At 67.0% G+C, this 109,777-nt stretch carries 109 protein-coding genes, 1 tRNA gene and 1 other RNA gene (2 of these 111 only partly in view); 63 read left to right on the top strand and 48 right to left on the bottom strand.

Going from position 1 to position 109,777, the window contains the following annotated elements:
- Together F3I16_RS01045 and F3I16_RS01040 are read right to left on the bottom strand one after the other, a co-directional pair.
- Positions 1 to 842 carry the 5' portion of an AraC family transcriptional regulator gene (locus F3I16_RS01045; protein ID WP_160491938.1) on the bottom strand. 172 nt of this gene lie to the left of the window's left edge, so only the first 842 of its 1,014 coding nucleotides appear in the window; its start codon is at positions 840 to 842; its stop codon lies off the left edge, out of view.
- Complete coding sequence (locus F3I16_RS01040) at positions 835 to 1,014, bottom strand: hypothetical protein (protein ID WP_160491937.1); 180 nt, start codon at positions 1,012 to 1,014, stop codon at positions 835 to 837. The genes F3I16_RS01045 and F3I16_RS01040 overlap by 8 nt, the downstream gene beginning before the upstream one ends.
- Between F3I16_RS01040 and F3I16_RS01035 the strand changes: the two genes are divergently transcribed.
- From F3I16_RS01035 to F3I16_RS01005, 7 genes are all read left to right on the top strand, one after another.
- Entirely contained in the window at positions 1,013 to 2,068 is a 1,056-nt protein-coding gene (locus F3I16_RS01035; RefSeq protein WP_160491936.1) for a fatty acid desaturase, read from the top strand. The two genes, F3I16_RS01040 and F3I16_RS01035, sit on opposite strands and share 2 nt — an antisense overlap.
- A gap of 48 nt (positions 2,069 to 2,116) precedes the next feature.
- Positions 2,117 to 2,842 (top strand): NAD(P)H-dependent oxidoreductase, encoded by a 726-nt coding sequence (locus tag F3I16_RS01030; RefSeq protein WP_160491935.1) that lies wholly within the window; start codon positions 2,117 to 2,119, stop codon positions 2,840 to 2,842.
- The gene (locus F3I16_RS01025) at positions 2,839 to 3,003 is read left to right on the top strand and encodes a rubredoxin (protein ID WP_160491934.1); all 165 of its coding nucleotides are present in this window, start codon (positions 2,839 to 2,841) and stop codon (positions 3,001 to 3,003) included. The genes F3I16_RS01030 and F3I16_RS01025 overlap by 4 nt, the downstream gene beginning before the upstream one ends.
- A gap of 57 nt (positions 3,004 to 3,060) precedes the next feature.
- Positions 3,061 to 3,137 (top strand) — tRNA-Arg (locus F3I16_RS01020).
- Between the two features lie 489 nt (positions 3,138 to 3,626).
- On the top strand, positions 3,627 to 5,174 hold the full coding sequence (locus F3I16_RS01015) for a class I adenylate-forming enzyme family protein (protein ID WP_160491933.1): 1,548 nt from the start codon (positions 3,627 to 3,629) through the stop codon (positions 5,172 to 5,174).
- A gap of 13 nt (positions 5,175 to 5,187) precedes the next feature.
- A complete protein-coding gene (locus tag F3I16_RS01010) occupies positions 5,188 to 6,348 on the top strand; it encodes an acyl-CoA dehydrogenase family protein (RefSeq protein WP_160491932.1) in 1,161 nt (386 codons plus the stop codon).
- Between the two features lie 240 nt (positions 6,349 to 6,588).
- On the top strand, positions 6,589 to 7,887 hold the full coding sequence (locus F3I16_RS01005; RefSeq protein ID WP_160491931.1) for an MFS transporter: 1,299 nt from the start codon (positions 6,589 to 6,591) through the stop codon (positions 7,885 to 7,887).
- Here the strand turns inward: F3I16_RS01005 and F3I16_RS01000 are convergent.
- On the bottom strand, positions 7,851 to 8,822 hold the full coding sequence (locus F3I16_RS01000; protein ID WP_160491930.1) for a LysR family transcriptional regulator: 972 nt from the start codon (positions 8,820 to 8,822) through the stop codon (positions 7,851 to 7,853). The genes F3I16_RS01005 and F3I16_RS01000 overlap by 37 nt on opposite strands.
- Before the next feature lie 364 nt (positions 8,823 to 9,186).
- Here F3I16_RS01000 and F3I16_RS00995 point away from each other — a divergent pair, with 364 nt between their 5' ends.
- The 4 genes from F3I16_RS00995 (at position 9,187) to F3I16_RS00980 (ending at position 13,043) form a co-directional block, all read left to right on the top strand.
- The gene (locus F3I16_RS00995) at positions 9,187 to 10,914 is read left to right on the top strand and encodes a DUF1302 domain-containing protein (protein ID WP_256670081.1); all 1,728 of its coding nucleotides are present in this window, start codon (positions 9,187 to 9,189) and stop codon (positions 10,912 to 10,914) included.
- Between the two features lie 11 nt (positions 10,915 to 10,925).
- Complete coding sequence (locus F3I16_RS00990) at positions 10,926 to 12,296, top strand: DUF1329 domain-containing protein (RefSeq protein ID WP_160491928.1); 1,371 nt, start codon at positions 10,926 to 10,928, stop codon at positions 12,294 to 12,296.
- A 65-nt stretch (positions 12,297 to 12,361) separates the two neighbouring features.
- Complete coding sequence (locus tag F3I16_RS00985; RefSeq protein ID WP_160491927.1) at positions 12,362 to 12,736, top strand: YidH family protein; 375 nt, start codon at positions 12,362 to 12,364, stop codon at positions 12,734 to 12,736.
- A 1-nt stretch (position 12,737) separates the two neighbouring features.
- Positions 12,738 to 13,043, top strand: coding sequence for a DUF202 domain-containing protein (locus tag F3I16_RS00980; RefSeq protein WP_160491926.1), 306 nt, complete (start codon positions 12,738 to 12,740; stop codon positions 13,041 to 13,043).
- 167 nt (positions 13,044 to 13,210) lie between these two features.
- Here the strand turns inward: F3I16_RS00980 and F3I16_RS00975 are convergent, their stop codons facing one another.
- From F3I16_RS00975 to oscA, 7 genes are all read right to left on the bottom strand, one after another.
- A complete protein-coding gene (locus tag F3I16_RS00975; protein WP_160491925.1) occupies positions 13,211 to 15,178 on the bottom strand; it encodes an alkyl/aryl-sulfatase in 1,968 nt (655 codons plus the stop codon).
- 317 nt (positions 15,179 to 15,495) lie between these two features.
- Complete coding sequence (locus F3I16_RS00970; RefSeq protein ID WP_160491924.1) at positions 15,496 to 16,260, bottom strand: hypothetical protein; 765 nt, start codon at positions 16,258 to 16,260, stop codon at positions 15,496 to 15,498.
- A gap of 209 nt (positions 16,261 to 16,469) precedes the next feature.
- Positions 16,470 to 17,459, bottom strand: a complete 990-nt coding sequence (locus tag F3I16_RS00965) for a sulfate/molybdate ABC transporter ATP-binding protein (RefSeq protein WP_160491923.1) — start codon at positions 17,457 to 17,459, stop codon at positions 16,470 to 16,472.
- Positions 17,460 to 17,462: 3 nt separating this feature from the next.
- Complete coding sequence (gene cysW / locus F3I16_RS00960) at positions 17,463 to 18,332, bottom strand: sulfate ABC transporter permease subunit CysW (protein WP_160491922.1); 870 nt, start codon at positions 18,330 to 18,332, stop codon at positions 17,463 to 17,465.
- A 9-nt stretch (positions 18,333 to 18,341) separates the two neighbouring features.
- Entirely contained in the window at positions 18,342 to 19,160 is an 819-nt protein-coding gene (gene cysT, locus F3I16_RS00955) for a sulfate ABC transporter permease subunit CysT (protein ID WP_160491921.1), read from the bottom strand.
- Positions 19,161 to 19,260: 100 nt separating this feature from the next.
- Positions 19,261 to 20,259, bottom strand: a complete 999-nt coding sequence (locus F3I16_RS00950; RefSeq protein ID WP_160491920.1) for a sulfate ABC transporter substrate-binding protein — start codon at positions 20,257 to 20,259, stop codon at positions 19,261 to 19,263.
- A gap of 86 nt (positions 20,260 to 20,345) precedes the next feature.
- Positions 20,346 to 20,528 carry a sulfur starvation response protein OscA gene (gene oscA, locus F3I16_RS00945; RefSeq protein ID WP_160491919.1) on the bottom strand — a complete coding sequence of 61 codons (183 nt, stop codon included), beginning with the start codon at positions 20,526 to 20,528 and terminating at the stop codon, positions 20,346 to 20,348.
- Positions 20,529 to 20,832: 304 nt separating this feature from the next.
- On the opposite strand from oscA, the gene F3I16_RS00940 reads away from it, so the two are divergent.
- The 3 genes from F3I16_RS00940 (at position 20,833) to F3I16_RS00930 (ending at position 22,659) form a co-directional block, all read left to right on the top strand.
- Complete coding sequence (locus F3I16_RS00940; RefSeq protein WP_160491918.1) at positions 20,833 to 21,801, top strand: sensor domain-containing diguanylate cyclase; 969 nt, start codon at positions 20,833 to 20,835, stop codon at positions 21,799 to 21,801.
- Between the two features lie 111 nt (positions 21,802 to 21,912).
- A complete protein-coding gene (locus F3I16_RS00935; RefSeq protein ID WP_160491917.1) occupies positions 21,913 to 22,494 on the top strand; it encodes an alpha/beta hydrolase in 582 nt (193 codons plus the stop codon).
- Positions 22,495 to 22,521: 27 nt separating this feature from the next.
- Positions 22,522 to 22,659 (top strand): hypothetical protein, encoded by a 138-nt coding sequence (locus F3I16_RS00930; protein ID WP_160491916.1) that lies wholly within the window; start codon positions 22,522 to 22,524, stop codon positions 22,657 to 22,659.
- 48 nt (positions 22,660 to 22,707) lie between these two features.
- On the opposite strand, the gene F3I16_RS00925 is transcribed toward F3I16_RS00930, so the two are convergent.
- Entirely contained in the window at positions 22,708 to 23,079 is a 372-nt protein-coding gene (locus F3I16_RS00925; protein ID WP_372239589.1) for a hypothetical protein, read from the bottom strand.
- A 563-nt stretch (positions 23,080 to 23,642) separates the two neighbouring features.
- On the bottom strand, positions 23,643 to 24,005 hold the full coding sequence (locus F3I16_RS00920) for a cupin domain-containing protein (protein ID WP_160491915.1): 363 nt from the start codon (positions 24,003 to 24,005) through the stop codon (positions 23,643 to 23,645).
- 215 nt (positions 24,006 to 24,220) lie between these two features.
- Here F3I16_RS00920 and F3I16_RS00915 point away from each other — a divergent pair, with 215 nt between their 5' ends.
- Together F3I16_RS00915 and F3I16_RS00910 are read left to right on the top strand one after the other, a co-directional pair.
- Complete coding sequence (locus F3I16_RS00915; protein WP_160491914.1) at positions 24,221 to 25,714, top strand: aldehyde dehydrogenase; 1,494 nt, start codon at positions 24,221 to 24,223, stop codon at positions 25,712 to 25,714.
- Positions 25,715 to 26,003: 289 nt separating this feature from the next.
- Positions 26,004 to 27,155, top strand: a complete 1,152-nt coding sequence (locus F3I16_RS00910; RefSeq protein ID WP_160491913.1) for an MFS transporter — start codon at positions 26,004 to 26,006, stop codon at positions 27,153 to 27,155.
- Positions 27,156 to 27,203: 48 nt separating this feature from the next.
- Here the strand turns inward: F3I16_RS00910 and F3I16_RS00905 are convergent, their stop codons facing one another.
- Entirely contained in the window at positions 27,204 to 28,538 is a 1,335-nt protein-coding gene (locus tag F3I16_RS00905; RefSeq protein WP_160491912.1) for an FAD-binding oxidoreductase, read from the bottom strand.
- 174 nt (positions 28,539 to 28,712) lie between these two features.
- Between F3I16_RS00905 and F3I16_RS00900 the strand changes: the two genes are divergently transcribed.
- Positions 28,713 to 29,066, top strand: coding sequence for a YkgJ family cysteine cluster protein (locus F3I16_RS00900; protein ID WP_160491911.1), 354 nt, complete (start codon positions 28,713 to 28,715; stop codon positions 29,064 to 29,066).
- Between the two features lie 123 nt (positions 29,067 to 29,189).
- Here the strand turns inward: F3I16_RS00900 and dadR are convergent, their stop codons facing one another.
- Positions 29,190 to 29,678: a transcriptional regulator DadR gene (gene dadR, locus F3I16_RS00895; protein WP_160077865.1), complete on the bottom strand. Its 489-nt coding sequence runs from the start codon at positions 29,676 to 29,678 to the stop codon at positions 29,190 to 29,192.
- Between the two features lie 155 nt (positions 29,679 to 29,833).
- Here dadR and F3I16_RS00890 point away from each other — a divergent pair, with 155 nt between their 5' ends.
- The 8 genes from F3I16_RS00890 (at position 29,834) to F3I16_RS00855 (ending at position 36,832) form a co-directional block, all read left to right on the top strand.
- Positions 29,834 to 32,053, top strand: a complete 2,220-nt coding sequence (locus tag F3I16_RS00890; protein WP_160491910.1) for a YdbH domain-containing protein — start codon at positions 29,834 to 29,836, stop codon at positions 32,051 to 32,053.
- Between the two features lie 2 nt (positions 32,054 to 32,055).
- Positions 32,056 to 32,247, top strand: coding sequence for a YnbE family lipoprotein (locus F3I16_RS00885; protein WP_160491909.1), 192 nt, complete (start codon positions 32,056 to 32,058; stop codon positions 32,245 to 32,247).
- A 20-nt stretch (positions 32,248 to 32,267) separates the two neighbouring features.
- Positions 32,268 to 32,612, top strand: a complete 345-nt coding sequence (locus tag F3I16_RS00880) for a YdbL family protein (protein WP_160491908.1) — start codon at positions 32,268 to 32,270, stop codon at positions 32,610 to 32,612.
- 241 nt (positions 32,613 to 32,853) lie between these two features.
- A complete protein-coding gene (gene dadA / locus F3I16_RS00875) occupies positions 32,854 to 34,152 on the top strand; it encodes a D-amino acid dehydrogenase (RefSeq protein ID WP_160491907.1) in 1,299 nt (432 codons plus the stop codon).
- Positions 34,127 to 34,477 (top strand): RidA family protein, encoded by a 351-nt coding sequence (locus F3I16_RS00870; RefSeq protein WP_160491906.1) that lies wholly within the window; start codon positions 34,127 to 34,129, stop codon positions 34,475 to 34,477. Before dadA ends, F3I16_RS00870 begins: the two co-directional genes overlap by 26 nt.
- A 60-nt stretch (positions 34,478 to 34,537) precedes the next feature.
- Complete coding sequence (gene alr / locus F3I16_RS00865) at positions 34,538 to 35,611, top strand: alanine racemase (RefSeq protein WP_160491905.1); 1,074 nt, start codon at positions 34,538 to 34,540, stop codon at positions 35,609 to 35,611.
- Between the two features lie 105 nt (positions 35,612 to 35,716).
- Entirely contained in the window at positions 35,717 to 36,265 is a 549-nt protein-coding gene (locus F3I16_RS00860) for a cupin domain-containing protein (RefSeq protein WP_160491904.1), read from the top strand.
- 144 nt (positions 36,266 to 36,409) lie between these two features.
- The gene (locus F3I16_RS00855) at positions 36,410 to 36,832 is read left to right on the top strand and encodes a cytochrome c5 family protein (RefSeq protein ID WP_160077875.1); all 423 of its coding nucleotides are present in this window, start codon (positions 36,410 to 36,412) and stop codon (positions 36,830 to 36,832) included.
- 367 nt (positions 36,833 to 37,199) lie between these two features.
- Here the strand turns inward: F3I16_RS00855 and F3I16_RS00850 are convergent, their stop codons facing one another.
- The 3 genes from F3I16_RS00850 to rep form a co-directional block, all read right to left on the bottom strand.
- Positions 37,200 to 39,752, bottom strand: a complete 2,553-nt coding sequence (locus tag F3I16_RS00850) for an SEL1-like repeat protein (protein ID WP_160491903.1) — start codon at positions 39,750 to 39,752, stop codon at positions 37,200 to 37,202.
- A 78-nt stretch (positions 39,753 to 39,830) separates the two neighbouring features.
- Positions 39,831 to 40,403 (bottom strand): xanthine phosphoribosyltransferase, encoded by a 573-nt coding sequence (locus F3I16_RS00845; RefSeq protein WP_160491902.1) that lies wholly within the window; start codon positions 40,401 to 40,403, stop codon positions 39,831 to 39,833.
- Positions 40,404 to 40,724: 321 nt separating this feature from the next.
- Positions 40,725 to 42,734, bottom strand: a complete 2,010-nt coding sequence (gene rep, locus F3I16_RS00840; RefSeq protein WP_160491901.1) for a DNA helicase Rep — start codon at positions 42,732 to 42,734, stop codon at positions 40,725 to 40,727.
- Positions 42,735 to 43,031: 297 nt separating this feature from the next.
- On the opposite strand from rep, the gene F3I16_RS00835 reads away from it, so the two are divergent.
- Positions 43,032 to 44,705: a bifunctional diguanylate cyclase/phosphodiesterase gene (locus tag F3I16_RS00835; RefSeq protein ID WP_160491900.1), complete on the top strand. Its 1,674-nt coding sequence runs from the start codon at positions 43,032 to 43,034 to the stop codon at positions 44,703 to 44,705.
- A 100-nt stretch (positions 44,706 to 44,805) separates the two neighbouring features.
- On the opposite strand, the gene F3I16_RS00830 is transcribed toward F3I16_RS00835, so the two are convergent.
- Entirely contained in the window at positions 44,806 to 46,191 is a 1,386-nt protein-coding gene (locus F3I16_RS00830) for a NorM family multidrug efflux MATE transporter (RefSeq protein ID WP_160491899.1), read from the bottom strand.
- A 135-nt stretch (positions 46,192 to 46,326) separates the two neighbouring features.
- On the opposite strand from F3I16_RS00830, the gene F3I16_RS00825 reads away from it, so the two are divergent.
- Complete coding sequence (locus tag F3I16_RS00825; protein ID WP_160491898.1) at positions 46,327 to 47,256, top strand: LysR substrate-binding domain-containing protein; 930 nt, start codon at positions 46,327 to 46,329, stop codon at positions 47,254 to 47,256.
- On the opposite strand, the gene F3I16_RS00820 is transcribed toward F3I16_RS00825, so the two are convergent.
- A complete protein-coding gene (locus tag F3I16_RS00820) occupies positions 47,253 to 48,746 on the bottom strand; it encodes a YifB family Mg chelatase-like AAA ATPase (RefSeq protein ID WP_160491897.1) in 1,494 nt (497 codons plus the stop codon). The two genes, F3I16_RS00825 and F3I16_RS00820, sit on opposite strands and share 4 nt — an antisense overlap.
- 39 nt (positions 48,747 to 48,785) lie before the next feature.
- Positions 48,786 to 49,046 carry an accessory factor UbiK family protein gene (locus F3I16_RS00815; protein ID WP_160491896.1) on the bottom strand — a complete coding sequence of 87 codons (261 nt, stop codon included), beginning with the start codon at positions 49,044 to 49,046 and terminating at the stop codon, positions 48,786 to 48,788.
- A gap of 413 nt (positions 49,047 to 49,459) precedes the next feature.
- On the opposite strand from F3I16_RS00815, the gene glnK reads away from it, so the two are divergent.
- The 5 genes from glnK to sutA all read left to right on the top strand — a co-directional run bounded on the left by glnK (position 49,460) and on the right by sutA (position 53,457).
- A complete protein-coding gene (glnK, locus tag F3I16_RS00810) occupies positions 49,460 to 49,798 on the top strand; it encodes a P-II family nitrogen regulator (RefSeq protein ID WP_021700071.1) in 339 nt (112 codons plus the stop codon).
- A 35-nt stretch (positions 49,799 to 49,833) separates the two neighbouring features.
- Positions 49,834 to 51,150, top strand: coding sequence for an ammonium transporter (locus tag F3I16_RS00805; RefSeq protein WP_160491895.1), 1,317 nt, complete (start codon positions 49,834 to 49,836; stop codon positions 51,148 to 51,150).
- A gap of 92 nt (positions 51,151 to 51,242) precedes the next feature.
- Positions 51,243 to 52,493, top strand: coding sequence for an ammonium transporter (locus F3I16_RS00800; protein WP_160491894.1), 1,251 nt, complete (start codon positions 51,243 to 51,245; stop codon positions 52,491 to 52,493).
- 98 nt (positions 52,494 to 52,591) lie between these two features.
- Positions 52,592 to 53,017: a secondary thiamine-phosphate synthase enzyme YjbQ gene (locus tag F3I16_RS00795; protein ID WP_160491893.1), complete on the top strand. Its 426-nt coding sequence runs from the start codon at positions 52,592 to 52,594 to the stop codon at positions 53,015 to 53,017.
- Positions 53,018 to 53,127: 110 nt separating this feature from the next.
- Positions 53,128 to 53,457, top strand: coding sequence for a transcriptional regulator SutA (sutA, locus tag F3I16_RS00790; protein ID WP_160077890.1), 330 nt, complete (start codon positions 53,128 to 53,130; stop codon positions 53,455 to 53,457).
- 122 nt (positions 53,458 to 53,579) lie between these two features.
- Here the strand turns inward: sutA and F3I16_RS00785 are convergent, their stop codons facing one another.
- The 6 genes from F3I16_RS00785 to F3I16_RS00760 form a co-directional block, all read right to left on the bottom strand.
- Positions 53,580 to 54,272 carry an HAD family hydrolase gene (locus F3I16_RS00785; protein WP_160491892.1) on the bottom strand — a complete coding sequence of 231 codons (693 nt, stop codon included), beginning with the start codon at positions 54,270 to 54,272 and terminating at the stop codon, positions 53,580 to 53,582.
- Complete coding sequence (gene xerC, locus F3I16_RS00780; RefSeq protein ID WP_160491891.1) at positions 54,269 to 55,219, bottom strand: tyrosine recombinase XerC; 951 nt, start codon at positions 55,217 to 55,219, stop codon at positions 54,269 to 54,271. Before xerC ends, F3I16_RS00785 begins: the two co-directional genes overlap by 4 nt.
- Before the next feature lie 81 nt (positions 55,220 to 55,300).
- Positions 55,301 to 55,999 carry a DUF484 family protein gene (locus tag F3I16_RS00775; RefSeq protein ID WP_160077896.1) on the bottom strand — a complete coding sequence of 233 codons (699 nt, stop codon included), beginning with the start codon at positions 55,997 to 55,999 and terminating at the stop codon, positions 55,301 to 55,303.
- Positions 55,996 to 56,826 carry a diaminopimelate epimerase gene (gene dapF, locus F3I16_RS00770; protein WP_160491890.1) on the bottom strand — a complete coding sequence of 277 codons (831 nt, stop codon included), beginning with the start codon at positions 56,824 to 56,826 and terminating at the stop codon, positions 55,996 to 55,998. Before dapF ends, F3I16_RS00775 begins: the two co-directional genes overlap by 4 nt.
- Before the next feature lie 10 nt (positions 56,827 to 56,836).
- Positions 56,837 to 58,084, bottom strand: coding sequence for a diaminopimelate decarboxylase (gene lysA, locus F3I16_RS00765; RefSeq protein ID WP_160491889.1), 1,248 nt, complete (start codon positions 58,082 to 58,084; stop codon positions 56,837 to 56,839).
- 9 nt (positions 58,085 to 58,093) lie between these two features.
- Positions 58,094 to 58,231 carry a lipoprotein gene (locus F3I16_RS00760; protein ID WP_160077902.1) on the bottom strand — a complete coding sequence of 46 codons (138 nt, stop codon included), beginning with the start codon at positions 58,229 to 58,231 and terminating at the stop codon, positions 58,094 to 58,096.
- Positions 58,232 to 58,402: 171 nt separating this feature from the next.
- Between F3I16_RS00760 and F3I16_RS00755 the strand changes: the two genes are divergently transcribed.
- The 4 genes from F3I16_RS00755 (at position 58,403) to rnk (ending at position 60,518) form a co-directional block, all read left to right on the top strand.
- Positions 58,403 to 59,452, top strand: a complete 1,050-nt coding sequence (locus F3I16_RS00755; protein ID WP_160491888.1) for an AraC family transcriptional regulator — start codon at positions 58,403 to 58,405, stop codon at positions 59,450 to 59,452.
- Positions 59,453 to 59,462: 10 nt separating this feature from the next.
- Positions 59,463 to 59,795 carry an iron donor protein CyaY gene (cyaY, locus tag F3I16_RS00750; protein ID WP_160077906.1) on the top strand — a complete coding sequence of 111 codons (333 nt, stop codon included), beginning with the start codon at positions 59,463 to 59,465 and terminating at the stop codon, positions 59,793 to 59,795.
- Between the two features lies 1 nt (position 59,796).
- Positions 59,797 to 59,997: a DUF1289 domain-containing protein gene (locus F3I16_RS00745; protein WP_160491887.1), complete on the top strand. Its 201-nt coding sequence runs from the start codon at positions 59,797 to 59,799 to the stop codon at positions 59,995 to 59,997.
- Between the two features lie 113 nt (positions 59,998 to 60,110).
- Positions 60,111 to 60,518 (top strand): nucleoside diphosphate kinase regulator, encoded by a 408-nt coding sequence (gene rnk, locus F3I16_RS00740; RefSeq protein WP_160491886.1) that lies wholly within the window; start codon positions 60,111 to 60,113, stop codon positions 60,516 to 60,518.
- Position 60,519: 1 nt separating this feature from the next.
- Here the strand turns inward: rnk and F3I16_RS00735 are convergent, their stop codons facing one another.
- From F3I16_RS00735 to argH, 7 genes are all read right to left on the bottom strand, one after another.
- A complete protein-coding gene (locus tag F3I16_RS00735; protein WP_160491885.1) occupies positions 60,520 to 60,771 on the bottom strand; it encodes a hypothetical protein in 252 nt (83 codons plus the stop codon).
- 186 nt (positions 60,772 to 60,957) lie between these two features.
- On the bottom strand, positions 60,958 to 61,647 hold the full coding sequence (locus F3I16_RS00730; RefSeq protein WP_160491884.1) for a hypothetical protein: 690 nt from the start codon (positions 61,645 to 61,647) through the stop codon (positions 60,958 to 60,960).
- A gap of 18 nt (positions 61,648 to 61,665) precedes the next feature.
- Positions 61,666 to 64,518 carry a class I adenylate cyclase gene (locus F3I16_RS00725; protein WP_160491883.1) on the bottom strand — a complete coding sequence of 951 codons (2,853 nt, stop codon included), beginning with the start codon at positions 64,516 to 64,518 and terminating at the stop codon, positions 61,666 to 61,668.
- A gap of 146 nt (positions 64,519 to 64,664) precedes the next feature.
- Positions 64,665 to 64,907: a TIGR02647 family protein gene (locus F3I16_RS00720; RefSeq protein WP_160491882.1), complete on the bottom strand. Its 243-nt coding sequence runs from the start codon at positions 64,905 to 64,907 to the stop codon at positions 64,665 to 64,667.
- 182 nt (positions 64,908 to 65,089) lie between these two features.
- The gene (locus tag F3I16_RS00715; protein WP_160487760.1) at positions 65,090 to 65,365 is read right to left on the bottom strand and encodes a hypothetical protein; all 276 of its coding nucleotides are present in this window, start codon (positions 65,363 to 65,365) and stop codon (positions 65,090 to 65,092) included.
- Positions 65,366 to 65,385: 20 nt separating this feature from the next.
- On the bottom strand, positions 65,386 to 65,865 hold the full coding sequence (locus F3I16_RS00710; protein WP_160491881.1) for a GNAT family N-acetyltransferase: 480 nt from the start codon (positions 65,863 to 65,865) through the stop codon (positions 65,386 to 65,388).
- Between the two features lie 58 nt (positions 65,866 to 65,923).
- Entirely contained in the window at positions 65,924 to 67,318 is a 1,395-nt protein-coding gene (argH, locus tag F3I16_RS00705) for an argininosuccinate lyase (RefSeq protein WP_160491880.1), read from the bottom strand.
- A 358-nt stretch (positions 67,319 to 67,676) separates the two neighbouring features.
- Between argH and F3I16_RS00700 the strand changes: the two genes are divergently transcribed.
- From F3I16_RS00700 to rsd, 9 genes are all read left to right on the top strand, one after another.
- Complete coding sequence (locus F3I16_RS00700; RefSeq protein ID WP_160491879.1) at positions 67,677 to 68,759, top strand: sensor histidine kinase; 1,083 nt, start codon at positions 67,677 to 67,679, stop codon at positions 68,757 to 68,759.
- Positions 68,756 to 69,502, top strand: coding sequence for a LytTR family DNA-binding domain-containing protein (locus tag F3I16_RS00695; RefSeq protein ID WP_160491878.1), 747 nt, complete (start codon positions 68,756 to 68,758; stop codon positions 69,500 to 69,502). The genes F3I16_RS00700 and F3I16_RS00695 overlap by 4 nt, the downstream gene beginning before the upstream one ends.
- 87 nt (positions 69,503 to 69,589) lie before the next feature.
- Positions 69,590 to 70,531: a hydroxymethylbilane synthase gene (gene hemC / locus F3I16_RS00690; RefSeq protein WP_160492878.1), complete on the top strand. Its 942-nt coding sequence runs from the start codon at positions 69,590 to 69,592 to the stop codon at positions 70,529 to 70,531.
- Positions 70,528 to 71,331, top strand: a complete 804-nt coding sequence (locus F3I16_RS00685; protein ID WP_160491877.1) for a uroporphyrinogen-III synthase — start codon at positions 70,528 to 70,530, stop codon at positions 71,329 to 71,331. The genes hemC and F3I16_RS00685 overlap by 4 nt, the downstream gene beginning before the upstream one ends.
- Positions 71,328 to 72,437 (top strand): uroporphyrinogen-III C-methyltransferase, encoded by a 1,110-nt coding sequence (locus F3I16_RS21300; protein WP_160491876.1) that lies wholly within the window; start codon positions 71,328 to 71,330, stop codon positions 72,435 to 72,437. The genes F3I16_RS00685 and F3I16_RS21300 overlap by 4 nt, the downstream gene beginning before the upstream one ends.
- Positions 72,434 to 73,669, top strand: coding sequence for a heme biosynthesis HemY N-terminal domain-containing protein (locus tag F3I16_RS00675; RefSeq protein WP_160491875.1), 1,236 nt, complete (start codon positions 72,434 to 72,436; stop codon positions 73,667 to 73,669). The genes F3I16_RS21300 and F3I16_RS00675 overlap by 4 nt, the downstream gene beginning before the upstream one ends.
- A 115-nt stretch (positions 73,670 to 73,784) precedes the next feature.
- Positions 73,785 to 74,276 (top strand): disulfide bond formation protein B, encoded by a 492-nt coding sequence (locus F3I16_RS00670; RefSeq protein WP_160491874.1) that lies wholly within the window; start codon positions 73,785 to 73,787, stop codon positions 74,274 to 74,276.
- A gap of 88 nt (positions 74,277 to 74,364) precedes the next feature.
- Positions 74,365 to 74,892: a DUF3833 domain-containing protein gene (locus F3I16_RS00665; RefSeq protein WP_160491873.1), complete on the top strand. Its 528-nt coding sequence runs from the start codon at positions 74,365 to 74,367 to the stop codon at positions 74,890 to 74,892.
- 184 nt (positions 74,893 to 75,076) lie between these two features.
- Complete coding sequence (rsd, locus tag F3I16_RS00660) at positions 75,077 to 75,550, top strand: sigma D regulator (RefSeq protein WP_160491872.1); 474 nt, start codon at positions 75,077 to 75,079, stop codon at positions 75,548 to 75,550.
- 19 nt (positions 75,551 to 75,569) lie between these two features.
- On the opposite strand, the gene F3I16_RS00655 is transcribed toward rsd, so the two are convergent.
- Positions 75,570 to 76,220: an FKBP-type peptidyl-prolyl cis-trans isomerase gene (locus F3I16_RS00655; RefSeq protein WP_160491871.1), complete on the bottom strand. Its 651-nt coding sequence runs from the start codon at positions 76,218 to 76,220 to the stop codon at positions 75,570 to 75,572.
- Positions 76,221 to 76,346: 126 nt separating this feature from the next.
- Here F3I16_RS00655 and F3I16_RS00650 point away from each other — a divergent pair, with 126 nt between their 5' ends.
- Positions 76,347 to 77,330, top strand: a complete 984-nt coding sequence (locus tag F3I16_RS00650; protein WP_160491870.1) for an AlgP family protein — start codon at positions 76,347 to 76,349, stop codon at positions 77,328 to 77,330.
- 1 nt (position 77,331) lies between these two features.
- Here F3I16_RS00650 and F3I16_RS00645 read toward each other — a convergent pair whose 3' ends face one another.
- A complete protein-coding gene (locus tag F3I16_RS00645; RefSeq protein ID WP_160491869.1) occupies positions 77,332 to 77,793 on the bottom strand; it encodes a TIGR02444 family protein in 462 nt (153 codons plus the stop codon).
- A 50-nt stretch (positions 77,794 to 77,843) separates the two neighbouring features.
- On the opposite strand from F3I16_RS00645, the gene F3I16_RS00640 reads away from it, so the two are divergent.
- The 5 genes from F3I16_RS00640 (at position 77,844) to F3I16_RS00620 (ending at position 83,892) form a co-directional block, all read left to right on the top strand.
- Positions 77,844 to 79,757 (top strand): ATP-binding cassette domain-containing protein, encoded by a 1,914-nt coding sequence (locus F3I16_RS00640; protein WP_160491868.1) that lies wholly within the window; start codon positions 77,844 to 77,846, stop codon positions 79,755 to 79,757.
- Positions 79,758 to 79,840: 83 nt separating this feature from the next.
- Positions 79,841 to 80,593, top strand: a complete 753-nt coding sequence (locus tag F3I16_RS00635; protein WP_160077946.1) for a TerC family protein — start codon at positions 79,841 to 79,843, stop codon at positions 80,591 to 80,593.
- A 77-nt stretch (positions 80,594 to 80,670) separates the two neighbouring features.
- The gene (locus F3I16_RS00630; protein ID WP_160491867.1) at positions 80,671 to 81,300 is read left to right on the top strand and encodes a LysE family transporter; all 630 of its coding nucleotides are present in this window, start codon (positions 80,671 to 80,673) and stop codon (positions 81,298 to 81,300) included.
- Positions 81,301 to 81,483: 183 nt separating this feature from the next.
- Positions 81,484 to 83,376, top strand: a complete 1,893-nt coding sequence (locus F3I16_RS00625; protein WP_160491866.1) for a cytochrome c/FTR1 family iron permease — start codon at positions 81,484 to 81,486, stop codon at positions 83,374 to 83,376.
- Positions 83,377 to 83,439: 63 nt separating this feature from the next.
- Positions 83,440 to 83,892, top strand: coding sequence for a YaiI/YqxD family protein (locus F3I16_RS00620; protein ID WP_160491865.1), 453 nt, complete (start codon positions 83,440 to 83,442; stop codon positions 83,890 to 83,892).
- An 84-nt stretch (positions 83,893 to 83,976) separates the two neighbouring features.
- Here F3I16_RS00620 and F3I16_RS00615 read toward each other — a convergent pair whose 3' ends face one another.
- Positions 83,977 to 84,447: a thioesterase family protein gene (locus tag F3I16_RS00615; RefSeq protein ID WP_160491864.1), complete on the bottom strand. Its 471-nt coding sequence runs from the start codon at positions 84,445 to 84,447 to the stop codon at positions 83,977 to 83,979.
- Between the two features lie 221 nt (positions 84,448 to 84,668).
- Positions 84,669 to 85,334 carry an isoprenoid biosynthesis glyoxalase ElbB gene (gene elbB, locus F3I16_RS00610; RefSeq protein WP_160491863.1) on the bottom strand — a complete coding sequence of 222 codons (666 nt, stop codon included), beginning with the start codon at positions 85,332 to 85,334 and terminating at the stop codon, positions 84,669 to 84,671.
- Between the two features lie 150 nt (positions 85,335 to 85,484).
- Between elbB and F3I16_RS00605 the strand changes: the two genes are divergently transcribed.
- The 3 genes from F3I16_RS00605 (at position 85,485) to ppk1 (ending at position 90,078) form a co-directional block, all read left to right on the top strand.
- The gene (locus F3I16_RS00605; RefSeq protein ID WP_160491862.1) at positions 85,485 to 86,726 is read left to right on the top strand and encodes a sterol desaturase family protein; all 1,242 of its coding nucleotides are present in this window, start codon (positions 85,485 to 85,487) and stop codon (positions 86,724 to 86,726) included.
- Positions 86,727 to 86,825: 99 nt separating this feature from the next.
- Positions 86,826 to 87,839 carry a porphobilinogen synthase gene (gene hemB / locus F3I16_RS00600; RefSeq protein WP_160491861.1) on the top strand — a complete coding sequence of 338 codons (1,014 nt, stop codon included), beginning with the start codon at positions 86,826 to 86,828 and terminating at the stop codon, positions 87,837 to 87,839.
- A 19-nt stretch (positions 87,840 to 87,858) separates the two neighbouring features.
- A complete protein-coding gene (ppk1, locus tag F3I16_RS00595; protein WP_160491860.1) occupies positions 87,859 to 90,078 on the top strand; it encodes a polyphosphate kinase 1 in 2,220 nt (739 codons plus the stop codon).
- Positions 90,079 to 90,368: 290 nt separating this feature from the next.
- On the opposite strand, the gene ppx is transcribed toward ppk1, so the two are convergent.
- Positions 90,369 to 91,871, bottom strand: a complete 1,503-nt coding sequence (gene ppx, locus F3I16_RS00590) for an exopolyphosphatase (RefSeq protein ID WP_160491859.1) — start codon at positions 91,869 to 91,871, stop codon at positions 90,369 to 90,371.
- 216 nt (positions 91,872 to 92,087) lie between these two features.
- Here ppx and trxA point away from each other — a divergent pair, with 216 nt between their 5' ends.
- The 4 genes from trxA (at position 92,088) to F3I16_RS00570 (ending at position 96,480) form a co-directional block, all read left to right on the top strand.
- Complete coding sequence (gene trxA / locus F3I16_RS00585) at positions 92,088 to 92,414, top strand: thioredoxin TrxA (RefSeq protein ID WP_160077966.1); 327 nt, start codon at positions 92,088 to 92,090, stop codon at positions 92,412 to 92,414.
- Positions 92,415 to 92,666: 252 nt separating this feature from the next.
- Entirely contained in the window at positions 92,667 to 93,926 is a 1,260-nt protein-coding gene (rho, locus tag F3I16_RS00580) for a transcription termination factor Rho (protein WP_160491858.1), read from the top strand.
- Between the two features lie 119 nt (positions 93,927 to 94,045).
- Entirely contained in the window at positions 94,046 to 95,512 is a 1,467-nt protein-coding gene (gene ubiD, locus F3I16_RS00575) for a 4-hydroxy-3-polyprenylbenzoate decarboxylase (RefSeq protein WP_160491857.1), read from the top strand.
- The gene (locus F3I16_RS00570; RefSeq protein ID WP_160491856.1) at positions 95,512 to 96,480 is read left to right on the top strand and encodes a CDP-6-deoxy-delta-3,4-glucoseen reductase; all 969 of its coding nucleotides are present in this window, start codon (positions 95,512 to 95,514) and stop codon (positions 96,478 to 96,480) included. The genes ubiD and F3I16_RS00570 overlap by 1 nt, the downstream gene beginning before the upstream one ends.
- Before the next feature lie 288 nt (positions 96,481 to 96,768).
- On the opposite strand, the gene F3I16_RS00565 is transcribed toward F3I16_RS00570, so the two are convergent.
- A complete protein-coding gene (locus F3I16_RS00565; protein ID WP_160491855.1) occupies positions 96,769 to 97,746 on the bottom strand; it encodes an NADPH:quinone oxidoreductase family protein in 978 nt (325 codons plus the stop codon).
- Positions 97,747 to 97,906: 160 nt separating this feature from the next.
- Between F3I16_RS00565 and F3I16_RS00560 the strand changes: the two genes are divergently transcribed.
- Positions 97,907 to 98,323, top strand: coding sequence for a flagellar basal body-associated protein FliL (locus F3I16_RS00560; RefSeq protein ID WP_160491854.1), 417 nt, complete (start codon positions 97,907 to 97,909; stop codon positions 98,321 to 98,323).
- Positions 98,324 to 98,399: 76 nt separating this feature from the next.
- On the opposite strand, the gene F3I16_RS00555 is transcribed toward F3I16_RS00560, so the two are convergent.
- From F3I16_RS00555 to F3I16_RS00535, 5 genes are all read right to left on the bottom strand, one after another.
- A complete protein-coding gene (locus F3I16_RS00555) occupies positions 98,400 to 99,524 on the bottom strand; it encodes an ABC transporter permease (protein WP_160491853.1) in 1,125 nt (374 codons plus the stop codon).
- 1 nt (position 99,525) lies between these two features.
- Positions 99,526 to 102,258 (bottom strand): ribosome-associated ATPase/putative transporter RbbA, encoded by a 2,733-nt coding sequence (gene rbbA, locus F3I16_RS00550; RefSeq protein WP_160491852.1) that lies wholly within the window; start codon positions 102,256 to 102,258, stop codon positions 99,526 to 99,528.
- Entirely contained in the window at positions 102,255 to 103,325 is a 1,071-nt protein-coding gene (locus F3I16_RS00545; RefSeq protein ID WP_160491851.1) for an HlyD family secretion protein, read from the bottom strand. The genes rbbA and F3I16_RS00545 overlap by 4 nt, the downstream gene beginning before the upstream one ends.
- 126 nt (positions 103,326 to 103,451) lie before the next feature.
- On the bottom strand, positions 103,452 to 105,317 hold the full coding sequence (locus tag F3I16_RS00540; protein WP_160491850.1) for a diguanylate cyclase domain-containing protein: 1,866 nt from the start codon (positions 105,315 to 105,317) through the stop codon (positions 103,452 to 103,454).
- Between the two features lie 50 nt (positions 105,318 to 105,367).
- Entirely contained in the window at positions 105,368 to 105,817 is a 450-nt protein-coding gene (locus F3I16_RS00535) for an EVE domain-containing protein (RefSeq protein WP_160491849.1), read from the bottom strand.
- Positions 105,818 to 106,019: 202 nt separating this feature from the next.
- Here F3I16_RS00535 and F3I16_RS21135 point away from each other — a divergent pair, with 202 nt between their 5' ends.
- Entirely contained in the window at positions 106,020 to 106,151 is a 132-nt protein-coding gene (locus tag F3I16_RS21135; protein WP_256667576.1) for a hypothetical protein, read from the top strand.
- A 54-nt stretch (positions 106,152 to 106,205) separates the two neighbouring features.
- On the opposite strand, the gene F3I16_RS00530 is transcribed toward F3I16_RS21135, so the two are convergent.
- The 4 genes from F3I16_RS00530 to F3I16_RS00515 form a co-directional block, all read right to left on the bottom strand.
- Positions 106,206 to 106,805 (bottom strand): 5-formyltetrahydrofolate cyclo-ligase, encoded by a 600-nt coding sequence (locus F3I16_RS00530; RefSeq protein WP_160491848.1) that lies wholly within the window; start codon positions 106,803 to 106,805, stop codon positions 106,206 to 106,208.
- Between the two features lie 7 nt (positions 106,806 to 106,812).
- Positions 106,813 to 106,991: non-coding RNA, 6S RNA (ssrS, locus tag F3I16_RS00525), on the bottom strand.
- 33 nt (positions 106,992 to 107,024) lie between these two features.
- Complete coding sequence (locus F3I16_RS00520) at positions 107,025 to 107,339, bottom strand: cell division protein ZapA (protein WP_160491847.1); 315 nt, start codon at positions 107,337 to 107,339, stop codon at positions 107,025 to 107,027.
- On the bottom strand, positions 107,336 to 107,545 hold the full coding sequence (locus tag F3I16_RS00515) for a TIGR02449 family protein (protein ID WP_160077992.1): 210 nt from the start codon (positions 107,543 to 107,545) through the stop codon (positions 107,336 to 107,338). The genes F3I16_RS00520 and F3I16_RS00515 overlap by 4 nt, the downstream gene beginning before the upstream one ends.
- A 190-nt stretch (positions 107,546 to 107,735) precedes the next feature.
- Here F3I16_RS00515 and F3I16_RS00510 point away from each other — a divergent pair, with 190 nt between their 5' ends.
- The 3 genes from F3I16_RS00510 to ubiH form a co-directional block, all read left to right on the top strand.
- Positions 107,736 to 108,293, top strand: coding sequence for a YecA family protein (locus tag F3I16_RS00510; protein ID WP_160491846.1), 558 nt, complete (start codon positions 107,736 to 107,738; stop codon positions 108,291 to 108,293).
- Positions 108,294 to 108,307: 14 nt separating this feature from the next.
- Positions 108,308 to 109,642: a Xaa-Pro aminopeptidase gene (pepP, locus tag F3I16_RS00505; RefSeq protein WP_160491845.1), complete on the top strand. Its 1,335-nt coding sequence runs from the start codon at positions 108,308 to 108,310 to the stop codon at positions 109,640 to 109,642.
- Between the two features lie 93 nt (positions 109,643 to 109,735).
- On the top strand, positions 109,736 to 109,777 hold the beginning of the coding sequence (gene ubiH / locus F3I16_RS00500) for a 2-octaprenyl-6-methoxyphenyl hydroxylase (protein WP_160491844.1). 1,143 nt of this gene lie beyond the right edge of the window; the window shows 42 of its 1,185 coding nt (coding positions 1-42); the start codon lies at positions 109,736 to 109,738; its stop codon lies off the right edge, out of view.

Genomic DNA, 109,777 nt, shown 5'->3' with positions numbered 1-109,777 from the left:
GCGAGCACCTGTTCGTAGCTGCTGCCTTCCTCGCTGAGGTGGCGCTGCAGGCTGCGCAGGCTCAGGTGCAGGCCGTGGGCCAGCACCTCGGCGGAGGGCTCGCCATTCGGCAGGCATTGCTCCAGGGCGCGGCGCAGGCGGCGGCCGACGGTATCCGGCTGCAGGGCGTCGAGGCGTTTGCGCAGCACCGCCTCGTTGTGCGCGGCCAGCTCCGGGTTGCCGTCATCCAGCGGGCGGTCGAGGTCGGCGCGGGCGAAGCACAGCACGTCCTCGGCCGCGGCGAAATGCACCGGCGCGCGGAACACCTCCAGCCACGGCTGCGGATCGGCCGGCGGTGGCCGGCGCAGGTGCACGGCCAGCGGCGCATAGCTGCGCCCCAGGCGATTGCGGCAGGTGCGCACGTAGATGGCGGCGAAGGCATCGATGGCTTCGGCGGCCGGTGCCGAGCCGCCCGGCGGCAGGCGGAAATGCAGCTCGCAGCTGTCGCCGACATCGCGCAGCTCCAGCGCCAGGGCATCGCTGACCACCCGGTGGTAGCGCACGATGCGCTCGAAGATCTCGCGCAGGCTGCCGCTGGCCATCACCGCCATGCCCAGGGCGTGGAAGGTGGTCGGCGCCACGTGCCGCGAGGTGTTCAGGCCCAGCGCCGGGTCGCCACTGGCGGCCACGGCCAGCTGCCACAGGCGGGTGGTGGCCGACAGCGGATAACGCGCGTTGGCGTCGTCCAGCAGTTGCGGGTCGAGGCCGGCCTCGCGGCACAGCGCGGCGCTGTCCAGGCCGAGACCGTCGAGTTGGCGGCGCAGGGCGCGGGTCCAGCTGGCCAGGGTGGAGGCTTCAGTCATGCAGGTTGGCATTCTCGGTCAACAGGTTGGCGTTATGGGTCAGGCGAGGGCGGCGACAGGCGCGCACAGTAGCCTGGACGATTTCCCACAGACGTTTGCCCACAACAGTCCGCATGCCGACCCGCTGCCCCGCATGGCAACGCTCGGCGAACAGAGAAGAGGATGCGTGCATGACCCCGACTCCTGCAAGCCATCAGCAGCGCTCCGCGCATATCCGCAGCCAGGTGCTGGCCCGTGGCGAAGAATTGCGCCAGCGCTACCCCATCCTGCAGCATCAGGACGCCCTCGGTGCCGGCATCCTGGCCTTCGCCCTGGCCGGCATGCTCGGCAGTGCCTGGCTCTACCTGGACGGCGCCATCGCCTGGTGGGCGTGCCTGCTGGCCAACGCCTTCTTCGCCTCGCTGACCCACGAGCTGGAGCACGACCTGATCCACTCCATGTACTTCCGCAAGCAGCGCGTGCCACACAACCTGATGATGGCCCTGGTCTGGCTGGCGCGGCCGAGCACGATCAACCCGTGGATCCGCCGCCACCTGCACCTCAACCACCACAAGGTGTCCGGCAGCGAGAGCGATATCGAGGAGCGCGCCATCACCAACGGCGAGCCCTGGGGGCTGGCCCGCCTGCTGATGGTCGGCGACAACCTGATGTCTTCGCTGATCCGTCTGCTGCGGGCCAAGACCTGGGCGCAGCGCAAGATGATCGTCAGCCGTACCCTCAAGGGTTATGCGCCGCTGGGCCTGCTCAACTGGAGCACCTGGTATGTGTTCCTCGGCTTCCACCTGCTCGACTTTGCCGCCAGCGCCGCGGGCGCGCCGATCACCTGGTCGGCCACCACCCTGAGCCTGATGGACGGCGTCAACATCGCCGTGATCGTACTGGTCGGGCCCAACGTGCTGCGCACCTTCTGCCTGCACTTCATCAGCTCGAACATGCACTACTACGGCGACATCGAGGCGGGCAACGTGATCCAGCAGACCCAGGTGCTGAATGCCTGGTGGCTGTGGCCGCTGCAGGCGTTCTGCTTCAATTTCGGCAGCACCCACGGCATCCACCACTTCGTGGTCAAGGAACCCTTCTATATCCGCCAGCTCACCGCACCGCTGGCGCACCAGCTGATGCGCGAAGCCGGCGTGCGCTTCAACGACTTCGGCACCTTCGCCCGCGCCAACCGCTGGCAGCCGCTGGCCAAGCCCGCCGCCGCGCCGGCCCGGCAGGCGGCCTGACCTCTCCCTCGGGGGCCGCAATGGCCCCGCGTTCTTCTGGAAGTTTCGATGAATATCCTGATCGTCCACGCCCACCCCGAGCCGCAGTCCTTCTGCACGGCGATGAAGGACCTCGCCATTGCCACCCTGCAGCAGGCCGGGCACCGCGTGCGGGTCTCCGACCTCTACGCGATGAACTGGAACCCGGTGGCCAGCACCGCCGACTTCACCCAGCGCAGCAACCCCGATTACCTGGTCTATGCCCTGGAACAGCGCGAGGCGGTCAAGACCGGCAGCCTGGCGCCGGACATCGCCGCCGAGCTGGACAAACTGCTGTGGGCCGACCTGCTGATCCTCAACTTCCCGCTGTTCTGGTGCTCGGTGCCAGCCATGCTCAAGGGCTGGATCGACCGCGTGCTGGTGTCCGGCATCTGCTACGGCGGCCTGCGCTTCTACGACCGCGGCGGCCTGGCTGGCAAGCGCGCACTGCTCAGCTTCAGCCTCGGCGGCCAGGCGCATATGTTCGCCGACGAAGATGCCGTGCATGGCGACTGGGAACCCATGCTGCGCCCCCTGCAGCGCGGCACCCTGGCCTACACCGGGCTCGGCGTGCTGCCACCGTTCGCCGCCTGCCACGTGCCCTACATCGTCCAGCAGGCGCGCGAAGAGATCCTCGACCAGTACCGCGACTACCTGCAGCGCCTGGATCAGGTCGAGCCGCTGACATTCCCCTCGCTGGCCGACTTCGATCGCCAGCTGCAGCCGCTGGCTAATAAGGAGCAGGTGCCGGCATGAAGACCTGGATCTGTGTGATTTGCGGCCTGATCTACGACGAGTCCAGCGGCTGGCCGGACGATGGCATCCCCGCCGGCACGCCCTGGGCCGAGGTGCCGGAGGACTGGCTGTGCCCGGACTGCGGGGTGAGCAAGGCCGACTTCAGCATGCAGGAGCTCTGAGCCCGACCACACGCATGGACGCCCGCGCGGCGGATGCGTATGATGGCGCCCCGCAACGCACTCGTAGCTCAGCTGGATAGAGTACTGCCCTCCGAAGGCAGGGGTCGTGGGTTCGAATCCCGCCGAGTGCGCCAAACAAAATAGAGGGCTTAGGTGAAAACCTAGGCCCTTTTGTTTTGGCTCCGTACCCGTTACGCGTTGCATCCGTCATCGAGCTTTAGTGGGAGCGGATTTATCCGCGATAAACAGGCCGCTCGGAGCAGGCCCCGATCGCGAATGAATTCGCTCCCACGAACAGTCAGCCGCCCGCGCCAACATTTGCCCTGTACGAGCCCTGCGGGCGGTTCTATCCATGATCGGGCCGCGAGATGGGCGCATCTTTCGCGGCTAAAACCGCCGCCACACAACAGTCAACAGTGCCGCAATACATAACGGGTACATGGTCTTTGTTTTTGGGCTGTGCCTAAACCGTGCCTTAAGGCGGCTCCAGCCTTAAACATTTTCAGGGCGAGGGATACATACCTATTCAAAAGCGGCATGGCCTGCATCGGACTGTTGTATTAGTTGTCACCAAGTTCGGCTGGCTAGCATCGGCACACTTATCCTGCCGGTGAGAACAACAAATGAACTTAGGTAAGATCATCAGCCGCAGTGCATTGTATTGGCCAGACCGCGAAGCCCTGGTCGACTCTAAACAACGCATCACCTTTGCCCAGCTCGAACTGCGCACCAATCGCCTCGCATCCGGCCTGCAAACACTCGGCCTGCCCCAGGGCTCGCATGTCGCCATACTGGCGCCGAATCGGGTGGAACTGGCCGAGGCGGAAATCGCTTTCTACAAGACCGGCATGGTCAAGGTGCCGATCAACGCCCGCCTGTCCCTGGATGAAATCATCCAGGTGCTCGACGACTCCCACAGCCAGGCGGTGATCGCCGACGGTCGTTTCGCCGCCGCGCTCAAGGCCCGCCGCGCGGATGTGCCGCGCCTGCAGTGGATCGTTTCCCTCGACGGAGAGAGCGGCGACCTGAGCTACACCTCCCTGCTCGAACGCGGCAGCGAGGCGCCGGTACACTGCGATCCGGCCGACGACGCGCTGGCCGTACTGCACTACACCTCCGGCAGCTCCGGCGTGCTCAAGGCCGCCATGCTGACCTACGGCAACCGCAAGGCGTTGATCCGCAAGAGCATTGCCAGCCCGACCCGGCGCGCCGCACCCGGCGACGTGATGGCCCATGTCGGTCCGATCACCCATGCCAGCGGCATGCAGATCATGCCGCTGCTGGCGGTTGGCGCTTGCAACCTGCTGCTGGAGCGCTACGACGACCAGCTGCTGCTGGAGACCATCCAGCGTGAACGGGTAACCCGCCTGTTCCTGGTGCCGGCGATGATCAACCGCCTGGTCAACGTTCCCGAGGTCGAGCGCTTCGATCTCTCCAGCCTGCGCCTGGTGATGTACGGTGCCGCGCCCATGGCGCCGGCGCTGGTCAAGCGCGCTATCGCGGTGTTCGGGCCGATCCTCGCCCAGGGTTACGGCGCCGGCGAGACCTGCTCGCTGGTCACCGTGCTGACCGAGCAGGACCACCTGATCGAGAACGACGACTTCAGCCGCCTGGCCTCCTGTGGGCGCTGCTACTTCGAGACCGACCTGCGCGTGGTCAACGAGCAATTCGAGGACGTCAAACCCGGCGAGATCGGCGAGATCGTGGTCAAGGGCCCGGACATCATGCAGGGCTACTGGCAGGCCCCCGAGCTGACCGCCGAGGTGATGCGCGACGGCTACTACCTCACCGGCGACCTGGCCACGGTGGACGAGCGCGGCTATGTGTTCATCGTCGACCGCAAGAAGGAAATGATCATCTCCGGCGGCTTCAACATCTACCCGACCGAAGTCGAGCAGGTGCTGTACAGCCTGCCACAGGTGTTCGAGGCGGCGGTGGTCGGCGTACCCGACGAACAGTGGGGTGAAGCCGTGCGCGCGGTGGTAGTACTCAAGCCGGGCGAAAGCCTCAGCGCCGAGGCGATCATCGAACACTGCGGCCGCAGCCTGGCCAGCTTCAAGAAGCCGCGCGCGGTGGACTTCGTCAGCGAGCTGCCGAAGAACCCCAACGGCAAGGTGGTGCGCCGCGTGATCCGCGAAGCGTACTGGCAGAACAGCGAACGACGGATCTGACGGGGATATGCACATGATCAAACCAAGCGAGAAAGCCAGCCAGATCATCGAGGGTATCCAGGGCTTCGTCCGCGACGAGCTCACCCCGCTCGCCGAGCGCGAGGGCATCCTCTGGGGCGAGCCGGTGGCCAAGCCAGTGCTGCGTGAAATATGGCGGCGCTCCTGCGCGCTGGGCTTCTACAACACGATGCTGCCGGAGAGCCTTGGCGGCGCCGGGCTCAGTGTCGCCGACCTGTGCGCGGTCAAGGAGGCGACGGTGCTCACCGGCTCGCCGCTGGCCCCGCACGTACTCGGCGAGCTCTCGGGGCCGCCGCGCATCGGCCACCTGTTTCGCGTTGCCAGCGACTTTCAGGTCGAGGCCTTTCTGCGCCCGGTATGCCGCGCCGAAAAGGCCGTGTGCTTCGCCCTCACCGAGGCCGAGGCCGGCTCCGACGCCGCCGCCATCGGCACCACGGCCCGCCGCGAGGGCGAGCACTATGTACTGAGCGGCGCCAAGCGCTACATCTCCGGCGCGCCCTATGCCGACCTCGCCGTGCTGCTCGCGGTCACCGGCCCGGGACGCGGCGCGCAGGGCATCTCGGCGTTCTTCGTCGACCTCGGCGCAGAAGGTGTGCGGGTCGAGAGCGACTACTCGGTGATGTCCGGCGGCGGCGCCCACGGCAACATCGTGCTGGAAGACGTGCGGGTGCCGGTGGAAAATCGCATTGGTGAGGAGGGCGAGGGCTTCAAGCTGGCCATGGGCCGCATCACCCTCAATCGCCTGCTGCACTGCCCGACCATGCTCGGCATGGCCGGCCTGGCGCTGAACCTGTCGCTGGACCATGCGCGTACGCGCAAACAGTTCGGCCAGCCGATCGCCATGTTCCAGGCCATCAACCACATGCTCGCCGACATGGCCACCGAGCTGTATGCCGCACGCAGCATGATGTACGCCACTGCGGCGCAGAACGACGCCGGCGGCGACATCAAGGTGCAGGCGCCGATGTGCAAGCTGTTCGCCTCGGAAACCGCCTTCCGCATCGCCGACAGGGCGGTACAGATCCACGGCGGCGCGGGGCTGATCAAGGGCCACCCGGTGGAGTTCCTGTTCCGCGCCACGCGCATGATGCGGGTACTCACCGGTACCAGTGAAATCCAGCGCAACACCATCGCCAAGGGCATCCTGATGCCCTGATGAGGTCGCCCAAGAACCTGTTTAGGGTCTTCTGGATTAGAGCCAGACAAGGCGCTACGCCAGTAACAGCCTCCGGCTGGTCAAAACGCCGAGGAAGCGGAGTTTACGAGCTGTAAATGAGCATTCCGAGGCTGTTTTTAACGCCGTATGGCCGACGGCCAGGAGATCGTAAACAGGTTCTAAGGGATCGTCCGCCAGGGAAAGCCGGCGGTCCTCCCACAACAATAAAAGAGAATTCCCATGATCCGAGAAGACACAGCCTTCCGCCCCCGTACCGCCTGGACTATCGCCTTCCTGCTGGCCTTCATGATGCTGGTCAACTTCCTCGACAAGGTGGTCATCGGCCTGGTCGGGGTGCCGATGACCAAGGAACTGGGCCTGACCCCCACCGAGTTCGGCCTGATCGGCGGCGCCCTGCACTGGCTGTTCGCCGTTTCCGCCGTGGTCGGCGGCTTCCTTGCCAACCGCCGGCCGACCCGCACCCTGCTGTTGGGCATGGGCCTGTTCTGGTCGCTGATCCAGCTACCCATGCTGTTTGCCAGCTCGTTGTGGATGATCGTTGCCTGCCGGGTGCTGCTCGGCATCGGCGAAGGCCCGGCCTCGCCGGTGGCCACCCACGCGCTGTACAAGTGGTTCCCCGATGATCGCCGCAGCCTGCCGGTGGCCCTGCTCCACTCCGGTAGCGCCATGGGGCTACTGGTGGCGGGCGCGATGATCCCGTGGATCAGCCTGAACTACGGCTGGCGCACCAACTTCGCGGTGCTGGCGGCCATCGGTGCGGTCTGGTGCGTGCTGTGGCTGCTGCTCGGCCGTGAAGGCACCCTCGACAGCCTGCGCGCCGGCCAGCGGCCGGCGGACAGCCACCGGCTACCCTACCGCCGCCTGCTCGCCGACCGCAGCGTGCTGGGCAACTATGTCTGCCATTTCGCCGCCAACTGGTCGCTGGCGCTGACCCTGACCTGGGTGCCCAGCTACCTGGAGATCGGCCTCGGCCTCGATCCGCTGAAGACCGGACACATGTTCGTCCTGTTCGTGGTGGTGACCACGCCGCTCAGCCTGTTCATGGCCTGGCTGTCGCAGCGCCTGCTGCGCAGCGGCATACCGTCGCGCCTGGCCAGGGGGGCCTTCGTGTCCGTGTGCCTGATGGCCGGCGGGCTGTTCTCGGCGGCGCTGATGCTGCAGGAGCTATCGGTCACCGTACGCATCATCAGCCTGACCCTGAGCGGTGGCCTGGCGCTGGTGATGTACTCGGTGGGGCCGGCCATGCTCGGCGAGTTCACCCCCAGCAGCCAGCGCGGCGGCATCCTCGCCATCGGCAACGCAGTCGCCTCGCTGGCCGGTCTGTCGGCACCGGTGATCACCGGCCTGCTGGTGCAGGGCGCCGGGGCCGACCATCCGCAAGGCTATGCCCAGGGTTTCCTGGTCTGCGGCGGGGTGATGGTGGTGGCGGGTCTGATCGGCCTGTTCAGCATGAACCCGCAGCGCTCGCGCGAGCGCCTGGCTCAGGACGAGGCGCCGGGCGCCTGCTCGCGGGCCTGAATCTCCTCGCCCTTGGTGCGTTCGATCAGGCTGCCGCGCCAGCGGCCGCCACGCACCAGATCGCCCAGCAATGCGCTGACCAGGTCGCGCATGCACGAGGCGGCGAACGACAGCGGTTTGTGCACCGAGTAGGCGATGGATACGGTGCGGGTGATGCGCGGCTCGACGATCAGCCGCGCTGCGGTCGATTCGTATAAGTCTGCCAGCGGCGGCCAGTTGCAGATGGTCGCCGCCAACCCGGAGCGCACCAGGCCGGCAATACCCGGGGTGGATTGCTGCTCATAAACCACGTTGAGCGTCACCCCGGCCTCCATCGCCGCCTGCTCGATACGCCGGCGCAGGTGCAGCGCTCTGGGCGCCATGACCAGGCGCGTGGCCGCGGCCTCGGCCAGGCTGATCGGCGTGCCGCTCTCACTCGCCGAGCCCGGCCCCACCCAATACAAGTCCTCGGTGAAGATCGGCTCGGCAATCACATGCTCCAGCTCTTCGGCATTGGGCAGTACACCAAAATCCACCTTGCCCAGCTCGATGGACTGGCCACCCTCGCGGGTCAGGCCGTCGCAGATGGTCAGGCTGATGGCAGGAAACTTTTCCGCCGCCCGACGGATGATTTCCGGCAGCAGCAGCGCCGAGACGGTAGCCGGAATCGAGATGGCTACATGGCCCTTGGGATTGCCGCGGGTGGAGGCCAGTTCGTCCTTGACCGAGTCGAGTTTCTGCACCACCGAGCGGGCCACCTCATAGAGCCGGCGGCCGGCATCCGTCAGGGCCACGCCATCGTGCTGGCGCTCCATCAACTGCATCTCCAGCTCGCTTTCCAGCAGGCTGATCTGCCGACTCAGCGCCGGCTGGGCGATGTAGGACCGCCGGGCGGCGGCGGAGAAGCTACCGGCTTCGGCGATGGCAATCAGGTAACGGAGCTGCTTGAGGGTCATGCGGTTCTCTCTGGCTATGCCGAAGCGTTATAGCAACTATCCGAAGACACTATTTGTGGGGCTTTTAGAGCCCCCCTAGTATCGCCTAAACCCTAAAGCAAAGGGAGCGTCGAGCAACAGGCGTTACCGTGCAAAACAATAAGATCTGGTAACCAGGCAAACTTTCAGAGCGCAAAGTCATGCTGCCGAATATATGCGACTTGCAACTCTGAAGTTTCCTTAGGCGAATACTGGAAACTTACAAAACTTATTGTCCCTGCACGTGAAAATTAATTTCACTCAACAACAAAGAGGACAATGAGTGATGAGATTCAAGCTGCGCGGCATTATCAAACCGCCGTTTCTTCTGCTGCCCCTGAGTTGCATGATCGGCAACGCCATGGCGGTTGGTTTCCAGCTCGGTGAAATCGACGGGCAACTGGACTCCTCCCTGTCCATCGGCACCAGCATCTCCACCGCCAACCCCGACCCCGAGCAACTCAACAGCGCCACCGGCGATGATGGGCGGCGCAACTTCCGTTCCGGCGACGTCTTCTCCGGCATCTTCAAGGGTAGCCACGACCTGGAGCTGAGCCAGGGTGACGTCGGCCTGTTCCTGCGCGGCAGCTACTGGTACGACTATGTGCTGCGCGACCAGGAGCAGCGCTTCAATAATGTGGAGGACAGCAACCGCAAGCTCTCGGCCAAATCGGCCGGTGCGGAACTGCTCGACGCTTTCGTCTACTACAACTATGACCTCGCTAATCAGCCCGGCTCGGCCCGCCTGGGCAAGCAGGTGGTGAACTGGGGCGAAAGCACCTTCATCCAGGGCGGCCTCAACACGGTCAACCCCTACAACCTGTCGGCACTGCGCCGTCCGGGTGCCGAGGTGAAGGAAGGCCTGGTGCCGGTGAACATGTTCTATGTTTCGCAAAACCTCAGCGAGTCGATCTCCGGCGACTTCTTCTACCAGCTGGACTGGGAACAGACCCAGCTCGACAACTGCGGCACCTTCTTCTCCAGCAACGACTTTCTCGCCGACGGCTGCGACGGCCTGGATGTTGGTGCCGTACTCACCGGTAATGCCGCAGCGGTTGCGGCGTTGAAACCCTATGGCGTAAACCTCACCGACGAGGGCATCCGCATCCCCCGCGCCAAGGACCAGGACGCGCGTAACAGCGGGCAGTGGGGTCTGTCGCTGCGCTGGTTTGCCGCAGAACTGGACACCGAGTTCGGTGCCTATGCCGCCAATTACCACAGCCGCCTGCCCTATATGGGCACGATCAACAGCCCGTACTACAACACCGCCGTGGCAGGGCTGGGGGCCAGCCTCAACGGCGCCCTGCGCCTGGGTACCTCGCAGTACGTCGCCCAGTACCCGGAGGACATCCGTCTGTACGGCCTGACGTTCTCCACCAATCTGGACAGCGGCACCGCCCTGCAGGGCGAGGTCAGCTATCGACCGAACCTGCCGGTACAGCTCAACGGCACCGACATCATCCAGTCGCTGCTCAACAGTCCCGCGCGTTCGCCGCTGGTCGCCGAAGGCATCCGTCCGCCGCAGGAAAATGCGCTGTTCAATGGCTACCGGCGCAAGGAAGTCAGCCAGGCCCAGGTTACCGCCACCCACTCCTTCGCCCAGGTGCTGGGCGCCGATCAACTGGTGGTGGTCGGCGAGGCCGGCGCGACCTGGGTCGGCGGCCTGGAGGGTATCTACGGCCCGCGCTACGGCCGCAGCGGCACCTATGGCAGCGGCGTGCTGGCCAGCGGTAACTGCGCAGCCATCTCCAAGACTCCCGAGCACTGCAACGACGACGGCTTCCTCACCCGTTTCTCCTGGGGCTACCGCCTGCGCAGCAGCCTGAGCTACCCGAACGCCATCGCGGGTATTGACCTGCGTCCCAACCTGTCCTGGCAGCATGACGTCGACGGCAACGGCCCTGGCGAGGGTTCGGCCTTCAACGAAGGCTCAAAGGCCATCAGCGTCGGCCTCGACGCGTCGTTGAACAACACCTACAACGCCAGCCTGGCAATCACCGACTTCATCGACGGCGATTACGGCACCCGCGGCGATCGCGACTATGTGTCGATCAGCTTCGGCGTCAACTTCTAAGCGGAGGCCCCATGAAAAATACCCCTAACCTGATGCGCAGCGGCGCGCTCCTCTGCTCCCTGCTGCTGACCGGCAACGCCATGGCGGCGGTGACGCCGGAGGAAGCGGCGCAGCTGCACAGCCAGCTGACCCCCATCGGAGCAGAACGCGGCGCCAGCCCGGACGGGCGCATCCCCGCCTGGGATGGCAGCCTGGGCAAGGCGAACCTGCCGCTCACGGCCAACGGCACACCGGCCGACCCATACGCCGGCGAGAAGCCGCTGTTCCGCATCGATGCAAGCAACTACAGCCAGTACCAGGAGCACCTCAGTCCGGGGCAGATCGCCCTGCTCAAACGCTTCCCGGACAGCTTCCACCTGCCGGTGTATCCGACCCACCGCTCGGTGGCCGTGCCGGACAGCGTGCGCGATGCCGCCGCGCGCAACGCGAGCAGCGCCCGCCTGATCAATGATGGCAATGGCGTGGAAGGCTTCGCCGGCGTGATCGCCTTCCCCATCCCGAAGAGTGGCCTGGAAGTGCTGTGGAATCATCTGACGCGCAACCGTAACGGCAGCTTCAGCCTGATCTCCGACAGCGCGGCGCCGCAGAAGGACGGCAGCTACGCGATCATGACCACCCAGCAGTACTTCACCCGCCGCGACAGGGTGAACGGCCTGGCGCCGAACGAGGCGAACAACATCCTCTACTACTACAGCCACAAGCTCACTGCGCCTTCGCGCATGGTCGGCGAGGTGGTGCTGGTGCACGAGACCCTCGACCAGGTAGCCGAGCCGCGCCTGTCCTGGGTCTACAGTGCCGGCCAGCGCCGCGTGCGGCGCGCACCGAGCGTCGCCTACGACACCGCCGGCCCGACCACCGCCGGGCTGCGCACGGCCGACAGCCGGGACATGTTCAACGGCGCGCCGGATCGCTACGACTGGCAACTGGTGGGCAAGAAAACCCTCTACGTGCCCTACAACAGCTACAGGCTGGCCTCGCCCGATCAGCGCTACGACAAGCTGATCCTGCCCGGCCATGTCAATCCCGAGGCCACCCGCTACGAACTGCATCGGGTGTGGGAAGTGGTCGCCACCCTCAAGCCGGGCATGCGCCACATCTACAGCAAGCGCCACTACTTCATCGACGAGGACACCTGGGCCATCCTCGAAGCGGACCATTACGACAACCGCGGCGAACTGTGGCGGGTTGGTGAGGCGCACAGCTTCTATCACAGCGTCGGTCAGTCCGCCGTCAACGCGATGGAAATAACCTACGACCTCAACAACGGCCGCTATTTGGCCTCGGGGTTGACCAGCGAGCAGCGCCAGCCGTTCGACTTCAGCTACCAGGCCAGCGTCTCCGACTATTCGCCGGGCGCCTTGCGCAGCAAAGGCCTGCGCTAACCCTCGGCTTTTTCCGTCGTCGGGCTACCCGAGCCCGACGGCGGCTTTTTTGTTTCCGGATCACCATGCGCATACCCACGCCCCGCAAGCCATTGAGCCAGTCCCTGCTCGGTGGCGATGAGCCCGACCCGCGCTTTACCCTGGCCAACGAGCGCACCTTCCTCGCCTGGATCCGCACCGCCCTGGCCCTGCTCGGCGGCGGAATCGCCGTGGAAACCTTCGCCGGCCAGGCCTTCGAACCGCAGCTGCGGCTGAGCATCACCCTGAGCCTGCTGGCGCTGAGCCTGCTGATCAGTGTCGGTGCCGTCCTGCGCTGGTTTTCGGTCGAGCGCGCCCTGCGCCATCGTCGCGCCCTGCCGCTGCCGGGTTTAGTGCCGCTGCTGGCGCTTGGCTGCTGCGTGGCGGCGCTGATCCTGGCCAGCCTGTTCTGGCCGCGCTGACATGACTGACGCACCAACCGACCCCGGCCTGCAGGGCGAACGCACGGAGCTGGCCTGGCGCCGCACGCAGCTGTCGCTGCTGGTGATCGCCTGCCTGGCCCTGCGGGGTCAGGACAAGGCCGTGGCTCTGCTCGCCCTGAGCACGGCGGCAGTCCTGTGGCTCTATCAGGGGCGGCGCTATCGAGGCAGTTTGATGATGCTGCGCACGGAGTGCGGACAGCCCCGTCTGCGCGCGGTGATCGGCACCAGCCTGGCGCTGCTGGTGATCACGCTACTTGCCGCGCTCGACGCGCTGCGCCGGAGCTGAGCCGATGACAACCGGCAACTCCCATCCGGATACGCACCCGCATGCATGCGCACGGCGCAATGCAGGGCAATCCACGCTCGCCACCCTGGGCAACCCATAAGAAGGACCGTGCCATAAGAAACGCCCCGCACGACGGCTGTCGTGCGGGGCGTTCTTTCCAGCTGGACTCAGGGACTGACCAGGTTGAATTGCGGATTCGGTTCGTCCAGGCCACCGAGCAGCTTGAGCAACTTGAGCCGCCCACCGTCGATCTCGATACCGCCAATCATCGACTCCTTGAGGAAGCCGGTTTCCTTGAGCGCGATGCGGTCGAGCAAGGCCTTGCTCATGGTCACGCTGATAGTCGGCTCGGCGTGGCGGGCGCCGTTGCGGTGGGTCAGCACGCCGTTGCGCAGGGTCAGCGCGTAGTCCTCGCCCAGGTCGTCGAAACGCCAGTTGATCAACAGATCTTCGTCGGCGGCCTTCAGCGCATCGATGCGCACCGCCAGGTAGTCGAAGAACATGCTCGGCGTCAGCGCACGGATCATGTCCGGTGCATTGCTGCGTGCCTTGGCCTGGATCACGCCCTGGCGCAGCTCCTGGGCGCCGCTCAGATAGACGTTGCGCCAGGTGGCGTTCTCGCTCTGGTAGCCCAGCTGTTCCAGGGTGTCGGCCTGCAGTGCGCGCGCGGCCGCGTTGTCCGGCGCGGCGAAGACCAGGTGATTGAGCAGCTGCGCCGCCCAGCGGTAGTCCCCGGCGTCGAATGCCTTGCGCGCGCTGGCCAACACCGAGTCGGCCCCGCCCATGGCCTCGACATAGCGCTGCCCGGCCGCTTCCGGCGGCAGCGGGTCGAGGTTGGCCGGGTTGCCATCGTAGAAACCCATGTAGCGCTGATAGACGGCCCGCACGTTGTGGCTGAGCGAGCCGTAGTAGTCGCGGCTGTACCACTTGCTGGCCAGGCGCGGCGGCAGCCTGTCGAGCTTCTCGGCGATCTCGGTGGCGGTCAGCCCCTGGTTGATCAGGCGCAGCGTCTGGCTATCGAGGAAGGCGTACATGTCGCGCTGATCAGCCAGGTATTCGCGAATCCGTGCGCCACCCCAGGTCGGCCAATGGTGCTGGGCGAACACCACCTCGGCCTTGTCGCCATAGCGCACCAGCGCCTCGTCCAGATACTGTGCCCACACCTTGGCATCGCGCACCAGCGCGCCGCGCAGGGTCAGCACGTTGTGCTGGGTATGGGTGGCGTTCTCGGCCATGCACAGGGTCTTGAACTGCGGGAAATACATGTTCATCTCGGCCGGCGCCTCGGTGCCGGGGGTGAGCTGAAACTCGATCTCGACGCCGTCGATGCTGCGGCTCTCCAGCGGCTGCGCAATCATCTCGCTGGGAGCGATCAGCGTCACCGTCGCATTGGCCGGTGTGCCCTTGCCGAGGCCGGCGTCCACCTGGCCGCGTTCGCCCCGCGGCAACGACGAGCCGTACATGTACTGGGCGCGGCGCATCATTGCCGGGCCGGCCAGCACGTTCTCGCTGACGGCATGTTCGTAGAAGCCTTCCGGGGCTATTACTCGCACCTTGCCGGCCTTGACGTCGGCCTCGTCGATCACTCCACGCACGCCGCCGAAATGGTCGACGTGGGAGTGGCTGTAGATCACTGCAACTACCGGCTTGTGCGGACGATGCTTGTAGTACAGGTCGAGACCGGTTCGCGCGGTTTCCGTACTGATCAGCGGGTCGATGATGATCAGCCCGCTGTCGCCTTCAATGATGGTCATGTTGGACAGATCCAGCCCGCGGATCTGGTAGATGCGCTCGGTCACTTCAAACAGACCGGCAATGTTGTTCAACTGGCCCATGCGCCACAGGCTGGGATTGACGCTGGCCGAGGCCTCATTGCCATCGAGGAAGTTGTAGGCCATGCGGTTCCACACGGGCTTGCCGTCGGCGTTCTTGATCACGCCGGCAAAGGGCTCGATCAGCCCACGACGGGCATCCTCGAAGCTGGTCTTATCGGCGAAGGGCAGGCGCTGCAGCCAGGCCTCGTTACGCTCGCGGGTGATTTCGCTAGCGGGCTTGCCGGCGACAGGCTGCTCGGCCTGAACGCTGCTGGAAACGATGAGCGCCAGGGCAATGGCGCTAAGGCGAAAACTGGGCATGAAAAGGCTCGTTCTGGTCTTGTTGGAATGAGCGGACACGTGGGTCGCGACCCGACTGTAGGGGCCGCTCCGCGCTCTTACCAATACCAGAGACGCATGTGCGCTATAGCGTGTTGCAATAGCCGCAGTCACCAATCACATGCGCAACGACAGGACGAGAGAAAGGCTGGCTAGTTGGTCAACAACCAGCAGCGGCAATTTCTTTTTTGTGCCCCTGTTGACCGCGCTTAAGTGCTGCCAAGAGTCATCGGCTGCAGATAAGTGGGCCGCGCAGAAAAAAGCCGGGCACTTGGCCCGGCTTCGCTTCGCTGCCTGGCTTACGGCATGCCGGCCAGCGAGTTGATGGCCATCCACTGGTTGCTCAGCGAGCGCGCGTGGCGGTCCACGGTGGTCGGCGCGAAGGCGCGGCCGGAGGCGCTGGCCAGGGCGTTGCTCTGGCTGTTCATGTCGAGCAGGGCAGCGCGCAGGAAGTTCCAGCGGGTCTTCAGTTTGGCCACGGCCGGGTTGCTCTTGCCGTCCAGGACCTGCATCTCTTGGTCGATGTCCGGCACCAGCACGCGCTCGTCCTGGCCGACGTAGTTGTCCGGCTGTTCGCGGGCGATCTCGAAGGTGCCGATGTAGGAGCGGCTGAGGTATTGCACGGCGAGGTATTCGACCTTGGCCGGCAGTTCGCCTTCCGGGTCGGCGTCGGGTACGGCGCGGGCCACGGTGAGCAGGTCACGCAGGGACTGGGCCAGTTCTTCCGGGTAGCGCCATGGCACGTTGTCTTCTTTGGGGCCAAAGGAAACACCGAGGCGTAACTGGGTAACAAGTTTGGTGGTCAGGCCGGGGATTTCCGAGCTGGCGCTGATGGCGTTCTGTGCGGCGCCTTCCAGATCGGCAATATCCTTCTCCAGGCGGCTCAGATGGCCTTCCTGAAAACCCTCGCCGCGCAGCAGCAGCAGGCTGCCGGTGGCGCGGCTGGCAAACACCTGGACCTGCTCGGCAGCGGTCATCGGGGCGGCGAAGACTTCTGCCGAAAGCAGTGCCAGCAGCCCCATGCAAAGGGTAAATATTTTGTTGATCAAAGGGTTACGGTTCATACCGTGGGACTCCTTATTATTCTTGTGAGCCGCGGGAACGTAGGCAAAACAGCAGCTGTCGCGCAGTGGCAACAGCCTACTGTGCTTGTCATAGCAAAGGATGAGCCAAAAGAGTGATTTGCGTCGCAATTATGACGCCGCGGAGCCGTTGCGGCTCAGCCTGTGCTACCCGCCCCGGAGCCGGCGGGTAGCGCGAGGGCCAAGGCGACTCAGAGAGCCGCCTGCTGCTGCCAGACCTTGGGCCTGAAGTAGAGGGTTTCGCCGTGGATCAGCCCGTGCAGGCTGGCGTGATCCTTGACCACTTCGGCCTCGATCGGCTCGTCCTGGCCCTCGACCTTGAGGGTTACCCGGGTGATTGCGCCGAGCGGGCGGATATCGCGCACTTCGCCGCTCTGGTGCTCGGCCAGCGCCAGGCGCGACAGCGAGATCTCGTGCGGGCGGAACAGCAGGTGCTGGTCGTCGCCTAGGTGCAGGCGGTTGGAGTCGCCGAGGAAGTGGTAGACGAAGTCGCTGGCCGGCTGCTCGTAGACTTCGCCCGGCGTGCCGATCTGCTCTATCGAGCCCTTGTTCATCACCACGATGCGGTCGGCCACTTCCATGGCTTCTTCCTGGTCGTGGGTGACGAACACGCTGGTCAGGTGCACTTCCTCGTGCAGGCGCGCCAGCCAGCGGCGCAGCTCCTTGCGCACCTTGGCATCCAGCGCCCCGAAGGGTTCGTCGAGCAGCAGCACCTTGGGTTTGACCGCCAGGGCGCGGGCCAGGGCGATGCGCTGGCGCTGGCCGCCGGACAGTTGTTCCGGGTAGCGGTCGGCCAGCCAGTCGAGTTGCACCATGCCGAGCAGCTCGTGCACCCGCTCGGCGATCTCGGGTTCACTGGGTTTCTCACCCTTGGGCTTCATGCGCAGGCCGAAGGCGACGTTGTCGAACACGGTCATGTGGCGGAACAGCGCGTAGTGCTGGAACACGAAGCCGACATTGCGATCGCGCACATCGTGCTTCGACACGTCTTCGCCGTGGAACACGATATTGCCGGTGTCCGGGGTTTCCAGGCCGGCGATGATCCGCAGTAGGCTGGTCTTGCCGCAGCCGGACGGGCCGAGCAGGGCCACCAGCTCGCCGCTGTGGATATCCAGGTTGATGTCGTTGAGTGCGCGGAAGGCGCCGAAGTGCTTGCTGACGTTACGGATTTCGATACTCATGGTTTATTCCTCATCAGCAGACTTGAGACGGGACAGACGCGCTTCGCTCCACTGCTTGAGCAGCAGGATGATCAGGGCCAGGGCCAGCAGCAGGCTGGCCACGCTGAACGCGGCGACGTGGTTGTATTCGTTGTAGAGAATTTCGACATGCAGCGGCAGGGTGTTGGTGTAGCCACGGATATGCCCGGACACCACCGACACCGCGCCGAACTCGCCCATCGCCCGCGCGGCGCACAGCACCACGCCGTAGATCAGGCCCCATTTGATGTTGGGCAGGGTCACGTGCCAGAACATCTGCCAGCCGTTGGCACCGAGCAGGCGCGCCGCTTCTTCTTCCTGGGTGCCTTGTTCCTGCATCAGCGGGATCAGCTCGCGGGCGACGAAGGGTACGGTGACGAACACAGTCGCCAGGACGATGCCGGGCAGGGCGAAGATGATCTGGATATCGCGCTCCTGCAGCCATTCGCCGAAGAAGCCCTGGGCGCCGAACAGCAGCACGTAGATCAGACCGGCGATCACCGGCGACACCGAGAACGGCAGGTCGATCAGGGTCACCAGGATGCTCTTGCCGCGGAACTCGTACTTGCTCACGCACCAGGCGGCGGCCACGCCGAACACCAGGTTGAGCGGCACCGCGATGCCCACGGCGAGCAGGGTCAGCTTCAGCGCGGACAGCGCATCCGGTTCGATCAGCGCGCTGAAGAAGGTGCCCAGGCCGAGCTTGAGCGCCTCGCTCAACACCACCAGCAGCGGCAGCAGGAGGAACAGCGCGAAGGCCAGCCAGGCGCCGAGGATCAGGGCGATGCGCCCGGCGCGGCTGCCGCGGCGGGCAGCATTGGCACTGGCGGCGGCGCCGAGAGTAATAGATGTCATGGCGGCTCCTCAGGGCTTTTCGATGCGGCGCTGCAGCAGGTTGATCAGCAGCAGCAGGAGGAAGGAGACCACCAGCATCAGCACGCCGATGGCCGTGGCGCCGGTGTAGTCGTACTGGTCGAGCTTGACCATGATCAGCAGCGGCAGGATCTCGGTCTTCATCGGCATATTGCCGGCGATGAAGATCACCGAGCCGTACTCGCCGACGCCGCGGGCGAAGGCCAGGGCGAAGCCGGTCAGCCAGGCCGGCAGCAGCGCCGGCACGAGGATATGGCGGAACACCTGGAAGGGCTTGGCGCCCAGGCAGGCGGCGGCTTCCTCGACTTCACGGGGGATGTCGGCGAGTACCGGCTGCAGGGTGCGCACCACGAACGGCAGGGTCACGAAGGTCAACGCCAGGGTGATGCCCAGCGGCGTGTAGGCGATCTTGAAACCGAGCCAGGTGGCGATCTGCCCGACCGGGCCGGCCGGGGCATACAGCGCGGTGAGGGCGATGCCGGCGACAGCCGTGGGCAAGGCGAACGGCAGGTCGATCATCGCATCGATGATCTTGCGCCCGGGAAAGGTGTAGCGCACCAGGGCCCAGGCCAGCAGCGTGCCGATGATGCCGTTGATCACGGCGGCGGCGAAGGCGGTGGCGAAGCTCAGTTTGAGGGCGGCCAGCACCCGCGGTGCGCTGATGATGGCCCAGAATTCGCCCCAGCTGAGCTGGGCGGCGTGGACGAACATGGCACCCAGGGGAATCAGCACCAACAGGCTGAGGTACACCAGGGTGTAGCCCAGCGTCAGCCCGAAGCCGGGTATGACGGGGGAAATGCGGCGTGACATTGCGATGTCCCTTTTGCTCGAAGTGGGTAGGGCGGGTGCAACCCGCGCGAGGCCCGGTTGAGGCTTTCTGCGCGGGTTTCACCCGCCCTACGGGCTGCGGTTACTGCGCCTGGTAGATCTGGTCGAACACGCCGCCATCGTTGAAGAACTTCGGCTGTGCGGTTTTCCAGCCGTTGAAATCCTTGTCGATGGTCACCAGCTTCAGCTGCGGGAACTGCTGGGCGAACTCGGCGGCCACCGCTTCGTTACGCGGGCGGTAGAAGTTCTTCGCGGCGATGCGCTGGCCTTCCTCGCTGTACAGGTAGTTGAGGTAGGCGGTGGCCACTTCGCGGGTGCCTTTGCGCTCGACGTTCTTGTCGACCACGGCCACCGGCGGCTCGGCCAGGATGGACAACGAGGGCGCGACGATTTCGAACTGGTCGCCGCCCTGTTCCTTGAGGGCCAGGAAGGCTTCGTTTTCCCAGGCCAGCAGTACGTCGCCGATCTGGTTGTTGACGAAGGTGATGGTCGAGCCACGGGCGCCGGTGTCCAGCACCGGGACGTTCTGGTACAGCTTCTCGACGAACTCCTGGGCCTTGGCTTCGCTGCCGTACTTCTGCTGGGCGTAGGCCCAGGCGGCGAGGAAGTTCCAGCGTGCGCCGCCGGAGGTTTTCGGGTTGGGGGTGATCACTGCCACGCCCGGCTTGACCAGGTCGTCCCAGTCCTTGATGCCTTGCGGGTTGCCCTTGCGCACCAGGAACACGATGGTCGAGGTGTAGGGAGTGCTGGACTGCGGCAGGCGGCTCTGCCAGTCAGCCGGGATCAGCTTGCCGAGCTTGTGCAGCTCGTCGATATCGCCGGCCAGGGCCAGGGTCACCACGTCGGCACGCAGGCCGTCGATCACCGCGCGGGCCTGCTTGCCGGAACCGCCGTGGGATTGCTGCACGGTCAGCGCTTCCTTGCCCTGGGCGGTCCAGTGCTTGTTGAAGGCGGCGTTGAACTCCTGATACAGCTCACGGGTCGGGTCGTAGGACACGTTGAGGATTTCCGTGGCGGCTGCGGCCGGGCCGGCGATCAGGGCGGAGGCCAGAACGGCCAGGGCGAAACGGCGAATGGACATGGTGGTGCTCCTGAGAACTCTGCGGTGTTGGCGTTATGGGTTTCAGGTTCAGCACCCTCTGGTCGTCCAGTCGGGTTCTTGGGTGATCAGGCTTGTTTGCTGGCCGGGGCCTGCAGGCGGATTTTTTCCTTGCGCTCGATCTGCACGACCTGGGCGTTGTGCACGGTGATTTCTACCGAGCCAAAGCGCAGGCCCTGCAGGGCTGCCTGGATCTCGCGCAGGAGGCCGGCTTCGTCCTGGCCTTCGACGCTTCTGAGGGTTGCGCTCATGACTCTGCTCCTGGGGAAAGATGCCCGGCCGGGGATGGGCGCTGGGCGTGGAGCGGATGGTAGGGGCGAATCTAATATTCTTAAAAAGAATATTTAATGATTTATATATTCTTTTAATTTCTATGCGTGCGCGGCAGGCCCGTCACTCCGGCGAGTGTCCGGCAGGATCGCCGGGTGGCCACAAGTTCCCTGATCCTGACCGAATCGGCGGTTTCTCTGCCGCTGGTCACATCACTGCCGCCTGCCCATCGCCAGCCTCAGGTGTGCGGGATAGTCTTGTGAATTGGCAGTCAGGAGATGACCCATGGATGACAATGCGCGCGCGCCCAGTGAACTGGAAACCCTGACCCTCGCCCTGCTGCACAGCCGGGGTGAGGTCGAGCGCCTGCGCGAGCGCGAGTCGCTGGTCAGCAGCCTGCTGGGTAGCGTCAATGTGGTGCTGTGGGCCTTCGACTGGCAGCAGCAACGGGTGGTCTACGTCAGCCCGGCCTATGAAAGCGTGTTCGGTCGCTCGGCGGCCCTGCTCCTGAACGACTACGGCGAGTGGCTCAACAGCATCTACCCGGACGACATGGAGTTCGCCGCGCAGAGCCTGGCCGCGGTGCTCGAGGTCGGCGCGGTGGAGCAGCGCGAATACCGCATCATCCGCGGCGACGGGCAGATCCGCTGGCTCAGCGACAAGTGTTTCGTCAGCCCGCGCAACACGCCCGAGGGCCAGCCGTTGATCGTCGGCATCGCCGAGGACATCACCGAGAAGAAGCAGCTGCAGGGCGAACTGCATCGCCTGGCCACCACCGACGTGCTGACCGGCATCCACAACCGCCGTCACTTCTTCGACAGCGCCGCACTGGCCTTCGAGCAGGCCCGTGGCAACGCTCACCCGCTGGCCTTCCTGCTGTTCGATATCGACGACTTCAAGAAGATCAACGACAGCCACGGCCACCAGATCGGCGATCGGGTGCTGCAGCGCATCGCCCACTGCGGCGCCTACGTGTTGCGCCGCGACGACCTGTTCGGGCGCATTGGCGGTGAGGAGTTCGCCGCCATCTTCCCCGGCTGCACCATTGCGCAGGCGCTGCAGATAGCCGAGCGCCTGCAGCGCGAAGTGCAGCGCCTGACGTTCAGCGCCGACGGGCACACCTTCAGCGTGACCATCAGCCAGGGCCTCACCAGCCTGGCCCCTGACGACAGCCTGGAGACGCTCTACGTGCGTGCCGACGAGGCCATGTACCAGGCCAAGCACGGCGGCAAGAACTGCATCGTGCAGGTGTGATCGCCTCGCTGCTTATATATTTTTAAGCATAAACAAATAATTTCTTATTCCTTAAAATCTCTGTTTTGTCCTCCTAGACTGGCCTCCATTCACCGCTCAAGGAGGCCCGCGATGCGCAGCCAATCCATTCGCTACCTGATCCTGCCGGGCTGGCAGGGCTCGCCGGACAACCACTGGCAAAGCCACTGGCAACGCAGCCTGCCGAATGCCACGCGGGTCGAACAGGCCGACTGGGACCGGCCCGATCCGGCCAGCTGGGTGGCCGCCCTGGAGCGCGCCGTCGGTGCCGCCAACGGCCCGCTGATCCTCATCGCCCACAGCCTCGGCTGCATCACCGTGGCGCGCTGGGCGGCGCAGGCGCCGCTGGCGTCCTTGCGCCAGGTGCGCGGCGCCCTGCTGGTGGCCCCGGCCGATGTCGAGCGGCCCGGTTGCCCACCGGCGCTGCAAGGCTTCGCGCCCATTCCCCGCGAGCTGCTGCCGTTCCCCAGCCAGCTGGTCGGCTCCGACAACGACCCGGCCGCCAGCGCCGCCCGTGCCCTGCAACTGGCCCGCGACTGGGGCGCGCAGGCCGCGGTGCTGAGCGGCGCCGGGCATATCAACGTGAAGTCCGGCCACCAGCGCTGGGAGCAGGGATTCGCCTACCTGTACCGCCTGCAGGGCCAGATCGAACAGCAGACGCGGCGACGCGCGTGAGCCCGCGCCCCGCTAGATATGCGTCTGGTGGTCGCCACCCGTATCGATCCGGCCCAGGCGGTGGCCGTCGGCAAGTTCAGCGAGCGCTTCTACCTGTACCTCAACGACGGCGGCCTGGAGCTGCCGGCGCTGCGCAAGCGGCTGTGCAAGTTGCTGGCGCACTGACGGCCGTGGCGAGCCCGCCTGGCTTGCAGGCGCACGGTCTGCCGATCCTCAGCCCGCTTGCCGATCCAGTGCGCGTGCGATGTTTTCCCACTCGGGCTTGAGTCTGTGGCGCAGGTAGGCGATCCAGGCGCTGTCGCGCAGGCGGCGCAGCACCGAGGCTCGGCGTGCCCTATGGATGCCGTCGATGGTTTCGGCAAGCCAGATGCTGTCGAAGGCCGTCCAGATCGGTGGAATAGGGGCCTGCAGGTTCGAATAGCAGACGGGGGCCACGTCCTCGAAGAATGCAGTCTTCACCCTGTCCCGCGGGTAGGCCGCCAGTTGTCGGGCAATGGCGGTGTAGTCGACTGGGTTATCCACGAAGGCGTCCGATAGCGCCGACCACAGCCGGACGCGTTCAGCGCGTGTCAAAACACGTCCCACATGCAGAACTCCTCGGGTTCGTCATTCGCGGCGTCTGCCACCCTGCTCCCGCGCCAACCGCCAACCGCCGGCACGACTGCGATGGCGCAGACCGGCGCGCAAGCGCAGAGCCGATCTCTTGTTGTTTTCAAGGCGGCGGGAGCTTTATCGCTTCACCGAGTGCCTGGCAATAAAAGGGGGCAAACTTTGCGATGGTCGTTCACCCGCAGTGCCCCGGTGCCGGCTTTGATTGTCGCCGTTGTGTCGGCTTCGGAGCCGGGTGGCAATGGCTGTGCGGCCCTCTGGTCTGACCCTGCCCCCAAACCGTAGGTTGGGTTGAGGAGCAGCGCGACCAAGCCCAACGATCCGCCCTGTCAGTTGGGCTTCGCTGCGCTCAACGTCAACCTACCCATGCATGCGTGCCGCGCAATACAGGGCAACCATCGCTCAGCACATAAGAAGGGCAACACCCCGCCGGTGGTAGCGGCTGCAGCCACGAATGGCGGCGCCGGCGCGCATAAAAAAGCCCGCAGTTACGCGGGCAACAGGGTCACGCGGGGGCGCCGCCCCGGGGCGGCGTGCAGTCAGGCCTTGGCCTCGAACATCACGTACACCTTGCGGCAGGGTTCCAGCACTTCCCAGGTGCCGGAGAGGCCCGCCGGGATCACGAAGCGGTCGCCGGCGCGCACGGTCTTGGCATTGCCGGCGGCATCGCGGATCACCGAGACGCCCTGGAGGATCTCGCAGTACTCGTGCTCGGTGTAGTTGATCGTCCAGTGGCCGACGGCGCCTTCCCAGATGCCCGCATGGAACTGCCCGCACGGGCTGCCGTAATGGTTGCGTACGCTTTGCTCGGGGTCGCCCTTGAGGATTTTCTCGGGCGCCGGGCGGTAGTACTCGGGCGTGGTGCCGGCGGTGGCGAAGTCAACGATCTGCTCGATATGCATGGGCCTGTTCCAGGTCTGGGTGGGCAAAAACGTTCTGGAGTCTATGTTTGATAAAACGAACATTGCAAGGCGTTTGCTGGCCTTCTGTCAAAAATATTGAAAAGGTCACGGCCTCTGGTTTAGTGTTACGGGCACGATGGCCGGCAAGCGGCCTGGCAGAATAATTGACAGTGCGTGTTGTCGATTTGCGACACGCTTTCACCGAGGACTCCCGCATGACTACCCTGACCCGTGCCGACTGGGAACAGCGCGCCAAGAACCTGAAGATCGAGGGCCGCGCCCTGATCCACGGCGAACTCTGCGAAGCCGTTTCCGCCGCCACCTTCGAATGCGTGAGCCCGGTGGACGGTCGCCTGCTCGGCCTGGTGGCCAGCTGCGATGCGCCGGATGCCGAGCTGGCCGTGGCCGATGCCCGCGCCACCTTCGAGTCCGGAGTGTGGTCGCGGCTCAAGCCGGTCGAGCGCAAGAAGATCATGATCCGCTTCGCCGACCTGATGGATGCCCATGCCGAAGAGCTGGCCCTGCTGGAAACCCTCGACATGGGCAAGCCGATTGGCTTCTCCCTGAGCGTCGACGTGGCCGGCGCCTCGCGCGCCATCCGCTGGAGCGGCGAGGCGATCGACAAGATCTATGACGAAGTGGCCGCCACCCCGCACGACGAGCTGGGCCTGGTCACCCGCGAGCCGGTCGGCGTGGTCGCCGCCATCGTGCCGTGGAACTTCCCGATGATCATGACCGCCTGGAAGCTCGGCCCGGCCCTGGCCACCGGCAACTCGGTGATCGTCAAACCGTCGGAAAAATCGCCGCTGACCGCCATTCGCATGGCCCAGCTGGCGCTGGAGGCCGGTATCCCGGCCGGCGTGCTCAACGTCCTGCCGGGCTACGGCCACACCGTGGGCAAGGCCCTGGCCCTGCATATGGACGTCGACACCCTGGTGTTCACCGGTTCGACCAAGATCGCCAAGCAGCTGATGATCTACGCCGGCGAATCGAACATGAAGCGCGTCTGGCTGGAGGCGGGCGGCAAGAGCGCCAACATCGTCTTCGAGGACGCACCCTGCCTGAAGGACGCCGCCGAGGCCGCGGCCATGGCCATCTGCTTCAACCAGGGCGAGATGTGCACCGCCGGCTCGCGCTTGCTGGTGCAGCGCTCGATCAAGGACAAGTTCATTCCCATGGTGGTCGAAGCCATGCAGGCCTGGAAGGTCGGTCACTCGCTGGACCCGGAGACCCAGGTCGGCGCGCTGGTCGACCAGGGCCACCTGAACAGCGTGCTGTCGTACATCGAGGCCGGCCATGCCGACCAGGCCAAGCTGCTCTGTGGCGGCCAGCAGACCCTGGCCGAGACCGGCGGGGTGTACGTTCAGCCGACCCTCTTCGACGACGCCCATAACGACATGCGCATCGCCAAGGAAGAGATCTTTGGCCCGGTGCTGACGGTGATCCCGTTCGATACCACCGAGGAAGCCATCGCCATCGCCAACGACAGCATCTACGGCCTGGCTGCGGCCATCTGGACCAGCAACCTGTCCAAGGCGCATCTGGCCGCCAAGGCGCTGCGCGTCGGCAGCATGTGGGTCAACCAGTACGACGGCGGCGACATGACCGCGCCGTTCGGTGGCTACAAGCAGTCCGGCAACGGTCGCGACAAGTCGCTGCATGCCTTCGACAAGTACACCGAACTGAAAGCCACCTGGATCAAGCTGTAATCCTTCTGGGCGACCTCCGGGCCGTCGGCCATGCTGCGTTGCGTCCTCGCTTTAATGCTCACGTACTGCAGTACGCTGCGCTTAAAGCTGCGGGGCGCCTTGCCTGGCCTTAGTCCCGAAGCTCTGGATGGGTGGTGGACCCGGTCGAGGTAAGGCTGGGTAGCGTTGCATGAAGGTTCGCTCTTCATGAGAGGAGCCGGCTCTGGCGAGCCACACCTGCGGCCGGGTTTCCTAGGGAGCCCGGCCGTTTTGCATTTCGGCACGGCCAGCGAAAGGGAAGGAATTGGCTATGCGTTGGGGTACCTATTTCGCCGTCTGCTCGGCGGTGATCATCGTCGGCCTGGCCCTGGGCGTGACCCTGCCGCTGGTTTCGCTGCGCCTGGAAAGCTGGGGCTACGGGCCGTTCGCCATCGGCGTGATGGCGGGCATGCCGGCCATCGGCGTGCTGCTCGGCGCGCGTCTGACCGGGCGCCTGGCCGGCTGGCTGGGCACGCCGCGCACCCTGCGCCTGTGCCTGCTGGCCAGCGCCGTGTCGGTCGGCCTGCTGGCGCTGCTGCCCAGCTATCCGCTGTGGCTGCTGCTGCGCCTGCTGATCGGTGTTTCCCTGACCGTGGTCTTCGTCCTCGGCGAGAGCTGGATCAACCAGCTGGTCGAGGAGCGCCTGCGCGGGCGCCTGGTGGCCCTGTATGGCACCGGCTTCGCCCTCAGCCAGCTGTGCGGGCCGCTGCTGCTGACCCTGATCGGCAGCGACGGGGATCTGGGTTTCTGGCTGTCCGCCGGGCTGCTGGTGGCCGGTTGCAGCGTGCTGTTCGGCCACGGCGGCGCGCCCCGGGTGGACGCCCACAGCGCCGCCGGGCGCGGCTTGCTGAGGTTCTGCCGGCAGCTGCCGGCGATTGCCTGGGCGGTGGTGCTGTTCGCCGCCTTCGAGGCCATGGTGCTGACCCTGTTGCCGGTGTACCTGCTGCGCGAAGGCTTCGCCCAGGACAGCGCCCTGCTGATGGCCAGCGTGGTGGTGGTCGGCGATGCCCTGCTGCAGCTGCCCATCGGCCTGCTCGCCGACCGGGTGCCGCGCGGCCTGCTGTTCCGCATCTGCGGGGTGGTACTGCTGCTGTCCAGCCTGGCGATTCCGCCACTGCTGCACACGCCGCTGATCTGGCCGCTGCTGGTGCTGTTCGGTGCCTCGGCCGGCGGCCTGTACACCCTGTCGCTGATCCTGGTCGGGCAGTTCTACCGGGATGACGCGCTGGTCCGCGCCAATGCCCACATCGCCCTGCTCTGGGGCGTCGGCTGCCTGCTCGGGCCGCTGTCCACCGGCGCCGCCAGCCAGTGGTTGAGCGGTCATGCGCTGCCGCTGCTGATGGCCGCCGGTGCCGCGCTGTTCGTCTGGCTGGCCTGGCGCCGCGCGGCCTTCCTCGCCCCGCAGGCGCTGGCCGGCGACTAGCGTGCTGCGCCGGTCCTGGCGCACTCGACGCGAATCGCCAACCGGCTCTCAGAGCAGGCCGACCGCTTCCTTCAGCCGGTGCCAGGCCATGCCCAGTGCCAGCAGTGGCGAGCGCAGGTGCTTGCCGCCGGGGAAGGTCATGTGCGGCACCTGGTCGAACAGCGCGAAGCCGCCGCCCTGCTGGCCGCCGATGGCTTCGGCCAGCAGCTGGCCGGCCAGGTGGGTGGCGTTCACGCCGTGGCCGGCATAGGCCTGGGCATAGAACACGTTGGGCTGGTCCTTGAGCCGGCCGATCTGCGGCAGGCGGTTGGCGCCGATGCCGATCATGCCGCCCCACTGGTAGTCGATCTTCACGTCTTTCAGGTGCGGGAACACCTGCAGCATCTTCGGCCGCATATAGGCGGCGATATCCGCCGGGTCGCGGCCCGAGTAGTGGCAGGCGCCGCCGAACAGCAGGCGGTGGTCGGCGGACAGGCGGAAGTAATCCACCGTCACCCGCTGGTCGCACAGCGCCATGTTCTGCGGGATCAGGTTGCGCGCCTGGGCCGGCGACAGCGGTTCGGTGGCGATCACGTAGCTGCCGGCCGGCAGCACCTTGCCGCCGAGCTTGCTGTTGAGGCCGCCCAGGTAGGCGTTGCAGGCCAGCACCAGGGTCTTGGCGCGCACCTTGCCGCCGGCGGTGTGTACCGTCACCTGCGGGCCATAGTCGATGCGGGTGACCGCCGAGTGCTCGAACAGCCTGACGCCGAGCGAGGCGGCCGCAGCGGCCTCGCCCAGGGCCAGGTTGAGCGGGTGCAGGTGGCCGGAGCCCATGTCGATCATGCCGCCGGCGTAGCGCTCGGAGCCGACCACCTGGTGCATCTGCTCGGGTTGCAGCAGGCGCAGCTCGTGGCGGTAGCCGAGGCTTTCCAGCTCGGCCTTGTCCTCGGCGAAGCCGTCCAGGTGCGCCGGCTTGTTGGCCAGGTCGCAGTAGCCCCAGGTCAGGTCGCAGTCGATATGGAACTGCTCGACCCGGCGGCGGACGATTTCCACCGCCTCCAGGCCCATCAGCTTGAGCGCCCGCACGCCGTCCTGGCCGATCACCGGGGCGAACTGCTCGACGCCGTGGCCGACGCCGCGAATCAGCTGGCCGCCGTTGCGCCCGCTGGCGCCCCAGCCGATCAGGTGGGCTTCCAGCAGAACCACCGAGAAGCCCTTCTGGGCCAGCTCGATGGCGGTGTTCAGCCCGGAGAAACCGCCACCGACAATGCACACATCGACCAGCTCCTCACCCGCCAGCGTCGGGTAGGCCAGCTGCTGGTTGGCAGTGGCGGCGTAGTAGGAGGCGGCGTGCTGGTCATCGTGCACGGGGTGTTGCAGCGGCTGGCGAACGCGGGCGTTCATGTATGAAATCCTGAGTGTGGCGTTGTTAAAATTTTACGCAGGATAAGCGCGGGCTTTGCCCATCGCCAAGGGCGCGGCGGGAAAAACAGTTTTTCCCCGTGGGCGTTCGTCGCCGGGCGGACTCCGAGTGCGCTGCGCGGGTAAGATGGGTGGCTACTTTGCCGAGCGCCGTCCATGAGTTGCATCAACCGCAAGATCGATCACCTGCGTCGGCAGATCCCGGCTTTCGCCTGCGTGCCCGGCTGCCACGACTGCTGCGGCCCGGTCACCGCCTCGTCCGAGGAGCTGGCGCGCCTGCCGGTCAGAAGCGAGGCCGAACACGATGCGGCGCTGGCCGAGTTCAACTGTGTGCACCTCGGCCCGCAAGGCTGCACGGTGTACGACCAGCGCCCGCTGATCTGCCGCCTGTTCGGCACCACGCCGAACCTGCCGTGCCCGCGTGGCCAGGGCCCGGAAACGCCGATCGAACCGGCCGTCGAGCGGCAGATCCATCAGCTGATCGCCAGCACCCGCCAGCGCCTGGTGTAGGTTGGGTTGAGGAGCAACGCGACGAAGCCCAGCGGCGGACGGGCGGGCCACGCCGCTGCCTGAGCCATCGCTCGTTGGGCTTCAGCGCTACGCGGCTCAACCCAACCTACGTCCCCGTCGGCCTCACTCCGGCACCGGAAGGGTCAGGCTCTCCTTCACCTCTTCCATGACGATGTAGGACTTCGACTCGCGCACATGCGGCAGCTTGAGCAGGATGTCGCCGAGCAGCTTGCGGTAGCTGGCCATCTCGTTGATCCGCGCCTTCACCAGGTAGTCGAAGTCGCCGCTGACCAGGTGGCACTCCAGCACGTGCGGCAGCTTGAGCACGGCGCGGCGGAATTCCTCGAAGGTGTCGCCGGACTTGTAGTCCAGGCTGATCTCGACGAACACCAGCAGGCTGGCCTTGAGCTGCTGCGGGTTGAGCCGCGCATGGTAGCCCATGATGATCCCCTCGCGCTCCAGGCGGCGCACGCGCTCGGTGCAGGGGGTGGTCGACAGGCCGACCCGCTCGCCCAGTTCGGTGAAGCTGATGCGCCCGTCCTCCTGCAGGATGCGCAGGATATTGCGGTCGATCTTGTCCAGCTCGCGCCGGCTCTGGTGTTGGGTTCTCATGGGGGATATCTCTGTGAAAGCCGCAAAGGTTCCAGTATTCGTCGGTCAATATAGCGACGAACCCAGCGGAAAACACTGGTCTGGCGAAACGCCTTGATCTTGCCGGGGGTGGCCGCCACCCTGAGTGGCAATGGATTCCGTCGAGGTTTTGCACCATGCCGTCGCGCCACAAGGGACGTCGCCTGCTGGGCAAACTGCTGCTGGCACTGCTGTTGCTGGCGGCGTTGCTGTGGCTGGCCTGGCGCTGGCTGTTGGCGGCGCAGGGCATCAGCCAGCTGGACTGGCAGGGCCTGCAGCTGTCGGGCTCCGGGCTGCAGGTCGACAGCCTGCTGCTGGTGCGTGACGGCGCCGATGGTAGCCGCCTGCAAGTGAGCGCCAGCGCCCTGCAACTGGCCTGGCCGCAAAGGCTGCAGCAGCGTCTGTATCTGCCCGAACTGCGCAGCCAGGCGTTGCAGCTGAGCTGGCAGGCTGGGCAGGGCGAGAGTGCGGCAGCCAGCAATCCGCAGGCGTCGCTCGACAACCTGGCCTGGCTGCCACGGCAGCTGGCAGTCGACCAGCTGAGCCTGGAATTGCCCTGTGCCACTGGCCGCTGCGCACTGCTTGGCAGCCTGCAACTGCAGCATGGTGGCGCCCTGCAACAGCCGGCCGAGTTGCGCCTGCAGCTGCAGACCGGCGCGCGTAGCCTGGAAGTGCAGGCGCATCTGGAGCAGCGCGAGGGCCAGTGGCAGTTGCGCGCAGATGCCCAGCTCGACCGCCAACCGCTGCTCACGTTGCGTAGCGAGTTGCGCGAGGAAGCCGCCGTCAGCCACTGGCAAGGCGAGCTGGAGCTGGAGCTGGCCGATAGCCGCGGCCTGTTCGTCTGGTTGCAGCAATGGCAGACCACCGACCAGCGCCTGCTCGATACCCAGGCGTCCCTGCGTTTGCAGGCCAGCTGGCAGCTGGCGCTGGCGCCCGGCGCGAGCCTGCTGGATAGGCAGCGCCTGCGCGGCGGTAGCGGCACCTTCAGCGCCGCGCTGCAGCTGCACAGCCCGCTGCTGCAGTACCAGAACCTGCGCGCCGAAGGCCTGGCGCTGGCGCTCAAGCTGGACGCAAAACTCGCCGGGCAGCAGTTGCAGATCAGCCTGCTGCCTTCCTCCAGCCTGCAGGCCAAGCGCATGCAGCTCGCCGAGGGGCTGCGCGTGCAGCAGTTGCAGGCCAAGCTGGCCGGGTTGTCCCTGCAACTGGGGGCCAGCCCGAGCCTGAGCGGCCCGTTGCAGTTGAGCGTGAGCAAGTTGGAACAGGCCGAGCTGTTGCCGCAGGCCTGGCAGTTCGACGGCCAGCTGCAGGCCAGTGCCCAGCAGATGCGCCTGCAAGGCGCCTTGAGCAATGCCGCGGGGCTCAACCTGAGCGTCGACGGCGAACGCGACGCCCAAGGCGCGCTCAAGCTGTCCGCCACCCTGGCCGAGCTGTTCTTCCGCGCCGGCAATCCACTGAGCCAGACCTTTCGCGCCTGGCCGGCGCTGCTGCAGATCGGCAACGGGCGTTTGCTCGGCCAGGCCAGCCTGCAGTTGCCGCTCGGCGCGCCGCTGCTGCTGGACCTGACTCTGCAGTTTCAGGGCCTCGCCGGGATCTATGACCGCAGCGAGCTGACTGGTCTGGATGGTGAGCTGAAGGGGCAATTGCGCGGCGACCAGCTGAGCCTGGAGCTGCCGCAGCTGAACCTGCAGCAGCTCAATCCCGGCCTGTCGATCGGCCCGTTGCAGTTGCAGGGGCGCTACGTCGCTGGTCTCGGCCAGCCGTTGCAGGGCCAGTTGTCCTGGCAGACGGCGCAGGCCGCGCTGCTCCAGGGCCAGGCCTGGTTGCCCGCTGGGCAACTGGATCTGGGGCAGCCCAGCCAGCGTCTGCACCTGCAGTTCGAGGACGTGCAACTGGAGGAAATTTTCCGGGTCTACCCTGCAGAGGGTCTGGCCGGGCGCGGCAGTTTGCGTGGCGAGTTGCCGCTGCTGCTGGATGCCGCCGGCCTGCGCATCGAACAGGGCCGGATGGCCGCCCAGGCGCCCGGTTACCTGCAGTTCCGCTCGGAGAAGATCCGTGCCCTGGGCCGCAGCAACCCCGGCATGCAGCTGGTGGTGGAGGCTCTCGACGACTTCCACTTTGACCTGCTCGACAGTGCGGTCAGCTATGCTGCCGACGGCAAGTTGCAACTGGCTCTGCGCCTGCAAGGGCGCAACCCGGCAGTGGAGCAGGGCCGGCCGATCAACCTCAACGTCAATCTTGAAGAGGACATCCCGGCCTTGCTGACCAGCCTGCAGCTCACCGATCGGGTGAGCGAAACCATCCGCCAGCGTGTGCAGCAACGCCTGCGGCAACGCAATGATCCGCAGAAGGAGAACTGACCATGCGCCTGCGCGCCCTGCTGGTCGTCCCGCTGCTCGCCGGCCTGAGCGCCGCCTGCACCCCCACGGTGCAGCTGGCGATGCCCGACGAGCCGATCAACATCAACCTCAACGTGAAGATCGAGCACGAGATCTACATCAAGGTCGACAAGGCCCTGGACTCCATCATCAACGAAGACAGCGGCCTGTTCTGAGCCCATGCAAGGAGCCCTTCATGAAACTGCAACGCACCCTGGCCTGCGGCCTGCTGGCCCTGAGCCTCAGCCTGCCGGCCCTGGCCATGAACCTCAACGAGGCGATGAGTGCCCTGGGCGCGGCCAAGAGCAGCGGCCAGTTGGGCGAGCAGCCCAACGGCTACCTCGGCGTGGTCAGCCCCGGCGGTTCGGCCGAGGAGATCGCTAAGCTGATCAATCAGGCGCGCCAGGCCGAATACCAGCGCCTGGCCAAGGAAAACGGTCTGCAGCTCGGCGATGTGGAGGCCCTGGCCGGGCAGAAGGCACTGGAGAAGACCCCGTCCGGGCAGTACATCCAGCTCAATGGCAAGTGGCTGCGCAAGTAGCCGGGAACGGGCGCCCGCCGGCGCCTGTCAATTATTCCGCTGCGAGAGTTTTACCTGCTGTTTTATCGCCAGGCCCCATTAGACAGTTGCATGGCCCTCCGTAAAAGGCTTATTTGCCGGAAATTATCGCCAAATAAGCCCTTCTAAACAGTGAATAACACTGCTGCTGTCTTCCTATACTGCGCTCAATCGTGCTCAGTAAAACAAACGCCAGCGAAAGCTCGCGACGAGGGAGACAATCATGCGTGTTCTGGTTCTTGGCAGTGGTGTGATCGGTACCGCCAGCGCCTACTACCTGGCCCGTGCCGGCTTCGAGGTGGTGGTGATCGACCGCCAGAACGGCCCGGCCCTGGAAACCAGTTTCGCCAACGCCGGGCAGGTCTCCCCCGGTTACGCCTCGCCCTGGGCCGCTCCGGGCGTGCCGCTGAAAGCCATCAAGTGGCTGCTGCAGAAGCACGCGCCGCTGGCGATCAAGGCCACCGCCGACATCGACCAGTACCTGTGGATGGCGCAGATGCTGCGCAACTGCACCGCGGCGCGCTACGCGGTGAACAAGGAGCGCATGGTGCGCCTGTCCGAGTACAGCCGCGACTGCCTCGACGAGCTGCGTGCCGAAACCGGCATCGCCTACGAAGGCCGCCAGCTGGGCACCACCCAGCTGTTCCGCACCCAGGCCCAGGTCGACAGCGCGGCCAAGGACATCGCCGTGCTGGAAGCCTCCGGCGTGCCCTACGAGCTGCTCGACCGCGACGCCATCGCCCGTGTCGAACCGGCCCTGGCCGGGGTCAAGCACAAGCTGGCCGGCGCCCTGCGCCTGCCCAACGACCAGACCGGCGACTGCCAGATGTTCACCAGCAAGCTGGCCGAGATGGCCAAGGCGCTGGGCGTGCAGTTCCGCTTCGGCTGCAATATCGAGCGCCTGGATCATGCCGGCGACCGCATCAACGGCGTGTGGGTCGACGGCAAGCTGGAAACCGCCGACCGCTACGTGCTGGCGCTGGGCAGCTACAGCCCGCAGCTGCTCAAGCCGCTGGGCATCCGGGCGCCGGTCTACCCGCTCAAGGGCTACTCGCTGACTGTGCCGATCACCAATGCGGCGATGGCGCCGACCTCGACCATCCTCGACGAGACCTACAAGGTCGCCATCACCCGTTTCGACAACCGCATCCGCGTCGGCGGCATGGCCGAGATCGCCGGTTTCGACCTGTCCCTCAACCCGGCCCGACGCGCCACCCTGGAGATGATCACCAACGATCTCTACCCCGAGGGCGGCGACGTGGCCCGGGCGGAGTTCTGGACCGGCCTGCGCCCGGCGACTCCGGACGGCACCCCGATCGTCGGCGCCACCGCCTACCGCAACCTGTTTCTCAACACCGGACACGGTACCCTTGGCTGGACCATGGCCTGCGGCTCCGGCCGCTACCTCGCCGACCTGATGGCGCAGAAGCGCCCGCAGATCAGCAGCGAAGGCCTGGATATTTCCCGCTACGGCAAGACCAAGGAGAGCACCAAGCATGTCCATCCAGCGCCTGCACACTGAAAAACGCTACAGCGAAATCGTCATCCACAACGGCACCGTCTACCTGGCGGGCCAGCTGGCTGACGACTACGCCGGCGACATCCGCGAGCAGACCCGTCAGACCCTGGCCAATATCGACCGCCTGCTGGCCGAAGCCGGCAGCGACAAGGCGAAGATCCTCGCGGTGACCATCTACCTCAAGGACATGGCCGACTATGCCGGCATGAACCTGGAGTGGGACGCCTGGGTCGCCGCAGGCGCCGCCCCCGGCCGTGCCTGCGTCGAGGCCAAGCTGTACGACCCGCGCGTGCTGGTCGAGATGATGGTGATCGCCGCCCAAGCCTGAACATCCCGTTCGCCCGGCGTCCCCCCGCCGGGCTTTTTTTACCCTGAAGAAGCTCGAACCATGCGTCCCGCCCGTGCCCTGATCGATCTGCAGGCCTTGCGCCACAACTACCAACTGGCCCGCGAAGTCAGCGGCGCGAAAGCCCTGGCGGTGGTCAAGGCCGATGCCTACGGGCATGGCGCCGTGCCCTGCGCCCAGGCCCTGGCGAGCGAAGTCGACGGCTTCGCCGTGGCCTGCATCGAGGAGGCGCTGGAGCTGCGCGAAGCGGGCATTACCCAGCCGATCCTGCTGCTGGAAGGCTTCTTCGAGGCCGCCGAGCTGGCGCTGATCGAACAGCATGAGCTGTGGTGTGTGGTGCATTCGGGCTGGCAGCTCGAAGCCATCGAGCGCACGCCGCTGCAGCGCCCGCTGACTGTCTGGCTGAAGCTGGACTCGGGCATGCACCGGGTCGGCCTGCACCCGGCCGAGTACCGCGACGCCCACCAGCGCCTGCTGGCCAGCGGCAAGGTGAAGAAGGTCGTGCTGATGAGCCACTTCGCCCGCGCCGACGAGCTGGACAGCCCGCGCAGCGCTGAGCAGCTGGCACAGTTCGAGCTGGCTCGCGCCGGTCTGCCGGCCGAAGTCAGCCTGCGCAACTCACCGGCCATCCTCGGCTGGCCCAGTATTCCGAGTGACTGGGTGCGCCCCGGCATCATGCTGTATGGCGCCACCCCGTTCGAGCAGCCGCAGGAACTGGCCGCGCGTCTGCAGCCGGTGATGACCCTGGAGTCCAAAATTATCAGCGTGCGCGAGCTGCCGGCCGGCGAGCCGGTGGGCTATGGCGCGCGCTTCGTCAGCGAGCGCCCGACCCGCGTCGGCGTGGTCGCCATGGGCTATGCCGACGGCTACCCGCGGCATGCGCCGACCGGCACGCCGGTGCTGGTCGACGGCCAGCTGACCCGCCTGATCGGCCGGGTGTCGATGGACATGCTCACCGTCGACCTCACCGATCTGCCGCAGGCCGGGCTCGGCAGCCGGGTCGAACTGTGGGGGCGCAACGTGCTGGCCAGCGACGTGGCCCAGGCCGCGGGCAGCATTCCCTACCAGCTGTTCTGCAACCTGAAGCGGGTGCCACGGCTCTATTCCGGGGGCTAGTGATCGCCGCGCAAAGGATTTGCAAACACCCTGTTGTAAATACTGAACACTGTTGCCATGATACGGCCAACTTTCCGTATCTGCTCCTCAAGGAGGACTCCAGCATTGGACGTCGGTGTTCGACTGCAATCCATTCGCAAACTCAAAGGCCTTTCCCAGCGTGAACTCGCCAAGCGGGCGGGGGTCACCAACAGCACCATCTCGATGATCGAGAAAAACAGCGTGAGCCCCTCGATCAGCTCGCTGAAAAAGGTGCTTGGCGGCATTCCCATGTCGCTGGTGGAATTCTTCTCCCTCGACATGGAGCAGGACAACCAGACGCAGGTGGTGTACCGGGCCGACGAACTCACCGACCTTTCCAGCGGCGCCGTGACCATGAAGCTGATCGGCAAGGCGCATCCCAGCCGGGCCATCACCTTCCTCGACGAAACCTATCCGCCAGCGGCCGATACCGGCGACGAGATGCTCACCCATGATGGCGAAGAGGCCGGCATGTTGGTGGAGGGGCGGCTGGAGCTGACCGTGGGCGCCGACGTGTTCGTTCTCGAACCGGGCGACAGCTACTACTTCGACAGCACCAAGCCGCACCGCTTCCGCAATCCCTATGACCGCCCTGCGCGGTTGATCAGCGCCACCACGCCGGCCAACTTCTGAGTCGACCAGGACTTTCGGCCCGGGCCGAAAGTCCAATATCCCTGCGACAACTTGGGTTGTTCCGGCCGGCAGGCCTAACCGTTATACTGCGCCCGCTCGCGAAACCGTGGCCGCGAGCGTGACTAGCCACAATGAGGGTGTACCGTGAACCTGATCAAGAAGATGCTGGTGGCACAAGCTGCCGTATTGGCCCTGTGGGCTGTGAGCGCTCAGGCTGCGACCAACGACGAGATCGCCGAGCGCATCAAGCCGGTGGGTGAAGTCTGCGTGCAAGGCCAAGAGTGCAAAGGCGTAGGCGCTGTTGCAGCGGCTACCGGTGGCGGCGCCAAGTCCGCCGACGACGTGATCGCTGCCCATTGCGGCGCCTGCCACAACGCCGGCGTGCTGGGTGCGCCGAAAGTTGGCGACGGCGCCGCGTGGAAGACCCGTGCCGACGCCAAGGGCGGTGTCGACGGCCTGCTGAAGTCGGCCATCGCCGGCATCAACGCCATGCCGCCGAAAGGCACCTGCGCCACCTGCTCGGATGACGAGCTGAAGAGCGCCATCCAGAAGATGTCCGGCCTGTAATAACAGCCCCGACATCGCCGAAAAAACCGCCCTCCGGGCGGTTTTTTTATGGCTATGTCCCAATAGTGTGTTGCACAGGCCATCGAGCTTTAGTGGGAGCGGATTTATCCGCGATAAACAGGCAGCTCGGCGTAGGCCCTGATCGCGAATGAATTCGCTCCCACGAACAGCCAGAGCCGCCGCCGCGAGCGCTTGAGCCAAACAACAGCGCGGCGTAGCAACGCATAACAGGCGCATAGCTTTTTATGCCTGCGCTTTGCTGGCTGGGCGTGCTGCAGGCTGTAGATGCCTGCGCTGTGCGCCCAGGGCTAAGCTGCGGGCTTTCCGCTGTGCATGGCGCCGCCTGCGGGCGATCCCGGGCAGGCGCTTACCGCCTGCCGAACAGCCGGCCGAGCAGGCCCGGTTTCTTCTGCTGCCGGAGCAGCTCCTTGACCAGCTCGTGGGCTCCCGGCACCGCGGATTCCACGGCCTTGCGCAACCAGCCCAGGGCTTGTTCCTGGCTCGACGCTTCACCCAGCAGCAGCTTGGCCAGGTCCAGATAGGCCGCTTCCTGCTCTTGCTCGCAGGCGATTTGCAGGTGTTCGCGGGCCTTGTGCGGGTTGCTCGGGCAGCCCAGGCCGTATTGCTGCATGCGGCCCAGCCTCCAGTGCGCATAGCCGTGGCCGAGGCCGATGGCGTGCTGGTAGTAGCGCTGGGCCTGGGCATAGTCCTCGCGCTGTTCGTAGAGCCAGCCCAGGTGATTGGCGCTCTCGTCGCGCTCGCCAAAGCGCCAGGCCGCCAGGTAGTGCTGCAGGGCCAGATCCGGATCGCCCACCGGCGGTTCCTGGTCGAACAGCAATCTGGCCAGTTCCAGGTGCGCGGCGCGATGACCGCGCTCGCTGGCCAGTTGGTAATAGTGGCGCGCCTGGGCAGGATCCGACGTGCAGCCCTGGCCGTGCAGGTAGCAGTAGCCGAGGTTGCGTGCGGCCAGGGCCGAACCGGCGTCGCTGGCCCGCTGGAAGCAGGCGAGGGCGCCGGCGTAGTCCTGGTCGGCATGCTCCAGCAGGCAGCCCAGGTCATTGAAGGCGTCGCTGTTACCCAGCTCCACGGCGCGTAGCAGCAGTGGGCGGGCCTTCGCGTAGTCCTGCGCTTGCAGGGCGACCAGGCCGCGGCGGTGGGCGTCCAGGGCCTGCCAGAGATCGCCCGTGCTGTTTTGCAGGCAGGCCTGCTGCGCCTCGCTGAGGCCGAACTGGGCGTAGCGGTCGACGATCTGCAGGGCGCGCTCGGCGGCCAGTGGCTGGCAGCTGCCGTTTTCCTGCAGGAGCCAGGCCTGCTCGGCGTGGAACACCAGCGCCAGCTCATCGTTCTGTACGAAGCGGCGCTCGGCGGGCGCCTGGTCGAGCGGCTCGCGCAGCCACTGGCCCTGGCTGTCGAGGATGCCCCAGCGGCCGTCCAGGCAGGCGTTGAAATAGTTCTCGTGCAGGCTCTCCAGGCGCTCGAAGCGCGGCTCCACCGTCCAGCCGGCCTGCGCACCGCCACGGTACAGGCCCCAACGCTTGTTCTCCCGCACCAGACAGTAGTGGCTGCCGTCGGCGCCCCGGCAGCCATGCTGCAGCTCGATCCGGGTATAGGCGCAGGGCAGCAGCCAGCGCCCGTCCGGGTGGCGATAGAGGCCGTACTGGCGGTTGTCGCGCACCCGCCACGCCTGCATCTTGTGCAGGTAGTCGAGCGCCTGGTACTCGCCGGGCAGCAGGGCCTGGCCCTGCTCGTCGAGGGCGCACCACAGCCACTGCTTGCCGTCGCGGCGGCGGATCAGATAGGCCTTGCCGCCCTCGGCCAGGCTGACGCTGTTGATGTTGTCCAGGCCGATGGCGCCGAGGTCGTGGAAGCGGGTGGTGAACAGGTGCTGCGGACCCTGCGCCGGTTTCGCGCTGTAGTAGCCCTCGTAGGCGTGGATCTGCTGGTACTGGGCCGGCAGCATCCAGCAGCCACTGGGGTCGATCACTCCCCACAGTTCGCCCTGTTGCACGCTCCAGTAGGCACCGGTGTAATCCAGCGCCTCAGCGCCGTCGAACTGGCAGGGCACCGTCACCCGGCCCTGGCGATCGATCAGGCCGTAGCGACCACCCTCGGTGATCAGCGCATGCTCGCCGACGAAGTCGAAGGCGTCCTCGAACTGGCAGGCAATCACTTCGCGGCCCCGGCGGTCGACATAGCCGAAACGCTGGTCGTGTTGCACGCAGGCCAGCCCGCTGTACCAGTCGAAATCGAAGAAGGCCTGGTAGCGCGGCTCGATCAGCACCTGGCCGCTGGCGTCGCGCAGGCCGTTGCGCTCGTTCTCGCAGAAGATCTCCAGGCCGTCCTCGTCCTCGTCCAGCTGCGCACCCAGCGGTTCCCAGCCGTAGTCGTAGTTGCCGAGATTGAGTACGGCGCGGAAGCTGCCGGCCCAGGGCGCGTCGACCCCGGGGCAGTTGTCCAGCAGCAGCGGGTTGTCGCAGGCGATGGCCTCGCGGATGCAGGCGTTGGCCTGCTCGATCTCGCCGAGCAGGGCCTCGGCCTGGGTGCGGCGCTCGTCGTCGGCCATGTTGAACACGTCCCAGGCGTCCAGGTGGAACCAGGCGTGGCAGGCCTGCTTGTCGAGCAGCTGGAAGATCTTCTGCCGGGCCGTGCGGAAGGCCTCGACATCGTCCAGCAGGCTGCCGGCGTGGCGCTCGATGAAGTCGTAGAACTCGCGCAGGGCCTGGATGCCGGCCTTGGCCTCGGCGTACAGGCCTTCCTCGCTGCCCGGGTCGTTGTAGCAGTTGGCGCCGACCCGGGGCGCCGCGCTGAACAGCGGTTGCAACAGCAGGGGCAGCTCGTAGCCCCACTCCATCAGGAGCTGGCTGTCGTCGTCGCTGCTGCCGACGACGGCCTTGTTGTACAGGTACATGCGATGGGACATGGCGACGGCCTCCTTGCCTGGGAGGCGCCATTATAGAGAACGGCCGGTGCCCGGGCTGTGCGCCGGCCGGCAGCCTGCTCAGTCGAGGAAGCGGACCTCGCCGCCCTGCAGCGAGGCGATGCGCGCCAGCGATTCGACCCGGTAACCCTGCTCGTCCAGCTCGGCGCGGCCGCGCTGGAAGGACTTCTCGATGACCACGCCGATACCGGCGATGCTCGCCCCGGCCTGGCCGATCAGGTCGATCAGGGCGCGGGCGGCGTGACCGTTGGCGAGGAAGTCGTCGATCAGCAGCACGTGGTCGTCGGCGCCCAGGTGCTTGGCCGAGATGGCCAGGGTGCTCTCGGTCTGCTTGGTGAAGGAGAACACCGTGGAGGTGTAGAGGTGGTCCCTGAGCGTCAGCGACTGGTACTTGCGGGCGAAGATCACCGGCACGCCCAGCTCCAGGCCGGCCATCACCGCCGGGGCGATGCCGGAGGCCTCGATGGTGACGATCTTGCTGATGCCCTGGCCGGCGAAACGCCGGGCGAACTCGTGGCCGATCTGCTGCATCAGCCGCGGGTCGATCTGGTGGTTGAGGAAGGCATCGACCTTGAGTACCTGGTCGGACAGCACGGTGCCCTGTTCGCGAATCTTCTGTTTCAGTGCTTCCACGCAGCAGTCCTCCAGTGGTCGATTGTTTTTTATGGCCTGCCATCCCTGGCGGCCACCCTACGGGCCGTCGCTGCGCGACGTTAGAATAGCTCCCGGTTATTTTTTATGGCCTGCCATCCCTGGCGGCCACCCTGCGGGCTGTCGCTGCGCGACGTTAAAAATAGCTCCCGGTCATTTTTTATGGCCTGCCATCCTTGGCGGCCACCCTGCGGGCTGTCGCTGTGCGAGGTTAAAAATGACTCCCGGTTATTTTTTATGGCCTGCCATCCCTGGCGGCCACCCTGCGGGTCGTCGCTGTGCGACGTTAAAAATAGCTCCAGGCTATTTTTTCAGCAGCGCGCGCATGCTGGCCAGGGCATCGTTGCCGCGCGCGGCCTTGACCTCCACCGGCGCGTCTTCCTGGCCTTCCCAGACCAGGTCTTCGGCCGGCAGTTCGTCGAGGAAGCGGCTCGGCGTGCAGTCGATGACCTCGCCGTACTGCTTGCGCTTGGCGGCGAAGGTCAGCGCCAGGTTGCGCTTGGCGCGGGTGATGCCGACGTAGGCCAGGCGCCGTTCTTCCTCGATGGTGTCGGACTCGATGCTGGAGCGGTGCGGGAGGATCTCCTCCTCGAAGCCGATGATGTACACCGAGGGGAATTCCAGGCCCTTGGAGGCGTGCATGGTCATCATCTGCACGCCCTCGGCGCCTTCCTCCTCTTCCTGCTGGCGTTCCAGCATGTCGCGCAGCACCAGCTTGCCGATGGCGTCCTCGACGGTCATGTCGCCGTCTTCGTCCTTGTCCAGGGTGTTCTTCAGCGCTTCGACCAGGAACCAGACGTTGCCCATGCGCGCCTCGGCGACCTTGTCGCTGGAGGCGTTCTGCTTGAGCCAGTTTTCGTAGTCGATGTCCATCACCATGCTGCGGATGGCGCCGATCGGGTCGTTGCCGGCACACAGCTCGCGGATCTTGTCCATGTAGCGCTTGAAGCGCGCCAGGCGCTCGGTATAGCGGCTGTCGAGGTGCTCGGCCAGGCCGATCTCGTCGCTGGCGGCGTACATGCTGATCTTGCGTTCGGTGGCGTAGTTGCCGAGCTTTTCCAGGGTGGTTGAGCCGATCTCGCGGCGCGGCACGTTGATCACCCGCAGGAAGGCGTTGTCGTCGTCCGGATTGACCAGTAGGCGGAAGTAGCTCATCAGGTCCTTCACCTCCTGGCGGGCGAAGAAGCTGGTGCCGCCGGAGAGGCGATAGGGAATCTGGTGGTGCTGCAGTTTCAGCTCCATCAGCTTGGCCTGGTAGTTGCCGCGGTAGAGGATCGCGAAGTCGCTGTACGGGCGCTGGGTGCGCAGGTGCTCGGTGAGGATTTCCAGGGCCACCCGCTCGCATTCGGCGTCTTCGTTGCGGGTGCGGATCACGCGGATCTCGTCGCCCATGCCCATCTCGCTCCACAGCTGCTTCTCGAAGGCGTGCGGGTTGTTGGCGATCAGGGTGTTGGCGCATTTCAAGATACGGCTGGTGGAGCGGTAGTTCTGCTCCAGCATCACCACCTTCAGCGACGGGTAGTCCTCCTTCAGCAGCATCAGGTTTTCCGGGCGCGCGCCGCGCCAGGCGTAGATCGACTGGTCGTCGTCGCCGACTACGGTGATCTGGTTGCGCATGCCCACCAGCAGCTTCACCAGCAGGTACTGGCTGGAGTTGGTGTCCTGGTATTCGTCGACCAGCAGGTAGCGGATGCGGTTCTGCCACTTCTCCAGGATGTCCTTGTGTTCCTGGAACAGCTTCACCGGCAGCAGAATCAGGTCGTTGAAGTCCACCGCGTTGTACGCCTTGAGCGTGCGCTGGTAGTGCAGGTAGACGATGGCGGCGGTCTGCTCCTTGGGGTTGCGCGAGTTGGCCAGGGCCTCCTCGGGCAGGATCAGGTCGTTCTTCCAGCTGTCGATGTAGTTCTTGACCTCGTCGGCGCCATCATCGCCGGCGTATTCCTTCTGCATGATGTCGGTCAGCAGGGCCTTGATGTCGCCGTCGTCGAAGATCGAGAACCCCGGCTTGTAGCCCAGCGCCGCGTATTCCTTGCGGATGATGTTCATGCCCAGGTTGTGGAAGGTCGACACGGTCAGGCCGCGCGCCTCGGCGCCCTTGAGCAGGGTGCCGACCCGTTCCTTCATCTCCCGCGCGGCCTTGTTGGTGAAGGTCATGGCGACGATGTGGCGGGCCTGGATGCCGCAGTTCTGCACCAGGTGGGCGATCTTGCGGGTGATCACGCTGGTCTTGCCGGAACCTGCGCCGGCGAGCACCAAAAGGGGACCGCCGACGTAGTTCACGGCTTCTTGCTGCCGGGGATTGAGTCGGGACATGGCGAAGGTATCAACGAGGGGGAAAACGAGGGGCGCATTCTAGCAGGCCGGGGCGGGCGGCGGGCCGCCGACCGATGACCCGCCGCGGGGCCTGGTTGTCGATAAAAAGCCGCGGTAGTGTGCGCTGAGTCGCTATTTTCAGTGATCAAGTACGTTTGTTCCGATTGGTGCCGGTTGCCCCTGCTATGTCTTTCCCTCAGGATGCGCAGGAATCTGCACAGGGACAGGCAGGCAAGAGACGCCGATTACGGCGCACGCAGACGCGATAAGTCTGTCTTCTGGCCCTGGGGAGGTCGTTTGTCCGCGCTTGTCGAACCATTGCGCCTGGTCCTGCTGGCCGAAGAGCCGGAATGGGCCGTATTGCTGCGTACCCGACTGGAGGCGTTGGACGGCGTTTATCCGCTGATTACCGCGCCCACCTGGGAAGCCGCCTGCAGCCTGTTCGACGACCCCTTCGCCGGCCTGCTGCTGACCACTCCCGCCTGCCAGCCCGAACCCGGACGCTGCCCGCTGCCTACCGTGCTGCTGCTCGACGCCGAACCCGAACGGGCGCCGGAAGACGTCTACGACTGGCTGGTGCGCGAGCAGCTCAGTGTCGACATGCTGCGCCGCTGCCTGCGCTATGCGCGCGAGCGCAGCCAGTTGCAGGGCACCCTGCAGCGCCTGGCCGAGCAGGACCCGCTGACCGGCATCGCCAACCGCCTGGGCTTCCACACCCTGCTGGCCGCCCATCTGGCCGAATACCGTGGCCGCGGCCTGGCCCTCGGCCATCTCGATCTGGACAACTTCCGCCACGCCAACGATGCCCTCGGCCATCAGGGCGGCGACCGCCTGATCCTCCAGGTGGTGGCGCGGCTCAAGGGCCAGCTGGACGCCTGCGACTGCGTGGCGCGCCTGGGCAGCGACGAGTTCGCCCTGCTCATCGACACCCGCCGCGATCCACGGCGGGCGGAAAAGATCGCCGAACGCATCACCGAGGCCCTGGCCGAACCCTACTGGGTGGATGGCGAGAGCCTGCTGATCGGCTGCAGCCTGGGCATCGCCCATGCCCGCGCGGACGCCGGCGCCGATCCGCTGATGTGGCACGCGCACATCGCCATGCAGCAGGCCAAGGTGGCCCAGGGCTGCACCTTCCATGTCTTCGACGAGCGCATCAACCGCGGCGCGCGCAGTCTGGCCGACCTGGAAAGCGAGCTGCGCCGGGCCTTGCGTCGCGACGAGCTGGAGCTGCATTACCAGCCGCGCCTGTGCCTGCGCAGCGGGCGCATCCTCGGCCTGGAGGCGCTGGTGCGCTGGCGCCATGGCGAACGCGGCCTGCTCGGCCCGGACGAGTTCGTGCCGCTGGCCGAGGAAAGCGGGCTGATCATTCCCCTCGGCTACTGGGTGATCAGCCGCGCCCTGCGCGACATGCAGTGGCTGCGCGGGCGCGGTCTGCCGGCGCTGCACATGGCGATCAACCTGTCGTTCCGCCAGTTCCAGGACAGCCAGCTGCTGGGCACCCTGCAGCGGCTGATTGAGGAGCGCGGGGTGGATGCCCAGTGGCTCGAATTCGAGCTGACCGAAACCGCGGTGATGCGCCGCAGCGACCAGGTGCAGCAGACCATGCAGGCCCTCGGCCGGCTTGGCGTGCGCTTCTCCCTGGACGACTTCGGTACCGGCTTCTCCTCCTTCGTGCACCTGAACAACCTGCCGATCGCCCTGCTGAAGATCGACAAGAGCTTCGTCGCCGGCATGGGCGAGCGCGCGGAGAACCGCCAGCTGGTGCGGGCGATGATCAACCTGGCGCACAACCTCCATCTGGAAGTGGTTGCCGAAGGGGTGGAGAACGCCGAACAGCTGGCCCTGCTGCGCCAGTTCGGCTGTGACCAGGTGCAGGGCTACCTGATCAGCAAGGCCCTGCCGCTGGCCGATCTGGCGCGCTTCTTGGTGTTTGGTGCGCGTCAGCCGCTATTGAGCGGCTTGCCGTCGTAGGTTGGGTTGAGCGCAGCGAAGCCCAACGGCTGACTGACAAGCCACAATGCGGCCTGAACCCTTGCCCGTTGGGCTTCGTCGCTGCGCGCCTCAACCCAACCTACGACAGGCAGGTTGCGCCCTGTGCCGGCTGCGGCTTCAGCAGACGCGCAGTCTTCCACTCGAAACCCAGGGTCAGGCCGATCGCCGCGCAGGCCAGGCCGCCCGCCAGGCCCCACCACACCCCTTCGGCGCCCCAGCCCAGGGGAAAGGCCAGCGCCCAGGCCAGCGGCGCACCAATTGCCCAGTAGCAGCCGAGGCCGACCCAGAAGGTGGTCTTGCCGTCCTTGAGGCCGCGGATGGCGCCCATGGCGATGGTCTGGATGCCGTCGAACAGTTCGAACCAGGCCGCCACTGCCAGCAGGCTGACGGCCAGGGCGACGATCTCGGCGAAGGCCGGGTCGCCGAGGTTGAGGAACAGCCCCACCACCCACTGCGGCGCTAGCCAGAACAGCAGGGCGAAGCCGAGCATGCAGCAGGCGCCCAGGGCGATGCCCAGGCGTCCGGCGCGGCGGGCATCAATCAGGCGGCCGGCGCCGAAGTGCTGGCCGATGCGGAAGGTGGTGGCGTAGGAAATCCCCACCGGCACCATGAACGCCACGTATACCGACATGATTGCCACCTGGTGCGCGGCCAGCGCCTGGCTGCCGATGGCACCCATGCTCAGGGCGGCGAAGGCGAACAGGCCGGACTCCACCGCGTAGGTGCCGCCGATTGGCAGGCCCAGGCGCAGCAGCTCCTTGAACTCCGCCAGGCACGGCTTGAGCAGGCCGCGGCGCAGGGGATAGGCGGCGTAGACCGCATGCCCGGTGAGGTGCCAGGCCAGCAGCAGGGCCATGGCGCTGCTGACCAGCGCGGTGACCAGACCGATGCCGGCCAGACCCAGCGGCGGCAGGCCGAACCAGCCGTGGATCAGTACATAGTTGAGGGCGAAGTTGGCCACGGCACCGCCGATGCTGATGGCCATCACCGGGCCCGGCCGGCCGATGGCTGCGGTGAAGCCGCGCAGGGCCATGAAGCTGAGGTAGCCGGGCAGGGCGAACACCAGGGTGGAGAGGAACTGCCGGGCGCCGGCGATGTTGTGCGGCGCTTGGCCGAAACGGGCCAGGAGCGGGCCGAGGTTCCACAGCAGCAGGCCGGCACCCAGGGCCAGGCCCCAGGCCAGCCACAGGCCGGTCTGGGTCAGGCGGGTGACGCCGGGGTTGTCTTCGGCGCCATGGCGGATGGCGACCAGGTTGCCGACCGCGGCCAGCACGCCGACGCAGAAGATCGAGACGAACGAATAGCTGGCGGCGCCGAGGCCGCCGGCAGCCAGTTCGGCCGGGCCGAGCCGGCCCATCATCAGGGTGTCGGTGAACACCATCAGCACATGCGCCAGCTGCGCGGCGATCAGCGGGCCGGCCAGGCGGACGAGGGCGAGGAGTTCCAGGCGGGCGGCGGATGACATGATTCTGACTCAGGTGGATGGCTTGCCGGGCGTGTCCCGCACGGCAGAGAATGTCGCCATTCTCCAGAGCTGGATGCGGGGGCACAAAATGAAAAAGCAGATGCCAGGCATGAGTAAAACTCATGGCTTGCGACCGTGAGCCGGCGTCTGCCGCCGCTCTATGCCCTGCGTGCCTTCGAGGCGGCGGCGCGGCATGCCTCCTTCACCCGCGCGGCCGAGGAGCTGGCCATCACCCAGAGCGCGGTGAGCCGGCATATCCGTACCCTGGAGGAGCACTTCGCCTGCCGCCTGTTCGAGCGCCAGGGCCGCACCCTGCAGCTCAGCGAGACCGGGCGCACCCTGCTGCCCGGCGTGCGCGATGGTTTCGACGCCCTGGAGCGGGCCTGCACCGCCCTGCGCACCGATGACGCGACCCTGCGCCTGAAGGCGCCTTCGACCCTGACCATGCGATGGCTGCTGGCGCGGCTGTCGCGTTTTCGCCTGCTCAATGCCGATATCGAGGTGCAGCTGACCAGTGCCTGGATGGATGTGGACAAGGTCGACTTCCACCAGGAGCCGTTCGACTGCGCGGTGCTGCTCAGCAGCGGCGGCACCTTCCCCGCCGAGTGGGAGAGCGTCGAGCTGTTCGCCGAGTGGCTGATCCCGGTGTGTGCGCCGGAGGCGACCGCCGCCGGCCCCTGGGACCTGGCGCGGCTGCAGGCCAGCGAACTGCTGCACCCGACTCCGGACCGTCGCGACTGGCGCCGCTGGCTGCAGGCCATGGGCCTGGAAGAGCAGGTGCCGCTGCGCGGCGGGCAGGTGTTCGACACCCTGGAGCTGGGCATGGTCGCCGCCGCCCGTGGTTATGGCGTGTCGATTGGCGACCTGGTGATGATCGCCGAGGACGTCGCCCAGGGTCGCCTCGGCCTACCCTGGCCCAGCGCGGTGCCCAGCGGCGACAGCTACTACCTGGTCTGGCCGCGCGGTCGGCGCGGTGAAGAGCGCCTGCGCCGGCTGCGGGATTTCCTGCTCGCCGAAGTGGCGGCGATGCAGTTGCCGCAGGTACAGCGCGTCACACCGGCTTAGCCGGCAGCCGGACGGTACTGCAGGGCCTCGGCCAGGTGCGCACGGCCGATCTGTTCGACTTCCTGCAGGTCGGCCAGGGTGCGCGCCACCTTGAGCAGGCGGTGGGCGGCGCGCAGCGACAGGTTGAGGCGTTCGCAGGCGCCTTCCAGCCAGCGCTGGTCGTCGGCCTGCAGCGGGCAGTGCAGGCGCAGGCCCGGCAGGTCGAGAAAGGCATTGGCGCAGCCCTGGCGCTGCACTTGCAGGCGGCGCGCGGCGGCCACCCGGGCGGCGACGCTGGCGCTGTCCTGGCCGGCTTCGCCACCGGCATGCAGCACGGTGCTTTCGCGGGCCACGGTGAGGTGCAGGTCGATGCGGTCGAGCAGCGGCCCGGACAACTTGCCGCGGTAGCGCTGGATCTGCTCTGGGGTGCAGCGGCAGCGCCCGGCCGGGTCGCCCAGGTAACCGCAGGGGCAGGGGTTCATCGCCGCCACCAGCTGGAAGCGCGCCGGGAAGCGCACCCGGTCGCGCGCCCGGGCAATCACTATCTGCCCGCTTTCCAGGGGCTCGCGCAGCACCTCCAGCACCTTGCGATCGAACTCCGGCAACTCGTCTAAAAACAAGACTCCCTGGTGGGCCAGGGTGATCTCCCCCGGCTGCGGGCGACTGCCGCCGCCGACCAGGGCCGGGCCGGATGCACTGTGATGGGGCTGTCGGAACGGCCGTTGCGGCCAGTGCGCCAGGGGCGTCTGGCTGGCCACCGAGTGGATGGCGGCCACCTGCAGGGCTTCCTCTTCATCGAGTGGCGGCAGCAGGCCGGGCAGGCGGCTGGCCAGCAGGGTCTTGCCGGTGCCCGGCGGCCCGGTGAACAGCAGGTTATGGCCGCCGCTGGCGGCGATCAGCAGGGCGCGCTTGGCCGCCAGCTGGCCCTGCACTTCGGCCAGATCCGGGTAGGGCGTGCAGGTGCGCAGCAGGCCGCCGGCCTGGTAGGGCGCCAGCGGGGTGTGGCCGTTGAGGTGGGCGGCGAGCTGCAGCAGGTGGTCGACCGCCAGCACGCTGAGGCCGGAGGCCAGGCAGGCTTCCTCGGCATTGGCGCTCGGCACCACTAAGGTGCGTCCGGCGGCGCGGGCGGCCAGGGCGGCGGGCAATACGCCTTGAACCGGGCGCACGGCGCCGGACAGCGCCAGTTCGCCGAGGCACTCGAGGTGGTCCAGGCTGGCGGCGGGAATCTGTGCACTGGCGGCGAGCACGCCGAGGGCGATGGCCAGGTCGAAACGCCCGCCATCCTTGGGTAGGTCGGCCGGTGCCAGGTTGAGGGTGATGCGCCGCGGCGGGAAGTCGAAGCCGGAATTGAGGATGGCGCTGCGCACGCGGTCCTTGCTTTCCTTCACCGCGGTCTCGGGCAGGCCGACCAGGGCCATGCTCGGCAGGCCGTTGGCCAGGTGGGCCTCGACGGTAACCGGTGGCGCTTCGACGCCGACCTGGGCGCGGCTGTGGACGATGGCCAGGGACATGATCACTCCTTGATCAGGTCGCCGGCCGCTGATCGGCGATCAGTCGGCGGGCGGGGTTTGCTGCGACTCCAGCGCGGCCACCTTGGCCTCCAGCGCTTCCAGGCGGGCGCGGGTGCGCGCCAGGACGACCATCTGGCTGTCGAACTCGTCGCGGCTGACCAGGTCCAGCTTGCCGAACGCGCTCTGCAGCAGGACCTTGAACTGCGCCTCGAACTCGCTGCGGGGCAGCGGCGTGTCGCCGTTGAACAGGCGGGAGGCGTGGCTGGTCAGGGCGTCGAGCAGGGCTTTGGGCGGCAGCATGGCGAAAGTTCCGGTTGCAGATGGCCGGCAGTGTAGCACGCAGGCCGCTGCCGCTTATTGTCGCACTGCGGTGCACGGTTATTGACCATGCACGGGGCGCACACTGCACCGTTGTTGTGCAATGACCCGTTGGTCAGATGGCCGGAAAACCTCGGATACCGGGCTAACTGCATGAAAAACAGGCTTTTATCAGAGCTGGCAAGCTTTCTGCTTAGTGACTGGTGACGCGTGCACCGATGCAGTACCGGTGCGCAGAGTGAGGCGGGGGAAATGCTTCGCTGCATGCGGTTGGTTGGTATCGGCCGGGTTGCGACTGAAGTGGCTGATTCGTTTCAAAAGCCAGGTACTGCGCTTAGACTTGAGCCGGGTTTGTTCTTCCTGGGGCAAGTCCACCAAATACGGGAGAGAGTTTAATGAAGCTAGTCACTGCCATCATCAAGCCGTTCAAGCTGGACGACGTGCGCGAGTCGCTGTCGGAGATCGGCGTGCAGGGCATCACCGTCACCGAAGTCAAAGGCTTCGGTCGGCAGAAGGGCCACACCGAGCTGTACCGTGGCGCGGAATACGTGGTGGATTTCCTGCCCAAGGTGAAGATCGACGTGGCGATTGCCGACGATCAGCTGGATCGGGTCATCGAGGCGATCACCAAGGCGGCCAACACTGGCAAGATCGGTGACGGCAAGATCTTCGTCGTCAATCTGGAACAGGCCATCCGCATCCGTACCGGCGAAACCGGCACCGACGCAGTTTAAGCCTCAGAACCCCACACGCCCCAGGAGAAAAACACATGACTCTGCGTAAGATCGCAGGGCTAGGAGCCCTGTTGTCCCTCGTAACCCCTGGCCTGGCCATGGCTGACGAGGTTGTCCTCAACTCCGGCGACACCGCCTGGATGCTGACCGCCACCATTCTGGTGCTGCTCATGACCATCCCGGGGCTGGCGCTGTTCTACGGCGGCATGGTCCGCTCGAAGAACATCCTCTCGGTGATGATGCAGTGCTTCGCCATTACCGGCCTGATCAGCATCCTGTGGGTCGTCTACGGCTACAGCATCGCGTTCGACACCACCGGCATGGAACAGGGCGTTGTCAACTTCAACTCCTTCGTCGGCGGCCTGTCCAAGGCCTTCCTCAGCGGCCTGAGCCCGAGCAGCCTGATCGGCGCCTTCCCGGAAAGCGTGTTCATCACCTTCCAGATGACCTTCGCCATCATCACCCCGGCCCTGATCGTCGGTGCTTTCGCCGAGCGCATGAAGTTCTCCGCCATGCTGATCTTCATGGCCGTGTGGTTCACCCTGGTCTACGCACCGATCGCGCACATGGTCTGGTCCGGCAACGGCGGCCTGATGTGGGACTGGGGCGTGCTGGACTTCGCCGGCGGCACCGTGGTGCACATCAACGCCGGTATCGCCGGTCTGGTGGCCTGCCTGGTACTGGGCAAGCGCAAGGGCTTCCCGACCACCGCCATGGCTCCGCACAACCTGGGCTACACCCTGGTCGGCGCGGCGATGCTGTGGGTCGGCTGGTTCGGCTTCAACGCCGGCTCCGCGATTGCCGCCAACGGCACTGCCGGCATGGCCATGCTGGTCACCCAGATCGCCACCGCCGCCGCCGCCCTGGGCTGGATGGGCGCCGAGTGGATCACTCACGGTAAGCCGAGCGCCCTGGGCATCGCTTCCGGTGTGGTCGCCGGTCTGGTCGCCATCACCCCGGCTGCCGGCACCGCCGGCCCGATGGGTGCCATCGTGATCGGTCTGTCCGCTGGCGTGATCTGCTTCTTCTGCGCCACCAGCCTCAAGCGCAAGCTGGGCTACGACGACTCCCTGGACGCCTTCGGCGTGCATGGCATCGGCGGCATCGTCGGCGCCCTGCTGACCGGCGTGTTCGCGGCTCCGGCCCTGGGCGGCTTCGGCACCGTGGAAGACATCGGCGCGCAGCTGTTCATCCAGTTCAAGGGTGTTGCCTTCACCGTGATCTACACCGCCGTGGTCACCTTCGTGATCCTGAAAGTGCTGGACCTGGTGATGGGCCTGCGGGTCAGCGAAGAAGCCGAGACCGTCGGTCTCGACCTCTCCGAGCACAACGAGCGCGGCTACAACCTGTAAGCCCCGACGATGTGCAAAACGCCCGGTCCGCCGGGCGTTTTTCTTTCTGCGCCAACGGCGGCGCACTGTGCAACGGTACAACGGAGTACTTCATGGAAAGCACGGCACTGATTCCCCTGCAGTATGCGCTGGACACTTTCTACCTGCTGATTTGCGGGGCCCTGGTGATGTGGATGGCGGCAGGCTTCGCCATGCTCGAATCCGGCCTGGTCCGCGCGAAGAACACCGCGGAAATCCTCACCAAGAACATCGTGCTCTACGCCCTGGCCTGCGTGATGTACCTGCTGGTGGGCTACTACCTGATGTATGGCGGCGCGGCAGGCGGCGCGATACCCAATTTCGGTTTCCTGATCGGCAGCGAGCATGCGCTCGAAACCGTCGCCGCCGGTGGCGAGGGCGCACCCTATTACGCCAAGCGCGCCGACTTCTTCTTCCAGGTGGTGTTCGTCGCCACGGCCATGTCGATCGTCTCCGGCGCGGTGGCCGAGCGCATGAAGCTGTGGGCCTTCCTGGCCTTCGCCCTGGTCATGTGCTCGATCATCTATCCGGTGGAAGGCTACTGGACCTGGGGTGGCGGCTTCCTCAAGCAGGCCGGTTTCAAGGACTTCGCCGGCTCCGGCATCGTCCACCTGGCCGGCGCCACCGCCGCGCTGGCCGGGGTCATCCTGCTCGGCGCGCGCAAGGGCAAGTACGGCAGCCAGGGGCAGATCAACGCGATCCCCGGCGCCAACCTGCCGCTGGCCACCCTTGGCACCTTCATCCTGTGGTTCGGCTGGTTCGGTTTCAACGGCGGCTCGCAGCTGAAGATGAGCAGCATCGCCGATGCCAACGCGGTGGCAGCGGTGTTCGTCAACACCAACCTGGCCGCCGCCGGTGGCCTGCTGGCGGCGCTGGTGGTGGCCCGCGTGCTGTTCGGCAAGGCCGACCTGACCATGATCCTCAACGGTGCCCTGGCCGGTCTGGTGGCGATTACCGCCGAGCCGTCCACGCCGACCGCGGTACAGGCCGCGCTGATCGGCGCGGTGGGCGGCGTGCTGGTGGTGTTCAGCATCCTGCTGCTGGACAAGCTGCGCATCGATGACCCGGTAGGCGCCATCTCGGTGCACGGCGTTGGCGGCCTGTGGGGGCTGCTGGCGGTGCCGCTGACCAATAGCGGGGCCAGCCTGACCGCCCAGCTGATGGGCGCGGCCTGCATCTTCGCCTGGGTGTTTGTCGCCAGTCTGATCACCTGGGGCCTGATCAAGTTGGTCATGGGCCTGCGCGTCAGCGAGGAGGACGAATACGAGGGGGTCGACATCGTCGAATGCGGCATGGAAGCCTATCCGGAGTTCACCCGCAAATAGTTCGACCAAAGACTCGGGCAAAGGGCGCTGCGGCGCCCTTTGCTTTTTCTGTGGCCACGCTAGAATGCGCCCCCAACGGGATGCTGCGGGTACGGAGCATGTGGCAACAACGGCTGATCGAGCTGCGCGCCAGGGCGCGCGGTTTTCACCTGGTGAGCGACGAGATCGTCGCCGCCCTGCCGGAGTTGCGTGGCTATCGGGTCGGCATTTTGCACCTGTGGCTGCAGCACACCTCGGCCTCGCTGACCATCAACGAAAATGCCGATGGCGCGGTGCGACGTGACTTCGAGCGCTTCTTCAATCGTCTTGTGCCGCAGGGCTCAAGCGACTACGAGCACGACGACGAAGGGCCGGACGACCTGCCGGCGCATTTCAAGTCCAGTTTGCTGGGCTGCCAGCTGAGCCTGCCGGTAATGGCGGGGCGCCTGGCGCTAGGCACCTGGCAAGGGATTTACCTCGGTGAACACCGGGATCGGGCAGGGCGCCGCCGTGTGCTGGCGACCCTCCAGGGCGAGATCGGCTGAGGCGTCACGGGGCCGTCTGGCACCTGGCCATGAATTTTTTCCGGCGGCGTTTTGCATTGCACGCGGCTGGGCTATAACTAACCTGCTTTGCGCAAGTCATGAGGTAGAACATGAGCGACGAAGAACTGGAACAAGACGAACTGGAAGCTGGTGACGAGGACGAAGGCGAGGAGCTGGAAGCCGCCGACGACGGCGTGGCCGATGACGACGAAGACAGTGGCTCGGATGTCCCCAGCCCCAAGCCTGGCAAGAAGGCCAAGGCGGCGGTCGACGTAGAGGAACTGCCGAGCATCGAAGCCAAGCAGAAGGAACGCGATGCCCTGGCCAAGGCCATGGAGGAATTCCTCTCGCGCGGTGGCAAGGTGCAGGAAGTGGAAGCCAACGTGGTGGCCGACCCGCCCAAGAAGCCGGACAGCAAGTACGGCAGCCGCCCCATCTGAGGCCGGCTCCGTGATGAAGAAGCCCGCCATTCGGCGGGCTTTTTCATGTCCGGCCGGCGCCGGCTTGGCGCCCGTAGGAGCGGTTTCGGCCGCGAATGCCCCTTATCCTCGAATCCGCACCCTTACCAGCGTTCCAGCAGCACCGGCAGCTCGGCCAGGCTGGCGATCTGCACGGGTGGCTCCGGCTCACCGGTCCAGGGCTTGCCCTGCGGGTTGAACCAGATCGCCTGCATGCCCGCCGCGCGGGCCCCGGCGATATCGTCGCCGGGATGGTCGCCGATATGCACGGCCTGGGAGGCCGCCACCCCGGCGCGTTGCAGGGCGGTGTGGAAGGGCAACGGGTCGGGCTTGCCGATGCCCAGCTCCTCCGCGCACAGGGCGAACTGGAAGTAGTCGGCCAGACCCAGACGGCGCACGTCGGCATTGCCGTTGGTGATCACTGCCAGGGGGTAGCGCAGGGCCAAACGCTCCAGGGTCTGGTGCACGTCGGGAAACAGCTCGACCCGATGGCGGGCCTCGAGGAACACCTGGAAGCCCCGTTCGGCCAGCTCGCGCGACTCGGCCTGGGCATAGCCGGCGTCGATCAGGGCATGCAACAGGATGCGCCGGCGCAGCTCGCTGAGGCGATGGCGGAGGTCCGGGTCGCCACCCAGCAGGCGGCTGCGGATCGCCCACAGGTGCTCGATCGGCACCGGGCCCAGGCGGGGCGCCTGCACGGCCAGCCAGTCGCGCAGGCTGGCCTCGGCGCCGTGCATCACCGGGGCGACATCCCACAGGGTGTCGTCGAGGTCGAAGGTGATCAGGCGCAGGCTCATTCGTTGTCTCCCGTACTGCGTTCGCTGGGCGCCGCCCCGCTGGCCAAGGCCGGGGCGTTTGCCGTGCTGCGTCTGGCCCGTGGGTGGGCCTGGTCGTAGACCGTCGCCAGGTGCTGGAAATCCAGGTGGGTGTAGATCTGCGTGGTGGCGATATCGGCGTGGCCGAGCAGCTCCTGCACCGCGCGCAGGTCCTGGGATGACTCCAGCATATGGCTGGCAAAGCTGTGGCGCAGCATATGCGGGTGCAGGTGCTGGCCCAGCTCGCGCACGCCGGCCTGGCGCACGCGCAACTGTACCGCGCGGGCGCCGAGGCGGCGGCCCCGCTGGCTGACGAATACCGCGCCGTCGCCCGGGTTGCTCAGCAGGCGCAGTTCCAGCCAGGCGTGCAGGGCCTCGCGGGCCTTGCTGCCGATCGGCAGCTCGCGCACCTTGTTGCCCTTGCCCTGTACCCGCACCAGGCCGGCGGCCAGATCCAGAGCCGGCAGATCCAGGCCGACCAGCTCGGACAGGCGCAGGCCGGAGGAATAGAACAGTTCGAGCATGGCCTGGTCGCGGCGGGCGATGAAATCGTCCTCCACCGCGCCCTCCAGCAGTTGTACGGTGCGGTCGGCATCCAGGGTGCGCGGCAGGCGGCGCTCGCCCTTGGGCGGCGCGATGCCGCTGGCCGGGTCATGCCGGCACAGGCCTTCGCGGTTCAGGTACTGGTAGAGGCCGCGCACCGCCGACAGCAGGCGTGCCAGCGAGCGGCTGCCGAGGCCCTGGGCGTGCAGGCGGGCAACGAAGCTGCGCAGGCTGCGGCCGTCGAGGTCGGCCCAGTGGGCGATGGCGTTCTTCTCGCAGAGGGCGAGCAGTTTGAGCAGGTCGCGGCGGTAGCCGTCGAGGGTGTGCGCCGAGACCTGGCGCTCGCGGCGCAGGTGTTCGAGGTAGGCGTCCAGTTGCTCGTGCATGGCGACTCCGGCAGGCGCACGCGGATGATCGGGTTGACTGCGTTCAGCCCGGCCTGTGTGCTTGCCGCCCGCCGGGGCCGTTTACCTGACCGAGCGCAGCGGCGCGGCGAAGCGCGGCAGCACGCGCGACAGTACTTCGGCGACGTAGCCGAGGAACAGGGTGCCGAGGCTGCTCTTGTAGTGCTGCGGGTCCGGGCTGCCGATGGCCAGCACGCCGTGCAGGCCCTGGTAGCTGAGCGGAACCACGGCGGCGGAGCCGACCTGGCCCTGCTCGGCGGCGCCGAACAGGAACTCCAGCTCGCCGGGGCGCAGCACGCCGCAGGTGGTCTTGCCGCCTGCCAGCAGGCTGCCGATGGCCTGGTGCGCTTCGGCGCTGGTCACCGTGCGGCCGACACCCAGGGGGAATTCGCTGAACAGGATCAGGCCGACGAAGGGCACCTGGAACTCGTGGCGCAGGCTGTCTTCCGCGGCGCCGACCACTTCCTCCAGGCTGCCGGCATCGAGCAGGGCGAGGATCAGGCGGCGGGTCTTGTCGAACAGGCGGTCGTTGTCGCGGGCCACGTCCATCAGCTGCGACAGGCGATGGCGCATCTCGATGTTGCGCTCGCGCAGCAGCTTGACCTGGCGCTCCACCAGCGACACCGCTTCGCCCGGCAGGTGCGGAATGCGCAGCTCGGGGATCAGCTCGTCGTGGTCGACGAAGAACTCCGGGTGCAGGCGCAGGTAGGCGGCGACGGCATCCGAGTCGAGCGGAACGGGCGAATCCTGGCTGTCACTCATAGACGGACTTGTCCTTCGTACACGCGAACGGCGGGTCCGGTCATCATAACCGGCTCACCCGGGCCTGCCCACTCGATGCACAGCTTGCCGCCGGGCAGCTCCAGCTGCAGCGGCGAATCCATCCAGCCCTGGCGGATCGCCGCCACGGCCGCGGCGCAGGCGCCGGTGCCACAGGCCTGGGTCTCGCCGGCGCCGCGTTCCCACACGCGCAGGCGCGCATGCTGGCGGTCGACGACCTGGAGGAAGCCGACATTGACCCGCTGCGGGAAGCGCGGGTGATGTTCCAGCTGCGGCCCGAGGCTGTGCACCGGGGCGTTGTCGAGGTCGGCGACGCGCAGCACGGCGTGCGGGTTGCCCATGGACACGGCGGCCAGCTCGACGCGCTGCCCGTCCACCTCGACCGGGTAGCTCAGCGCCTCGGCTTCGGCCTGGAACGGAATGACCTTGGGGTCGAGGCGCGGCGGGCCCATGTCGACGGTGACCTGGCCGTCCGGGCGCAGGTTCAGTTCGATGATGCCGCCCTTGGTCTCGACGCGGATCTGCTTCTTCACGGTCAGGCGCTTGTCGATGACGAAGCGGGCGAAGCAGCGCGCGCCGTTGCCGCACTGCTCCACTTCCGAGCCATCGGCATTGAAGATGCGGTAGCGGAAGTCGACATCCGGGTTGCTCGGCGCCTCGACCAGCAGCAGCTGGTCGAAGCCAACGCCGGTGTGGCGGTCGCCCCAGGCCTTGGCGTGCTTGGGCTGGATATGCGCGTGCTGGCTGATCAGGTCGAGGACCATGAAGTCGTTGCCGAGGCCGTGCATCTTGGTGAAGCGCAAAAGCATGGCTGCGCCCTCACTGTGGCAGCAGGCTTTCGCCGGCATAGAGTTCGGCCAGGGTTTCGCGACGACGCACTTCGAAGGCCTGTTCGCCATCCACCAGCACCTCGGCGGCGCGGCCGCGGGTGTTGTAGTTGGAACTCATGACGAAGCCGTAGGCACCGGCCGAACGCACGGCCAGCAGGTCGCCTTCGGCCAGCACCAGTTCGCGGTTCTTGGCCAGGAAGTCGCCGGTCTCGCAGATCGGCCCGACCAGGTCGTAGTGGCGCGCCTCACCGGTGCGCGGCTGCACCGCGGTGACGTCCATCCAGGCCTGGTACAGCGCCGGGCGGATCAGGTCGTTCATCGCCGCATCGACGATGGCGAAGTCCTTGTGCGCGGTGTGCTTGAGGTATTCCACGCGGGTCAGCAGCACGCCGGCGTTGGCCACCAGGGAGCGGCCCGGCTCGAACACCAGGGCCAGGTCGCGCCCGGCAATGCGCTCGCGCACGGCGGCGATATAGTCGCCGGCCAGCGGTGGCTGCTCGTCGCGGTACTGCACGCCGAGGCCGCCACCGAGATCCAGGTGCTTGATGCGGATGCCTTGTGCGGCCAGCTGGTCGACCAGCGTCAGCAGGCGCTCGAGGGCGTCGAGGAAGGGCGGCAGGCTGGTCAGCTGCGAGCCGATGTGGCAATCGACGCCGATCACCTCGAGGTTCGGCAGGGCGGCGGTGCGGGCGTAGACCGCCGGCGCCTGCTCGATGTCGATGCCGAACTTGTTTTCCTTGAGGCCGGTGGAGATGTACGGGTGGGTGCCGGCATCCACGTCCGGGTTGACCCGCAGCGAGATCGCCGCGGTCTTGCCCAGCTCGGCGGCCACCACTTGCAGGCGTTCCAGCTCGTCCACCGACTCGACGTTGAAGCAGTGCACGCCGACTTCCAGGGCGCGGCGCATGTCGTCACGGCTCTTGCCGACGCCGGAGAAGACGATCTTCGCGGCATCGCCACCGGCGGCCAGCACGCGCTCCAGCTCGCCGCGGGAGACGATGTCGAAGCCGGCGCCGAGGCGCGCCAGGACGTTCAGCACGCCGAGGTTGGAGTTGGCCTTGACGGCGAAGCAGACCAGATGCGGCATGCCCACCAGGGCATCGGCATAGGCGCGGTACTGCGCCTCGATGTGGGCGCGGGAGTAGACGTAGGTCGGCGTGCCGAAGCGCTCGGCAATGGCGGACAGGGCCACGCCCTCCGCGAACAGTTGCCCGTCGCGGTTGGTAAAGGCTTGCATGGAACCCCCTTAGAGGAAGACGTCTTTGTCGCGATCTTGCGTGGTTTTCTGGTCGTCCGGATGGTACAGCGGGCCTTTCTGGCCACAGCCGGCGAGGGCGGCGCTAACGACGACAAGCGCGATGAAGGGCAGCAGCAGGCGCTTCATGGTGAATTCCTTTGCAAAATCATGAATGGGCTGGAGTATACCGACCCCCCGCCACCTTGCCTATGCGCCGGAATTCCCGTCCGGCGGGCTCTGCGATCCCCTGCGCTGGCGCGCCGGGCTTGCCTGTACAAGCCCTTTTGCGGCTAGCATGCGACTAAAAACGGAGTCGTGATGGAAAGCCCCGCCCTCGCCAGTTCTGTCTCGGTGGCCTACCTGCAAGGCCTGCTGGATTACCTCGCCCGCCAGGGCATCGACAGCGGCGAATTGCTGGCCAGGGTGCAGCTCAACCCGGCGATTCTCGGCCAGCGCGACCAGCGTGTGGCGGCCAGTGCCTACCTGGAGCTGCTCGCCGAGGGCGTGCGCCTGACCGGCGACGAGCAGCTCGGCCTGCACTTGGGCGAGGCGATTCGCCCCGGCTATTACGGCGTCCTCGGCTACCTGATCATGAGCTGTGCGACCCTGGCCGACGCCCTGCACCGCCAGGCACGCTATGCCAGCCTGGTCGGCAACCTGGGGCGCGTCGAGTTGGACGACGAGCCGCCGCGCCCAGGGCTGGAGCCGCAGGTGGCGCACCGCTGGCACCCCATGCTGGCCCAGCACCAGCGCCTGCATGCCGAGGAAACCCTGGCCGGCTGGCTGACCTTCGGCCACTGGATCAGCGGCCTGCAGATTCCGCCCACCGAGGTGCGCTTCCAGTATCCGGCGCCGGCCGACCTGCGCGAGTACCAGCGCATCTTCGCCTGCCCGGTGCTGTTCGGGCAGGCCGACAACGCCCTGGTCTTCCCTCGCCGCCTGCTCGCCACGCCGCTGGGCCAGGCCGATGCGCAGCTGCGCCAGCTGCTCGATGCGCACGCCGACCGCCTGCTCGGCGAGCTGCGCCAGGGCCACGGCGTGCTCGACCGTGCGCGCCACGAACTGGCCCGCCAGCTGCCTGAGCAGGGCGCCGACCTGGAGCTGCTGGCGCAGACCCTGCAACTCAGCCCGCGCACTTTGCAGCGGCGTTTGCGTGAGGCCGGGTTATCCTTTAGCCAGCTGCTCGACGAGACGCGCGAGCAGCTGGTGCTGCATTATCTGCGCGACCCGGCGCTGGAACTGGCGGAAATCGCCTTCCTCGTCGGTTTCAGCGAGGCCGGCTCCCTGGCCCGCGCCTTCCGCCGCTGGACCGGGCAAAGCCCCGGCGCCTACCGGCTGACCCTGGCCGACCCCGCATCCCTGCCCTGAGGACGTTGTAATGAGTTTGAGCGAAGCCCGTTTCCATGATCTGGTCGATGCTGCCCAGGAGGCGGTGGAAGATATTTTCGACGACAGCGACATGGACATCGATCTGGAAAACTCCGCCGGGGTGCTGACCGTGCGCTTCGAGAACGGCACCCAGCTGATCCTCAGCCGCCAGGAGCCGATCCGCCAGCTGTGGGTGGCGGCGCGCTCCGGCGGTTTCCACTTCGATTACGACGAGGCGCAGGGCCTGTGGATCTGCGATACCAGCGAAGAGCCGCTGGGCGAGCTGCTGGCCCGCGTGACCCTGGAGCAGGCTGGTGAACAGCTCGAGTTCGAAGAGCTCTGATTTGCCGGGCGCGGACCCGCAAGGCGCGGCCTCGGTCGAGTCGCCCTGCCGCCGGCAGTGCTGCCTGGACGACCACGACCAGTGCCTGGGCTGCGGCCGCAGCCTGGCCGAGATCCTCGAATGGGGCAGGGCCGATGGCCAGCGCCGCCGGCAGATCTGCCAGGCCGCGCAGCAGCGCCTGCGCCCGCCGCTGGCCTGGTGACCGCGCGGTCTTGCTTATTTAGCTGCCTGTGTTACGGTCATTGCCTACTTCGCAAACCCTGCCTTCGGGCGGGGTTTTGCTTTTCTGGCCCCAGCAGGAGATAGCCCAGCGCCATGAGCAGCACCCCAGCCATCACCATTACCCGTCTCGACATGCAGCGCCTGGAGCGCCTGCTCGACAGTCTGGAGGACTTCGGCCCGGCGGCCCAGGCGCTGGAAACAGAGCTGGCGCGAGCGCAGGTCGTCGGTCACGCGGAGGTGCCGGCCGGGGTGGTGACGATGAACTCGCGGGTGCATTGCCGCGAGGAGAGCAGCGGCAAGGACTATCACCTGACCCTGGTCTACCCGCAGGACGCCGGTGGCGAAGGCACGGTGTCGATCCTCGCTCCGGTCGGCTGTGCGCTGCTCGGCCTGACGGTCGGCCAGCATATCGACTGGCCGGCACCCAGCGGCAAGACGCTCAAGCTGACCCTGCTGGCCGTCGAATACCAGCCGGAGGCGGCGGGCGAATACAGCCGCTGAGTCAGCCGCGCGGGCAGTTCAGGCTGCGCAGGTCGAAGAGCGCGGCGAAGTGCTGCCGGCCGCGGTCCGGCGGGTTGCCCGGCAGGCGCTTGAGCCGTTCGTCGAGCTGCAACTGGCGCGCCAGGCTCTGGTTGCATTCGATGGTGCGGGCCACGCCGCCGCCGACCACCGCGCCTTTGCCGGCCAGCGCCGGCGCGTTGCTGAGGGCCAGCAGGGCCGCCAGCAGGAGAGTGCGTCTGGGCGAAAGGTGCATGCTCGCCTAGCCCCCGATACGGATGCTGGCGAGCAGGTTGCGGCTGGCGTGCTGTGCGAGGGAGTGGGGCATGGCTGGAGTCCTGCGCCGGGGTGAATGGCGTCAGGTTCACTCAAAACGAATCGATTGAATAATGCTGAATCTGCGTAGTAACTATCAGTACTATCGATTGTTATCCCCTGTGGCTTAGTCTCCCCCGCCGCCGCAACCCCCGCCACAGCCTCCGCCGTCCCCACCCCCGTCCCCCGCACTGGAGGAACCGGAGTCGCCGCCACAGCCTCCGGCGCATCCGGAGCCGCAGCCGATATGGCTGGCGCAGTAGGCATCGCCGGCCTGGTAGCTGCCGGGCGCGGCGCCGCAGTCCAGGCGGTAGTGAAAGCCATCGGCGATCCCCAGCTCGGCATCCAGGGCGAACAGCATGGGCATCCTGGCCGGGGCTCGCGGTGCCAGGCCTTCGCGCAGACAGGCCAGGCGCCAGGCCCGGCGAATGCCGTCGCTGGCGGCGCGGGGGTTAGGCATGGCGTCGTTGGGCACATGGTGCAGGAAGCGTCCCAGGCCCTTGCGGCAGAACGCCCGGTACTGGCGGGTGTAGAGGATGAACTCGTGCCAGGCCACGTCCACCGCCTGCGAGGGCATGGCGACCATGCGCCGTTCGGCCAGGCGACACAGCTGGAAGTATTCGCGCAGGCCGCGCAGCACCTGGCCGGTCTGCGTCGGGGTGAGGTGCGGGTAGCGCTCCAGCAGCTTGCTGCGCAGGCGCTCGGGAAACTCGAAGGCGGCGATGAACTCGTCGCGTTGCCGGCCGCGCAGCTTGCGCCAGAGCCAGTAGCCGCCGCCGAGGGCGGCCGCGCCGAACAGTGTGGTGGTGACAGTCATCGGGGCATCCTTGCCGGGTCAGGCGTTTTGCAGGGCGCGGTTCAGCGCGCCTTCCAGTTCGGCTTTATAGCGCAGGTAGTGGATGGTCTGCGCCTGGCCTTCGCCGAGAATGCGCGACAGGTCGATATCGGTGATGTAGCAGGGGTAGCGCTCGGCCTCGCGGCGCTGGGCGAGGATATGCCGGGCTACCGCGGCGAACAGCCCGGCGCCGTATTCCAGCTCGGAAAACTCGCGGTGGTTGCAGTACAGGGTGACGTGCACGCGGGCCTGGTCGGCCGGCTCGACGATGGCCTGCACGTCGTAGAACGGGTGACTCACCGGTGCCTGCGGCGGTGCCCGGCGCTCGAGCTGGCGCGCGCGCTGCGGTGGTGCCGGCAGCACCTCGTAATAGAGCACGTCCAGGGCGTCCGGCGGCAGCGGGTCGTCCAGCGGCAGCAGGGCATTGCGCCGGTACAGCACCGACTGCAGGAAGCGCTGCAGCGGAGTGAGCAGGCTCTGCTCGTCCCGGTACGGCAGGCGCTGGCGCCACAGCGCATTGTGTTCGTCGAGCACGCTGAGTTCGGCTTGCGCACCGTCCAGGCGGTAGAACACCTGGATGCACGCCGGTCGGCCCTGGGGCAGGATCAGCGCCAGGTCCTCGCCTTCCAGGGCGAAGCGGTCGACCTGCAGCGGGCTGTAGTCGGCCTGCTCCTCGCCGAGGTGTTCGACCAGCATCGGCAGGTCGCTCAGGACAGCGTGGCTGACCTGGCCCGGCTGCAGCTCGAGCACGTGGTAGCGCTGCTGCACCTGCAGCAGGTAGCGGCTGTGGCGATGGCTGGCGAGGCTGGCGAGGACATCCTGGAACAGCTCCTCGACGCGCTGGGCAATGGCGCTGGCGCGGTTGCGGCAGAAGCAGCGCACCCGCAGGCGCGGCCGGCGGCCGTCGGCCGGCAGGGCGTTGAGGTAGTCGCGCAGGCAGTCGAGCAGGGCGTTCGGGCCGTCGTAGCGGCTGACCAGCAGCTCGTTCCAGCTGTTCAGGCTGACCTGGTCGAGGGTCAGCACCAGGTTGTCGCGCACTCCCGAGTAGCCCAGCGAGTCGGTGCGCCCGCTGGTCATGTGCACGTTGAGCTGGCTATGGGCCTTCAGCGGGTCAAGGCCGACGTTGATCAGCAGCAGTACCTCGGCCGGCTCGGCGCCGTGCAGCAGGGCCGCTTCGGCCACCGGCGGCAGCGGTAGCGGCAGGGTCTGTTGCAGGCTGGTGAGCAGGTTGGACAGCTCGAATTCGCTCAGGTCGCTGCTGCCGGGGTGCAGCGACAGGCGCGTGCTGCTGTCGATCACGCCGTTGCGGTGGCACCAGGCGAGCAGCTCGATCAGCTCGCGGGCGCGTTTCAGCGGGGCGAAGTCGGGCCATTCCTGGCCGGTCAGGCTGCCGTTGTACAGCGCCCACTGGGTTTCCCCGCCGCTCTCGGCGCTGGCGCTGTGGACCAGGGTCAGGGTGTCTTCGGCCAGGTCCGGGGCGATCCCCGGGTTGATGAATTCGATCTTGCCGGCCTTGCGCTCGAAGGCGGCGTACAGTCGCCGGCCGAGCACGCCGAGGTCGCGGCTGTTGAGCTGGCTGCCGGTCTGCTCGCTGCGGGCGAACTGGGAGAGGAAGCGGTAGCTGTAGGTCAGCTCGTTGACCAGCGCGCGGCGCTCGGCGCTGACCTGGCGTACCTTCCACTGGCTGCGGCTGTCGAGCATCGCCAGTTCGCGCTGGCTCCAGCGCCACTCGCCGGTCAGACGCTCGAACAGCAGGCGCTGCCAGCTCTTGGCGCGGTTGCGCGGCGGACTGCTGAGCTTCTTGTTGACCTTGAGGTACAGGCAGCGGCGGATCAGCTCCAGGCGCTCGCGTTCGCCGCGGCCGATGAGGTACTCCTCCAGGCGCCGGTAGACCATGATGTAGGCGTCCAGCTCGTCGAGGTCGAGACGGTTGGCGAACACCGCCTGCTTGAAGCGCAGGCTCAGGCATTCCACCCGCGGGTGCTCGCTGGCGTAGACCTCGGTGAGCAGCAGCTTGAGCACCGACTTGTAGGGCGACTCGATGCCCTTGAACAGCTGCCACATGCCGGCGCCGATGAACTCGCCCGGCGGAATACGCGCCAGGTGGCCGAGGTCGAGCACCTCTTCGGCGCGAATGAAGCGCTTGTTCAGCAGGGCGTGGGTGTAGGCCGCGTAGTTGGCTTCCTCGTACACCGGCACCAGCCACCACAGCGGGGTGCGCCCGCCGAGCCAGATCGCCGTGCGGTAGAACTCGTCGAGCAGCAGGTAGTGCTGGGTGGTGCCGCAGTCGTCGGAGGTCAGCTGGGCGTCTTCGCGGTCGCCGGCGGTGAAGCGGGCTGGGTCGACCAGGAAGAAATGCGCCTCGGCGCCCTGGGTGGCGGCCCAGGCTTCGAGCAGGTCGCACTTCTTGCGCAGCTCGTGCAGGGCCTGGCCGTCCAGGTCCGGCGCGTGGCACAGCCAGAGGTCCATGTCGCTCTGCTCGGCCTGGGCCACGGTGCCCAGGCTGCCCATCAGGAACAGGCCGTGGATCGGCAGCGCCGGCTTGCCGCGGCGCGGCTTGTAGGTGAAGGAGCGGGTCAGGCGGGTGGCCTCGGCGAGCAGCTCGTCGCTCGGTTCGAAGCCGCACAGGCCGGCCGGGGTGGTGCCGGACACGTAGCCGGGGAGCAGCGGGTGGTTCACGTGCAGCAGCAGCGGCAGCAGCCGGAGTACCAGCTGCTGGCGCGTCGACAGCGCCTGCATGGCCCGCGCCAGGCGCCCGTCGTTGATCTTCAGGAAGCGCGCGCGCAGCTGCGCCAGCACCTTGCGGTCGATGCCGTCATTGATGTCCGGGCGGATTTCCTGGGTGCGCGTCATGTACTGCTCGAAGCGGTGGAGAAGGCAAGCCTACCAGCCGGCGCGGTCGTGCGGCAGGGGCCTTGCTCGCTGTATCGGCAGTCGGCTGAGGGGCTGTAGGGGCGGGTGACGGCGGGTGCGCGTGGCGACCCGCCGGTGCAGGCGGATCAGGCGGGTTGCGGGTGGAGGATGGTCAGCAGGGCCTGGGCATGTTCCGCGGCATCCAGGCCGAGGCTGGTCAGGTAGCCGCCGTCGGCCTGGGTCACCAGGCCTTTCTGGTGCAGGCGGGTGATCGCCGCCTGGGCTTTCGGGGTGGCGGTGTTGTGTACCTTGATGCCTTCTTGCACGTTGTCCAGGTTGTACAGCGCGAGGATTTCCAGCTCGGCAACCAAATCGGGGGTGTAGGCCATAGGGACTCCGGGTCTTGTGAGGGGGCCAATGTGCAGTGTAGCGGGCAGGTTTCAGTCTGCCGTCTGCTCATGCTGCCACCGAGTGAGTATCTGCCGATAGAGGCCAGTGCGCTTGATCTGGCGCATGCCCCGGGCGAAAGGTTGTAGCAGGGTGGCGGCCTGAAAGCGGCTGTGGACGTGCCTCAGTCCTCGCCCGGCAGCTCCGGCAGGGCGCGCAGGGCCTGTTCGTACCAGGCGCTATCGAACGGGCGGTCGTCGCGCAGCATGGCGTCGATCTCGTGGGCCAGCACCAGGGCCATGAGCTGGAGGATTTCCTCGCGCTCGTAGCCGACCAGGGTCAGCTTGTTCAGGGTGGCCTTGGCCGCGGGCGGGTTGTCCGCTTCCAGCTGGTTCTCGATGGCCTGGATCAGGGTCTGTTCGGCGAAGGCTTCTTCGTCGTGCTCGTCGTGTTCGCTCATGGTGATTCCCTCTGGGCCGTTCAGCCGGCGGCGAAGTCCCGCAGGGCCTGGCCGGTCAGGCGGTAGGTGGTCCACTCGTCCTGCGGCTTGGCGCCGAACGATTGGTAGAAGTCGATGGCCGGCTGGTTCCAGTCCAGCACCGCCCATTCGAAGCGGCCGCAGCCCTGGCTCACGGCCAGTTGCGCCAGGTGCCGCAGCAGCGCCTTGCCGGCACCGCCGCCGCGCTGTTCGGGGCTGATGTACAGGTCTTCCAGGTACAGGCCGTGTCGGCCCAGCCAGGTCGAGTAGTTGAAGAAGTACACGGCGTAGCCGATCGGTTGGCCATCGCGCTCGCAGATCAGTGCGTGGGCAGTGCTGCCGGCGCCGAACAGGCTGGCCTGGATGCCGGCGACGTCGGTTTTGACTTCGTGCTCGGCCTTCTCGTAGATGGCCAGGTCGGTGATCAGGCGCAGGATCAGCGCGGCGTCGTCACGGTTGGCGGGGCGGATATGCAGCGGCATCTGGCGCTCCATTCGGGGCCCGCGGGTGCGCCGCTCGGCGCCCCCGCAAGCCGTGGGCTCAGCGGCTGGCCAGCAGTTGCTGGCCACGGGCCACGGCGGCGCGCACCTGGTTCGGCGCGGTGCCGCCGATATGGTCGCGGGCATTGACCGAGCCTTCCAGGGTCAGCACGGCGAACACGTCGTCGGTGATCTCGGTGCTGAACTGGCGCAGCTCGTCCAGGCTCATCTCGGCCAGGTCCTTGCCGCTCTGCACGCCGTACTTCACCGCGTGGCCGACGATCTCGTGGCAGTCGCGGAACGGCAGACCCTTGCGCACCAGATAGTCGGCCAGGTCGGTGGCGGTGGAGAAGCCGCGGCGGGCCGCCTCGCGCATGATCTCGCGCTTGGGCTTGATCGCCGGAACCATGTCGGCGAAGGCGCGCAGGCTGTCGCGCAGGGTGTCGGCGGCGTCGAACAGCGGTTCCTTATCTTCCTGGTTGTCCTTGTTGTAGGCCAGCGGCTGGCCCTTCATCAGGGTCAGCAGGCCCATCAGGGCGCCGAACACCCGGCCGGTCTTGCCGCGCACCAGCTCCGGCACGTCCGGGTTCTTCTTCTGCGGCATGATCGAGGAGCCGGTGCAGAAGCGATCGGGCAGGTCGATGAACTGGAACTGCGCGGAGGTCCACAGCACCAGCTCTTCGGAGAAGCGCGACAGGTGCATCATCGCCAGGGAGGCGGCGGCGCAGAATTCGATGGCGAAGTCGCGATCGGACACGCCGTCCAGCGAGTTGCCGCCAACGGCGTCGAAACCCAGCAGTTCGGCGGTGATCTCGCGGGCGATCGGGTAGGTGGTGCCGGCCAGCGCGGCCGAACCCAGCGGCAGGCGGTTGACCCGCTTGCGGCAGTCGACCAGGCGCTCGTAATCGCGGCTGAGCATCTCGAACCAGGCCAAAAGGTGATGGCCGAAGGTCACCGGCTGGGCGGTCTGCAGGTGGGTGAAACCGGGCATGATGGTGTCGGCTTCACGCTCGGCCAGGCCGAGCAGGCCCTGCTGCAGGCGAGTGACTTCGGCGAGGATCAGGTCGATCTCGTCGCGCAGCCACAGGCGGATGTCGGTGGCCACCTGGTCGTTGCGGCTGCGCCCGGTGTGCAGCTTCTTGCCGGTAACGCCGATGCGGTCGGTCAGGCGCGCCTCGATGTTCATGTGCACGTCTTCCAGGTCGACGCGCCAGTCGAACTGGCCGGCTTCGATCTCGCCCTGGATCTGCTTGAGGCCGGCCTCGATGGCGTCGCGCTCATCCATGGTCAGCACGCCGACCTTGGCCAGCATGCTGGCGTGGGCGATGGAACCCATGATGTCGTGGCGATAGAGGCGCTTGTCGAACTCGACGGAGGCGGTGAAACGGGCGACGAAGGCGTCGACCGGCTCGCTGAAGCGGCCGCCCCAGGACTGGTTGGTTTTCTCGGTGCTCATGGCGGAACTCGCGGGAAAGGCAGGCGCGTTGCCTGCGGAACGGTAAAGTGTGCCGATAATAACAGCCTTGCTAGGAAAGCCGAGGCTCTGCCCTGCTCGAAGAACCTGTCTACGATCTCTTGATCGTCGGCCATGCTGCGTTGAAATCGGGCTCGGGCTGCTCATTTACAGCTCGTAAACTCCGCGCCCTCGCCCAATTTCGCCTTGCCTGGCTCTAGCTCAAAAGATCGTAAACAGGTCCTAGGAAAATGTCGCCGGGCTCACAGTTTTGCGCTCGGCATGCCACTTGGGCCCCTAATTTCGTCCGCCCGCAGCGCTCTGGCTTGCTGGTTGGCGGGCGGACAAGGAAACTGCCGGGATGCAAATCAACTGGTTCAACAAGGGCCGTACCCTGGCTCCGGACGACGATTTTTTCCTGCCGGAACTGTGCCAGCCCGAGGCGCTGCTGAGCATGGTGCTGCTCGCCGAGCTGCTGGTGCTGGTGCTGGTGCTGTCCGAGCCCATGCAGCCGGGCTTCAACTGGGTGCGCCTGGCCATGACCTCGCTGTTCGTGCAGTGGATCGTGCTGCTCTCGGCCGGCCTGCTGTGTCGCCTGCGGCCCCTGCTGGCCAGCCTGCGCGCGGCCGTGGCCGGCACCCTGTGCTGCGCCATGGTGGTCGGCCTGGCCCTGGCCTGCACCGCGGTGGCGGACTACTTCGAGCTGGGCGGGCCGTTGCCGCGCAATGGCGAGGTCAACCTGTATCTGCGCCATGCCTTGATCAGCCTGATAATGTCGGCCCTGTTGTTGCGCTACTTTTACTTACAGAGCCAGTGGCGCAGGCAGCAGCAGGCCGAGCTGCGCGCCCGGATCGAGGCCTTGCAGGCGCGGATCCGTCCGCACTTCCTGTTCAACAGCCTGAACAGCATCGCCAGCCTGGTGGTGGTCGATCCGTTCAAGGCCGAGCAGGCGGTGCTCGACCTGTCCGACCTGTTTCGCGCCAGCCTGGCCAAGCCCGGCACCCTGGTGCCCTGGCGCGAGGAGCTGGAGCTGGCGCGAAGATATTTGTCGATCGAGCAATACCGGCTCGGCGACCGGCTACAGTTGGATTGGCAGGTGGACGCAGTACCGGATGATTTGCCGATTCCGCAACTGACCTTGCAGCCGCTGCTGGAAAATGCCCTGATCTACGGCATCCAGCCGCGCATCGAAGGTGGCCTGGTGCGGGTCGAGGCGCAGTATGAAGACGGGGTGTTCCTGCTTTGTGTGAGCAACCCCTATGACGAGGGCGCCGAGCGGCAACCGTCGCGCGGTACCCAGCAGGCGTTGGTGAATATAGACGCGCGTCTGGCGGCACTTTTCGGGCCGCGCGCAAGTCTTAGCGTGGATCGCCGTGACGGGCGCCACTTCACCTGTCTACGCTATCCATGTGAGAGACTCACGCAGGAAGCCAGAGCAATATGAATGTGCTGATCGTCGATGACGAACCCCTTGCCCGCGAGCGCCTCAGCCGACTGGTTGGCGAACTCGAAGGTTATCGTGTCCTCGAACCCGCGGCTGGCAATGGTGAAGAGGCCTTGGCCCTGATCGACAGCCTGAAGCCCGACGTGGTGCTGCTGGACATCCGCATGCCCGGCCTCGATGGCCTGCAGGTGGCCGCCAAGCTGTGCGAGCGCGAGGCGCCGCCGGCGGTGATCTTCTGCACCGCCCACGACGAATTCGCCCTGGAGGCCTTCGACGTCAGCGCCGTCGGCTACCTGGTCAAGCCGGTGCGCCCCGAGGCCCTGGCGGCCGCGCTGAAGAAGGCCGAGCGGCCCAATCGCGTGCAGCTCGCCGCCCTGACCCGCCCGGCCGGTGCCAATGGGGCCGGCCCGCGCAGCCACATCAGTGCGCGTACGCGCAAAGGCATCGAGCTGATTCCGCTGGAACACGTGATCTTCTTCATCGCCGACCACAAGTACGTGACCCTGCGCCACGAGGGCGGCGAAGTGCTGCTGGACGAGCCGTTGAAGGCGCTGGAAGACGAGTTCGGCGAGCGCTTCGTGCGTATCCACCGCAATGCCCTGGTCGCGCGTGAGCGCATCGAGCGCCTGCAGCGCACGCCGCTGGGGCATTTCCAGCTGTTCCTCAAGGGCATGGGCGGCGAGGCCCTGACCGTCAGCCGCCGGCATGTCGCCGGTGTCCGCAAGCTGATGCACAACCTCTAGCAGCGGATTGCCCGAGCGCGGCAATCCGGCGCCGGCCAGAGCCGGCGCAGCCTGTTATCATTCCCGGCAGTTCAGTTTCCGGAAGTGATCATGTCCCGCGAAATCCGCATTGCTACCCGCAAGAGTGCCCTGGCCCTGTGGCAGGCCGAATACGTCAAGGCGCGCCTGGAGCAGGCGCATCCCGGCCTCAAGGTCAGCCTGGTGCCGATGGTCAGTCGCGGCGACAAGCTGCTCGATGCGCCGCTGGCGAAAATCGGCGGCAAGGGCCTGTTCGTCAAGGAGCTGGAGACGGCCCTGCTGGAGAACGAGGCGGACATCGCCGTGCATTCGATGAAGGATGTGCCGATGGACTTTCCCGCGGGCCTCGGCCTGTTCTGCATCTGCGAGCGGGAAGATCCGCGCGATGCCTTCGTCTCCAACACCTACGCCAGCCTCGACGAGCTGCCGGCCGGCAGCGTGGTCGGCACCTCCAGCCTGCGCCGCCAGGCCCAGCTGCTGGCACGCTGGCCCGACCTGAAGATCCAGTTCCTGCGTGGCAACGTCAACACCCGCCTGGCCAAGCTGGATGCCGGCGAGTACGACGCCATCATCCTCGCCGCGGCCGGGCTGATCCGCCTCGGTTTCGCGGCGCGCATCCGTTCCTCGATCAGCGCCGAGGACAGCCTGCCGGCCGGCGGCCAGGGCGCGGTGGGCATCGAGTGCCGCAGCGCCGACAGCGACGTGCACGCGCTGCTGGCGTCCCTGCACCATGTCGATAGCGCCGACCGGGTGACTGCCGAGCGGGCGCTGAACAAGCACCTCAATGGCGGTTGCCAGGTGCCGATCGCCTGCTACGCCCTGCTCGAAGGCGATCAGTTGTGGCTGCGCGGTCTGGTCGGCCAGCCCGACGGCGGCCAGCTGCTGCGTGCCGAGGCCCGTGCGCCGCGGGCCCAGGCCGAAGCGCTGGGCGTGCAGGTGGCCGAGCAGCTGCTGGCGCAGGGCGCCGCCGCGATTCTCCAGGCGGTGTACGGCGAGGCCGCGGCCGAGTGACCGGCTGGCGCCTGCTGCTGACCCGCCCGGCCGCCGAGAATGCGGCCCTGGCGGCAACGCTGGGCGCCGCCGGCGTATACAGCAGCAGCCTGCCGCTGCTGGAGATCGAGACCCTGGACGAAACCGCCGAGCAGCGCTCCCTGCTGCTCGAGCTGGATGGCTACTGCGCGGTGATAGTCGTCAGCAAGCCGGCCGCCCGCCTGGGCCTGGAGCGGCTCCAGAGGCATTGGCCCAGGCCGCCGGCCGGCCCGCGCTGGTTCAGCGTCGGTGCGGCCACCGCGCAGATCCTCGATGATTACCTGCTGCCCCACGGCCAGCGCGCCACTTATCCGGCCGCGAGCGATGACAGCGAGGCCCTGCTGGCCCTGGCCGACCTCGAGCAAGCGCTGGCCGTGCCGAGCCCGCGGGTGCTGATCCTGCGTGGCGAAGGCGGGCGCGAACTGCTGGCCGAGACCTTGCGTGGCCGTGGTGCGCGGGTTGACTATCTGCAGCTGTATCGCCGCGTGCTGCCGTCCTACCCGGCCGGCAGCCTGCTGCAGCGGGTGCGCGGGGAACGCCTGAATGCCCTGCTGGTCAGCAGTGCGCAGAGCCTCGAACACCTGCAGCAACTGGCCGGGGCTGCCTGGCCGGAGCTGGCTCGGCTACCCTTGCTGGTGCCCAGCCCGCGGGTGGCCGCCCTGGCCCGCGCGGCCGGCGCCCTGCACCCTATCGATTGTCGCGGCGCCAGTGCTGCGGCTGTTCTGGCGGCCTTGCGCGCAAGCCCGGCGCCGGCCCCTCTGATGCAAAGGATGGACATGTGAGCGAAACAGCCCCGCAGATCAGCGAACCCACCCCGGACGTTTCCCGTCAGCCGGCGCCCGTGGCCGCCAAGCCGAGGGGCCGCGGCCTGGCCGCACTGGCCTTGCTGGTCGGCGCCGCCGGCCTGGCCGCCGGGGGTTGGAGCAGCTGGCAGCTGTACCTGCAGCAGGGCCGGGCCGCGCAGCAGCTCACGCAGCTGCAGCAGGTCGGCGAGGCGACCCGCCAGCAGCTGGAGCAGAGCCGGGCAGACGTGGCCACGCGCCTGCAGGGTCTGCCCACGGCAGACCAGCTGGCGACCCAGCGCGAGCTGCTGGTCAGCCTGCAGGGCGACCAGCAGCGCCTGGCGCGCAACCTCGCCAGCCTGCTCGGCAAGAGCCGCGAAGACTGGCGCCTGGCCGAGGCCGAGCACCTGCTGCGCCTGGCCATGCTGCGCCTCAGCGCGCTGCAGGACGTCAACAGCGCCACGGCGCTGGTGCAGGGCGCCGACACCATCCTCCAGGCCCAGGACGATCCGCAGGCCTTCGCCGCCCGCGGCGAACTGATCAAGGTGCTGGAAGCCCTGCGCAGCCTGCCGCAGGTCGATCGCAGCGGCCTGTTCCTGCAGCTCGCGGCCTTGCGCGGCCAGGTCGACCAGCTGCAGATGCTGGCCCCCGAATACATCCTGCCGGCCGAGGTGCCGACGGCGGCGAGTGCCAGTGACAGCAGCCGCTGGGCCGACCTGTGGGCGCAGCTGTCGCGCTATGTGCGCCTCGACCTGCAGGCCGACCAGGACGTGCGTCCGCTGCTGGCCGGGCAGAGCCTGGCCCAGGTGCGGCTGACCCTGGCCCTGGCCCTGGAGCAGGCGCAGTGGGGCGCGTTGAATGGCCAGGCGGACGTCTACAAGCAGGCGCTGGCCTCTGCCCACAACGTGCTGGACAGCTATTTCGACCGCGACAACCAAGCGGTCAAGGCCATGCAGCAGCGCATCGGCGAACTGAGCGAGCTGCCCGTGGTCAGCCAGCCGCCCAGCCTGGATGGCGCGCTGAATACCCTGCAGGCCTACCTCAAGCAGCGCGAGGCCCGCGAGCTGCTGCCGGAAGCGGTGGATACCGAGGAGGCCGGGCAATGATCCGCGCCATTCTCCTGCTGCTCCTGGCGGTGAGCGGAGCCACCCTGCTGGGCCTGGCGATCGTCGAGCACAGCGGCTACGTGCTGATCGCCTGGAAGAACTTCCGCTACGAGTCCAGCCTGTGGGTGTTTCTCCTGCTGGTGCTGCTGGCCTGGCTGCTGGTGTGGGGGCTGCGCTGGCTGTGGCGCCTGCTCAACGTTTCCGGCGGCCTGCTCAACCCCTGGTCGCGGCGCAACCACGGCAAGCGCCGGCAACTGGCCGCCGACAAGGGTCTGCTGGACCTCGCCGAAGGCCGCTGGGAGCGCGCGGTGCGTCACCTGCAGCGTGCCGCCGAGGGCGAGCCGCAGCCGCTGATGTATTACCTCGGCGCGGCCCGCGCGGCGCAGCAGCTGGGCGACCACGAGCAGAGCGATGCGTTCCTCGAACGCGCCCTGCAGCGCCAGCCGCAGGCCGAGCTGGCGATCGCCCTGACCCATGCCGAGCTGCAGCAGGCCCGTGGCGAGGCGACTGCCGCCCTGGAAACCCTGCAGGTGATGCGCCAGCGCCATCCGCAGCACCGCCAGGTCCTGCGCCAGCTGCAGAGCCTGTTGCTGGCGCGGGAAGACTGGTCGGCGCTGCTCGACCTGCTACCCGAGCTGCGCAAGGGCAAGGTGCTGCTGAGCGCGGAGCTGGCGGAGCTGGAGCGCCGGGTCTGGCGCGGGCGCCTGCAGGCCGCCGGGGAAGCCGGATTGAACCAGGGCGAGACGGCCCTGCAGCCGCTGAGCAGTGCCTGGCAACAGCTGTCTTCGGCGCAGCGCGGCGAGCCGGAGCTGGTTCTCGCCTATGCCCGTCAGCTGCATGCCCTGGGCGCCCAGGAAGAGGCCGAGGAGGTACTGCGCAAGGCCCTCAAGCAGGGCTACGACAGTCGTCTGGTGCGTTGCTACGGCATGCTCCGCGGGCGTGACCCGCTGCGCCAGCTGCAGACCGCCGAAGGGCTGCTCAAGCAGCAGCCGCAGGACCCGGTGCTGCTGCTCAGCCTGGGCCGTCTGTGCCTGCAGAACAACCTGTGGGGCAAGGCGCGCGAGTATTTCGAGATCAGCCTGGAGTTTTCCCGCAGCGCGGAAACCTGTGCTGAGCTGGCACGGCTGCTGGCGCACCAGGGCGATCTGCAGCAGAGCAACCGGCTGCTGCAGGAAAGCCTCGGCCTGCTCGCGCAGCCGTTGCCGCAGCTGCCTCAGCCGGCCCACGGCTGAGCGGCACGGCGAGACGTGCGGCACCTGGTCACGGACTAGGGGCCGCGCGTTGCCTTGAAAGCCCGCTCGGCTTTCCTCTACCGTAACCGCCTTTGCCGCCTGCTTCGGAGTCCCCATGGCCTTGGCCGCCCCGCGTAACCTGTTTCTCCTCGCCTTCCTCGGTTGTCTGGGCCTGATGGGCGGCGCGCTGTATCTGGAGCATGTGGTCGGCCTCGAGCCCTGCCCTATGTGCATCGTCCAGCGGGTCTGCGTGATCCTCTTCGCCCTGGTCTGCCTGGTCGCCGCGATTCATGGCCCGGGGCTGCTCGGCCGGCGCCTGTACGCCGGGCTGGCGCTGCTGTTCGCCCTGGTCGGTGGCGGTACGGCCTGGCGCCAGATCTGGCTGCAGAGCGTGCCGCCCGATCAGCTGGAGGCCTGCCTGCCGAGCCTGGAGTTCATGCTCGATGCCCTGCCGTTGCAGGAAATCGTGCGCCTGGTGTTCCACGGCACCGCTGATTGCGCCGAAGTGACCTGGACCCTGTTCGGCCTGAGCGTGCCGGAGTGGAGCCTGCTGGCCTTCGCCGGCATGGTCCTGTTCGGCCTGTTCCAGCTGCTGCGCCGCCGCTGATCGGCAATAGCCGGTAACGCTCCGCGTTTGCCGGCGCTCCACCCTCCCTGCATAGTCCCCCTTCCTGCACCAATACGGGGACTCGCTCATGCGCTTCTTTCTCGGCCTGCTTCTGCTCCTGTCGATCGCCGGCTGCACAGGCCCGGACATCCGCCAGTATGCCGCGCAGCAACCTGCCCTGGAGTTGTCCGACTACCTGAACGGCGACCTGGAAGCCTGGGGCATGTTCCAGAACCGTTCCGGGGAAGTGGTCAGGCGTTTCCATGTCGCCCTCACGGGAACTTGGCAGGGCGACGTCGGCACCCTCGACGAACGCTTCACCTACAGCGACGGCAGCACCGAACGGCGCGTCTGGACCCTGCGGCGCCAGGCCGACGGCAGCTGGCGCGGCAGCGCCGCGGATGTGCTCGGCGAGGCCATCGGCGAAGTGTCCGGCAACGCCTTGCACTGGCGTTACCAGCTACTGCTCAAGGTCGATGGTGAGCGCTATGTGGTCGATTTCGATGACTGGATGTTCCTCATGGACGGGCGGGTGATGCTCAATCGTGCCCGCATGTCCAAGTGGGGCGTCGACCTGGGCGAGGTCACGCTGAGCTTCCATAAGCCGGCAAAATGAAGGGGTGAAGAAACTTCCTGATCAAGGTGACTTGCTGGCGGGAGCTGGCGGGCATACTCTGGCTCCACGCCTCGTCATTAATCCGGCACTGCGTCGAGTTATTGTCCGAGATTGCCCAAGATGCCAAATAACCGGCTCGGGGCTGCGGTACACCAGCATTCACTAGTAGGGAAGTGAGAACATCATGCTCGAGAGCTGCCAGAACGCCCAGGAACGATGGGGTGGAGTACACCAGCTGATCGACCGCTGGCTGCAAGAACGCCATGAACTGGTCAATGCCTATAGCGCCCTCAGTGATAAACCCCAGGCTCCCGCGGCCAATGCCCAGGACTTGCTGCGCTTCTGCGAAATCCTCGTCGACTACGTGTCGGCCGGCCACTTCGAGGTCTACGAGCAGCTGACCGGCGAGGCCAAGGCCTTCGGCGATCAGCGCGGCCTGGATCTGGCCAAGCAGATCTACCCGCGCATCGAAGCGATCACCGAAGTCGCGCTGGCCTTCAATGACCGCTGCGACAACGGCGACTGCCGCGATACCGCATCGCTGGCCGCCGAGCTGAAGCGTCTGGGACAGCTGCTGCACGAGCGCTTCGAGCTGGAAGACTGCCTGATCGAAGTGCTGCACAACGCCCATCAGCAGCAGGCCGCGGCCCCGGTCTGAAGGGCGCGCGGGCCGGCCTTCAGTCGGCGACGTCGAGCAGTTCCAGCTCGAAGACCAGCGGCGCATCCGGCGGAATCAGGTCGCCGGCGCCTGCCTGGCCATAGGCCTGTTCGGCGGGAATTACCACCCGCCATTTGGCGCCCACCGGCATGGCCAGCAAGGCCGTCTGCCAGCCATGGATCAGGCTGTCGAGGCGAAACCACTGGGCGCCTTCGCTCTGGTCGAACAGGCTGCCATCGGCCAGCTCGCCACGGTAGTGCACCTGCACCCGGCCGCTCCTGTGCGGGCTGCTGCCGGTACCGGCACGCAGCTCCTGCACCAGCACGCCACCTTCCAGTTCACGCACCCCGGCCTTGGCTTTTTCCGCCGCCAGAAAGCGTCGCTCCGCGGCTTGCGCCTGCTCGTGGCGCGCGGCCGTGCTGTGCCGCTGCAACTGGGCTTCGTGCTCGTTGAGCAGGCTGTCGATACGCTCCGCGGGCAGGCGCAGGGGCTCGCCGCGGTAGGCCTGGCGCAGGCCGTCGAGCAGCGCCGATAGCGGCAGGTCGGGCACTTCGCTGCGCAAGCGCTCGCCCAGGCGGGCGCCCAGGCTGTAGGCCAGATCATCCGGCTGCGGTGCTGCCGCCAACAGCGTCGGAAACAGGCAGAGCAGAAGCACGGAACAGCGGGGCATCGGGGCGATCTCGGCAGGGAGGTGCGGCCGATTATGCCAGTGCCGCGCAGCGCGACAATCAGCGGCTAGCGACCCGCGCGTCTGCCGTCTAGTATGGGGGCACCCATGTCCGTTAGGAGGCACGCCATGCCGACCAACAATAAGAAGCCCGTTACCACTCCGCTGCACCTTCTTCAGCAGCTTTCCCATAGCCTGCTGGAGCATCTCGAAAGTGCCTGCTCGCAGGCGCTGGTCGAAGCCGAGGAATTGCTGACCAAGCTGGAAAAACAGCGCGGCAAGGCCCAGGAAAAACTCCACGAAGCCCGCGGCAAGCTGCAGGACGCCGCCAAGGCCGGCAAGGCCAAGGCTCAGAACAAGGCCAGCAAGCTGATCGCCGAACTGGAAGAGGGGCTCGATAACCTCAAGACGCGGCAGACCGAAACCCGCAATTACATCCTGCAGCTCAAGCGCGATGCCCAGGAAAGCCTGAAGCTGGCTCAGGGTATCGGCAAGGTCAAGGAGGCCGCGGCCAAGGCATTGCACCTGCGTTCGACGGCCACGCCAGCGGTCAGCGCCGCCGCCAAACCGGCAGCGAGGAAGCCCGCCGCCAGCAAACCCGCCGTGGCCAAGGCGGCGGTGAAAACTGCGGCCAAGCCGGCGGTAGCTCGCCCGGCGGTGGCCAAGGCTGTTGCGACTGCCGCCAAGCCTGCGGTGGCCAAGACCCCGGCCAAGCCTGCGCCGAAGGCCGCTGCCAAACCTGCTGCCAAGCCCGCCGCCACCAAGGCCGCCGCGGTCAAGCCGGCTGCTGCGAAGCCGGTGGCCAAGCCGGCCGCCAAACCTGCCGCAGCGGCTGCCAAGCCGGCAGCGGCCAAGGCCCCGATCAAGGCCGCGGCTAAACCCGCTGCCAAGCCAGCCGCCAAGGCTGCGTCGACCGCCGCCAAGCCGGTTGCCAAGCCTGCTGCGAAACCGGCCGTCGCCAAGCCGGCCGCAAAACCTGCTGCGAAGAAGCCGGCGGCCAAGCCCGTTGCGGCCAAGCCCGCCGCCCCGGCTGCCCCGGCCGCGGCGCCTGCGGCTGCTGCTCCGGCTACGCCGGCCTCCGGTAACGGCAGCACGCCGCCAACCGGCGCCTGAGTCAGGCCTGAGTCGTCGCGGCGCGCAGCACCTGCAGCGCGTCGCGGCACTCTCCGGCGCTTCCCGCCAAGGCTTCCAGCCAGTCCGCCATGCCAGGCTGCCCGGCGTGCGGCCAGCCGATCACCTCTGCTTCCAGTCGGGCCAGCAGCTCGCGCTCGGCCTCCAGTTCGAGTGCCTTGACCTGCGCGCGCAGGCGTTGCTGTACCTCATCCGCTGCTGCCGTCGTGCGCCAGCTCTGCCGCAGTTCGCGCAATGGCTGCACCACCTGGCGTTGCCAGGGCTCGCTCAGTGCGCGGAGGGCGGCCAGGCGCTCGTCGTTGCACGGCACGCCGCCTTGCTCCAGCCACAGCCCGCACAGCAGCAGGCACACATCCGCTCCCGCCGCCTGCAGGCGCAGGCAGGCCGCCTCGACGCCGGGGCGTGCATAGCAACAACTGGCAAAACTCCACAGGTCAGACGGCATGCGGCTCTCCGGGCGATGGCGGGGCGAAGCTGGTAGACTCCGCGGCCATTATGATCCGACTCCAGAACCTCACTCTACAGCGTGGTCCGCAACGCCTGCTCGAAGGCGCCGAGCTGACCCTGCACGCCGGCCACAAAGCCGGCCTGATCGGTGCCAATGGCGCCGGCAAGTCCAGCCTGTTCGCCCTGCTGCGCGGCGAGCTCGGCCCCGACGCCGGCGACTGCAATCTGCCGCCGGACTGGCGCATCGCCCACATGCGCCAGGAGGTCGACGACCTCGAACGCCTGGCCGTGGACTATGTGCTCGATGGCGACGTCCATTTGCGCCAGGTGCAGCGCGACCTGGCCGCCGCCGAAGCGGCCCACGACGGCGGCGCCATCGCCCGCCTGCACAGCGAGCTGGACAACGCCGACGGTTATACCGCCGATGCCCGCGCACGCAAGCTGCTGGCCGGCCTCGGCTTCAGCAACGAGCAGATGGACCGGCGCGTCGGCGACTTCTCCGGTGGCTGGCGCATGCGCCTGAACCTGGCCCAGGCGCTGATGTGCCCGTCCGACCTGCTGCTGCTCGACGAACCGACCAACCACCTCGACCTCGACGCCATCCTCTGGCTGGAAGACTGGCTGAAGAGCTACCCCGGCACCCTGCTGCTGATCTCCCACGACCGCGACTTCCTCGATGCCGTGGTCGACCATGTGGCGCACCTCGAACAGCAGAAGCTGACCCTCTACCGCGGCGGCTACTCGGCCTTCGAGCGCACCCGTGCCGAACGCCTGGCCCAGCAGCAGCAGGCGTACGAGAAGCAGCAGGCGCAGCGCGAGCACATGGAGAAGTACATCGCCCGCTTCAAGGCCCAGGCGACCAAGGCGCGCCAGGCGCAGAGCCGGATCAAGGCCCTGGAGCGCCTGGAGGAGCTGGCCCCGGCCCATGTCGACTCGCCGTTCGACTTCGTCTTCCGCGAGGCCGACAAGATCTCCAGCCCGCTGCTGGACATGGCCGACGTGCAGCTCGGCTATGGTGACAAGGTGGTGCTGCAGCAGGTCAAGCTGCAGCTGGTTCCGGGCGCGCGCATCGGCCTGCTCGGGCCCAACGGCGCCGGCAAGTCGACCCTGATCAAGACCCTGTCCGGCGAGCTCACGCCGCTGTCCGGGCGCCTGGCGCGTGGCGAGAACCTGTCGATCGGCTACTTCGCCCAGCACCAGCTCGACTCGCTGGATGCCAAGGCCAGCCCGCTGCTGCACCTGCAGCGCATCGCCCCGGGCGAGCGCGAGCAGACCCTGCGCGACTTCCTCGGCGGCTTCGACTTCCGCGGCCCGCGTTGCGACGAGGCGGTGCAGAACTTCTCCGGTGGCGAGAAGGCGCGCCTGGCCCTGGCCCTGATTGCCTGGGGCAAGCCCAACCTGCTGCTGCTCGACGAACCGACCAACCACCTCGACCTGGAAATGCGCCTGGCCCTGACCATGGCCCTGCAGGAGTTCGCCGGGGCGGTGCTGGTGGTGTCCCACGATCGGCACCTGCTGAAGAGCACCACCGACGAATTCCTCCTGGTTGCCGACGGGCGCATCCAGCCCTTCGATGGCGACCTGGAAGACTACGCGCGCTGGCTGGTCGACTTCCGTGCCCGCCAGCAGCCGCAAACCACGGCAGCACCGGCCGGCGACAAGACCGACAAGCGCGCCCAGCGTCAGGCCGCCGCCGCGCTGCGGCAGCAGCTGGCGCCGCACAAGCGCGAGGCGGACAAGCTGGAGAAGGAACTGGGCAAGCTGCATGAGCAGCTGGCCAGGGTCGAGGAGCGTCTGGGCGACAGCGGCGTTTACGAAGCCGCGCGCAAGGACGAGTTGCGCGAGCTGCTGGCCGAACAGGCCCGCCTGAAAAGCCGCGAAGGCGAGCTGGAAGAAAGCTGGATGGCCGCCCTGGAACACCTGGAAAGCCTGGAGCAACAGCTGGCCCAGGCCGCCGACTGACAACCCGCCGCCGCTTTGCCGGGCACGGCAGGCGGCGTCAAGGCGGGCTCCACACGAATTCACTAAACCACTGAGGCAACAACATGGAATGGCTGATGAGCCCGGAGATCTGGGTCGCCTTTTTCACCCTGACCGCGCTGGAGATCGTTCTCGGCATCGACAACATCATCTTCATCTCGATCCTGGTCAGCCGCCTGCCGGCCGCCCAGCAACCCAAGGCGCGCTTCTTCGGTCTGGCCCTGGCCATGGGCACGCGCATCCTGCTGCTGCTGTCGATCACCTGGGTGATGCGCCTGACCAACGACCTGTTCAGCGTCGCCGGTCACGGCATCTCCGGGCGTGACCTGATCCTGTTCTTCGGCGGCCTGTTCCTGCTGTTCAAGAGCACCATGGAAATCTTCCACAGCCTGGAAGGTGCCGAGGAAGCGCAGCAGGGCGGCGGCAAGGCCTACGGCTTCATGGGCATCATCGTGCAGATCGCGATCATCGACATCGTCTTCAGCCTGGACTCGGTGATCACCGCCGTCGGCCTGGTGCAGAACGTGCCGGTGATGGTCGCGGCCATCGTCATCTCCGTGCTGGTGATGATGCTCTCGGCCGGCACCATCAGCGACTTCATCGACAAGCACCCGTCGCTGAAGATGCTGGCGCTGTCGTTCCTCATCGTGGTCGGCGTGGTGCTGATCGGCGAAGCCTTCGAAGTGCATGTGCCGAAGGGCTACGTCTACTTCGCCATGGCCTTCTCCCTGGCGGTGGAGGCGGTCAATATCCGCCTGCGCAGCAAGCAGAAGAAGCAGGTCGAGCCGGTGCACCTGCGCAAGGATCTGCCGGACTGATCCGCAGGGCTGGGCAGGCATAAAGCGGAGGGGTAGGCTGTACGGCCTGCCCCTTTTTGCTTTCCGAGGTATCTGCCATGGCTCTCGAAACCTGGCTCGCTTTCTTCGTCGCCTGCTGGGTGATCAGCCTGTCGCCGGGCGCCGGGGCCATCGCCTCGATGTCCAGCGGCCTGCAGTACGGCTTCTGGCGCGGCTACTGGAACGCCATCGGCCTGCAGCTGGCGCTGCTGATGCAGATCGCCGTGGTTGCCGCCGGTATCGGGGCGTTGCTGGCCACCTCGGAACTGGCCTTCGGCCTGATCAAGTGGTTCGGCGTGGCCTACCTGGTCTACCTGGGCTGGAAACAGTGGGTGGCGCTGCCCGGCGAGATCGTCACCACCGGCGAGCGGCCGCTCGGTCGCCCGCTGACCCTGGTGCTGCGCGGTTTCCTGGTCAATGCCAGCAACCCCAAGGCGATCATCTTCATCCTCGCCGTGTTGCCGCAGTTCCTCGACCCCTCGCAGTCGCTGCTGATCCAGTACCTGGTGATGGCGGCGACCATGGTGGCGGTCGATCTGCTGGTGATGGCCGGCTACACCGGGCTGGCCGCCCGGGCGCTGCGCACCCTGCGCGAGCCGCACCAGCAGCGCCTGCTCAATCGCACCTTCGGCGGCCTGTTCATCGCCGCCGCCGCATTGCTGGCCACCGTGCGTCGCGCGGCGGCCTGAGTCACCAGGGCCAGCAGGCGTTCGGTGACGAATGCCGGGATGGATAGCTGCGCACTCGGCACATTGGTCTGGAACGGGCTCCGTCACGGCCATGAACGAAGGGGCGCAGGCCCGAGGGGCTTGAGAAAAATTGTTAGCAAGGTAACAATTTAACCTTAAGCATTCTCATTTATGGATCTGCCCATGTCCCGCTCTAGCCGCTTCTGGCTGACGCTCTTGCTGCCCGTCCTGTCCCTGTTCAGCCTGGCTGCCGGGGCCGCAACCACCGAAGGGGCGGCCCAGGCCCTGCACCTGCTCGGCTACATCGGCGCCGACTACCCGGCGACCGTGGCTGCCGGCGAGGTCGTCGATGAGGGCGAATACCGCGAGCAGCTGGAATTTCTCGGCGTGCTGCAGGGGCTGATCGTCGCCCTGCCGGCCAAGGCCGAGCGCGTCGAGCTGGAGCAGGGCGTTGCCGGGCTGCGCCAGGCGGTGAGCCAGCGCCAGCCGGGCGAGCAGGTCGCCAGCGAGGCGCGGCGCCTGGCCGCGCGGCTGGCCGAGCTGTACCAGGTGCACCAGGTGCCGGCGATCACTCCCGATCCGGCCCGCGGCGCGCCGCTGTATGCCCAGCATTGCGCGGTCTGCCACGGCGATCAGGGGGCCGGCGACGGCCCCGCCGGCATCGGCCTGGAGCCGCCGCCGGCCAACCTGCGCGACCGTGCGCGGCTGGACCGCCTGAGCCTGTACGACCTGTTCAACACCCTCGGCCTGGGTATCGAGGGCACCGACATGCCGGCCTTCGCCGACCAGCTCGACGAGCGTCAGCGCTGGGACCTGGCCAGCTATATCGCCGGCTTCAGCGCCGAGCCCGGCGCGGCGGGCGGCAGCCCTTTCAGCCTGGCCGCACTGGCCGGGCAGACGCCGGGCGAGGTCGCCGCCAGCGGTGGCGACAGTGCCGCCTTCCGCGCCCAGCGCGCGCAGCCGCCGCAACAGCAGCGCGGCCCGCAGGTGCTGATCGGGCACACCACTGCCACCCTCGAACGCAGCCTGCAGGCCTACACAGAGCATGACCGCGAGCAGGCCTACGACCTGTCGGTGGCCGCCTACCTGGAAGGCTTCGAGCTGGTCGAAGGCGCCCTCGACAACCTCGACACGCTGCAGCGCAAGAGTACCGAGAAGACCCTGATGGCCTACCGCCAGGCGCTGCAGGATGGCGCCAGCGTGGCCCAGGCGGCGCAGGCGCTGGAGGCGGCCAAGGTGCAGCTGGCCAAGTCCGCCGAACTGCTCGCCGGCGGCGCGATGAATGCCTCGCTGAGCTTCTTCTCCAGCCTGCTGATCCTGCTGCGCGAGGGCCTGGAGGCGATCCTGGTGCTGGCGGCGATCCTCGCTTTTCTGCGCAACACCGGGCAGCCGCAGGCGGTGCGCAGCGTGCATGTCGGCTGGGGCCTGGCGCTGCTGGCCGGCGTCGCCACCTGGGCCCTGGCGGCCTACCTGATCGACGTCAGCGGCGCCCAGCGCGAGCTGCTGGAGGGCCTCACCGCGCTGTTCGCCAGCGTCATGGTGCTGTGGCTCGGCGTGTGGATGCACGACCGCCGGCATGCCGCGGCCTGGCAGGACTACATCAAGAGCAGCCTGGTCGGCGGCGGCGGGCGCTTCGGCTTCGCCGTGCTGGCGTTCTTCTCGGTGTACCGCGAGCTGTTCGAGGTCATCCTGTTCTACGAAACCCTCTGGCTGCAGGCCGGCCCGCAAGGTCACAGCATGGTCCTGGCCGGTGCCGGCGCGGCGCTGGTGCTGCTGCTCGGCCTGGCCTGGGTGATCCTGCGCGGCTCGCGCAAGCTGCCGCTGGCGACCTTCTTCAGCGCCAACGCGGTGCTGCTCTGCGCGCTGTCGGTGGTGTTTGCCGGCCACGGCGTGGCGGCGCTGCAGGAGGCCGGGGTGCTCGGCACGCGGCCGGTGGCGTTCTTCGACTTCGACTGGCTGGGCGTCCATGCCGATGCCTGGAGCCTCTCGGCCCAGGGTCTGGCACTGGCCGCCATCGTGGCGCTGTACGGGCGCAGCTGGCTGGGCGAGCGCCGCCGCGCGCAGGCGGCCGGATAGGCCGCACCCCGGCCGGCGGATGGCTTACCATGCCGGCCGGGTCATTCTTGGAGAGCATGTGCGATGCGTGTCTGGATCGATGCCGACGCCTGCCCGCGGGCGGCGCGGGATCAGGTGGTGAAGTTCGCCCTCAAGCGTGGCTTCGAGGTGGTGCTGGTGGCCGGCCAGCCGGTGGCGCGGCCGGGCTTCACCTGCGTGCGGCTGATCGTGGTGCCGAGCGGCCCGGATGCGGCGGACGATCACCTGGTCGAGCATGCCGTGCCCGGCGAGCTGGTGATCTGCAGCGATGTGCCGCTGGCCGACCGTCTGGTGAAGAAGGGCGTCAGCGCCCTCGATCCGCGCGGTCGCGAGTTCGACGAACGCAACATGGGCGAGCGCCTGGCGGTGCGCAATCTGTTCACCGACCTGCGCGAGCAGGGCCAGATGGGTGGCGGCCAGGCCGCCTACGGCGATAAGGATCGTCAGGCCTTCGCCAACTCGCTGGACCGTATCCTCACCCGGCTGATGCGTGGCTAGTCACGCGCAGACCCATGCCGCGTAGGGCTGGGAGAGGTGCCGACTTTCTGGTGCCCATGGCGCACGGCAGATCGGGACTGGCGTTCAGCCGCACAGATAGGTGCCGGTACCCACGGCGACCAGGCTGCCATCGTCGCTGTGCAGTTCGGTGCGCACCACCGCCACCTTGTTGCCGGAGCGCAGCAGCACCGCCGTGGCGGTGAACGACTGGCCGCGCCCGGGGCGCAGGTAGTCGACGCGCAGGTCGATGGTGCCGAGCTTGGACAGCCGCGCCATGCGCTCGCTGGTGGGCAGGTGCTGGTGCCGCTCGAAGGCGCCGATCAGCGCCATGGCGCCGCCGGCCACGTCGAGCAGCGAGGAGATCACTCCGCCATGCAGGATGCCGTGGACGAAGTTGCCGATCAGCTCGGGCTTCATCGGCAGGCTCATCACCACCTTGTCGACGGCCAGCTCGTCGAGCTGGATGCCCAGCACCTGGTTGAACGGGATGCGCTGGAAGAAGCTGCTGACGGCGTCGCGCAGCTCGGCGGTGAGTTCGAAGGGGGCGTGGCTCATGACGGCGTTCCTGCGCTGGGGTGGCCTGTCACGCTGCCGCAATCGGGCCGGCTTGACCAGCGCCGCGGCGCGGCTGTCACGGCGATTGGCCGGATCGGCGTAGGTTGGGTTGAGGCGCGCAGCGCCGAAGCCCAACGGGCGAAGGTTCAGGCCCTGTAGCGGCCTGTCTGTCCGCCGTTGGGCTTCGCTGCGCTCAACCCAACCTACGCCAGGTTCGCGGCTCAGTGCGGGTGGGCCAGTTCCAGCACCCGGTCGACCAGCTTGTTGATCCCGCTGGCCGCCTCGGCGATCGACTGGGCGAGCATGTAGGCCGGGGTGCTGACCAGCTTGTGCGCGCTGTCCTCGACTATGTCCTCCACCGTGCATTCCTGGTGGCTGCCGCCCATGGCCTGCAGCGCGGCGGCGGCCGGGTCTTCGGCGCTGCCCAGGGTGCAGGTGACGCCGGCCCCGAAGATCCTGGTCGCCAGGGCCGGGGCGATGCAGATCAGACCGATCGGCTTACCGGCCTTGGCGAAGGCCTGGGCGGCGGCCAGCACGTCGGCCTGCACGCTGCAGTCGGCGCCCTTTACGGCGAAGTCGGAGAGGTTCTTGGCCACGCCGAAGCCGCCGGGCAGGATCAGTGCGTCGAAATGCTCGACCGCAAGCTCGCGCACATCCTCGACATTGCCGCGGGCGATGCGCGCGGACTCGACCAGGACATTGCGGCTGCCGGCCATTTCCTCGCCGGTCAGGTGGTTGATCACATGCATCTGCGCCACGTTCGGCGCGAAGCACTGCACTTGGGCGCCGCGCTGGTCGAGGCGCAGCAGGGTGATCACGCTTTCGTGGATTTCCGCACCGTCATAGACGCCGCAGCCGGAGAGGATGACGGCTACTTTCTTACTCATGGCTTGCTCCTGATCGGGGATACAGCGGGTGTCGCCAAATGCCGCCCGGCCTGGCATGCCCGGTACTCGGTGGCACGGCGCGGCTGGCTTAGCATGGCGACCAATACCGCAATGCTAGCCCGCGAACCGCCGTAACGATATGGGTGAACCGTGAATTACATCCTCTACGCCGTGCCCGTGTTCTTCCTCCTGATCGGCCTCGAACTGCTCGCCGATCGCTGGCGCGGCGTGCGCAGCTATCGCCTGGCCGACGCGCTGAACAGCCTCAGCGCCGGCGTGCTGTCGACCTCGCTGAACCTGCTGAGCAAGGGTGTCGGCGTGCTCAGCTACAGCTTCGCCTGGCAGCAGCTGGGGCTGTTCGAGCTGGCGGCCGACAGCCCGTGGGTCTGGTTGCTCGCCTTCGTCGGCTACGACTTCTGCTACTACTGGCTGCATCGCCTGGGCCACGAGCGCAACATCCTCTGGGCCGCCCATTCGGTGCACCACCAGAGCGAGGAGTACAACCTCTCCACCGCCCTGCGCCAGACCAGCACCGGCTTCATCTTCGGCTGGATCTTCTACCTGCCGCTGGCCATCGCCGGGGTGCCGCTGCCGGTGTTTCTCGGCGTGGCGGCGATGAACCTGCTGTACCAGTTCTGGGTGCATACCCGGCACATCCCCAAGCTCGGCTGGTTCGAATGGTTCTTCGTCAGCCCGTCCAACCACCGCGTGCACCATGCGCAGAACGCGCTGTACATGGATCGCAACTACGGCGGCGTGTTCATCCTCTGGGACCGCCTGTTCGGCACCTTCCAGGAGGAGCGCGACGAGGAGCCGGTGGTGTTCGGCGTGACCACCCCGCTGGCCAGCTGGAACCCGCTGTGGGCCAACCTGCAGTTCTACGTGCTGTTGTGGCGGGACGCGGTGCGCGCCGAGTCCTGGTGGGACAAGCTGCGCATCGGCTTCATGCGTACCGGCTGGCGTCCGGCCGATGTCGCGGCGCGCGACCCGCGCAGCCAGCCGGACCTGGCCCGTTTCGAGAAGTTCGCCGTGCCGCTGGGGCGGCCGCGGCAGGTCTACGCCCTGCTGCAGTTCGTCGTCTATCTGCTGCTCGGCAGCGGCCTGCTGGCGCTGGGCGAGCAGTGGCCGCTGCTTGCTCAGCTGCTCGGCTGCGCCTGGATGGCCTACGGCCTGTATGCCCTCGGCGCCTGGCTGGAGAACCGGCCGTTCGTGCTGTGGCTGGAGCTGCTGCGCCTGGCGCTCAACCCGCCGTTGCTGTGGCTGGCCGAGCAGCAGGGCCTGCTCGGCGCGGCGGCGGATCCGGCCTGGCCGCTGCTGCTGGGCTACAGCGGCCTGAGCCTGCTGGCGCTGGGGCTGCTGCAGCGGCAATGGGTCGCGCCGCTGCGCGCCTGATTAGTTTGTCGTGGCGATGCCGCAGGCGTCATCAATTGGTCATAATGGCAGCTTATAACCGTCACACTGAGCCCGCGCGCGTGGGCCCCGGAGTCTGCCGTGAGCTTTACCCCCGCCAATCGCCTGTTCCCCGCCACCCGCCTGCGCCGCAACCGTCGCGATGACTTCTCCCGCCGTCTGGTGCGCGAGAACGTGCTGACGGTCGACGACCTGATCCTGCCGGTGTTCGTCCTCGACGGGGAAAACCGCCGCGAAGCGATTCCGTCGATGCCGGGCGTCGAGCGCCTGTCCATCGACCTGCTGCTCAAAGAGGCGGAAGAGTGGGTGGCCCTGGGCATTCCGGCGCTGGCGCTGTTCCCGGTGACGCCGCTGGAGAAGAAATCCCTGCTCGGCGAGGAAGCCTGGAACCCGGACGGCATTGCCCAGCGCGCCATCCGTGCCCTGCGCGCGCGCTTCCCGGAACTGGGGGTGATCAGCGACGTGGCCCTGGACCCCTTTACCACCCACGGCCAGGACGGCATTCTCGACGACCACGGCTATGTGCAGAACGACATCACCGTCGATGCCCTGGTCAAGCAGGCGCTGTCCCATGCCGCGGCCGGTGCCCAGGTGGTGGCGCCGTCGGACATGATGGACGGGCGCGTGCAGGCGATCCGCGAGGCGCTGGAGCTGGCCGATCACAGCAACGTGCGCATCATGGCCTACTCGGCCAAGTACGCCAGTGCCTACTACGGCCCGTTCCGCGATGCGGTGGGTTCGGCCGCCAACCTGGGCAAGGGCAGCAAGAACACCTACCAGATGGACCCGGCCAACGGCAACGAGGCGCTGCACGAGGTGGCGGCGGACCTGGCCGAAGGCGCCGACATGGTCATGGTCAAGCCGGGCATGCCCTATCTCGACATCCTCTGGCGGGTCAAAGAGGAATTCCGCGTGCCGACCTTTGTCTATCAGGTCAGTGGCGAGTACGCGATGCATATGGCAGCCATCCAGAACGGCTGGCTCAGCGAGGCGGTGATCCTCGAATCGCTCACCGCCTTCAAACGCGCCGGCGCCGATGGCATCCTGACCTACTTCGCCAAACGGGCGGCAGAACTGATCAAGGCGGGGCACTGACGCCCCCAGGGAACAAGCGATGAACACCGAGGGACTCAGCGAGAAGGAAGTAGTGGATGGTCAGCCGATTGCTGCACCGATCCTGGAGGAAGTGAGCGTGGCCGAAGTAGCGCCAGTCGTCGAAGCGCCGGTGGCCGCCCCCGTGGCCGCCCCGGCCCTGGTGGTGCCGGGGCTGGATGACAGCAGCCTGTACATCCACCGCGAGCTGTCCCAGCTGAAGTTCAACATCCGCGTGCTGGAGCAGGCGCTGGACGAGTCCTATCCGCTGCTGGAGCGGCTGAAGTTCCTGCTGATCTTCTCCAGCAACCTCGACGAGTTCTTCGAGATCCGCGTGGCCGGGCTGAAGAAGCAGATCACCTTCGCCCGTGAGCAGGCCGGCGCCGACGGCCTGCAGCCGCATCAGGCGCTGGCGCGGATTTCCGAACTGGTGCACGAGCAGGTCGGCCGCCAGTACGCCATCCTCAACGACATCCTCCTGCCGGAACTGGCCAAGCACCAGGTCAACTTCATCCGCCGCCGGCACTGGACGGTGAAGCTGAAGACCTGGGTGCGCCGCTACTTCCGCGACGAGATCGCGCCGATCATCACCCCGATCGGCCTCGACCCGACGCACCCCTTCCCGCTGCTGGTGAACAAGAGCCTGAACTTCATCGTCGAGCTGGAGGGCATCGATGCCTTCGGCCGCGACTCCGGCCTGGCGATCATCCCGGCGCCGCGCCTGCTGCCGCGCATCATCAAGGTGCCGGAAGAGGTCGGCGGGGCGGGGGACAACTACGTGTTCCTCTCCTCGATGATCCACGCTCACGCCGACGACCTGTTCCAGGGCATGAAGGTCAAGGGCTGCTACCAGTTCCGCCTGACCCGCAACGCCGACCTGTCGGTGGATACCGAGGACGTCGAGGACCTGGCCCGCGCCCTGCGCGGCGAGCTGTTCAGCCGCCGCTACGGCGACGCGGTGCGCCTGGAAGTGGCCGACACCTGCCCGCAGCACCTGTCGGACTACCTGCTCAAGCAGTTCAACCTGAGCGACAGCGAGCTGTACCGGGTCAACGGCCCGGTCAACCTGACCCGCCTGTTCGCCATCACCGGCCTGGCCAGTCACCCGGAGCTGCAATACGCGCCGTTCACCCCGGTGATCCCCAAGCTGCTGCAGAACAGCGAGAACATCTTCAACGTGGTGAGCAAGCAGGACATCCTCCTGCTGCATCCCTTCGAGTCGTTCACCCCGGTGGTCGACCTGCTGCGCCAGGCGGCGAAAGACCCCAACGTGCTGGCGATCAAGCAGACCCTGTACCGCTCCGGGGCCAACTCGGAGATCGTCGATGCGCTGGTGGATGCGGCGCGCAACGGCAAGGAAGTCACCGCGGTGATCGAGCTGCGCGCGCGCTTCGACGAGGAGTCCAACCTGGCCCTGGCCAGTCGCCTGCAGGCCGCCGGCGCGGTGGTGATCTACGGCGTGGTCGGATTCAAGACCCACGCCAAGATGATGCTGATCCTGCGCCGCGAGAGCGGCGAGATCGTCCGTTACGCCCACCTAGGCACCGGTAACTACCATGCCGGCAACGCCCGCCTGTACACCGACTACAGCCTGCTCACCGCCGACGTGGCCCTTGGCGAGGACGTCTCCAAGCTGTTCAGCCAGCTGATCGGCATGGGCAAGACCCTGCGCATGAAGAAGCTGCTGCACGCGCCCTTCACCCTGAAGAAGACCCTGCTCGATCTGATCGCCTTCGAGACCCAGCAGGCCAGCGAGGGCAAGCCGGCGCACATCATCGCCAAGTTCAACTCGCTGACCGACGCGAAGATCATTCGCGCGCTGTACAAGGCCAGCCAGACCGGGGTGAGGATCGACCTGGTGGTGCGCGGCATGTGCTGCCTGCGTCCGGGCATTCCCGGGGTGTCGCACAACATCCAGGTGCGCTCGATCATCGGCCGTTTCCTCGAACACACCCGGGTGTTCTACTTCCTCAACGGCGGTGAGGAGAAGATCTACCTGTCCAGTGCCGACTGGATGGAGCGCAACCTCGACAAGCGGGTGGAGACCTGCTTCCCGGTGGAGGGGCGCAAGCTGATCGTGCGGGTGAAGAAGGAGCTGGAAGCCTACCTGACCGACAACACCCAGGCCTGGGCGCTGCAACCGGATGGGCGCTATGTGCGCATCACCCCGAGCGGCAACGCCAACCTGCGCAGTGCCCAGGCCAGCCTGCTGGAGAAGCTGACCAGCCCCGCGGCGCGCTGAGCCCGCGGCTACCGACGCCTTCGCCCTGGAGCGCCGCCTGGCATAAAGCAAAAAGCCCCGCATTTGCGGGGCTTTTTCGTGGCTATGTAGCTGTTACGCGTTGCCATGCCGCGCTGTTGTTTGGCTCAAGCGCTCGCGGTGGCTGCTCTGGCTGTTGGTGGGAGCGAATTCATTCGCGATCAGGGCCTACGCCGAGCCGCCTGTTTATCGCGGATAAATCCGCTCCCACTCAAGCTCGATGGCCTGTGCAACACGGAACCGGCACGTAGCCTTTTTCGTTGCGGCGGCACTCAGCGCATGGTCAGGACGAAGCCGATCCGCGTCAGCCATTCGGCTTCCAAGGCGAAGTCGGCCTGGGTCAGCGGGTTGGCGTCCAGCCAGCCTTCGGGGAAGGTCAGGTCGAGGCTCTGCGGCCCGGCCTGCAGCTTCAGGCGGGGCATTTCCTGGGTACCGCGGATATGGTGGAAGAGGATGGCGAAGCGCAGCAGCACGCACAGGCGCAGGAGCTTGATGCCTTCCTCGCCGAACTCGGCGAAGCGCTCCTTGGGGATGTTGCGCCGGTGGCCGCGCACCAGCAGGGCCAGCATCAGCTGGTCCTGACGGGAGAAGCCGGGCAGGTCGGAGTGTTCGATCAGGTAGGCGCCGTGCTTGTGGTAGTGGTAGTGGGCGATGTCCAGGCCGATCTCATGCACCCGTGCGGCCCACTGCAGCAGGTCGCGGTGCCATTCGTCGTCCAGCTGCCAGGCCTCGCTGACCTGCTCCAGTGCCGACAGCGCCTTGGCCTCGACCCGGGCGGCCTGCTGCAGGTCGACGTGGTAGCGCTCCATCAGCGCGCCGAGGGTGCGCTCGCGCACGTCCTCGTGGTGATGGCGACCGAGCAGGTCGTACAGCACGCCTTCGCGCAGGGCGCCTTCGGAGTGGTCCATGCGCTGCAGGTCGAGGGCGTCGAAGATCGCCTCGGCGATGGCCAGGCCGGCGGGGAAGATCTGCCGGCGGTCCGGTTTGATGCCGTCGAGGTCCAGTTTTTCCACGTCGCCGAGCTTGAGCACCTTGCGCTTGAGCCAGGCCAGGCCCTCGGGGTTGATCTCGCCGCTACCCAGGCCGCCGGCCTGGATCGCCAGGCCCACGGCACGGATGGTGCCGGAGGCGCCCACCGCTTCCTGCCAGCCGAGGCGCTGCAGGCCCTGTTCGATGGTCATCAGTTCCAGGCGCGCGGCGGTGTAGGCCTGGGCGTAGCGTGCCGCGGTGACCTTGCCGTCCCTGAAGTAGCGCTGGGTGTAGCTGACGCAGCCCATCTGCAGGCTTTCGCGCAGCAGCGGCTCGAAGCGCTGGCCGACGATGAATTCGGTACTGCCGCCGCCGATGTCGGCGACCAGGCGCTTGCCGGGGTTGTCCGGCATGCTGTGGGACACACCGAGGTAGATCAGGCGCGCTTCCTCGCGGCCGGAGATGACGTCCACCTGGTGGCCGAGCAGGGCTTCGGCGCGGCGGATGAACTCGGCGCGGTTGCGCGCCTCGCGCAGGGCGTTGGTGCCAACGATGCGCACCGCGCCCTGGGGCAGGCCCTGGATCAGCTGGCCGAAGCGGCTCAGGCAGTCGAGCCCGCGGGCCATGGCTTCCTCGCTGAGCAGGCGCTGTTCGTCGATCCCGGCGGCCAGCTGCACCTTTTCGCCCAGGCGTTCGAGAATCCGCACCTCGCCGTGCTCGGCCTTGGCCAGCACCATGTGGAAGCTGTTGGAGCCGAGGTCGATGGCAGCAATCAGGGAAAACGACTTGGGGGCAGCTTGCGGCATGGTCAAGGTCTCGAAACTGAACAGAGGCAGCCGGCCGCACTGGAGCGGTCGGTCCAATGCCCTGCATGTTAACCTCCCGCGGCCGTCCTGCCGTATTCTTTCATCAGCTTTTCCCAGGGAGGCGATAGGCAAGCACAATGGCCTGCGACTTTCGGCGCAGGTCAAGGCGGGCTATCATGGCCGCCACTTTTCTGCTTCCGACCACGGAGACTATCCATGAGCGATTTCATCACCAACGTCAGCGACGCCAGTTTCGAAGACGACGTGATCAAGGCCGAAGGTCCGGTCCTGGTCGATTACTGGGCCGAATGGTGCGGCCCGTGCAAGATGATCGCCCCGGTGCTCGACGAAATTGCCCAGACCTACCAGGGCAAGCTGAAGGTCTGCAAACTGAACATCGACGAAAACCAGGACACCCCGCCGAAGTACGGCGTTCGCGGCATCCCGACCCTGATGCTGTTCAAGAACGGCAACGTCGAGGCGACCAAGGTCGGTGCCCTGTCGAAGTCGCAGCTGGCGGCCTTCCTCGACGCCAACATCTGATTGCGCGCGGCCCGGCCGTCTGCTCGGATGTTGCAATAAAGCCCCGCACTCTGCGGGGTTTTTGCTTTCTGCGGGCTGGACGCACCGCCTGGCCGGTGTTACATTCGGCCGGGCAACGGTTCCTCCGCTGCCCTCCAAGCCGTCGCCGACGCATCCCCAATCGATAATATCGAGCGATCCAGTCGCCTTCTCGCGGCGCGGCTTCCAAAGCCCAGTGCTTTCATCCCCCTTCCTCAAAGCTACGTCATTCCTATGAATCTGACCGAACTCAAGCAAAAGCCGATTGCCGAACTGCTGGAAATGTCCGAACAGATGGGCCTGGAGAACATGGCCCGTTCGCGCAAGCAGGACATCATCTTCGCCCTGCTGAAAAAGCACGCTAAAAGCGGCGAAGAGATCTCCGGTGACGGCGTGCTGGAGATCCTCCAGGACGGCTTCGGCTTCCTGCGCTCCGCGGACTCCTCGTACCTGGCCGGCCCGGACGACATCTACGTCTCGCCCAGCCAGATCCGCCGCTTCAACCTGCGTACCGGTGACACCATCATCGGCAAGATCCGCCCGCCGAAAGAAGGCGAGCGTTACTTTGCCCTGCTCAAGGTCGACTCGATCAACTTCGACCGTCCGGAAAACGCCAAGAACAAGATCCTGTTCGAGAACCTGACGCCGCTGTTCCCGACCCAGCGTCTGAAGATGGAAGCCGGCAACGGTTCCAAGGAAGACCTGACCGCGCGCGTGATCGATCTCTGCGCCCCGATCGGCAAGGGCCAGCGCGGCCTGATCGTTGCCCAGCCGAAAGCCGGTAAGACCATCATGCTGCAGAACATCGCGGCCAACATCACCCGCAACAACCCCGAGTGCCACCTGATCGTCCTGCTGATCGACGAGCGCCCGGAAGAAGTGACCGAGATGCAGCGCACCGTGCGCGGCGAAGTGGTTGCCTCGACCTTCGACGAGCCGCCGACCCGCCACGTGCAGGTCGCCGAAATGGTGATCGAGAAGGCCAAGCGCCTGGTCGAGCACAAGAAGGACGTGGTCATCCTGCTCGACTCCATCACCCGCCTGGCGCGCGCCTACAACACCGTGATCCCGAGCTCCGGCAAGGTTCTCACCGGTGGTGTCGACGCCCACGCCCTGGAGAAGCCGAAACGCTTCTTCGGTGCCGCGCGTAACATCGAGGAAGGCGGTTCGCTGACCATCATCGCCACCGCGCTGGTGGAAACCGGCTCGAAGATGGACGAAGTGATCTACGAAGAGTTCAAGGGCACCGGCAACATGGAGCTGATCCTCGATCGCCGGGTTTCCGAGAAACGCGTGTTCCCCGCGATCAACATCAACAAGTCCGGCACCCGCCGCGAAGAGTTGCTGACCGGCGAGGAAGAGCTGTCGCGCATGTGGATTCTGCGCAAGCTGCTGCACCCGATGGACGAGATCGCCGCCATCGAGTTCCTCCTCGACAAGCTGAAAGACAGCAAGACCAACGATGAATTCTTCTTGTCGATGAAGCGCAAGTAAGTTCAGCGTTGCCACAAAGGCCGGGGAAACCCGGCCTTTGCATTTGCGCGGCCTTCTGAATAACCCAGTTCGGCGCTAAACTTTGCGCCCCGACCTGCACGCCTATACGAGGCTCAAGCATGCAGTATCGCGACCTTCGCGACTTTATCCGCGGCCTGGAACAGCGCGGCGAACTCAAGCGCATCCAGACGCCGGTTTCCCCGGTGCTGGAAATGACCGAAATCTGCGACCGCACCCTGCGCAAGGGCGGCCCGGCGCTGCTGTTCGAGAACCCCACCGGCTTCGACATGCCGGTGCTCGGCAACCTGTTCGGCACGCCCAAGCGCGTGGCCTTGGGCATGGGCGCCGAGGAAGTCAGCGAGCTGCGCGAGATCGGTAAGCTGCTGGCCTTTCTCAAGGAACCGGAGCCGCCGAAAGGGCTGAAGGATGCCTGGAGCAAGCTGCCGATCTTCAAGAAGGTCCTGGCCATGGCGCCCAAGGTGCTGAAAGACGCGCCGTGCCAGGAAGTGATCGAGGAGGGCGACGACGTCGACCTGACCAAACTGCCGGTGCAGACCTGCTGGCCGGGCGATGTCGGCCCGCTGATCACCTGGGGCCTGACCATCACCAAGGGGCCGAACAAGGAGCGGCAGAACCTCGGCATCTACCGCCAGCAGGTGATCGGCCGCAACAAGGTCATCATGCGCTGGCTCAGCCACCGTGGCGGTGCCCTGGACTACCGCGACTGGTGCGAGAAGTTTCCCGGCCAGCCCTACCCGGTGGCCGTGGCTCTGGGCGCGGATCCGGCGACCATCCTCGGCGCCGTCACTCCGGTGCCGGACAGCCTCTCCGAATACGCCTTCGCCGGCCTGCTGCGCGGCAACAAGACCGAGCTGGTCAAGGCCCGCGGCAGCGATCTGCAGGTGCCGGCCAGTGCCGAGATCGTCCTCGAAGGGGTGATCCATCCCGGCGAGATGGCCGATGAGGGCCCGTACGGCGACCACACCGGCTACTACAACGAGGTCGACTGCTTCCCGGTATTCACCGTCGAACGCATCACCCGCCGGCACAAGCCGATCTACCACAGCACCTACACCGGGCGGCCGCCGGATGAGCCGGCGATTCTCGGCGTGGCGCTGAACGAAGTGTTCGTGCCGATCCTGCAGAAGCAGTTCCCGGAGATCACCGACTTCTACCTGCCGCCGGAAGGCTGCTCGTACCGCATGGCGGTGGTGACCATCAAGAAGCAGTACCCCGGCCACGCCAAGCGGGTGATGCTCGGGGTGTGGAGCTTTTTGCGCCAGTTCATGTACACCAAGTTCGTCATCGTCACCGACGACGACGTCAATGCACGCGACTGGAACGACGTGATCTGGGCCATCACCACGCGCATGGACCCCAAGCGCGACACGGTGCTGATCGACAACACGCCGATCGACTACCTCGACTTCGCCTCGCCGGTCTCCGGTCTCGGCAGCAAGATGGGCCTGGACGCCACCCACAAGTGGCCGGGAGAAACCACGCGCGAGTGGGGCCGTGCCATCGTCCAGGACGAGGCGGTCAAGCAGCGGGTCGATGCGCTGTGGAGCGAGCTCGGGATCGATTGATGAAAGTCATTCTGCAACCGTCCGGCGCGCAGCTCGATGTCCGGGCCGGCGAGCGCATCCTGGATGCCGCGCGGCGCCTGGGTTACACCTGCCCGCAGAGCTGCCGCAACGGCAACTGCCATGTCTGCGCGGCCCTGCTGGTCGAGGGCTGGGTGCGCCAGGGCGGCGAGGAACGTAGCCAGGGCGAGCTGTTCACCTGCCTGGCCGAGCCGCTGCAAGACTGCGTGCTGCACTGGGACGGCGTGCTGGCGCCGGGCGAGCTGCCGCAGCGCGAGCTGAGCTGCCAGCTGATCGAATGCCAGGAGGTCGGCGGCGATGTGTACCGCGTGCGCCTGCGCGCCCCGGCCGGCAAGCCGCCGCGCTACCACGCCGGGCAATACCTGCTGCTTCAGCGCCAGGACGGCGAGTATGCCGCCTACTCGCTGGCCTCGGCGCCGCACGACGGGCGCGAGCTGGAGCTGCATATCCTGGTGCGCGACGAAGGCACCCTGGCGCTGGTCGACTTCCTTCGCCGGCAGGGCTTCGCCCGCGTCCAGCTGCCGTTCGGCGACACCCACCTGGCCGAGCTGCCGGCCGGGCCGCTGGTGCTGATTGCCGCCGGAACCGGCATGGGCCAGATGCACAGCCTGATCGAGCATTGCCGCGCCGCCGGCTTCCGGCACCCGGTGCACCTGTACTGGGGCGTGCGCCACGCCGAGGATTTCTACCAGTTGCCGCACTGGGCCGACTGGCAACAGACGCCAGGCCTGCATCTGCACCGGGTGGTCAGCGAACCGGGCGACTGGTCCGGGCGCTGCGGCCTGCTGCACGAGGCGGTGTGTGAGGACTTCGCCGATCTCAAGGCCCTGCATGTGTATGCCAGCGGTTCGCCGGCGATGGTCTACGGCACTCTGGATGCCCTGGTCGCGGCCGGAATGGACGCGCACCAGATGCGCGCCGACGTGTTCGCCTACGCCCCGCGCGACTAACTGCAACCCATGAAAAAGCCGCCTGAGGGCGGCTTTTTCATGGGCGCGGAAGTGGTGTGCTCGGTAGCCCTTGGTGTCGGAGACTGCGGGCTAGGGTAGGCGTAGGTTGCGGTGCGCAGCGCCGAAGCCCAACGGGTGGTGCGCGGAGCGGCCTGTGTTGGGCTTCGCAGGCTCAACCCAACCTACCGGAGTTCGCAGTCGTAGGGTGGATCACGCTTCACCGATCCACCGAGCGGATGGGGGGTGGATGAAAAAAGCATTATCCCCCCGGTGTTCTTGCAGTTGCTTTCAGCGCACCTGGACCACCACCTTGCCCACCGCCTTGCGCTGGCCCAGGGCATTGATCGCTTCGGCCGCCTGCTCCAACGGGAAGGTCTGCGACACCAGCGGCTTGAGCTTGCCTTCGGAATGCCAGGCGAACAGCTGCTGGAAGTTGGCCGCGTTGTCCTGCGGCTGGCGCTGGGCGAACGAGCCCCAGAACACCCCGACCACCGCTGCGCCCTTGAGCAGGCAGAGGTTCACCGGCAGCTCGGGGATGCGCCCGCTGGCGAAGCCGACCACCAGCAGGCGGCCGTTCCAGGCGATGGCGCGGATGGCTTCGTCGAACAGGTCGCCGCCGACCGGGTCGTAGATCACGTCGGCGCCCTGGCCGCCGGTGAGCTTCTTCACTTCGTCCTTGAGGCTCGCCTCGCTGTAGTTGATCAGCTCGTCGGCGCCGGCGGCCTTGGCCACGGCCAGTTTCTCCGCGCTGCTGGCGGCGGCGATGACGCGGGCGCCCATGGCCTTGCCGATTTCCACCGCGGCCAGGCCGACGCCGCCGGAGGCGCCGAGTACCAGCAGGGTCTCGCCCGGCTGCAGGTTGGCGCGCTGTTTCAGTGCATGCATCGAGGTGCCGTAGGTCATGCCGAAGGCGGCGGCCGCCGTGAAGTCGAGGCCGCGCGGGATCGGCATGACGTTATAGGCGGGCACCGCCACCTGTTCGGCGAAGCTGCCCCAGCCGGTCAGCGCCATCACCCGGTCGCCGGCCTTGAGGTGCTCGACCTTCTCGCCGACTTCCAGCACCACGCCGGCCGCTTCGCCGCCCGGGGAGAAGGGGAAGGGCGGCTTGAACTGGTACTTGCCTTCGATGATCAGGGTATCGGGGAAGTTGACCCCGGCGGCGTGGACCTCGAGGAGGATCTCGTTCTTCTTGATCGCGGGGCCGGCAACTTCCTCCAGCACCAGGGTTTCGGCCGGGCCGAAGGCTTTGCACAGAACGGCTTTCATCAGCGGATATCCTCCAGGGTTGATGGTCTGGCAGTGTAGGTGGCCCGCCTGGCCGGTCAACGAGCATGCCCCGGCCTGATGCCCCTGTATAAGCGTCGGACTTGGGTGTGGCCGCGGCAATGGCTATGCTAGCGCCACATCTTCGTGAGGAACTGCCGCCGTGAAAACCTGGATCGCTCTGCTATTGGCCCTGTCGCTGCCCCTCACCGCCCTGGCCAACAGCGGCGGCGAAGAGGCGGAAGGCGAGAACGCGGCGCCCAAGGTGGCCTACTACAACCTGGTGCCGGCCCTGGTCGGCAACTTCGGCCCGGGGCCCAAGCTGAAGTTCTACAAGGCCGATATCGCCCTGCGCGTCACCGGCAGCGAGGCCGAGGAGAAGGTCGAGCACCACGAGCCGCTGATCCGCAATCAGCTGGTGATGCTGTTCTCCCAGCAGACCGAGGCCAGCATGAGCGGCCAGGACGCCAAGGAGAAGCTGCGCCTGGAGGCGCTCAAGCAGGTGCAGGACGTGCTCAACCAGGAAGAAGGCAAGCCCTACGTCGAGGATCTTTTGTTCAACAACCTGATCATCCAATAAGTATTCGTAGGGTGCGCCGTGCGCACCAGCAGGCCCGCATAGTGCCTCGGTGCGCACGGCGCACCCTACGGCTGGCTTAGGCCATCTGCGCCAGGGCCTTGCGAAAACGGGTCATGGCACCGAGGAAGAACAGCGTGCCGATCCCGGCAATCGCCAGCAGCTGCGGCCAGACGATCGACAGCCCGGCGCCGCGGTAGAGGATGGCCTGGGCCAGGTCGACGAAGTGGGTGGTCGGCGCCACCAGCATGATCCGCTGCACCAGTTCGGGCATGCTCTCGCGCGGCGTGGTGCCGCCGGAGAGGATCTCCAGCGGGATCAGCACGATGATGATCAGCAGGCCCAGCTGTGGCATCGAGCGCGCCACCGTGCCGAAGAAGATACCCATCGAGGTGGTGGCGAACAGGTGCAGCGCGGCGCCGCCGAGAAACAGCGCCAGCGAGCCCTGGATCGGCACCTGCAGCGAGCCCTGGACCACCAGCAGCAGCGACAGCGCGGTCGCCACCAGCACCACCAGGCCCATCGACCAGACCTTGGCCAGCATGATCTCCAGCGGCGTCACCGGCATCACCAGCAGGTGCTCGATGGTGCCGTGCTCACGCTCGCGGATCAGCGCGGCGCCGGTGAGGATGATCGACAGCATGGTGATCTGGTTGATCACCTCCATCACCGAACCGAACCAGGTGCGCGTCAGGTTCGGGTTGAACGCCACCCGCACGGCCAACCCGGCCTGTTGCGGCAGGTCCGCCCGGTAGCGGCGGACGAATTCGGCCACCTCGTTGACGCCGATGTTCTGGATATAACCGGCACCGGTGAAGGCCTGGCTGACCTGGGTGGCATCCACGTTGAGCTGGATCGCCGGGCTGCGGCCGGCCAGCACGTCGCGCTGGAAGTCCGGCGGGATGTTCAGGGTGAAGGTATAGCGCCCGGCATCCATGCCGCGGTCCATCTGGCTCAGGTCGATGCGCTGCGGGGTGCGGAAGTAGGGCGGCTGGAAGGCCTGGATCAGCCGCTCGGAAAGCTGCGAGCGGTCCTCGTCGACCACCGCGATGGAGGCGTGGTGCAGGCTTTCCGGCATGCTGGTGGCCGCCGAGTAGATGCCCAGGCTGAAGGCCCAGACGATCAGCAGCACCAGGGCGATGTCGCGCTGCAGGCTGCGCAGTTCCTTGAGGCCGAGGTGGAAGATGTTGGCCAGGCGCTCCATCTCAGACCTCCTGCTTCTTCAGGAAGGCCACGCACAGCCCCAGCAGCACGGGAATGGTGATCAGCAGCGGCAGGAAATAGGCGGACAGGTCGGCGAAGCCGAGCGCCTTGGAGAACACCCCGCGCGAGATCACCAGAAAATGCGAGGTCGGGTAGAGCTGGCCGATGAAGGCGCCGATGCCCTCCAGCGAGGACACCGGATAGATCAGCCCGGAGAACTGGATGGCCGGCAGCAGGGTGGCGATGGCGGTGCCGAACACCGCGGCGATCTGGCTCTTGGTGAAGGTCGACATGAGCAGGCCGAGGGCCGTGGAGCAGCCGAGGTAGAGCAGGCCGCCGAGCAGCAGGGTCAGCGGGCTGCCCTTCAGCGGCACGTCGAACACGCTGATCGCCAGCAGCACCAGCAGGGCGAAGTTGAGCATGCCCAGGCCGATGTAGGGCAGCTGCTTGCCGAGCAGGAACTCCAGGCGGGTCACCGGGGTGACGTAGAGGTTGATGATCGAGCCCAACTCCTTCTCGCGCACCACGCCGAGGGCGGTGAGCATGGCCGGGATCAGCATCAGCAGCAGCGGGATCATGGCCGGCACCATGGCCTGGCGGCTTTCCACGTCCGGGTTGTAGCGGTAGCGCACTTCCAGCTCGGCCAGGCTGGCGGCCTGGGGTTGCGCGGAGCGCCGCGCCAGGCTCTGCAGGTAGTCCTGGTGCAGGCCCTGCACGTAGCCCTTGATGGTTTCCGCGCGGGTCGGCATGGCGCCGTCGATCCACATGCCGATCTGCGGGCTGTCGCCGCGCTTGAGGTCGCGGCCGAAGTGCGGCGGGATCTCCACCGCCAGGCTGATCTCGCCGCTGCGCATGCGCCGCTCCAGCTCGGTGTAGTCGTGCAGCGGCGGCTGTTCGAGGAAGTAGCGCGAGCCGGTCAGGTTCAGGTGGTACTCCTGGCTGGTGGTGGTCTGGTCGCGGTCGAGCACGGCGAAGGTCAGATCTTCCACGTCCAGGCTGATGCCGTAGCCGATGATGAACAGCAACAGCACGGTGCCGAGCAGCGCCATGCCGCCGCGGATCGGGTCGCGGCGCAGCTCCAGGGTCTCGCGGTGGGCGTAGCTGAACAGCCGGCGCAGGCTGAAGCGCTGGCGCTGCGCCGGGCGCGGCGGCGCAGCCGGAGCCGGGGCCGGCGGCTCGGCCAGGTCGGGCTGGCCCTGGCCGACGGCATCCTCCAGGTAGGCGATGAAGGTCGCCTCCAGGGTCGGCAGGCCGCGCTTGGCCATCAGCCCCTGCGGCGTGTCGCTGTCGAGCACCTTGCCGGCGTGCATCAGCGAGATGCGGTCGCAGCGCTGCGCCTCGTTCATGAAGTGGGTGGAGATGAAGATGGTCACTCCGTCCTGGCGCGACAGGTCGAGCATCAGCTGCCAGAAACCGTCGCGCGCCACCGGGTCGACGCCCGAGGTGGGCTCGTCGAGGATCAGGATCTCCGGCTGGTGGATCACCGCCACGGCCAGCGACAGGCGTTGGCGAATGCCCAGCGGCAGGCGCTCGGGAAGCATGTCCATGACCGCATCCAGCGCGAAGCGGCTGGCCATCGCGGCTACCCGCGCCTCGATCTGCGCGGCGGGCACGTGGAACAGCTGGGCATGCAGCACCAGGTTCTGCCGCACCGTCAGCTCGCCATACAGGGAGAACGACTGCGACATGTAGCCGACCCGCTTGCGCGTGGCCATGTCCTTGGCCTGGATCTGCTGGCCGAACAGCAGCGCCTCGCCCTCGCTGGCCGGCAGCAGGCCGGTGAGCATCTTCATGGTGGTGCTCTTGCCGCAGCCGTTGGAGCCGAGGAAGCCGAAGATTTCGCCGCGCTCGATGCGAAAATCCACCCGGTCGACCGCGACGAAATCGCCGAAACGCATGCTCAGGCCGCGCGCCTCGATGGCGATGTCCTGCCGGACCTCCGGGCGCGGCGGGATGACCAGGGCGCGGTGGTCCTTGCGCCGGTCTTCCGGCAGCAGGGCGATGAAGGCCTGCTCCAGGCTGGCGCAGGCGGTGCGTTCGCGCAGCTGCTGCGGGCTGCCGGTGGCGAGGATGCGCCCGCCGTCCATGGCCACCAGATGGTCGAAGCGTTCGGCCTCTTCCATGTAGGCGGTGGCCACCAGCACGCTCATCTGCGGGCGCTGAGCGCGGATGCGGCCGATCAGCTCCCAGAACTGGTTGCGCGACAGCGGGTCGACCCCGGTGGTCGGCTCGTCGAGGATCAGCAGGTCGGGGTCGTGGATCAGCGCGCAGCACAGCCCCAGCTTCTGCTTCATGCCGCCGGACAGCTTGCCCGCCGGGCGCTCGCGGAAGGGTGTCAGGCCGGTGCTGCGCAGCAGCTCGTCGATGCGCCCGGCGCGCTCGGCCGGGCCCTGGCCGAACAGGCGGCCGAAGAAGTCGAGGTTCTCGAATACCGACAGGGTCGGGTAGAGGTTCTTGCCCAGGCCCTGGGGCATGTAGGCGATGTGCGGGCAGGTGCGCCGGCGATGGCCGCGGCTGGCCATGTCGCCGCCGAGCACCTCGATCTGCCCGCTCTGCATCTCGCGCGCGCCGGCCAGCAGCGCCAGCAGGCTGGACTTGCCGACGCCGTCCGGGCCGATCAGGCCGACCATGCGCTGCGCCGGGATCTCCAGGCTCAGCGCGTCCAGCGCGCAGGTCTTGCCGTAGCGCAGGCTGACCTCGGTCAGTCGGGCTACCGGCGCCGGGGCTGCGCTCATTGCGGAACCTTGACCGCCAGCTGTTCGGGCCACTCGACGGCCGGGTCCAGGCGCAGGTAGGCCATGCCGGGCACGCCGGTCTTGACGTGGGCCAGGTGGCGCTGCAGCAGTTCGGGGTCGATGCGCGCCTTGATGCGGAACATCAGCTTCTCGCGCTCGTTGGCGGTTTCCACGGTCTTCGGGGTGAACTGGGCGACGCTGGCCACATAGCTGACCTTGGCCGGGATCACGTACTGCGGCACCGCGTCGATCACCAGGCGCACCTCGCTGCCGAGGGCGACCAGGCCGGCCTGGCGCTCGGGCAGGAAGAAGGTCATGTAGACGTCGCCCAGGTCGACCAGGTTGAGCAGCTTGCCGCCGGCGCCGAGCACCTCGCCGGGCTGGGCCACCCGGTACTGCACGCGGCCGGCGCGCGGTGCCTTGAGCAGGCTGTCGTCGATGTCCACCTGCAGGCGGGCGACGCTGGCCCTGGCCGCTTCTACCGCCGATTGCGCCTCGATCACCTGGGACTGCGCGGCGACGATGCCGGCGGCCGCCGAGTTGACCTGCGAGCGCGCCGCGGCCAGGGCCGCTTCGGCGCTTTGCAGGCGTGCCAGGTCGTCGTCCAGTTGCTGCTGGGCCATGGCGTCGCGCTTGACCAGCACGGCGGTGCGCGCGTGGCGCTTCTGCGCGGCGGAAAGTTCCGCCTGGCGCTGGCGCACCACGGCCTCGGCGGTGACCTTCTCGCTCTGCCGCAGACTGACCTGGGCGTTGGCGGTCAGCTGACTGTTCTCGGCCTGGCGCATCTGCGCCTGGGCCTGGGCCAGCTGGGCTTCCAGGACCTGGGTGTCCATGCGTGCGACGACCTGCTGGGCCTGGACGAAGTCGCCCTCGTCGACCGCGATGCTGGCGATGCGCCCGCCGAGTTTGGCGGCTACGTCCACTTCGGTGGCTTCGATGCGCCCGTTGCCGCTGGCGAAGCCTTCGCCCAGGCCGGCGGGGCGCAGTTCGTACCAGAGCAGGCCGGCGCCGGCGACAAGGGCGACGGCCAGGGCGAGGCGGGCGGTCCAGGTTTTGCGGGTAGCCATGGGCATCCTTTCTCTGTGGCAGGGGTGGCAGGGGTGGCAGGGGTGGCGGGTGTTGCGGTGGCGGCCATTGTACTGCGCGCTGCGGCGTGCCGGTTGATGCAGGTCAAGCGTGCTCTGGCGGCCGTTTTAGGGGCTCTGCGGCTGCGCGATCGGCACGCCGTTGTTGTTCCAGATGCAGGTGCGGTTGCGCCCGCCGTGCTTGGCCCGGTACAGCGCCTGATCGCTGTGGGCGACCAGGCTGGCGGGGTGTTCGTCGCTGAGCGGTTCGGCTTCGGCCAGGCCGATGCTCAGGGTCAGGCGGCCGTGCGGGCTGGCGGGGTGGGCAATGGCCAGGTTGGCGATCAGCTGGTGGATGCGCGTCGCCACATGTTCGCCGCCCTGCTGGCCGGTGTGGGTGAGGATGATGGCGAACTCCTCGCCGCCATAGCGGCAGGCCGCATCGCCTTCGCGCTGCAGGCATTCCTGCAGGACCACGCCGACCTTGCGCAGGATGTCGTCGCCGGCCAGGTGGCCGAGGGCGTCGTTGTAGGCCTTGAAGTAGTCGATATCCAGCATCAGCAGGGTCAGCGGCGCGCCGATACGGCGCAGGCGCCGCCACTCGGCATGCAGCTGCTGGTCGAAGAAGCGCCGGTTGTACAGGCCGGTGAGGCCGTCCAGCTGCGACAGGCGCTGCAGGCGTGCCTCCAGGGCGAGGCGCTCGCTGTTGTCGCGGGACACGGCGATCAGGTACTCGCGCTCGTGCAGCTGCACCAGCTGGGTGTTGATCTCGGCGGCCTGGCTGCTGCCGTCGCGGCGGCGCATCTCGCGCTGGAAGATGCGCGTCTGCTCGCCCTGCTGGGCGCTGCGCACCTGCTCCAGCCAGGCGTGAAAGCCGGGCAGCAGCTGTTCCGGGTCGTCGCGCAGGAGCTGGGCGAACTGCTCGGCGCGGTAGCCCAGGCTGGCATGGGTGGCCTGGTTCATGTGCAGCAGCTCGCGGCTGTGGGTATCGAAGATGAACAGGCTGTCGTGGCAGGAATCGGTCAGGTCGAGCACCAGCTGCAGGCGCTCGCGGCTGTCGCGCAGGCGTTGCTCGACCACCTCGCGGCGCGTCGCCTCGATGCTCAGCAGGCGGTTGCTGACCTGCAGGGCCTGGGCGCGGCGGGCGTTTTCCAGGGCCAGGGCCAGGGCGGCGACCAGCAGCAGGCTGATCGCCAGGCTGGCGCCCAGGACCATTTGCGGCAAGGCCGGGTTGAGGCTGTGCAGCAGGCTGTCGCTGGGCTTGAGCTGCAGGCTGAAGTTGCGGTTGTTGAGCAGGCGCAGTGGCACCTGCAGGGTCAGTGGGGCCTGGCTGTGCGGCTGGTTGTGGCGGTACAGCGGGGTGCGCTGCTCCAGCAGCTCGACGCTGAATTCATGGCTGTCGAGGCTGTAGAGCAGCTGGTCCATCAGCGGCTCGACGCGGAACACCCCCTGCAGGAAGCCGTCGAAGGTCCGCGTGCCATTGGCGTCGCGGACGAACAGCGGGGTGTAGAGGACGAAGCCGCGGCCGCCCTGGACCAGCTCGAAGCTGTTGGAGAAGCGCTGCTCGCCGCTGTCCCTGGCCCGCATGGCGATCGGGTAGTTGGGATGGCTGGCCAGCAGGCGGAAGTCGCGGGCCGCCTCGTTGCCCTTGAGCGGCAGCAGCCAGCGCATCTGCAGGTCGGCACCGATCCACTGGATCGACTGGTAGGCGGGGAAGCCCTGCAGGGCCAGGTTGACCTCGTCTTCCCACTGCTCGCGGGGCAGGCGGCCGAGCTTGTTCCAGCGCTGGGCGATGCGGTCGAGGCTCTGCACCTCGTTGCGCAGGTTGCTTTCCAGCTGGCGGGCGAGGGTGCGTGCCTGGTAGTCGAGGCGTTCCGCCAGGCGTGCCTGCTGATCGCTCTCCAGTTGGCGCCAGAGCATCAGGCTGGCGCCACAGAGCACCAGAAGGAGGAAGGCCAGCGCCAGCCGTGCCGGCCAGACGGAACGTGTGCGCATGGGCGGCTCCGGAGGCTACGCCTCTCAGATAGCACAGCGGCGCAACAGACTCAACGCATGGCGAGGATCGCGGCCCACTCGGCGGCGCCGACCGGCATCACCGAGAGCCGGCTGCCGCGCTGCACCAGGGCCAGTTCGGCCAGCTCCGCCGCGGCCTTCAGGCGGGCCAGCGGCAGCACGCGGGGGAAGGCCTCGACGAACTCCACGTCGATGGCGCTCCAGGGGTTTTTCTCGTGGCTGGCCTTGGCGTCGAAGTAGTGGCTGCTCGGGTCCAGGGCGGTCGGGTCGGGGTAGGTGGCGCCGACTATCCGGGCAATCCCGGCGATGCCCGGTTCGGGGCAGCTGGAGTGGTAGAAGAAGAACAGCTCGCCCGCCTGCATGCTGCGCAGGAAGTTGCGCGCCTGGTAATTGCGCACCCCGTCCCAGCGCGCACGACCGAGGCGTTGCAGGTCGTGGATCGACAGTTCATCGGGTTCGGATTTCATCAGCCAGTTAGGCATGAACTTTGCTCCTGTTTGCCGGTCTTCGTTGGCGGAGTGACAATCGTTCCCGCTCGAGACAGCCGTTTGGCGTCAATCGGATCCGGCTTCCTAATGCTCCACAGAGGGCAGGGTGCTCGGTCGTGGCGCCGTTGCATGGCCAATAACAACAACCACCGCCGGTCAGTCGATGCAGGGTGCCTGGTAAAGGGGGAGGCAACCAATGAAGCGTAAAAAGCCGGATCTATTGTGGGTACTGGTGATCCTGTTCAGTCTGGGCATGGTTACCACGGGTTACACCCAGAATCTCTGGGAGCGTCAGGGCGATCAGGCGGCCAGCCAGTCGCCGCAGTAAACGCAAGCAAACGAGCGTCGCAGGGATCGCGGCGCCATCGTTCCCGCCACCGCTTCAGCCGTACCAGCCGGCATCCGTCACCACTGCCTTCACCGGCACATCCCAACTGGCCAGTTCCAGTCTGCTGACTTTCTGACATTCATGGGCCAGCCCCAATAGCGTCGGCTTGTGCCAATTTTTGCGCAGATGGCGATAGGCCAGCGCGCGGTCGTAGAAGCCGCCACCCATGCCTAGGCGCCCGCCATTCTCATCGAAGCCGACCAGCGGCAGCAGCACCAGGTCGAGGGTCCAGACCGGTCGCTGGCGGGCCCGGTTGGCCCGGGGTTCGGCGATGCAAAAGCGGTTGGCTGCCAGCCGATCGTGCGGGTGCAGGCGCTGGAAGTTCATTCTGGTGCGTGGCCAGGCGCTGAGTACCGGCAGGTAGATGGCCTTGCCGCGGCGCTGAGCGGCCTGCAGCAGTGGGCGCGGGTCGATCTCGCCGTCGTTGGCCAGGTACAGGGCGATATGCCGGGCGCGGCGGAACAGCGGGTGCTGGGCCAGCTGGCGAAACAGGGCAAGGGCGGCGCGTTGCTGTTGCAGCGCAGAGAGGTCGCGGCGCGCCTGGCGAAGCTGGCGGCGCAGGGCCGGGCGGGAAAGCGTGCCGGCGTCGAGCATGGAAAAAGGACTCCCCGGTTATGCCGCTGTCGGGTTAGCCCTTGAACCCGAAAGTTCAAGGTGGAGATTGCAGGAGGCGTTAAGGCTTTCCGTCAGGCGGACATGCACACCGGCCCCACTTGCAACCCCCGTGGTTGTGCGTATCGGCTCAGGGACATCACCGACTGGCAAACACACCAGGGAGCTGGCGCGAGTATACCCTAATCGGCGGCTCTGCAATCAGAGTCCCAGGCCATCCGGATCGGCGGCCAGGGCGCCGTCGACGCGGTCGAGCAGATCGCGCACGCGTTCGCGGGTGTGGCTGGCTTCCTGGTCCAGGCGCTGCTGCTTGTGCAGCAGGTCATGGGTGATGTTCAGTGCGGCCATCACGGCGATGCGGTCGGCGCCGATGACTTTGCCGCCGGAGCGGATCTCGCGCATCTTGCCGTCCAGGTAGCGCGCGGCGCTTTCCAGGTTGGCGCGCTGATCCGGCGGGCAGGCGATGCAGTATTCCTTGTCGAGGATGTGCACGGTGACGGTGTTCGACTGGCTCATGTGTCCTGCTCCAGGGCTCTCAGGCGCGAAATCATCGATTCGACCTTGTGCCGGGCCATTTCGTTCTTCTCGATCAGATGGGCGCGTTCCTCGCGCCAGGCCTTCTCACTGGCCAGGAGGGCACGGTTCTGCACCTTGAGCTGCTCCACGCGCTGGATCAGCAGTTCCAGCTTGCGCGTCAGGGTTTGCAGTTCGGTGTCTTCCATGGGCTCCCTACCTGGGTGATGAGTGGCGAAACTATAAAGGATTGTCGGGCCCTGGAGGCGACCGGGTCGCGATTATCGAGCGGTTGCCGGACTCGGCCGGCGCCGGGCTTCGATGGTCTTGCCGCGCCTGCCGGTGCTAGGATACGAAGCCTCCATTCTAGACATTGCGCTGCCTAGCGCCTAGCTGCCCATGACCTCTTCGAATTCGCCGTACTCCGCTTTCGCCGCCCTGCTCGCCAGCAGCGGCAAACCCGTATCCCCCGCCGAACTGCACGGCATGCTGCTCGGCCGCAGCTGCGCCGGTGCCGGTTTCGAGCCCGAACCCTGGCTGGCCGATGCGGTCGAGCTGCTCGGTGCCGAGCCGGCCGACAACGTACGCCAGGCGCTGATCGGCCTGCAGGAGATGGTCAAGGGCGAGCTGACCGGCACGGATATCACCGTGGTCCTGCTGCTGCCCGGCGACGATGCGCCGCTGGTCGAGCGCGCCCAGGCCCTGGGCCAGTGGTGCCAGGGTTTCCTCGACGGCTTCGGCATGGTCCTCGGCAACACGGCGCTGAGCGGCGAGGCCATGGAAGTGCTGCAGGACCTGTCCGCTATCTCCCAGGTGCAGAGCGCCCTGGAAGAGTCCGAGGACGGCGAGAACGACTACATGGAAGTGATGGAGTACCTGCGCGTCGCCCCGTTGCTGCTGTTCACCGAATGCGCCAAGCCGGCGCCGGTGGCCGCGGCCAAACCTTCCCTGCATTAAGGTCGGATATCGCCATGGTCAGCATCCCCAAGTCGGAATACGCCCGGCGGCGCAAGGCGCTGATGGCGCAGATGGAACCCAACAGCATCGCCATCCTGCCGGCGGCGCCGGTGTACATCCGCAACCGCGATGTCGAGCATGTCTACCGCCAGGACAGCGACTTCCAGTACCTCAGCGGCTTTCCCGAGCCGGAAGCGGTGCTGGTGCTGATTCCCGGGCGGGCCCATGGCGAATACGTGATGTTCTGCCGCGAGCGCGACCCGCTGCGTGAGCTGTGGGACGGCCTGCGTGCCGGCCAGGACGGGGCGATCAGCACTTACGGCGCCGACGATGCCTTCCCCATCGGCGATATCGACGACATCCTGCCCGGCCTGATCGAAGGCCGCGAGCGGGTCTACTACGGCATCGGCCGCAACCAGGAGTTCGACCACCGGCTGATGGAGTGGGTCAACGTGATCCGCTCCAAGGCGCGCCAGGGCGCCACCCCGCCCAACGAGTTCGTCGCCCTCGACCACGTGCTGCACGACATGCGCCTGTACAAGTCGGCCAACGAGGTGAAGGTGATGCGCGAGGCGGCCGAGATCAGCTCGCGTGCGCACATCCGCGCTATGCAGGCCAGCCGCGGCGGCCTGGCCGAGTACCACCTGGAAGCCGAGCTGGACTACGAGTTCCGCAAGGGCGGGGCGAAGATGCCGGCCTACGGTTCGATCGTCGCCGCCGGCCGCAACGCCTGCATCCTGCACTACCGCGAGAACGACGCGCCGCTCAAGGACGGCGACCTGGTGCTGATCGACGCCGGCTGCGAGATCGACTGCTACGCCAGCGACATCACCCGTACCTTCCCGGTCAGCGGCAAGTTTTCGGCCGAGCAGAAGGCCATCTACGAGCTGGTGCTGAAAGCCAACGAGGAGGCGTTCAAGCACATCGCCCCCGGCAAGCACTGGAACGAGGCCCACGAGGCCACCGTGCGGGTGATCACCGCCGGCCTGGTCGAACTGGGCCTGCTCGAAGGCGAGGTCGACGAGCTGATCGCGGCTGAAGCCTACAAGCCGTTCTACATGCACCGCGCCGGCCACTGGCTGGGCATGGACGTGCACGATGTCGGCGAATACAAGGTCGGCGGTGAGTGGCGTGTGCTCGAGCCGGGCATGGCGATGACCGTCGAGCCGGGCATCTACATCGCCGTGGACAACGAGAAGGTCGCCAAGAAGTGGCGCGGCATCGGCGTGCGCATCGAGGACGACGTGGTGGTGACCAAGGGTGGTTGCGAAATCCTCACCACTGGCGTGCCGAAGACGGTCGCCGAGATCGAGGCGCTGATGGCCGCCGCCCGCAGCCAGGCAGCCTGAGTCGATGAGTCGTGTGCAGCTGGCGATTATGGGTGGCGGTATTGATCGGCTCGGCGCCAGCCCGATGCTGGCACCGCCAGCGGGAGCGGTCTGATGGCGCGGGTACAGCTGGCGATTATCGGCGGCGGCCTGGTC

Origin of the sequence: Pseudomonas sp. L-22-4S-12, from assembly GCF_009799935.1 — a bacterium.
In the GTDB taxonomy this organism is placed as follows: domain Bacteria; phylum Pseudomonadota; class Gammaproteobacteria; order Pseudomonadales; family Pseudomonadaceae; genus Aquipseudomonas.
This window is presented reverse-complemented; position numbering and strand designations above follow the sequence as displayed.

What these genes read in the sequence shown, in the direction of transcription:
- F3I16_RS01035 (WP_160491936.1), top strand. Translation starts at nt 1,013, where the DNA reads ATGACCCCGACTCCTGCAAGCCATCAGCAGCGCTCCGCGCATATCCGC.
- F3I16_RS01040 (WP_160491937.1), bottom strand. Translation starts at nt 1,014, where the DNA reads ATGCACGCATCCTCTTCTCTGTTCGCCGAGCGTTGCCATGCGGGGCAG.
- F3I16_RS01030 (WP_160491935.1), top strand. Translation starts at nt 2,117, where the DNA reads ATGAATATCCTGATCGTCCACGCCCACCCCGAGCCGCAGTCCTTCTGC.
- F3I16_RS01025 (WP_160491934.1), top strand. Translation starts at nt 2,839, where the DNA reads ATGAAGACCTGGATCTGTGTGATTTGCGGCCTGATCTACGACGAGTCC.
- F3I16_RS01015 (WP_160491933.1), top strand. Translation starts at nt 3,627, where the DNA reads ATGAACTTAGGTAAGATCATCAGCCGCAGTGCATTGTATTGGCCAGAC.
- F3I16_RS01010 (WP_160491932.1), top strand. Translation starts at nt 5,188, where the DNA reads ATGATCAAACCAAGCGAGAAAGCCAGCCAGATCATCGAGGGTATCCAG.
- F3I16_RS01005 (WP_160491931.1), top strand. Translation starts at nt 6,589, where the DNA reads ATGATCCGAGAAGACACAGCCTTCCGCCCCCGTACCGCCTGGACTATC.
- F3I16_RS01000 (WP_160491930.1), bottom strand. Translation starts at nt 8,822, where the DNA reads ATGACCCTCAAGCAGCTCCGTTACCTGATTGCCATCGCCGAAGCCGGT.
- F3I16_RS00995 (WP_256670081.1), top strand. Translation starts at nt 9,187, where the DNA reads ATGATCGGCAACGCCATGGCGGTTGGTTTCCAGCTCGGTGAAATCGAC.
- F3I16_RS00990 (WP_160491928.1), top strand. Translation starts at nt 10,926, where the DNA reads ATGAAAAATACCCCTAACCTGATGCGCAGCGGCGCGCTCCTCTGCTCC.
- F3I16_RS00985 (WP_160491927.1), top strand. Translation starts at nt 12,362, where the DNA reads ATGCGCATACCCACGCCCCGCAAGCCATTGAGCCAGTCCCTGCTCGGT.
- F3I16_RS00980 (WP_160491926.1), top strand. Translation starts at nt 12,738, where the DNA reads ATGACTGACGCACCAACCGACCCCGGCCTGCAGGGCGAACGCACGGAG.
- F3I16_RS00975 (WP_160491925.1), bottom strand. Translation starts at nt 15,178, where the DNA reads ATGCCCAGTTTTCGCCTTAGCGCCATTGCCCTGGCGCTCATCGTTTCC.
- F3I16_RS00970 (WP_160491924.1), bottom strand. Translation starts at nt 16,260, where the DNA reads ATGAACCGTAACCCTTTGATCAACAAAATATTTACCCTTTGCATGGGG.
- F3I16_RS00965 (WP_160491923.1), bottom strand. Translation starts at nt 17,459, where the DNA reads ATGAGTATCGAAATCCGTAACGTCAGCAAGCACTTCGGCGCCTTCCGC.
- cysW (WP_160491922.1), bottom strand. Translation starts at nt 18,332, where the DNA reads ATGACATCTATTACTCTCGGCGCCGCCGCCAGTGCCAATGCTGCCCGC.
- cysT (WP_160491921.1), bottom strand. Translation starts at nt 19,160, where the DNA reads ATGTCACGCCGCATTTCCCCCGTCATACCCGGCTTCGGGCTGACGCTG.
- F3I16_RS00950 (WP_160491920.1), bottom strand. Translation starts at nt 20,259, where the DNA reads ATGTCCATTCGCCGTTTCGCCCTGGCCGTTCTGGCCTCCGCCCTGATC.
- oscA (WP_160491919.1), bottom strand. Translation starts at nt 20,528, where the DNA reads ATGAGCGCAACCCTCAGAAGCGTCGAAGGCCAGGACGAAGCCGGCCTC.
- F3I16_RS00940 (WP_160491918.1), top strand. Translation starts at nt 20,833, where the DNA reads ATGGATGACAATGCGCGCGCGCCCAGTGAACTGGAAACCCTGACCCTC.
- F3I16_RS00935 (WP_160491917.1), top strand. Translation starts at nt 21,913, where the DNA reads ATGCGCAGCCAATCCATTCGCTACCTGATCCTGCCGGGCTGGCAGGGC.
- F3I16_RS00920 (WP_160491915.1), bottom strand. Translation starts at nt 24,005, where the DNA reads ATGCATATCGAGCAGATCGTTGACTTCGCCACCGCCGGCACCACGCCC.
- F3I16_RS00915 (WP_160491914.1), top strand. Translation starts at nt 24,221, where the DNA reads ATGACTACCCTGACCCGTGCCGACTGGGAACAGCGCGCCAAGAACCTG.
- F3I16_RS00910 (WP_160491913.1), top strand. Translation starts at nt 26,004, where the DNA reads ATGCGTTGGGGTACCTATTTCGCCGTCTGCTCGGCGGTGATCATCGTC.
- F3I16_RS00905 (WP_160491912.1), bottom strand. Translation starts at nt 28,538, where the DNA reads ATGAACGCCCGCGTTCGCCAGCCGCTGCAACACCCCGTGCACGATGAC.
- F3I16_RS00900 (WP_160491911.1), top strand. Translation starts at nt 28,713, where the DNA reads ATGAGTTGCATCAACCGCAAGATCGATCACCTGCGTCGGCAGATCCCG.
- dadR (WP_160077865.1), bottom strand. Translation starts at nt 29,678, where the DNA reads ATGAGAACCCAACACCAGAGCCGGCGCGAGCTGGACAAGATCGACCGC.
- F3I16_RS00890 (WP_160491910.1), top strand. Translation starts at nt 29,834, where the DNA reads ATGCCGTCGCGCCACAAGGGACGTCGCCTGCTGGGCAAACTGCTGCTG.
- F3I16_RS00885 (WP_160491909.1), top strand. Translation starts at nt 32,056, where the DNA reads ATGCGCCTGCGCGCCCTGCTGGTCGTCCCGCTGCTCGCCGGCCTGAGC.
- F3I16_RS00880 (WP_160491908.1), top strand. Translation starts at nt 32,268, where the DNA reads ATGAAACTGCAACGCACCCTGGCCTGCGGCCTGCTGGCCCTGAGCCTC.
- dadA (WP_160491907.1), top strand. Translation starts at nt 32,854, where the DNA reads ATGCGTGTTCTGGTTCTTGGCAGTGGTGTGATCGGTACCGCCAGCGCC.
- F3I16_RS00870 (WP_160491906.1), top strand. Translation starts at nt 34,127, where the DNA reads ATGTCCATCCAGCGCCTGCACACTGAAAAACGCTACAGCGAAATCGTC.
- alr (WP_160491905.1), top strand. Translation starts at nt 34,538, where the DNA reads ATGCGTCCCGCCCGTGCCCTGATCGATCTGCAGGCCTTGCGCCACAAC.
- F3I16_RS00850 (WP_160491903.1), bottom strand. Translation starts at nt 39,752, where the DNA reads ATGTCCCATCGCATGTACCTGTACAACAAGGCCGTCGTCGGCAGCAGC.
- rep (WP_160491901.1), bottom strand. Translation starts at nt 42,734, where the DNA reads ATGTCCCGACTCAATCCCCGGCAGCAAGAAGCCGTGAACTACGTCGGC.
- F3I16_RS00830 (WP_160491899.1), bottom strand. Translation starts at nt 46,191, where the DNA reads ATGTCATCCGCCGCCCGCCTGGAACTCCTCGCCCTCGTCCGCCTGGCC.
- F3I16_RS00820 (WP_160491897.1), bottom strand. Translation starts at nt 48,746, where the DNA reads ATGTCCCTGGCCATCGTCCACAGCCGCGCCCAGGTCGGCGTCGAAGCG.
- F3I16_RS00815 (WP_160491896.1), bottom strand. Translation starts at nt 49,046, where the DNA reads ATGCTGCCGCCCAAAGCCCTGCTCGACGCCCTGACCAGCCACGCCTCC.
- glnK (WP_021700071.1), top strand. Translation starts at nt 49,460, where the DNA reads ATGAAGCTAGTCACTGCCATCATCAAGCCGTTCAAGCTGGACGACGTG.
- F3I16_RS00805 (WP_160491895.1), top strand. Translation starts at nt 49,834, where the DNA reads ATGACTCTGCGTAAGATCGCAGGGCTAGGAGCCCTGTTGTCCCTCGTA.
- F3I16_RS00800 (WP_160491894.1), top strand. Translation starts at nt 51,243, where the DNA reads ATGGAAAGCACGGCACTGATTCCCCTGCAGTATGCGCTGGACACTTTC.
- F3I16_RS00795 (WP_160491893.1), top strand. Translation starts at nt 52,592, where the DNA reads ATGTGGCAACAACGGCTGATCGAGCTGCGCGCCAGGGCGCGCGGTTTT.
- sutA (WP_160077890.1), top strand. Translation starts at nt 53,128, where the DNA reads ATGAGCGACGAAGAACTGGAACAAGACGAACTGGAAGCTGGTGACGAG.
- F3I16_RS00785 (WP_160491892.1), bottom strand. Translation starts at nt 54,272, where the DNA reads ATGAGCCTGCGCCTGATCACCTTCGACCTCGACGACACCCTGTGGGAT.
- xerC (WP_160491891.1), bottom strand. Translation starts at nt 55,219, where the DNA reads ATGCACGAGCAACTGGACGCCTACCTCGAACACCTGCGCCGCGAGCGC.
- F3I16_RS00775 (WP_160077896.1), bottom strand. Translation starts at nt 55,999, where the DNA reads ATGAGTGACAGCCAGGATTCGCCCGTTCCGCTCGACTCGGATGCCGTC.
- dapF (WP_160491890.1), bottom strand. Translation starts at nt 56,826, where the DNA reads ATGCTTTTGCGCTTCACCAAGATGCACGGCCTCGGCAACGACTTCATG.
- lysA (WP_160491889.1), bottom strand. Translation starts at nt 58,084, where the DNA reads ATGCAAGCCTTTACCAACCGCGACGGGCAACTGTTCGCGGAGGGCGTG.
- F3I16_RS00760 (WP_160077902.1), bottom strand. Translation starts at nt 58,231, where the DNA reads ATGAAGCGCCTGCTGCTGCCCTTCATCGCGCTTGTCGTCGTTAGCGCC.
- F3I16_RS00755 (WP_160491888.1), top strand. Translation starts at nt 58,403, where the DNA reads ATGGAAAGCCCCGCCCTCGCCAGTTCTGTCTCGGTGGCCTACCTGCAA.
- cyaY (WP_160077906.1), top strand. Translation starts at nt 59,463, where the DNA reads ATGAGTTTGAGCGAAGCCCGTTTCCATGATCTGGTCGATGCTGCCCAG.
- rnk (WP_160491886.1), top strand. Translation starts at nt 60,111, where the DNA reads ATGAGCAGCACCCCAGCCATCACCATTACCCGTCTCGACATGCAGCGC.
- F3I16_RS00735 (WP_160491885.1), bottom strand. Translation starts at nt 60,771, where the DNA reads ATGCACCTTTCGCCCAGACGCACTCTCCTGCTGGCGGCCCTGCTGGCC.
- F3I16_RS00730 (WP_160491884.1), bottom strand. Translation starts at nt 61,647, where the DNA reads ATGACTGTCACCACCACACTGTTCGGCGCGGCCGCCCTCGGCGGCGGC.
- F3I16_RS00725 (WP_160491883.1), bottom strand. Translation starts at nt 64,518, where the DNA reads ATGACGCGCACCCAGGAAATCCGCCCGGACATCAATGACGGCATCGAC.
- F3I16_RS00720 (WP_160491882.1), bottom strand. Translation starts at nt 64,907, where the DNA reads ATGGCCTACACCCCCGATTTGGTTGCCGAGCTGGAAATCCTCGCGCTG.
- F3I16_RS00715 (WP_160487760.1), bottom strand. Translation starts at nt 65,365, where the DNA reads ATGAGCGAACACGACGAGCACGACGAAGAAGCCTTCGCCGAACAGACC.
- F3I16_RS00710 (WP_160491881.1), bottom strand. Translation starts at nt 65,865, where the DNA reads ATGCCGCTGCATATCCGCCCCGCCAACCGTGACGACGCCGCGCTGATC.
- argH (WP_160491880.1), bottom strand. Translation starts at nt 67,318, where the DNA reads ATGAGCACCGAGAAAACCAACCAGTCCTGGGGCGGCCGCTTCAGCGAG.
- F3I16_RS00700 (WP_160491879.1), top strand. Translation starts at nt 67,677, where the DNA reads ATGCAAATCAACTGGTTCAACAAGGGCCGTACCCTGGCTCCGGACGAC.
- F3I16_RS00695 (WP_160491878.1), top strand. Translation starts at nt 68,756, where the DNA reads ATGAATGTGCTGATCGTCGATGACGAACCCCTTGCCCGCGAGCGCCTC.
- F3I16_RS00675 (WP_160491875.1), top strand. Translation starts at nt 72,434, where the DNA reads ATGATCCGCGCCATTCTCCTGCTGCTCCTGGCGGTGAGCGGAGCCACC.
- F3I16_RS00670 (WP_160491874.1), top strand. Translation starts at nt 73,785, where the DNA reads ATGGCCTTGGCCGCCCCGCGTAACCTGTTTCTCCTCGCCTTCCTCGGT.
- F3I16_RS00665 (WP_160491873.1), top strand. Translation starts at nt 74,365, where the DNA reads ATGCGCTTCTTTCTCGGCCTGCTTCTGCTCCTGTCGATCGCCGGCTGC.
- rsd (WP_160491872.1), top strand. Translation starts at nt 75,077, where the DNA reads ATGCTCGAGAGCTGCCAGAACGCCCAGGAACGATGGGGTGGAGTACAC.
- F3I16_RS00655 (WP_160491871.1), bottom strand. Translation starts at nt 76,220, where the DNA reads ATGCCCCGCTGTTCCGTGCTTCTGCTCTGCCTGTTTCCGACGCTGTTG.
- F3I16_RS00650 (WP_160491870.1), top strand. Translation starts at nt 76,347, where the DNA reads ATGCCGACCAACAATAAGAAGCCCGTTACCACTCCGCTGCACCTTCTT.
- F3I16_RS00645 (WP_160491869.1), bottom strand. Translation starts at nt 77,793, where the DNA reads ATGCCGTCTGACCTGTGGAGTTTTGCCAGTTGTTGCTATGCACGCCCC.
- F3I16_RS00640 (WP_160491868.1), top strand. Translation starts at nt 77,844, where the DNA reads ATGATCCGACTCCAGAACCTCACTCTACAGCGTGGTCCGCAACGCCTG.
- F3I16_RS00635 (WP_160077946.1), top strand. Translation starts at nt 79,841, where the DNA reads ATGGAATGGCTGATGAGCCCGGAGATCTGGGTCGCCTTTTTCACCCTG.
- F3I16_RS00630 (WP_160491867.1), top strand. Translation starts at nt 80,671, where the DNA reads ATGGCTCTCGAAACCTGGCTCGCTTTCTTCGTCGCCTGCTGGGTGATC.
- F3I16_RS00625 (WP_160491866.1), top strand. Translation starts at nt 81,484, where the DNA reads ATGTCCCGCTCTAGCCGCTTCTGGCTGACGCTCTTGCTGCCCGTCCTG.
- F3I16_RS00620 (WP_160491865.1), top strand. Translation starts at nt 83,440, where the DNA reads ATGCGTGTCTGGATCGATGCCGACGCCTGCCCGCGGGCGGCGCGGGAT.
- F3I16_RS00615 (WP_160491864.1), bottom strand. Translation starts at nt 84,447, where the DNA reads ATGAGCCACGCCCCCTTCGAACTCACCGCCGAGCTGCGCGACGCCGTC.
- elbB (WP_160491863.1), bottom strand. Translation starts at nt 85,334, where the DNA reads ATGAGTAAGAAAGTAGCCGTCATCCTCTCCGGCTGCGGCGTCTATGAC.
- ppk1 (WP_160491860.1), top strand. Translation starts at nt 87,859, where the DNA reads ATGAACACCGAGGGACTCAGCGAGAAGGAAGTAGTGGATGGTCAGCCG.
- ppx (WP_160491859.1), bottom strand. Translation starts at nt 91,871, where the DNA reads ATGCCGCAAGCTGCCCCCAAGTCGTTTTCCCTGATTGCTGCCATCGAC.
- trxA (WP_160077966.1), top strand. Translation starts at nt 92,088, where the DNA reads ATGAGCGATTTCATCACCAACGTCAGCGACGCCAGTTTCGAAGACGAC.
- rho (WP_160491858.1), top strand. Translation starts at nt 92,667, where the DNA reads ATGAATCTGACCGAACTCAAGCAAAAGCCGATTGCCGAACTGCTGGAA.
- ubiD (WP_160491857.1), top strand. Translation starts at nt 94,046, where the DNA reads ATGCAGTATCGCGACCTTCGCGACTTTATCCGCGGCCTGGAACAGCGC.
- F3I16_RS00570 (WP_160491856.1), top strand. Translation starts at nt 95,512, where the DNA reads ATGAAAGTCATTCTGCAACCGTCCGGCGCGCAGCTCGATGTCCGGGCC.
- F3I16_RS00565 (WP_160491855.1), bottom strand. Translation starts at nt 97,746, where the DNA reads ATGAAAGCCGTTCTGTGCAAAGCCTTCGGCCCGGCCGAAACCCTGGTG.
- F3I16_RS00555 (WP_160491853.1), bottom strand. Translation starts at nt 99,524, where the DNA reads ATGGAGCGCCTGGCCAACATCTTCCACCTCGGCCTCAAGGAACTGCGC.
- rbbA (WP_160491852.1), bottom strand. Translation starts at nt 102,258, where the DNA reads ATGAGCGCAGCCCCGGCGCCGGTAGCCCGACTGACCGAGGTCAGCCTG.
- F3I16_RS00545 (WP_160491851.1), bottom strand. Translation starts at nt 103,325, where the DNA reads ATGGCTACCCGCAAAACCTGGACCGCCCGCCTCGCCCTGGCCGTCGCC.
- F3I16_RS00540 (WP_160491850.1), bottom strand. Translation starts at nt 105,317, where the DNA reads ATGCGCACACGTTCCGTCTGGCCGGCACGGCTGGCGCTGGCCTTCCTC.
- F3I16_RS00535 (WP_160491849.1), bottom strand. Translation starts at nt 105,817, where the DNA reads ATGCCTAACTGGCTGATGAAATCCGAACCCGATGAACTGTCGATCCAC.
- F3I16_RS21135 (WP_256667576.1), top strand. Translation starts at nt 106,020, where the DNA reads ATGAAGCGTAAAAAGCCGGATCTATTGTGGGTACTGGTGATCCTGTTC.
- F3I16_RS00530 (WP_160491848.1), bottom strand. Translation starts at nt 106,805, where the DNA reads ATGCTCGACGCCGGCACGCTTTCCCGCCCGGCCCTGCGCCGCCAGCTT.
- F3I16_RS00520 (WP_160491847.1), bottom strand. Translation starts at nt 107,339, where the DNA reads ATGAGCCAGTCGAACACCGTCACCGTGCACATCCTCGACAAGGAATAC.
- F3I16_RS00515 (WP_160077992.1), bottom strand. Translation starts at nt 107,545, where the DNA reads ATGGAAGACACCGAACTGCAAACCCTGACGCGCAAGCTGGAACTGCTG.
- F3I16_RS00510 (WP_160491846.1), top strand. Translation starts at nt 107,736, where the DNA reads ATGACCTCTTCGAATTCGCCGTACTCCGCTTTCGCCGCCCTGCTCGCC.
- pepP (WP_160491845.1), top strand. Translation starts at nt 108,308, where the DNA reads ATGGTCAGCATCCCCAAGTCGGAATACGCCCGGCGGCGCAAGGCGCTG.